This window comes from Pseudomonas sp. RT4P38, assembly GCF_054897765.1.
Genome location: NZ_CM142703.1, coordinates 4,127,702 through 4,243,044, shown reverse-complemented (window position 1 = coordinate 4,243,044; position 115,343 = coordinate 4,127,702). Strand labels below are relative to the sequence as shown.

Genomic DNA, 115,343 nt, shown 5'->3' with positions numbered 1-115,343 from the left:
CGTTGGCCACTGACCGATGTGCGAGTGCAGCCGTCGCCACTCAGGGCCAGCGCAGCCGCGACGCTGGTGTCCTCGGCAACCTTCAAGGCACGCCCGTCCAGCATCAATTCAGGCATAAACGGGCTCTCCGAGAAAGCGTTGCGGCAGATACGGTTGCGCGGCCAGCGGCGGCGCTTCGTCGAACAACTGCGCGACCAGCACGTCGGCGGTGCCGGGGGCGGTCGTCACGCCGAGGCCCTCGTGACCGACCGCCAGCCATAAGCCTTTGCGTTGCGGGTGTTGACCCACCAGCGGCAGGCCGTCGGGGCTGGCGGCGCGAAAACCGGTCCAGGCGCGGATGCCGTTGAGCTGAGCCAGCCCCGGCATGTACTCGGTGGCACGTCTGAGCATTTTCGCCAGCATCCAGCCCTCGACCTGTGGGTCGGTGGTGCCAAATTGTCGCGAGGCGCCGATGAACAACTGTCCGGTCGGCCGGGGCTGGATATTGCAAGCCGTTGAAGGACCGCTGGCGTTGTGGGCACTGGTGACGTAACCGAGTTCCACCAGGGTGTGGGTGACTTTGCCGGGGTAGCGGTCGGTGATCAGCAAGTGGCCTTTCTTCGGCTCGATCGGCAATTCAGGGCAGAGCACGTTGGCCTGGATGCCGTTGGCCAGAATCACCGCGTCGGCGCTCAGCCAGTGACCGTCGTCGAGTCGCACGCGGTTGCCGTCGACTTCGCTGACCCGCGCCCGGCGCTGACTGATGTTCGGTGTGTCGAGCATCCAATTAGCCGTCGCCGGGGCATAAAGAATGCCGTCGCCATTGATCAGCAGGCCGCCTTCCAGACCCTCGCGCAATTGCGGCTCGCGCTGGCGCAAGTCGCTGCGCGTGATCAACTCGCAGGCCACGCCTTGAGCCTGCAAGTTCAGGTATTTGCTGTGGGCGACGGCCATTTCTTCGGCATTGGCCGCCAGCCAGAGGGTGCCGTTGCGGCGATACGCGCAGCCATCGGGAAGGGCCGGCGCCAGTTCGCGCCAGCGTTGCAGGGAATATTGACTGAGGGCCAGTTCGGCCGGGTTGTCATCGAGCACCAGCAAGTGGCCCATGCCCGCCGCCGTAGCGCCCGGCAGGCCTGCGTCCAGCACCAGCACGCGCAAGCCGCGACCCGCCAGCGCCTGGGCACAGGCAGCGCCGATGATGCCGGCGCCGATCACGATCACATCGGCCACCCGGCCCTCGCTCACGGGCGAATGCCCCAGGCGAACGGGTCGTCTTGTTCGATGATCAGGCTGGCTTCGGCGCTGATAAAGGCGCGGCCGCGAATGGTCGGCACGATGCGCTCGCCCTGAAGTTCATAGGAAGCCTCGAACTCGCTGCCGATGACACTTGCCTGACGCCAGATCTGTCCCGGCTGCAATTTGTCGTCGGCCGCCAGGCACGCCAGTTTGGCACTGGTGCCGGTACCACAGGGCGAGCGGTCGTAGGCCTTGCCTGGGCAGAGGACGAAGTTGCGGCTGTCAGCCTGCTCGTCATCGGCGAACAGCTCGACATGGTCGATCAAACCGCCGTCTTTGCCGCGGATCCCCTGAACTTCCAGTGCTTGCTGCACGGCGAAGGTGTAGGCGGTCAGCGCCTCAAGGTTGTCGCCGGCAATGTCCAGGCCATGCTCGGCGATCAGGAAGAACCAGTTACCGCCCCAGGCAATATCGCCGACCACCTTGCCGACACCCGGCACCTGCAGCGCCAGCGCTTTGCGGTAACGGTACGCCGGCACATTGCGCACGCTGACCGAATGGTCTTCGTGCAGCGTCGCTTGCACCGTGCCCACCGGGGTTTCGATGCTGTGCACCCCAGGGCGGATCTTGCCCAGGTGCGCCAGTGAGGCCACCAGGCCAATGGTGCCGTGGCCGCACATACCGAGGTAACCGCTGTTGTTGAAGAAAATCACTCCGGCACAAGCGGTCGGGTCCACCGGTTCACAAAGCAGGGCGCCGACCAGCACGTCACTGCCCCGTGGTTCGAGCACGCAGGCAGCACGCCAATGATCATGCTGTTCGGCCAGCCGCTGTCGACGTTCGGCCATGCTGCCGCTGCCCAGGTCAGGAAAACCGGCGGTCACCAGGCGGGTCGGTTCGCCGCCGGTGTGGGAGTCGATCACGGTGATGCGTTTCATGGGATGGCCGCGTCCGTTCAGATGAGTGAACGAAAGAGTGGCCTGTGCGAGGGCTTGCCGGCTTGATGGTTTTATCCAGTGCCGATGACGAAATCGGCACAGTGCGGCGAGCGGTCAGTGGTGGTGAGGCAGGTGCTCGAACAGGGTCTTGCAGACGCCGGCAATGTGCTCGTCGAGCAACTTCACCGCGAGGTCCACGTTACCGGCGCGACAGGCCGCCAGGATTTCCCGGTGTTCGTGATCGGCGCGATCCTTGCCGGCCGACAGGCTCATCTGCATGCGCAGGTAGCGCTCCAGCTTGTCGTTGACCGAGCGGATCAGGCTGACCAGAAACGGTCGCTGCGCCGGCTCATAGAGGCAGGCATGCAATTCCCAGTTGAGCTCGGCCCAGCGTCCCACGTCATCTTCGCCGATGAACTCCTGGCAGATGCGTTCGGCGCGCGCGAAGGTGTCTTCGGTCATGTTGGGAATGGCCAGGCGCAGCACCTTGTCTTCGAGCAGCATGCGCACTTCGAACATCTGTGCCAGTTCCGCATCGGACACCCGCGTGACCATCGCCCCGCGATTGCGCTGAAACATCACCAGGCCTTCGGCCTCCAGGCGCTTGAGGGCTTCGCGCACCGGAATCTTGCTGACGTTGAACTGGCGGGCGATGTCGTCCTGGCGAATCGGCTCGTCCTCGGCGAAATGCCCGGCGACGATGGCGTCCCGCAAATGACGGGTGATGATTTCCGACGTCGAAGGCGAATTGCCAAGGTCGGGAGCGTTGAGTTTTGTCAGGGCCACGGTCGTGATCGTTCGCAATGATTTGCAGATAGGGTATACGAATTTGCCTTGGTGTTCGTCGGCCATGGCCTGCCACTAGAATATCTTCACCATCCGGTTGCAGCTGCTAAGCTTCGATCTGGCGACGCTCAACCTGCACGGAGGCGGGCGATTGTGATCAATTGCGTGGGCAATTCGAGTGCGGACATAGCTCCCGAACGGCTCGGTCGGGAAGAGGTGGAGCGGGTGCTGGCACTGCTGCTGGCCAGTCCGTTGTTCGCCAAATCCAGGCGGATGGGCAGCCTGCTGCGCTTCCTGGTCGAGCACGACCTCCAGTTCTCCAACACGCCTCTCACCGAGCACGCCATCGGCATCGCGGTGTTTCGCCGTGACCCGGCGGTCTACTGCACGGGCGATGATCCCGTGGTGCGGGTTCAGGTAGGCCGGTTGCGGCGCAAGCTCACCAGTCATTACGCCACGCTTGGCCAACAGGATCCGGTACGTCTGAACGTGCCGGCCGGTAGTTATCGACTGACGTACGAGCGGCAAAGACCCCGGGCAACCGGCACACGCCATCCGGTCCTGCAACTCCAGCCGTTTACCTGCATCACCCGCGACGGCGACGACTTTACCCAGGGCTTGTGCGAAGAGTTGAGTTGCAGGCTGTTCGAGTCGTTCGAACAGACGCAAACGCCGGCGAACCATGTGCTGATGAAGGTGCCACGAAGTAGCGTAAAAGCACCCGACCTGGGGCGGGCCAGGCGCGGCAGCTATTCCCTGGAGGGCAGCGTGCGGGTGGAACCGGCGCGTGTCCGGACCTCGGTACGCTTGATTGATGTCGCTCAGGGCCGCATTCGCTGGTCAGCGCAGTTTGATCGCAATCGACCCTACGGCATTGCCACTCAGGAAGATCTGGCCGAGTCCATCTGCCAGTCGTTGACGGGCTACTTCGCCCGGGGTGGTAGTGACGATTGATGAGCAGAGGGGCAACCCGCAAGGTTGCCCCGGATGCTGGCGTTACACGACGGTCCAGCTACCGCCAGAGTAGAGGCGGGTCGCACTGTTATCGAAGGTCAAATCGATTTCGATTGATTGCGAGCGCGAGGTGCTGAACATGGTGCTGGTCTGCACGTTCTGTTCGAACCACACCAGAATGGTCTCGACGGGGGTTAGCACGGTCTGGCCGGTGACTACTTGTGCCGAGGCCACGTAGATGGGCGTGCTGATCTGCTTGCCATCGATGCCCGTGGACAATTGGCTGATGCCGGGGTGGATCGCACCGTAGTTGTTCACCAGGGTGATGGAGGTGTCGGGGCCACCACTCGTCGCCGAACCCAGTAGGCCGGCATTGTCGAGTATCGACTGTTGGCCCAGTCCGATATTGACGATGTTGGTCGACACATCGACTTGAACGTTGGCCTGGAAAGAGTTGGCACCGAACAACTGATACTGGGGCGTCCAGCTGAAAGTGCTGTTGCTCAGGTACTGGACGTAGGATTGCCAGACCACGTTGTAAGCTTCATTGCCGACCTTCTTGGCAAAGCACAGCTTGTAGCCTGATTGTTTGAGCAAGGTCAGGTCACCGGCGGCGATCTGAATCTTGACCGACTTTTGGGTGGCCGCCAGGGTCGACGTCAGCACCTTGCTGTAGTCGGTGGTTTTCAGCGCCGTTGGGGCGACGCTCTGGAACGATTTGAAGGCCTCTTGCACGTCATTGTGCAACTGTTGGCTTTGTTTGCTTACTGCGTTTGACTGACTCATGGTTTCCCTCTTCCTTGGTTGAGTGTTGGACAATCAATGGGCAGCGAGCTTCGAATCCGACCTGCGATCAGGCAGCACCTGTGACGTTCTTCCATGCCTCCAGTGACGGGAGGCCGGCGGTGCCGGTGATGTGTCATAACCCTGCAAGCACATTGACGGCTTCACGGTAGGCGGGTCGCGCAGCGCGGCGAAGTGTCTTGGCGTTACAGTCGGGAGGGTCATGGGCGCCGGTGCAGATCATGAAGTAACAGCCTGCGTAACGGTGTTGTATCAATGGGGGCAGCTATCGCTCAGGTGGCCTGAGTCGACGGTATCAGCGTTTGGGCAGATTCCAGCGTTTGCGAAAATGCTCGTACTCCACCTCGGGCATTTGAACCAGCAGAGGGGACTGGCGAGGATCCAGCCAATTGAACAAGCGAGAAATATCGGCTTGATCCATGGCTGTGCAGCCAAGCGTCGGGGACGTGGGAGCGCGCCAGATGTGAAAAAAAATGCACGAGCCCGAGGCGGGGGACGCCGGCATATTGTGCTCAATGAAAATGCCTTTTCGATACGTGTCGTCATCGCGACGCATACGTTCGGAGCTGTTCCAATCTTTCGATACAGTCGCTCCGTCAACAAGCTCGTTATAGCGTGCGGAGTGGCTGTCATCCACGCATTCGATGGTCGATGTCAGCGCAAGATAAGGCAGTTGGGTGTCGGCCGTGCTGTCGTAGCCAAAAGCCGTCCCCAGTTTGAATACCCCGGCAGGCGTTTTTCCATCGCCTTCACGTTTGACCGGACCTTCGCGTTGCTCAACACCGCTAAGACCCTTGCCCCACGCCAGCCCGCTCTTGCCGACCACCACCGGAAACGGTGCTTCGTATTTTCGAAAGGTGTTTCCCTGCCGTTCGTAACGCTGGGCAGTGCCCTGGATGTCAGTCCAGTTTTTTGTGGTGACCACAATCAGCTGATGGCTGGTGTCGAGAGCATCGCTTGCACCCAGCGGCGTAATGGGGAAGTCCATGACGTTCTTCGGCGAACTTTCTCCACTGTATGTGAAGTGCCACCATTCCTTCGAGTACCCGGTAAACCCTTCTTTCTCCATGGCCCTGCTGAGCTTCTGGCGATTGTCCCTGGCGGCAGCGTTGATCATCGTGTTGTCGGTATGCGCTCGCTCATCGAAGCAATCGAAACCCGTACCCATATCGAGTGCGCCATCGCGCCAACGCTGGCCATAGGGTGCCGTGCAATCGACTTGATTGGCTGATGGCGTCCAGGTATCGGCGGGCAGGGCATCCGGACCGGTCAGTGTCAAATCCACGGTTGAGCCTTTGGAGTGGTTCGACACCCGTGCCACGTAACCCAGACGCCAGAAGTCCTGCTTGTCCACGCGCGGATAGAACTCGGCCTTGCGTGGGTCACCCGGCTCCGTCGCGAAACGCCCCATATCGGCGACGGCACGGCTCGGTCGATAACAGTCAAAAACTTTCAAACCGTAGCCCTGCGCCTGCAATGCCATTTGTACCCGAGCGAGGGCCTTGGCAGCGTCCAGCGATAACAGGCACTCCCCAGCGGTGTAACCGTCGAGTGAGTGCCCGGTGAAGTTGTGCGCGCTGGCATAGCGGATGTCTTGCTCAATGCCCGGATCAATCGTGCGCAAATAAACCATGTTCTCGGGTCGTGGCTCTGCACCGGCCATGCAGGGCACGACAATGCTCAGGCACAGGGCCAATTGCAGCCAGGGCCGCGCGAGCAGGCTGAGCGTACGAAACGAAAACAGTGACGAGGAGGGCAGGAAGTTGCAGAGAGGGCGCATGCGATGCTCCAAAGTGGCCGGTTCTCAAGCCAGATCAGGCAATGGTTCGAGTCGGTGACAGTAGCAACGCACGACCCGTTGCACCAGCCGCGCCTATTTAGCGCCGTATTGGCTGAATGGGCCGGTAAGGAACAAAGCGGTAGCCAACCCTCGTTTCAGTCAGCGGCGATCAGCATCTGCGGCATGGGCGGCGAGACGATCCGCGACATCCTCGACATCCTCGACAGCGGCAAGGCGCGTCTGATCTTGCAGCCAAACGGCGGCGAGCCGCCACTGCGCCAATGGCTGATGGAAAATGGCTACCGCATCCTCTGCGAGGAACTGCTGCGGGAAAAGTGCTTCGACTACGAAATCATCGTCGCCGAGCGCGCCGGGCCGGTGATGTACACCGCCGAGGAACTGTACTTCGGCCCGCTGCAGATGCAGGCACGCAGCCCGGCGTTCCTGGTCAAGTGGCAGCGCATGCTGCGCCAGAAGCAGAAGACCCTGACCCACTTCGCCCGAGCGCGGCAGGCTGTGCCCGAGGAGAAGGTGCAAGACATCGCCCGGCAGGCCCGGTGGATCACCGAGCTGCTGGCTTGAGCCAGGTCTAGGGTTTGTACGAAAAGTCGACGCGTAAGCACTTTTCGTACAAAGCCTAAGACGAAGCGAGGGCCAATTTGAATTGCCCTCAAATTCTTAGACACAGTTGAATGACAGCTTCTGGCCGTTTTCTGCCCGTCGCGACTGACTGAAATCGACCCATAGCTGTCGTTCAGTCTTTGCGCAGTAACGCCTGACTTTGAGAGGGAGGTAGGCGTTCGCCTGATGTGGAAGCGACGCCGCGACGAAGCCGATTGTCTTGGGAGCTGACGCCATCATGAAACTACGGCTTCAGCTCTGCGCGCTCAGAAACAGTGAGAACAGCTCGGACTGAGATTTAATCCCGAGTTTGCTGTACATGTGCTTGCGGTGGACCTTCACAGTCTCGGCGGAAATCGCCAGCTTGCGCGCGATCTCTTTGTTCGAGCAGCCGCTGAGCATTAACCGGCCGACTTCCAGTTCGCGGGCGGAGAGCGGCGTGTCCAACTGCTGGTCAGTGGAATCCAGCCAGCTCTGCCAGCTTGGTGTTGGCGACGCGGTCTGCTCCAGCACCTCCCGTTCGAATGCCATGCGCTGACGCATCAGAGCGGCAACCCAAGACTGGACGAGGGTGAGCAGAGCAATCTGCTCTGGACTGAAGAGGCCCTCGCTTCCCAGCGACAGGCTGAGGGTGCGTTTCGCGTCGAGCTGGACGTTGATATGCACTTCGTCGGCAACGACATTGAGGCGGAAGTAGCGTTGGTAGTAGTCGGTCTGTTCGAAGCACTCCGGCGCCACGTCGGCTAGCCAAAACAAACCGTTCTGCGGTGCTTCTCGGTTGGCCAAGTAAAAGGGGTCGAGCAGATACAGGCCTTTGAGGTAATCCTGAAAGAGCGGGTCTGGACCGCCGTCCTTGCCTGGGCATTCTGCAAGCACCTGCGGACGGCCATTGCTGAAAATCAGCACGACCCAACTGTCCACCGGAATGTATCTATCGAGCAGACGCACTAGGGCCAACCAGAAATTAGGACGGTCAAGTGCCTCAATCAGCCGGCCAATCGCCTGGTGCCAGGCCATGTCCTGCAATGTAATGCTCACGTTTCTACCCATACGGGGTTACCCCATCGATGTGATTACTTTCCGTTTTATGGCTCTCCATACTCCATCCAGCCCTGGCGGGTGCTGTTTAGTATGACGATTGCGAGCCCACGTACACGTGAAAGGATTACCGATGAAGATTGAACTCGTACAACTTACCGGTCGCGATGGCGATACCGCTTATAACCTAGAGCGTACCTTGCAGGCTATTGCTACCTGCGCAGCAGATACCGATCTGCTGATTTTTCCAGAAACCCAGTTGATGGGATTCGCCAGCGCGCAACAACTCGCCGAAGTCGCCGAGCCCCTGAACGGGCCAAGTGTGCAGGCTGTGCAGCGCGCCGCACGCGAAAGGAACGTCTCGGTGGTGGTTGGCATGGCTGAGAACGACTCCGGCACTTTCTATAACACCTCCCTACTGGTGACCCCACAAGGGATCGCCTTGAGTTATCGCAAGACGCACCTTTGGCCGTCGGAACGCGGCCTGTTCCAACCGGGAGACCGCTATGCCACTGCGCTCTGGAATGGAGTCCGTGTCGGCATCCTGATTTGCTACGACATTGAGTTGCCGGAAAGTGCTCGAGCCCTCGGCCAACTCGGCGCCGAGCTGATCCTTGTCACTAACGGCAACATGGATCCCTACGGCCCTGTCCACCGCACCGCGATCATGGCTCGCGCTCAAGAAAACCAGGCATTCGCGGTGATGGTAAATCGAGTCGGCGACGGCGATGAAGGCCTGGTTTTTGCCGGTGGGAGTGCGGCAATCGATCCCTTTGGGCGCACGCTATTCGAAGCAGGGCGCGCAGAGTGCCGTCAGGTGGTAGAGCTGGATCTCGACCTGCTGCGCACTGCCCGCCGCGACTATGACTACCTCACTGACCGCCGCCTGCTCCTGACCGGTGAGCAGATTGAGCACAGTGATGGTCGACGTGAGCTACTGATCCCCTGAACCAGGCGCGAGGGGTGTACCACACCACAGCGTTGTTCCATCTTGCTTCTCATTTCGACCCTGACACAACAAAAAATCACAAACTAGCAGGAGCAGTGCTCGTGTCCTTGGACCCGGCGCTAATGCTCTGGAGCATCCCGATGAAATCGACTCGCTACATGCAATTCGTTCTGGTCCCGCTTTTCAGTTTCGGCCTAGTCTGCGCCAAGGCCGATGAGCCTGCCAAATCGAGCGTGCACATCTACAACTGGTATGACTACATTGCCCCGAACACGATGAAAGACTTCCAGAAAGAAGCGGGCATCAGCGCTGTGTACGATGTGTTCGACAACAGCGACGTCATGCAAAGCAAACTGATGGCCGGCCGTAGCGGCTATGACGTAGTCGTTGCCAGTGGCGACCTGCTACCGAACCTGATCAAAGCGGGTGTGCTCAAAAAACTGGATCGCTCAAAGCTACCCAACTGGTCCCACCTCGACCCCGACATCCTCGCCAAGTTGCAGAGCAACGATCCCGGGAACAGCTATGCGGCCCCTTATCTGTGGGGTACCACTGGCATCGGCTATGACGCGGACAAGGTTAAATCGATACTCGGCCCCGATGCGCCAGTTAATTCTTGGGACCTGATTTTCAAGGAAGAAAATCTGGCCAAACTGAGTCAATGCGGTGTGGCCATGCTGGACGCCCCTGGCGAGGTCATTCCTATCGCGTTGCACTACCTTGGACTGCCTTACAACAGCCAGAACCCGGAGGATTACAAAAAAGCCCAGGAACTGCTGCTGAAACTGCGCCCGCATATCGTCTACTTCGATTCTTCCAAGTTCATCTCTGATCTGGCCAATGGCAACATCTGCGTCGTGCTGGGCTGGGGCGGAGGTGTTGCCGATGCGCAAAAGGCTTCCGAACTGGCTGGCAACCATCGCAACCTCGTTTACAGCATTCCCCGCGAAGGTGCACCGGTGTGGGTGGAGAGTCTGGTGCAACTCAACGACGCACCCAACCCGGAGCAAGGGTTGGCCTTCATCAACTACATGCTGCGCCCCGAAGTCATCGCGCAGGCATCCAACTACCTGAGCTATCCGAACGCCAACAAGGATGCTACCGCGCTTGTCGAGCAGAAAATCCGCGACAACCCCGGGGTGTATCCGTCGAAGCAGGTGTTGGACACATTATTTCCGCTTGAACCACTTCCGCTGAAGATGGAGCGTGTACGCACCCGCGCCTGGAACACCGTCAAGACCGGCACTTGATTGGCGGACTCGCTGTCCCGATGCCTATCAAAGCCATTTTATAAAGCCCATCAAAAGTGAAAATCATGAAAGACATGACGAAACCACGTGCCCGCGATCTGAGTATTCGGTTCGGCCAATTGCAGCCCGGCCCACTCAATGCCATCACCGATGTGCCAGGCGTACGGGTCGGCCACAGTAATGTGTGCGGAAAGTCCGCCAACGGCCGCGACATCCTGACCGGCGTAACCATTATTGAACCGCGAGCCGGTTCGACCTGCCAGCAGCCGTGCTTTGCGGGCGTCCATGTGCTCAATGGCAATGGCGATGCCACGGGGCTGGAATGGATTCGCGAAGCGGGTCTTTTGACTAGTCCCATCGCCTTCACCAACACCCACAGCCTGGGCGTGGTGCGCGATGCGCTGGTTATGCTGGATCGTGAACAGCAACCGGATGACGGCCGACTCTACTGGAACATGCCGGTCGTGCTGGAAACCTTCGACGGTTTGCTCAACGACATCAACGGCTTTCATGTGAAGCCCGAACATGTTGCCGAAGCCCTGCTCACAGCGATTGGTGGGCCGGTCACCGAGGGTAACGTCGGTGGCGGAAGCGGCATGATCTGTCATGAATTCAAGGGTGGAATAGGTACGGCTTCGCGGCGGCTGAGCAGTGCCCAAGGCGGTTGGACCGTCGGCGCTATCGTCCAGGCCAACCACGGCATACGCAACGAGTTGCGGGTCGATGGTTACCCGGTCGGACGCTACATGGAAAAGGCCGATTCACCGTTTCTCAAGGCCTCGCTGCCGCATCCGGGCATGGGTTCGATTGTGGTTTGCCTGGCCACCGACGCACCGCTGCTGCCCCACCAGTGCACGCGCCTGGCCCAGCGCGCCAGCCTCGGCCTGGCGCGCACTGGCGGTGGCAACGAAGACCATAGCGGCGACATCTTCATCGCCTTCGCGACAGGCAACGACATGCCGCCCGCCGCTTATGAAAGCAAGAAAGCGCCGACCTGCGACAACCTGCGCATGGTGAATAACGATCACATCAGCGAACTGTTCCTGGCCGCCACAGAAGCGGTCGAGGAAGCGATCATCAATGCGTTACTGGCTAGCGAGACGGCTGAAGGTAATGGGCATGCCGTGCCGGGGCTGGATTGCGAGACGTTGCTCAAAGCCTTGCATCTGGCCGGCTGGCCGGGAGCGGCGAATGGCTAACTGATTTAGCGGTATTGAGGTGGTGTGCGTGTTTCGCGTTCATGCCACCTCGAGCACATTGATTGCATCGTCAGGTTACAGGAAAGACATCGCGGCTTAGGGCTCACGCGACGTTTAGGTGAGAGCCGTCGGCTCTTGGGTAGGCTTAAGAATGCAGGCGTCCTACTGCGGCAATGCTGGTCGGGTAATGACCTGAATTGTGAATGCAAATTAAGAAATATCACTTCTCTCCTCGGAGCAAATGATCATCGTGGACGACGACCCAGCACGGCGCATCAACAGCGGGCAATCGTCTTCTCTGGCGTTCGCAAACTCGTCTATCGGACACCGCCTGCCGAAATCACCGACGTTGATGTCGACAGTTTTGAATGACTGCTATTGACCGATTTCTGCCTGTCGCGACTGACTTCCTCAGGGAGTGAAGCGGTCACTGGTCGTACAAAGAAACCATAGGACAGGTGTTGGCGAAGATTCAATATGTCTCCAAGAGCAGGAAGTGCGCGGCGATCTCCATTGAGTGTTGTTATTTGGAGGTGCGCGTAGTGAAACCGAATTAAGGGCAAGAAAGGTCTGATTATCGACCGACTTATAATTTTTTGAGCCTTAAGTAGCGAGGGCATGAAAAATCGGTGGGTACTTCAGACCTTCCTTAGCGCCACGGACTCCGCTGCTGCTGGACATTTGCCTGCTTACTTGCTTCGCGCTGAACAGTGCGTCAGCCGCACCCCACGCCCGGCGTCAAGACCTGATCCGACTGGCAGATCCCCCCTGCGTTGCTAACCTCATACACAGCAATTACCCCTGTACAAGGATTGGGGCAGTGAAGGAACACACAGTCTTGGCAGTCATGAGCGCGATGCTCTGCAACACGGTATACGGTGCACAGCTCCAAGTGGAGGTGCGCATTGACGTGCAGCGTGGTTGCCAATTGGTGGGTACCACTCGCAGTACCGGTATCGAACAACTTGGGGTGCTGGATTTTGGCAGCGGCCCGCGCCTGGATGACCCCGCTGGCCCGTTGAGTGCCGCGCTGATCAGCCAACGCCAACCACGCCTGGAGTGCAACCCGGATACGCCCTATCAGGTACGAGTCGACGGTGGCCTGCACGGTGGCGTTGGCGAAGTGCGTTACCTGGCTGCCGCGTCTGCGTCATCCAAACCCATTCCCTATCGGATTTATACCGACGCCGCCCGGCGAATCCCTCTGGCCGTGGATGTGCCGGTCAGCGGTCGTGTACCGGATTCAGGGTCGGTGGATTTACCGCTTTACGGGCGTATTGAGCCGCTCAAGGACATTCCCCAGGTTGGGCGCTATTCCGACCTGCTCAAGGTGACGGTGACATGGTAGCCCGCCGTTGGGCCTTCGCGGCGCTGGCCGGCCTCTTGCTGCTGGCCGATGACGCCGACGCTGCCGTCAGCGGGCAGATTCACGCGCGGCTGGTGATCACCGCCAGCTGCGAGGTGAGCAAAGGCACCGACAGCGCCCCGGTCAGCCCGGACGGCCGGGTGGCGGTGCTGGATTTCGGCAACCGTGGCCCGACTTGGGACAACCGCCCGAGTGCCGAGATCAGTGACAGGGCACCGTTGGCGGTCTCTTGCAACCCGTCGGTCAGCAGCTTCACTGTGACCATCGATGGTGGTGCCCATGGCGACGGCAGCACCCGGCGCCTGAGCAATGGTCGACAGACCATTCCCTATCGTCTTTCTGCCGATGCTACCGGTCGCAACAGCTACAGCATCGGCCAACAACGCAATTTCGTCGTGACCAAGAGCACACAAATACCGATTCCGGTATTCGGCTCGGTGGAGGCGAATACCAGGGCCTTACCGGCCGGGATCTACACAGACACCCTGACGGTGACACTGGATTGGTAAACCATGAGGAGAACATCATGCATGCACGTGTCTCGAAAGTAGGCCTTCCGTTGATGGCGCTGGTGTTGGTCTCCAGCGCTCAGGCGGCGACCACCGTGACCGGGCAGATCAGTTCCACCCTGATATTGACCAACAGTTGCCTGGTCAATGGGGTGGGCGGTACCACGGGCTTGAACTTCGGTACGCTCAATTTTGGTACCACCAACAGCCAGTTCACCACGGCCAACGGCCAAGTGCTGGGCGGCGGTGGGGGCGCCCTGTCCATTCAGTGTTCTTCGGGCACCTCGCCGGTGATCACCGTGGGCCCAGGGTCCTATGACGGCCAATCGCCGGGCGGTACCCGGGCACTGTACGACGGCGTTGCCAATTATGTGCCTTATGACTTCTACACCGACTCCGGGCATTCGACGCTCCTGGCTATCAACGGAACGATCAACGTGGGCGCGAGCACCGGCCTGGCGCAAACCGTGAATATCTACGGTCAAGCCGTGGGCAAGACGGGGCTGCCGGCCGGTACTTACACCGATACGGTATCCGTGCAGCTGACGTTCTAGAGCCATGAAGGGCGTCTGGTACACGACGGCGGCGGTGGTTATCGGCTGGGGGATGCCGCTGTCACTGCTGGCGGTCACCAGCCAGACATTCCAGGTCAGCGCGACGATCACGCCGGGTTGCCTGGTGGTCGGCGGTGGGTCGAACTATGGCAGTCTGACCTTCGGTACCTATTCGGCGTTATCCACCAGCAGCGTCTCCGTGCCGCTGAACGGCAGTGTGACCTTGCAATGCACGCCGGGAGTGACCCTGAACATGAGTGTCGATGGCGGTTTGTACAACCGCAGTGGCCGGCACCTGCAGCTCAATAGCGGCAGCGCACAGGTGGCGTACCAGTTGTTTCAGGATGCCGCACTGAGCCAGAGCCTGGGGATCAGCCAGAGCGTCAGCGTGGCCTACAGCAACGCCAACAACATCACCCTGCCCATTTACGGACAGGTGCAGTTACCGGGTAATCAGCCTGGGGGGACGTACAGCGACGTGTTGCAGGTGCAGCTGTCGTGGTAAGGCTATTGGCATAAGGAGTGGGGTCTATGTATTCAGCGTCCCAGCGGTTATGGGTTGCGGGTTTTATCGGGCTGGTGGCATTGGGCATGGGAAAGGTTCAGGCCGCCAGCTCCGTGCTGATCTGGCCCATTGATCCGGTTCTGGAAGCGGATCAACAGGCCAGCGCGTTGTGGCTGGAGAACCGTGGCACCGAGACTGCCAACCTGCAAATCCGTGTGTTCGCCTGGAGCCAGAGCGGGTTTGATGATCAATACCAGAACCAGCGCGACGTGATTGGCAGCCCGCCGGTGGCCAAGATCGAACCTGGGCAGAAGCAACTGGTGCGCCTGACCCGAACCCGGGAAGTGCCGCCGGGCCAGGAGCTGGCCTATCGGATCATCATCGATGAAATTCCTTCTGCGACGCCGGTAGCGCCACCGGCCGATGGCAAGACGGCTGCTGCCATCCGCTTTCAGATGCGTTATTCGGTGCCCTTGTTTGTTTATGGCCCCGGCCTGTGGAGCAAGGACGACAGCACCCGCCAGCGGGACCCGAAAGGCGCGGGCAAGCCTGATCTGAGCTGGAAGAAGGTCACCGTCGCTGGGCGTAACTATGTGGAAATGCGCAATCAAGGCGCGGTGCACGCCCGGCTGACTGATGCCACGCTCAAGCAGGGCGGCCAGCCTCGGCCGCTGGTGGAGGGCTTGCTCGGCTACGTGCTGCCGGGCGCGACCATGCGCTGGCCGGTACCGGAGACGGTGCCGGCCGATCAGCCGTTGCGGGTGCGGATCAACGGGGCAACAAACGTGGAAAACATTACGCCAGGACGGTAGTGCCACGGTCTGGAGCGTGATGCAGGGGCAGCCCCTGCTTTTAACAGGATGGAGATGTCCATTGAAGGACACAAAGCCTTCATGAGCCATGATCGGCATCGTTATCTGTGGCGATCGGTGTTGGCAGTGAGTTACCTGTATGGCTTGGTGTTCGCGCCTCTGGGCATGGCCGCTGCGTTGCCGCCCCCCCCCGGCAATATGGAGGCTGTTGCCGATGCACAGTTGTTTCTGGAACTTGTGGTCAACCAGATGGACACCGGCCGGGTGGTCGCCGTCAATCAGCGTGCCGAACGGTTGTTTCTGCCGGCGGCCACCTTGCGTGACGTGGGTATGAAACTGCCCGCTGGCGTGACCGAAGAAGTCGCCCTCGACAGCCTGGCCGGGTTGCACAGTGACTACGACAGTCAGGGCCAACGTTTGTTGCTGAATGTGCCGCCAGCCTGGTTGCCGGATCAGCTCATCGGCAACCGCAGCAACTACCCGCGTACCCAGGCGATGACCAGTTTTGGCGCCTTGCTCAACTATGACGCCTACCTCAACGACACCGACGACAGCGGTACCTACCTGGCCGTCTGGAATGAAGTGCGGCTGTTTGACACCTGGGGCGCGCTGTCCAACACCGGCCAGTACCGCAGCACCCTGGGTGCCCATGTGGAAGGCAGCACCCTGAACAATGGCTACCGGCGCTATGACACCACCTGGCACTTCTCCGACGATGAACGCCTGCTGACTTACGAGGCCGGCGACGTGATCAGCGGTGCGTTGCCCTGGAGCAGTTCGGTACGCCTGGGTGGTGTGCAACTGTCCCGGGACTTTGCCGTGCGCCCAGACTTGGTGACCTACCCCTTGCCACAGTTCACCGGTGAGGCTGCTGTGCCATCGTCGGTGGACCTGTTTATCAACGGCTATAAATCCAGCAGTGCCGACCTGCAGCCGGGGCCCTACACCCTGACCAATATTCCTTTTATCAACGGTGCGGGCGAAGCGGTGGTGGTCACCACGGATGCCCTGGGGCGGCAGGTTTCGACTACGGTGCCGTTCTATGTCACCAGTACGCTGCTGCAAAAAGGCCTTTCGGATTTTTCGGTGGCCGCCGGTACTCTGCGCCGGGACTACACCGTGCGGGATTTTGGCTATGGGCCCGGGGTGGCCAGCGGCAGTTTTCGTTACGGGGTATCGGACACCTTTACCCTGGAGAGCCATGCCGAAGCCTCCAATTCCCTGACCCTGGGCGGGTTGGGCGGCAACCTGCGGCTGGGCAACTTTGGTGTGCTCAACACGGCCCTCAGCCAAAGCCAGTTCGACGGCGAGAAAGGCGAGCAATTGAGCCTGGGATATCAGTACAGCAACCAGCGCTACAGCCTGTCCTACCAGAGGGTACGGCGCCGTGACCAGTACGCCGATCTGACCCTGATCGACACGCCATACGCCAGCCTCAGCAAGCGCAGCGAACAGGTGACCCTGAGCCTGAATCTGGACAGCTACGGCAGCATTGGCGCCGGCTATTTTGATGTGCAGGCGGCTGATGATTCACGCACGCGGCTGTTGAACCTGACCTGGAGTAAACAGCTGTGGCACAACACCAGTTTCTACCTGTCCGCCAACCGCGAGATTGGTGACAGCAACTGGGCCATGCAGGCGCAACTGGTGATTCCCTTCGACATGTACGGCAGCCTGAGCCTGAGCAATGAACGCACCCAGGCCGGAGAAAACCGTCAACGGGTCAACTACAGCCGTGCGGTCCCCACCGACGGTGGCGTGGGCTACAACCTCGGCTACGCCCGTGGCGACGGTCCGGCCTATCGCCAGGCCGACCTGACCTGGCGCCTGCAGTCGGTGCAGTTGCAGGTTGGCGTGTATGGCAGCAGCGATGCGCAAACCCGCTGGGCGGACGCCAGCGGCTCTCTGGTCTGGATGGACAAGCAAGTCTTCGCCGCCAATCGGGTCAATGACGCCTTTGTGGTGGTCAGTACCGATGGCTTTGCCGGTGTGCCGGTGCTCTACGAGAACCAGAAGATAGGGGAAACCGACCGCAACGGGCATTTGCTGGTGCCCTGGAGCAGCGCCTATTACCGCGCCAAGTATGAAATCGATCCGTTGAACCTGCCGTCCAACGTGCAAACCCCGCAGGTCGAACAACGCGTCGCGGTTCGCCGAGGCAGCGGCTACGTGCTGGAGTTTCCGGTGCGCCGGGTCATTGCGGCCAGCATCACCCTGGTGGATGCCCAGCACCAGGACCTGCCCCTGGGCAGCCTGGTGCAGCATGAGCAAAGCGGCGCGCAGGCGGTGGTGGGCTGGGATGGCCTGGTCTACCTGGAGGGCCTGGCCGAGCACAACACGTTGCGAGTGACCGTGGGCGAGGGCCACACCTGCCAGGCGACCTTCGAACTGGACATCAAGCAGGAACAGGTGCCGCTGATTGGCCCGCTGGTTTGTCAATAAAGTGAAGGAGTGTGGACATGCGGCTCAAGCAAGGGGTGTACTCACTGGCGCTGCTGGCAAGCCTGGTTTTTGCGGCACAGGCCCAGGCGGCTTGCTCAGTGGTGTCGACCGTGCCGGCCGGTTTCGGCTCGGTGAGTTCGATGACGGTGCGTACCGCCGCCCAAGCCAGCTCGACCACCAACGCCGGCTTGAGTTGTGGAGAGACGTTGATCTCGCTGCTGGCGGCCAGCGATCACTTCTATGCAACGATCACCTCGGCGACCAGTGGCATGGTCGGCCCCACGGGTGATGTCATCGGTTATACGATTTACGCCAATAACAGCACCAGTTACCCGATCACTCGCGGGACCCCGTTCGACTTTGCCAGCAACAATATTGCCCAGAGCCTTGGCCTGGTATCCGGGCCAGGCAACAAGACGGTGCCGATTTACCTGGGCAGCATTACTGGCAGTAACGTTGCGGCCGGGGTCTACAGCGAGACCTTGAGCATCTTCTGGAGCTGGAACTACTGTGCTGCGCTGGGCGCTGGCTCCATCTGCCTGGGGCGGGATATCGGCACCGGCACCGCCAGCCTGACCGTCGGCATGACTGTGTCCAACGACTGCCAGATCACCGCGCCCAACATCAGCTTTGGCAGCGCACCGGTGGTCAGTGGCTTCAGTGCCGTGACCGGGCAGACCATCAACATCGCTTGCACCAAGGGCAGCGCCTACACCGTGGGCTTGAGTGACGGCCAGAACCCGGTAAGCGTGGGTGGGCGGCGGCAGATGATCTCCGGCAGCAATCTGCTGGCCTATGACATCTTCAAGAGCGCCACCACCACCCGTTGGGGCAGTGTGACGACAGCGCGCCGCGCCAGCTCCACGGCCGAGGTCAACCCGGGCAACGGCCTGGGTACCGGCAGTCAGATTTTCAACTACAACGCCAAGATCTACACGGACCAGAACACCCCACCGGAGGGGACGTATATCGACAATGTGGTGCTGGACGTAGGCTTCTAGAGCCGCAGGGTTTGCTTGAGCATTTGTGTGGTTGGCCGGTCCGACGGGCTGACCATCGCATCGTTATAACCGCCGCCGGACCAGTACTCGGCTTGCAGCCCATCGGAATGGCTGCTGCCACGAGGCAGCAGGTTATTCTTGCAAGGCGGTGTAGCTCGGGCGCTCACTTTAAGTCCGTGCTTGTCCAGGCACATAGGGGGTATCTGTTGGAGGTAGCTACATTCATTTCATTTTCAGGGCGAGGATGAATCATGCGGACGTGGATAGGGGCGGCGGCTCGGCCCATCAGCCGATTGCTGATTGCCGCTGGTATTAGCCTTATCGCAATCGTAACCAATGCGCAGGCTCAAGCCACACCTCAAGTCACTCAAGAGATAAAGGGCTTGCTGGACTTTGTCGAGCACAGTGAGTGTCAGTTTGTGCGTAACGGGAGCGAATTCCCAGGTCCCCGGGCTCGGGTGCATCTGGAGAAGAAGCTGAATTATCTCGAAGGCAAGAACATGGTGAGCAGCGCAGAAGACTTCATCGATCTTGCTGCCACTAAAAGCAGTATGAGTGGCCGCGCCTATGAAGTGCGATGTCCAGAAGGCGTACAACCGGCAAGCACCTGGCTGAAGAGGGAACTACAGAGGCAACGGCAGCTTCGTTGAGTTTGTCTCAAGTCGAATAACGCTCTGGATGGCGTTGGGCTTTTTCACTTGCATCATGTGAAACGCCCGTTGAGTAAAGTGGCGGCGGTGCTCATCGTTCTGGTTTAAGCGGCCGCTCTGGCGGGAACCTGGTTCGCCTGCAAGCGCTACTAAATAGCTCTTAGTCTCTCCTTGATGCCGATGGGTACAGGATGAAAAAATATGAGTAGCGAAAGTTCAAACACCAAAGCTGAGCCTTTTCGTATTCCGCGCACGATTTGGGCTCTTGGCTTTGTCAGCCTATTCATGGATCTATCGTCCGAGCTGGTACACAGTTTACTGCCTGTGTTTTTGGTCACTACATTGGGGGCGAGTGCATTGGCCGTCGGAGTGATCGAGGGTATTGCCGAGTCGACCGCCATGCTCGTCAAAATATTTTCTGGCGCTATCAGCGACTTTATTGGTCGGCGCAAAGGATTGCTGTTGCTTGGATATGGTTTAGCCGCGCTGAGCAAACCACTTTTTCCTTTAGCTCATTCGGTGGAAGTGGTCTTTACAGCACGATTGCTGGATCGCATTGGCAAAGGCATTCGTGGGGCCCCACGAGATGCTCTGGTCGCAGATGTGTCGCCACCAGAAATCCGTGGCGCCTGCTTTGGACTGCGGCAGTCGATGGATACCGTAGGGGCTGTTCTTGGCCCTGCTCTGGCCATCTTGCTTATGTTATGGCTCGCAGATATACAGCTTGTCCTGTGGTTTGCAGTGATTCCGGCAGCAGTGGCGGTGGCGCTCATTGTCATAGGAGTAAAAGAGCCCATACACCTCGCGAGCGAACACAAATTTCGATCTCCAATTCATTGGAAAGTCCTTCACGACTTCTCCTCTGGGTATTGGTGGGTCGTCATAATTGGGGGGGTGTTTACGCTTGCTCGTTTCAGCGAGGCGTTTCTGGTATTACGAGCGCAACAGATAGGCCTGTCGATCACCTGGACTCCACTGGTGATGGTGGTAATGGCACTTTTTTATACGCTGTCTGCTTATCCTGCCGGCTGGCTATCTGATCGCATCCCTCGCACGAAATTACTCTGCGTAGGGATGGGGATACTCGTTCTGGCGGATCTGGTGCTCGCTCGATCCAGTTCTGTCATCACGATGATGCTGGGCGTTGCTCTGTGGGGGCTTCATATGGGATTTAGCCAAGGCATTCTTGCCTCGCTGATAGCTGATAAAGCTCCCACAGAACTCAAGGGCACGGCCTTCGGCATTTTCAATCTTGTCAGTGGTATATGCATGCTGATCGCCAGCGTTCTTGCGGGCTGGCTTTGGCAAAGCATTGGGTCAGATAGCACTTTCCTCGCGGGTGCACTGCTTGCCACAACAGCTCTGTTGTTACTGTTATTCAGAAGCAGTAAGCGCAACCAAAAGCAAAATAAATGTTTCTGAACGAACAGCTAACCGCTTCAGGCGCCACTCGTTGTTCCGGTTCTATGCGCTTTAGACCTTAGCAATGAAAGGCCGCTTTTGGCCGTTTTCTGTCTAATGCAAGAGGTAACTATGGGTCGACTTCAGTTAGCCGTAACAGACGGTCATAAGGGCACGCAGGAAGCCGTGGCCGAAATCACTTATGGTCGGCACCTACTTGGCTATATACCAAGCCATAAGATCAAGCCCCGAATCAGTCGGGGCTTGATGTGGCTCACAAGGCGTCAGGATTTGCGTCCGCCGCCGGGACTTTGAGTACCTCCTTTACGGTCAGCCTCAGCGGTTTTTTCCATGTCCTCGGCATTGTTACCGCCGCGACTGCTTCCTTGCCCACCGCCGGTCGATTGATCAGCGTCGCGAGACTGGCGTCCGCCCGAAGCTTGGCCTCCTTTTTGGCCTGCCTCAGAAGCTTTTTCTTTGTCATCAGCAAAGTTGCCTGCGCGACCAGCTCCTTGTCCACCGCCAGTTGAACGATTCGCATCATTCGACTGCTGCCCGCCCGAAGCCTGGCCGCCTTTCTTACCAGCTTCTGAAGCACGTTGTGGGTCGTTGGCAAAATTGCCACCTGAGGTCTCTCCGCCTTTCTTGCCGGCTTCTGAGGCCTTGTCCCGGTCATTGGAAAAATTGCCGGGATTATCTTTTCCGGTATTAGCCATCTCTAGCCACCTCTTCTCAGTTACGAGCCCAGTGGCTCGTCTAATTCGGAGGTCTCAAAAAGTCGAAAGTTTGAACAGATATGCGCCTCTCACGACAAGCGGAACCAGGCTATTAGTTCCGCAATAATACATTCGAATCGACTGGCGGTAGAGGCGACGCAGGTGTCATACCGCTTGGATTTTCCTTAAAAGAGGTCAATTCTTTACTAAGGTTAAAAGGTGCTCTAGCCGTCCCGTTAAAAAGGGTAAGCCGATGACCGAACACATCGTCCACTTTCATTGCCAAATCGATCAGGGAACGACTGAGCGCTTCCGGGACTGTTGCCTCGAGGCCATCGATCAAGGCGCCACCTCCTTGCTCCTCAATCTTTCTACAAGCGGGGGTAGCACTAACTTTGGCTTCACTCTTTACACGTTCCTGAAGTCATTGCCGGTACCGCTATGCGCAATCAACGCGGGCAACATCGAATCAATGGGCATCATTATGTTTTTGGCGGCAGGCCGACGCATCACCTCGCCCCACTCACGCTTCCTAATTCACCCGATGAATTGGTACTTCAGCCAAAAATCAGTCGACCATCAGCGCCTGCGTGAATACCTGTTGAGCCTCGACAACGACCTCGCGCGTTACGTGCAAATTTTCACAGTCGAAACTGCTGACGCAGAGACCAAGCTCGATATTTTTCATTGCCTCTCAGCGGAAGAAAAAGTCATCGCTGCACACGAATCCCTGGCCTACGGCATTGCTCATGAGATGCAACAGATGGTATTCGCCGATGATGTCAAACACTGGAAAGTAAGTGGTGGATGAGGTCGGAGCGGTCGTCATGAGTAGGCAGCTTAAAAATGCTGAAACGCATCAACATACTGTACCCCGCTAGTATTTCCGAGGATCTGCGGTACGAGGGAATGTGCATCAAACATATAACGCGACCGTTCAGAGAATGAGTCCTTTCTCCCTCAGCCTAGCCCAAAGCAGGGACTCTGTGCGCTACGCTCAGAATCCCTGCTACAACGGCCGTTCAGAAGTTGATGTGACGCGCCCCTCATTAACTGCCGCAGATTTCGGGCAGGTCGCCAAAATACGGTGTTCGATCCCATCGTCCAGCAGTCCTAGCGTCGCATCGGTGAGTAGCTCGCCATCCAGACTGAGTGTGTGTGTTGCGCCTTCGTTTTGGCGCACCTCGATGTGGTAGAGGGTTGCACCGAACCAATAGTGGAGGGTGAAACCCGGCCAATCGGCTGGCAGTACCGGTTCAATGCGCAGCGAGTTGGCGCAGCGTGTCAGTCCCAGCAGTGATTCGACGATCAGGCGATACATCCAGCCCGCCGATCCGGTGTACCAGGTCCATCCGCCGCGTCCTGTGTGGGGCGCAACCCCGTAGACGTCGGCGGCCATCACGTAAGGCTCAACCTTGTACGTTTCGATTTGTGCAGCGCTGCGACGGCTGACGGGATTGATCATGCGCAGCAGCTCCCACGCCTTGTCGCTGTCGCCGAGACGGGCGAAGGCCATACTTGCCCAGACAGCAGCGTGCGTGTACTGGCCACCGTTTTCGCGTACGCCGGGTACGTAGCCTTTGATGTAACCGGGATCCAGTGCACCCTTGTCGAACGGCGGGTCCAGTAATAACACCACGCCGGTATCGCGCCGGACCAAGTGCAGATCAAGTGAATCCATGGCCGTTCGGCGCCGTACCTGCGATGCAGCCCCGCTGAGCACCGACCAGCTTTGCGCTATGGAGTCGATACGACATTCCTCGTTACTCGCAGAGCCCAATACCTGGCCGTCGTCGAAGTAAGCGCGGCGGTACCAAGCGCCATCCCAACCCTGATTTTCCAGGCTCACACGCAAGGTTGCCGCCTGGTCGGTACAACGCTGGGCGAAAACCATATCGCCTTCCAGCTGCGCAGTACTGGAGAATTGCAGCAGCACCTCGTAGCCGAAGAAGCCAAGCCATACGCTCTCACCAAGGCCTTGCTCGCCAACCCGATTCATTCCGTCATTCCAGTCTCCGCCCCCCATCAACGGCAGCCCATGGGATCCGCGCTTGAGGCCATGCTCAATGGCGCGCACGCAATGTTGGTAGAGGCTTTCCTGGAGTTGCGAAGTGCCGGGCAGATCGTAGTAGGAGTCTTCGCCAGCATTCAGTGCGCGTCCCTCGATATAACCCACCACTTCGCTCAGTACACTACGATCACCGGTGATGGACACATAGCGGCTGGTTGCCAGGGGCAGCCAGAGGAAGTCGTCGGAACAGCCCGTTCGCACACCCCGACTTTGCGGTGGATGCCACCAGTGTTGTACGTCGCCTTCGGGGTACTGATGCGCGGCGCAGAGCAGCAGGTGTCGGCGCGCGGCAGCCGGGTCGGCATGGATCATTGCCATGCTGTCCTGCAATTGATCACGAAAGCCAATGGCTCCGCCGGATTGGTAATAGCCGCTACGCGCCCAGAAGCGGCACGCGATGACCTGATACATCAGCCAGCCGTTGACGAGCACATCGATGGCTGGATCGGGCGTCTGAATTTGTATGGCCCCCAAGGTCGTGCGCCAATGCATACGCACAGCGTCGAGTTCACCCGCCGCGGCTTTGGCGCCGCGGTATTTTTGCACCAGGTGGGTGGCTGATTTGGCGTCCTGCCCGGCGCCGAGACGGAACACCACGTCCTGGCTTTCGCCGTCCGCCAGTTCCAGTGCGACCTGCATCGCTGCGCACGGGTCGAAACCACCACCACACCGTCCGGACAGTCGGGCACGAGTCAGTGCTGCAGGCGTTTGCAGGGTTCCGTTGCGACCAATAAATTCGGCACGATCACCGCTAAAACTGCGCCCCGTCGAGTCCGTGTCGAGAAAGGCGACGCGCCCGGAGAACTCGATCGAAAAGGCGTTGCGCGCGAACAGCGCGCCACTGAATGGGTCCACCTCCGTGACCACATGCATGGCCGACTTGCTGCGCAAATCCCCCAGTACCCACTCCACATAGCACGTTGCCGACAAACGCCGCGGCCGGCCGCTGGTATTGCGAATTTTCAGGCGCGAGAATTTGATCGGTGCATCCAGCGCCACATAGACCCACAACTCGGTTTGGATGCCGTCCTCTTCATACTCGAATACGCTGTAGCCGAAACCATGGCGAGTACGGTAAAGGCCATTACCTGGGCAGGGTTGCGGGGTCGGCGACCAGAAGTGGCCGGTATCTTCGTCACGCAGGTACAACGCCTCACCGCTGGGGTCAGAGATCGGGTCGTTATGCCAAGGGGTGAGACGATATTCGTGAGCATTCTCGCTCCAGGTGTAAGCTGCGCCGCTTTCGGAAATCACCGTGCCGAAGTGCGCATTGGCCAGCACATTGGCCCAAGGCGCGGGTGTGGGTTGGCCTGGTCGCAGGGTCACGACGTATTCGTTACCGTCCGGGCTGAAGCCACCGTAGGGATTGCTCAGTATCAAGGCAGGGTCGGTTTGTGCGGCAAAAACCACAGGTGGTTGCTCCACTCGCACAAGACTCGGTTCGAGCCTGGGGAGTAAGGGGTCCGCGCGGCGCCGATGGACTTGATCGGCCAGGCTGCCGTGGCCGTCATTGAGTACCAGGCGGGCCACCGATAGCATCAGTGTCCGGTCCTCGCCCGACAACTGTTGTGCCTGGCGCACAAAAATCCCGCCAGGACGGTCGACCAGGCTCGCTTCACTGCCCGAGGTAACCAGTCCCATAATCAGGTCTTGCAGTTGCTGGCGATAACCGGCCTGATCCTCGTTCCAGATCACCAGATCGACCGACAGGCCCTTCTGACGCCAATAGGCATGAGCTTTGACCATCTGCTGCACAAACTCGATGTTAGCCAGATCGCTGATCTGCAGCAGCACGATGGGTAAGTCGCCCGATATCGCCTGTCCCCAGAGGCTGGACTGGTTCCGCCGGTTGGCCACCAGCACGCTGCTCTCGGCCCGTAATGCAGCGCTGGCGTAGATAATCGACGCGGCCATCTGCTCGAACAGACGTGCGTCGCTCAATGAAGCGTTGAGCTGGCGCAGCAGCACTTGGCTATGGGTCCAGGCCAAGTCAAAGACGCGATCGGCCAGATGACGGTCGCGGTACTTGTCGATCAGGTGCAGGCAGTTGTCGCGGCTGTCGGCAAGGCCGGTCACCAGGTCGATGGTCGCCGTCTGACCGGGGTCCAGGGTGATGCGACAACGTATCGCTACAATCGGATCAAGTACCGGGCCGGCGGTTCCTGATAAATGTTCGACCTCATCGTCCATCGCCGCCGGGGTCACGACACTGCGCCCACGACCGATAAAGCGCGCACGGTCGGTCTCGTAGGAGAGCGCATCGACATGTACACCATGCGCTGCCAGCAAATGACACATCCAGGGCACTGTTTCCTGGCTGGAGCGTGGCCGACGCGTGCAGATGATTGCCTGCAGCGGGTGCAACAGCTCGGTCTGCACGAACAGATTGCTAAAGGCTGGGTGCATCGCATCGCTGATGGCCGAAGCCAGCACTACCTCGGCGTAGCTGGTGAGTTCAATACTGCGGCGCGATTGCGCGCGGTTGGTAATGTGCAAGCGGCGCAACTCGATGTCGTCCTCCGGTGATACGACGATTTCGGTATGAGTGTCGAAGTCTTGCTCACGTACACGGAATTCGGCACGGGCATCAGTGAAGATGGCTTCGTAGCTTTGCGGATGGCGCAACGTCGGTTGGTGCGCAGCGGACCAGAACGTGCCGCTTGCAACATCGCGCAGGTAACAAAACATACCCCAGTTGTCGCAGGTGAAGTCTTCATGCCAACGGGTGACAGCAATCTCGTTGCTGCGGCTGTAACCTGCGCCGGCACTGCTGACCATCACATGGTAGCGGCCATTGGAGAGCAACTGCACCGCAGGGCGTTTGCGGTCAGGATCGGAAAAGACTCGCAGCTTGGTTTCATGTATTCGTGATGCCCGGTCCGCAGCCGGCGCGCTTGCGGCATGCAGGTACTGTGCGGCGGTCTTCGGCACACGCTCCTGCAACAGCAGGGTGGTCGCCTGGAATTGTGGGTCGGATTCGAAACGTCGCTGCATCGGACGGTCAAGTAGCAGGAAAGTCAGCGCGAGCAGGCTCATGCCCTGGTGATGCGCCATGAAGGAATAGACGACTGCGCAACGCTGCCCGCGTTGCAAGCGCGCCTCGGTGAAATCCACGGCTTCATACAGGCCGTAGCGCCCGGCCAGGCCCAGCGCGGCAAGTCGCTGCAGGTTCCGGCACGAGGCCTCGGGGGCCACCATCAGCGCCAGGGCGCTGGCATAGGGGGCGACAACGGTGTCTTCGCCAAGGCCTCGCTTGAGACCCAGGCCTGGTACACCGAATGCGCGATACTGATAGTTGGAGTGAGCATCCTGAATGTTGTAACCCGACTCGGAAACGCCCCAGGGAATGCCCAACTGATTGCCGTACTCTATCTGCAAGGCGACCGCTGCGCGGCAGGTCTGGTCGAGCAGGGTACCTTCATAGTTGGGCATTACCAGCATGGGCATCAGGTACTCGAACATCGAGCCTGTCCATGACAGCAGCACGGGTATGCCGCCGCTGCTGGTGAGCAGCCTTCCAAGGCTGAACCAGCCTTCTTGAGGTAACTGGCCTTGAGCGATAACCACATAGTTGGTCAGTCGCGCCTCCGAGGCCAGCAAGTCGTAATAACCCGTATCCAGCTTGTGGTCGCTGGCGTTATAGCCAATAGCGAAAAGATTGCGCCGTGAATCATAGAGAAAGGTGAAGTCCATGTTCGCCATGGTGTCGGCCAGATTGGCCAGGCGGGTGACCGAGGCAATGCGCTGCACAGCCAGGCGCTGCACGGACGTCACTTGAGCCTGCTGAGCCGGCAACCAGCGAGCGACATCGAGTTGCGCCAATTGGCGCCAGCTGAGTGCCAACGGCTCTGCCCTGTCGATGGCGGGCGGCAGTCTAAAGCGCAGCAACTCGGCCTGCAGATCCTGACATTGCGCGCACAATGCCTTGAGCCAGAAAGCGGCCTCACCGACCGTCGCCAAGTCGCTGAGGGCAGTGGGTGCATTCATGCGCTCCAGCAAGGTCAGGAGCGTCTCGGGGGCGTCGTCAGGGTTCGAAACAATCCGGGCCTGCGCCACGAACGCTTCGTCTTGCAGGGTTCGTACCTCGGCGTCGTCCAGACCCGCGGCGAGCAGGGTGTCTTGCAGCACATTCAGGGTGTCGATCAGCCCATTGACCACCCGCAGATCAAACAGTGGCGCATCAATCAGGTCCAACAGCCCTGGGCGCAAGGTCAGTAGCAGCCCTGCCAGATTCCCGCTATCTACCGTCGATACGTAGAGCGGTGGCAAGGGCTTGAGCGTCAAGGTGTCATACCAGTTGTAGAAGTGCCGGCGGTAGCTCTCAAGGCCAGCCATGCTGGACAAGGACTGATCGAGGCGCTCCAGTAGCCGCTCGCCACTCAGATAGCCAAAATCATGCGCGGCGAGATGGGACAGCAGCGCCATGCCCATATTGGTCGGCGATGTACGGTGTGCAATGGCAAGGTGAGGCTGCTCCTGGATGTTGTCAGGGGGTAACCAGTTGTCGGCCGGACCGACGTAATGATCGAAGAACCCCCAGGTTTTGCGCGCCAGGGAGCGCAGGAAGCGCAGCTCCTGCGCTGAAGGATTGAACTTCGCCCGGGGGGAAGGCCGGCTGAGCCACCAAGCGACAGCCGGGCTCGTCAGCCACAGCACCAAAAAGGGTCCGGCCAAGGCGAGCACGTTCGGAGTGGGTAGTAAAAGTACAAAAAGGACCGTCGGCAGCAATGGGGCTATCCACATTGTGCGATACAGCTCAGATAGCGTGTTGCTGTCGCTGCGTTCCACTTCCCGTGAAGGGTTCCACTGCAACAGACGACGCTTGCTGATCAGCATGCGCCACAGCGTACGGCCGATTGCATCCAGGCTGTATAACGCTTCGAACGGCAACCAGACCAGAGGAAGGACCGCCCGCATAAAGTGTTGGCTGGAGGTGCCCAGGGCAGCGGTCAAATGCTGCTCGATCGGAACGTCGACGGTTTTGTGCATGAGCTCCTGCAAGGCGCTCGACAGCGGCGGGATCAGTACCAGGATAAGCACCGCGAAGGTCCACGAACGAGGCTCCATTGCTCCAAGCCAGCCCCACAGCAACATTATCAGGAAAGCGCTCGGTTCCAGACTGCGCCGAAGATTGTCAAAAATTTTCCAGCGCGCCACGGCGCAAAGACGATTGCGCTCTAGCCCTCCACCTGCCTTGGGTGTCCAGGGCATGACCCAAGGCAGCAACTGCCAGTCCCCGCGAATCCAGCGATGCCGGCGCTTGACGTCGGAGCTGTAACGGGCGGGGTATTCTTCAAACAGTTGCACGTCGCTGAGTAACCCCGAGCGGGCATAACACCCCTCGATCAGGTCGTGGCTCAGGATGCGGTTCTCCGGGAAACAGCCTTCCAGGGCGTGCTCGAAAGCATCCACGGCGTAGATTCCTTTGCCAATGAATGAACCCTGCTGGAAAAGATCCTGATAGACGTCCGAAACAGCGCGGGTGTAAGGATCGACGCCTGCATCGTTTCCGAACAGCCGGGCATAGGAAGAGCGTGCAGTGCTCGGCAGGCTGATGCCCACTCGCGGTTGCAAAATCGCATAACCGCTGCTGATATGGCCCTTGTGCGGGTCGAACACGGGGTGGTTGAGCGGGTGCTCCATCGCGCCGATGCATCGCTGTGCAACATCACGCGGTAATTGGGTATCAGTGTCGAGGGAGATCACGTAACGAACGGCAGTCAGTGCCTGGATATTGCCCACGATCAGTGAAAAGTACTCCTGGCCCCGGCCTCGCAGCAGGGCATTGAGCTCGGCGAGTTTGCCGCGTTTGCGCTCATAGCCCATCCAGGTGTGCTCGGCCTCGTTCCAGCGTCTTGGTCGGTGCAACAGGAAAAAGCGGTCATTGTGTGGGTCGGGGTATTTCTGATTCAACCCCTCAATCAACCGCCGTGCCAGTAACATCAGGCTCGCATCCTGCTCCAGTTCCTGGGTGGGGGCATCCATGAAATCGGTGAGCAGGGCGAAGTGCAGATTGGCATCCCGATTGGCCAGGAAGCGTACTTCCAGGCCTTCGACCAACTCTTCGACATCCACGCAATGGGCTATCAGGGTGGGAATGACCACCAACGTGCGCGCTTGCAGCGCGATACCCTGGCTGTAATCCAGCCGGGGAACAAAGCTGGGGGGCATGGTGAGAGTGATCAGCCAATTGACCAGCCCGATGGCCAGGCGGCTGGACATCAGCAGCGTGGGTATCGCGAGCAATACCAGCAGGTATCCAGGCCTTGCGTCGCGATAAACGGTCTCAAGGAAAGGCCAGGCGAACAGCGTTGACAGGATCAGCACCAGACCCAAGTAGAAGGTCAGCGGTGCGCGCAGCAGCAGGCGTGACCATTGCTCGCCCAAGGGCACTCGAGCGGCGATTCGATGCTCGAGTTCATTAAGCCCAGGGCCCACCAGGTAGTAACCCACATGTGCAGCCACGTCACCCTCGGGCGGGGGCCTTATCCGGGCATCGGCCAGGGCGATGGCCGCTTGTGCGACGCTTTTTTCAGCCTGGTCACAGTTCCTGGCCAAGCGTTCGACCACATGCCGGTAGTGATCACGGGTCGCGAAATCCATACGCGCGTAGACCCCTGCCGGATCTGTGCGCAACACATGCTCGACGTGGCTCAGATGTTCGACGAACTCCTGCCAGTCGATGGCCGACAGCAGACGCAAGCTGGCGATGCTGTTGCTGATGGACACCTGATCGGCGGCTTGCTGCTGGGCATCCACCTGCACCAGGCGCTCGATGTTGAGTCCTGACTCGCTGAGCATCTGCTCGATCCAGGCCAATGGCAGTATCAGCGCGGCACTTTGCCCTTGTAACCGTCGCGCCAGTTCAGCGACGAATGATGAGGTCATCGGCGGCTCCGAGCGCGCCATGTCAGCAACCGTCAGAACCACGCTTTTGGCATCGCGCTCGGCGGTTTCGATCAAGTGATCGGCCCAGTCATTGGCCAGGTTGCGGTCATCCCAGTTAGCCATGACTCGCGAAGCTACTCGCCGCAGATTCTCGATCAGAGCCAGGCGTAGCATGATCGGAATCGCCCACAATTCGCCGAGTGTGAGTGGTGTTATCGTCTGATAGAACACTACAAAACGGCTCAGACTCTCCTCATCGACCCTGCCGTCGCCATGTGAAATGGTCTCCAGAGCGATGTCGTAGACCCGTGGCAATCCTGCCGACGGGCCATCGGCCAATTGCGGCAACTCACGGCTGTAGCCTCGGGGCAGGTGAGACTTGGTGGTGCGGATTTGTTCTTCGACCAGGTAATAGTTGTCCAACAACCATTCCGCTGCCGGTGTTGCACGCCGGGCGGACAACGGTGCCGCAGTGAGCGCCTTGCAGCTACTGGCTAGCGTCGTCTCGTTGTCGGCCAGGCGCGCCAGCAGCGAGTCTTTCGCCGTGCGGCCGCTAATACGGTGCTGTTGGGCCAGTAGTGTTCCATGGCTGGCCATCTGTTCGGCGCTGAACAACTCCGAGCGCAGCAGTGATTCGTACTCGAATTTACGACGTGATTCGCTCCACTGGCGATAGTAAATGGCAGGCAGACGCCAGAACCGGAAGAAGACGTGGGTCCATTGACTGTCCATGTTTCCTTGCATGACGCGCCCTCGACGAATGGAGTGATGAGGGTGGGAGGGCTCCCGACGCAGTTCATGACCTGATGGTGCGTCACGAGCACCTTGCAGCACACAACTACGGCTGGCTTGGAGTCTGCCAAAGGAGCTGATCTATGTTTGTATGCCTAGCGAGCATAGCTGCGTCAGCGGCTGATCGGAATTTTATGTCCACCCTGACTTGCGACATAACGGACGTTGGTGTCACAGCGTCGCCGATGACAAGCGATCCTGTTGCCCATTGAACGCTTCTGGCCGATTGCTGCCAGTCGCGAGGGGTTGTTTTTGGCCGGTAGCTGCCTGTCGCAGATCTCGGGCTACATTGAGGTTTAGCCGTATGAGTCCGGTCAGCACACCCCCCCGGCTTCCGGCCCGAGGCTAGGTTGTAGGGTCAACTCCCACGCATTAGTGCGGACATTATCCATGGAGTCGGTAGGCTCAATGCAACTGTCCGTGTAAGACGGTGTGCCTTCTGATTGGAGCGTTATAGATGCCATTCCAGATTCAGAAACGGCGTGTTGGCTTCGGTGCCAGGTGTGTTGGCAGAGTTGTTACCGAACTTGTTCTTCCAGTATTCGTAACCCACCCCGGCAAAGAAGGTGTCTTTCTTGCCGAAAGTGAGCTCGCCCACGTCCACCAATAAGGCGAGGTGCACGAGCGTTTCGCTCACGCTGTCGTTGCCGAAGCCGTCCTTGCCCTTGGGCGGGATGAAGTTGGCAAAGCCCTTCCATTTGAGCGGTACCGAACCGAGCTGAAATGGAATGTCCCACGCGGTTTCCAAGTAGTAAGTGTCGTTGAAGCGAATATCGTGCTCCTGGGCAAACGGCAAGCCATTGTGGTTGCGCTCGGAGCGGTACATCACACTGAAGTCCCAAAAACCTGTCACGTTGAAATTGATCGTCGGGCCGATGACGAGCATGCGTTTTGCCGGCGCGAAGGCAGTGTTTTTGGTGTTCCAGTCGACACCACCCGAAAGCGACCAGTCCCGAACGGGTCCCCACTTGAAATCCTGGCCGGATATTTTATTCAGTGAAAGTTGATGGCGATATATCGCATACACCTCGGTAGCACCGTTGTCGCCGCCCTCGGCTGGATCGTCTTTATCGGAAAACAACACCTGCACGTCGAGGAAGTTGCTGCCGTATTTGTATCCGTCAACGTGAGTGAACTCAACGATGTGCTTGGCGATCGGGCCATCGATGCCCGGCTCAGCGAAGTGGGTGCCATACCAGTAACTGATTGAGTTATCGCTCCAGTCGGCAGCTTGCAATGAAGTGGCCGTCGTCAATAACAGAGTACTGATGGCAAAGGTCTTCCGAACGAGAAACGTGCGGTTCTGCATCTTTCATTTCCTTGAGTAGTCGTCCACTTCGGCTTGAGGGACTTTTTTATAGGTGCCGAGAAACTGTTGCCGTTTGAAACCAGCTCAATCGACCACTGCCGCAGCCTCCAACGTTTCACACACCAGCAAATCCACGTAATGAATCGGTTTGCTCCGATGCTTGAGCATCCCGCCGTTACGCAGATTCAACGCCGCCGTCATCTCCGCCAGAATCGAGAGCGCGACGCTTTCGGGCGAGTCGCCGCCAAGGTCCAGGCCCATTGGGTAGTGCAGCTGTAGCAATGCATTCAGGGCAGGATTATGTTGGCGAATGTCGGTCAACAAGCGCTCGGTCCGCTCGCGGGGGCCGAGTTGGCCGATGTAGGCCGGTGCGCCTTGCAGCAATTGGCCGAGCCAGTGTCGGTCCTGGCGGTAGCTGTGCGTCATGACGGCCACCGCGGCCCCCTCGATCAACGGTCCGAGGACAATGGAGGCGTCGAGGTTCGCGACGATGACCGCATCGGCCTGCGGAAAGCGTTCAGGGCGGGCAAAGTGGCTGCGGCTGTCGATCACGCTGACGTGCCAGCCCAGCAGTTTGCTCATGCGCACCAGTGGCTGGGCGTCGTGGCCGGCGCCGAAGATCACCAGGCGCGGGGGCGGAGCCACGTACTCGAAGAACACTTCGACTTCTCCACGGGCATCGGTGTAGAGCCGCAGAGAGGATTTTTTCTCGGTGAGTGTTTTGCGCAGGTCTTTGCGGATGCTGCTGTCGAGTGCGCGATTGCGCAGCGCGGGGCTTGCGTGCGACACCAACCGATCACCGACCCGCACCGACGTGTGGCGAGACGTGGCAATGATGGTCGCCATGGCCGCGGGTTGCAGACTGTCACGCACCTGTCGCAACAGTTCGATGGCCAATGACGGGGTCTTCGCGCGCAGGCGTTCGAGCATGACGAAAACCGTGCCGTTGCAGCCGAGGCCGAAGGTCGGGGCGCTTTGGTCATCGTCTTCATCTTCGGTGGCGCCGGTGCTGTAGCGGCGCACCACCGGCTCGCCAGAATCGGTCAGCCACCAGGCCTTTTTGGCCAGGTCCTGTTCCAGGCATCCGCCGCTGACGGTGCCGATGGTTCGGCCGTGGAGGGGGATGAGCATGCGCGCGCCAGGGCGGCGGTAGGCGGAACCTTCGACCTTGACCACGGTGGCGAGGACGGTTTCTTCGCCTTGTCGGGCGGCAGTTTCGATGGCTTGGAGGAGGTCGTTGAGGCCGGACATGGTGTGTTCTCCCAAAAGTCGGTGCGCAACCTGTTGGAACCGGCAAACCAGCTCCAACAGGGGGTTGTGTTGGCGGTTGGATCAGTCGACGACATGCATCAACTGCTGCACCCCTTCCCACGCTTCAGCGCGCATGCGCTCCAGATCCAGCCCCGGAATCACGCCGTCGTCGACCACCAGTCGCCCCCCGACCATGCTGTACCGCACGGCAATCGGCTCACCCGCGACCACCGGCGCCAGCGCGATATCGTGGAAGCCGAAGAACCGTGGATGATCGAGGCCATAGATCACCAGATCCGCAGCCTGGCCAATTTCCAGCGTTCCGACCGAACCCAGCCCCAACACTTGCGCGCCGCCGGCCGAGCCCCAATGAATCACATCTTCGGCGGTGGTCGCTGAAGCCCCTTGTTCGGCCCGATGAATCAACCACGCCGTGTGCGCCTCACCGACCATACTTCCGGATTCGTTCGATGCCACGCCATCCACCCCAAGCGATATCGGCACCCCGGCCTCATACATCTGTGGCACCGGCGCGACGCCGCTGCCCAGCCGTGCGTTGCTCACTGGGCAATGAGAAATGCCGGTGCCAGTTTGCGCGAGCATGCGGATTTCCCCCGGCTGCAAATGCACCGCGTGGGCGAACCAGACGTCGGGGCCGAGCCATTCGTGTTCGGCGACGAATTCCACCGGGAGGCAGTTGTATTTCTCGCGACAAAAGTTGACGTAGTTCTGCGTCTCCGAAAGGTGCGTGTGCAAGCGCAATCCGAGGCCGCGAGCGGTATGCGCAAGCTCGCGCAGCAAGGTGGGCGGCAGCGAGAACGTCGGCGTCGTGGGCGCCACCACCACTCGACGCATCGCATCCGGAGTGTCCTGGTGGTACAGCGATTTGAGCCGTTCGATGTCACCGACCATCTGCTCAAGCGTCTCCGGTTGCAGCGCCGTTTTCGAGAACCCCGGATGAGCGCTGGCGGACTCCAGTGCGCCGCCCCGGCACAGCACAAAACGCATCCCGAACGCGTCGGCCGTGTCGAACAGCAGGTCGCCGGTCTCGGTTGTGCCGTTGGCGTGATAGAGGTAATGGTGATCGGCGCAGGTCGTCACCCCCGACAACAGCAACTCGGCCATGCCTAATCGCGCGGCGATCTGCGCCAGTTGCGGTGTAAAACGGTTGAGGCGCGGGTAGGGCACGCTGGCCAGCCAGCCTTGCAAGTCTTGATTCAAACCTTCGGGCACGGCTTTGAGCAGGTTCTGAAACAGGTGATGGTGAGTGTTGATCCAGCCCGGGTAGACCACCGAGTGGCGGGCATCGATCACCCGTTCGCCGGGTTGCGCCACCAGGTCCGTCGCCATTTCAGCAATGCGTCCGTTGACGATGCGAATGTCCACGTTGCCGGCCCGGGCACGCGGGCCACGCAAGCCGGTCATCACCGCCACCGGGTTTTTGATCAGGATGTTTTGAAGTTGAGTCATGTGCTTCTCCAGTCAGAGGCTGTGGGGGGCAGGCTTGGTGGTTGCGCTGTCAGGAACGCTGACGCCGTTGAGCGCAGCGTTGAGCAGCACCGACACCAGGCAGGCAATCACTACGCTGCTGTGCAGGAACGGCTGGGACCACTCGGGCATTTGCTTGAACAGGGCAGGCGCGAGCACCGGCACCAGGGCGGCGGCGAGGGTGAAACCGACAATCAACACATTGAAGCGATTGCGCTCGTAATCGACTTTGGCCAGGGTTTGAATGCCCGCTGCGGCGACCACCCCGAACATGGCAATCCCGGCACCACCGAGTGCTGCGGTCGGCATTGAGGCGATGATCGCCCCGGCCTTGGGCACCAGCGCCACCGAGCACATCATCAAACCACTGATCGCCACCACCCAGCGGCTGCGCACACCGGTGAGGATCACCAGACCGACGTTTTCCATAAAGGCAATAAATGGAAAGGCCGCGAACATCCCGGCGATGGTGCTGGCCAGACCGTTGGCGCGCAGGCCGTTGATCACCTGTTTGTCTTCCACCGGTTTGTCGACGATGTCGCCGATGGCCACGAACAGCCCCATGGACTCGACCATCTGCACAATCATCACCACTACCATGGTCGCAATCGGGATCAGACTGAAGGTCGGCAAACCGAAGTAGAACGGGTAGGGCACCGTGAGCCAGGGTGACTCCTGAACGCTTTGGAAACTGCCCATGCCCAGACCGTAGGCCAGACCCGCACCCACCAGCATGCCCACCAGCACCGCCATGTTGCGCATCATCGGGCTGCCATAACGGTTGACCAAGAGGATGGTCGCCAGCACGACGGCGGCGACTGCAAGGTACGCCGGCGCACCGAAATCGCTGGCGTGTCGGCCGCCACCGACCCACTCATAGGCAATCGGAAACAGCTGCAAACCGATCACCGTGACAATGCAACCGGTGACCACCGGCGGAAAGTACCGCCGCAATCGGCCCACGAACGGCGCGACGAGCATCGTAAAGATCCCCGCGCCAATCACCGCCCCGCAGACCCCGGCGAACCCCACCTCCGGGTTGGTACCGATGGCGATGACCGGGCCGACACTGCTGAACGCCACGCCCTGCAAGATCGGCAAACGCACACCGAATTTCCAGAAGCCGACGGTTTGCAAAAGCGTGGCGATGCCGGAGCAAAACAGCGTGGTGCTGATCAGCACCACGGTGTCGGCCTGGGACATTTTCAGGGCACTGGCGACAATCAACGGCACGGCGATGGCACCGATGTACGAGACGGCCATGTGTTGCAGGCCAAGGGTGAGCATTTGGCGGACCGGCAGAATCTGGTCGACCGGGTGGACGGTGGAAGGGGTTTTTGATGGGGATGTGGCTGACGACATGGGGAATCACCTCTTGCTGTTTTTATGCTGTAGAGAGGGGTATTCGTTCTGTGTGCCCGGAGCCGCCATCCACCGGCTCCGATGCCGTTTTTTCAGCCTGCCAGGCAGGCGGCAAAGCCTTGGTTCAACGCAGCGCGGTCCAGGTCGCGGCCGATGAACACAATCTTGCTGGAGCGTGGTTCCGTGCCCCATGAGGTGGAGGCACGGAACTCGACCAGGCTGTGAACACCCTGCAGCACGTAACGCTGATCCTGATCCGCGACGGCCAGCACGCCTTTCATTCGGTAGAGGTTGTCGGCCTGCTCATTGCGCAACTCGCTGATCCACTGGTGGAAGGCGAGCAGATTCACGGCGCCGTCCACGGCGATGCCGACTGACGACACGCTCGGATCGTGGTCATGATCCAAATCATGGTGGTGTTCGTCGGCGTGGTGATCGTGCTCAGAGCCGATTTCCATCAGCTTTTGCGTCGACTCGAACGCACCGATGCCGAGAATCTTCGACAGATCTATCTCGGCGTAGCTGGAGGTCACCAGATCCGCCGTGGCGTTTAATCCACGAATCTTGTCGCGCAGCGCTGCCACGTCGTCCTCGCTCACCAGATCGACCTTATTGATCACAATGCGGTCGGCGCAGACGATCTGATCTACCGCCTGGTTGTCCACGCCATCCAGCTGCAAATCCTCCAGATGCTGGGCGATGTGCTTGGCGTCGACCATGGTCACGATGGCGTCCAGTTCGACTTCATCGGCAATCGGGTCGTTGATAAAGAAGCTCTGCGCCACCGGGTACGGATCGGCCAAACCACTGGTCTCGATCAAGATGTGATCCAGCCGCACCGGGCGCGCCACCAGTTCGCGGACGATGCGCACCAGGTCCTCTCGAACCTCGGCGGTGCAGCACACGCAGCCGTTGACCATCTCGTAGATTTCTTCGGTCTCAGAGCTGAGCACCAGGTCGCCGTCGATGCCGACTTCGCCGAATTCGTTTTCGATCACGGCAATTTTGCGGCCGTGGTTTTCCCTGAGGATGTAGTTCAGCAGGGTTGTTTTGCCGGCGCCGAGGAAACCGGTAAGGATGGTCACCGGAATTTTGCGGTTCGGGGTAGGGGCGTTGAATGGGCTGTTCATGCGAGCTCCTTGGTTGTTGCGAAATGGCCGGTGGTCGATGGGCCGGGTTCACCCCAGCGCAGCGCGGTCCCGGCGTCGAGGCCGAACAGGTCGAGGACACGGCCGAGGCTGTGATCGACCATTTGCGAAAGGTTTTGCGGGCGGGCGTAGAAGGCCGGCACCGGTGGGGCGATGATCCCGCCCATTTCGGTGACGGCGGTCATGTTGCGCAGGTGGGCGAGGGTCAGCGGCGTTTCCCGGGCCATCAACACCAAGGTGCGGCGTTCTTTCAATGTGACGTCGGCAGCGCGGCCGATCAGCCCCGAGGAAGAGCCGGTAGCAATCTCCGCCAACGTGCGCATGGAGCACGGCGCGACCACCATGCCCAGGCAGCGAAACGAACCGCTGGCGATCCCTGCAGCCACGTCGTCGGCCCGGTGGTAGTGGCTGGCCAGCGCGGTGACGTCCGCCAGTTTGTAGTCGGTTTCATGGGCCATGGTCAGCAGCGCGGCCCGGCTGATGATCAGGTGGCTTTCGATGTTCAGTTCAGCCAGCAACTCCAGCAGGCGCACGCCGTAGATGAATCCCGACGCGCCGCTGATGCCGACCACCATGCGCTGGCGGTTCACGATTGATAGCCTTTGAGCAGATTGCGCGCGCGTTCGACGACGTCTTGATCCAGCTGCGCCTTGATCCCGTCGAATCCCGAACCGCGCGTGGCATCCAGGCCCATGCGCGAGGTGGTGCCGTTGACCGAGGACGAGGGGTCCAGCGGACTGCCGGGTAAACCGTCGATGACAAAAATATCCTGATGCGGCTGAAAGTGCGTGGCCAACGCCCACAGCACTTGGCTGTCGTCGCTGATGTCGATGTCGCTGTCCACCGCGATCACGGTTTTCAGGTACGGGTCCCAGCCGAGCAGGGCGAGCATGATCTGCCTCGCCTCGCCGTCGCGGCTTTGATCCAGCGCCACGTAGCAATGAAAGTGCGTGCCGGAGTTGGGGTAGTGCACGGCGGTGACGGCGGGGAAGCGTGCCTTGAGTTTCTCGCTCATTTCCGCTTCCCGTGGCAGCCGCGCCAGGGTCAGGTGTTCGGCGTACCGGCCGCCGACCACGTCCACCAGCCAGGCGTCCTTGCGCCGCATCAGGGTGTCGACCCGCAGCACGTTATTGGTTGAACGGTCGGAGGAATAGCCGCTGAACTCGCCGAACGGACCTTCCTCGGCATAGGCCGCCGGATCGATGGCGCCTTCCAGTACAAACTCGGCATAGGCCGGTACGCCGATCCCGTAAAGCGGGGTCTTGACCAGTTCCAACGGCGCACCAAACAGGCCACCGGCCACCGCGCGTTCATCACTGCCGAACGGCAATCGAGCTGCTGCGGCAAGCATAAACAGCGGATGAGCACCAACCACCATGGCCACGCGCAATTCTTCACCGCGCTCGCGAGCGGTTTGCAGCATGCGCCACAAGTGACCGCGCGAATGCAGGCTGGTGGCGAGGGTCTGCCGGGCATGGCGCATCGAGCGGTGATAGCTCATGTTGGCAATTCCGGTGACCGGGTCTTCGGCGATGATGATCGCGTTGGTAATGTACGGGCCACGGTCACTGTCGAAGTGCTTGAGCATCGGCAACAGTGCCAGGTCCACGGCTTCGCCTTCGAAGATCTCGTCCAGTACCGGACCGGTTTCGACGTAGCGGGGCGCGATCGGATGATTGGCGCGGGCCTGGAAGGTTTCGTGCAGCTGCGCCGGAGTGACACCGAAGATCCGCGCGATGCGAGTCCGGGAGGCGAACAGGTTGGTGGCCACTGGCACCCCGAGCTGGCCGACCTTTTCGCAGATCAGCAGCGGGTCGCGACCTTGGGTGGCCAGGGCATCGACCAGGGCGGTGACGTCCTGATCGGCGGATAGTTTTTCGTGAACGGTCAACACATCGTCCGGGTACTGTCGGCGATAGGCGTCGATAAAATCATGGAAATCCTGGGTTTCGCCGAGCGTAGAGAGGGTCATGGTTTCACCTCGTAAAAAGCAGGCGCGCAGGGCTGAGGGCGACGTTCGATCGACAAGCCGTTGGCCTGCCGGTCGATCGAACGCCGGGTCATCTGTGCGCCTGTAAAGTCGCTGTGCTCTGGTTTAAAACGCTTAGAGGTAGGTCGTGGTCAGACGAATGTCCGCCTCGACCAGGTCCTTGGGTGGCGGTGTCGGTTCGATGCCGCACAACCGGGCAATGTTGTTGCCCAGGTAATCCTCAAGATGATCCTCATCGATGCCCAACCCTTGCGGCGGGGGCGAACACAGGACTTCGAGTTCGCGCAACCACATGCCCGGTTCGTTCGGCGGCGAGTCGGTGCCGAAGACGATCTTGTTGCGCGGCAGCTCCTTGGCGAACTCGACGATCCGCGACTGGAAGCACCAACCGGATTCGCAGTACACGTTCGGCGTGTCCATGGCCATCCAGAACGCTTCGAACGAGTAGTTGCCGCCGGTCTGGATGCCGAAGTGACCGATGATGAAGTTGACCATCGGGAATTCGCGGATGATCGGGTAGAACATCGTCGGGATGGTGTACGGACCGTCACCCGTGTGGATCAGCACCACGATGTTGTACTTGGCGCAGACTTTCATCGCCGGCCGCAGCCAGTCCAGTGCCCGGTCGGGACGATAGCCGTGCATGTTGGCGTGCAGCTTGAGCATCTTGAAACCGTATTCCTTGATATGAAATTCCAGCTCTGCCGCACCGTTTTCCGGTCCCCAGCGCGGGTTGAAATTGAAGTTGCCGATGAATCGGTCCGGGTATTTCACGCAGAGCTCGGCGATGTAGGACATGTAGTCGCGCACACCTTCGCGGCCCCGACGGTTGCCGTCGCGATAACCGGTGTTGCCCGGTGGCGGCTGGATGAAACCCATGTCGATGCGGCGTGGTTTGCCGTTGATCATGTACGGGCCGTCCATCAACTTGAGCATGCGCTCGCCGGTGAACGGTTCGCCGGTGTGGCGCCAGGCCTCATCGACCAGGTTGGTGGGGTGCAGATGGGTATCGATAATCATCGGTTCAACTCCTGGCCAGTTGGGTAGTGACAGGGCGCTTCAACTGCGCCTCGGCTTCGGACACGGAACGTGGCGGCGGAGTCGGTTCGAGGCCGATCATCCGTGCGGTGTTGTTACCCAGGTATTCTTCGAGGGTGTCCTCGTCGAGATTCAGACCTTGCGGCGGCTCATGACAGAGCACTTCCAGTAGGCGCAGCCACATGCCCGGCTCGTTCGGAGGGGTGTCGGTGCCGAAAAGGATTTTGTGGGTCGGCAGGACCTTGGCGAACTCGACGATCCGCGATTGCAGACACCAGCCCGATTCGCAGTAGACGTTGGGCAGTTCCATCGCCCATTGCATCGGTTCGAACACGTAGACGCCGCCGGTCTGCACCCCGAAGTGCGCCATGATGAAATCGACGTTGGGGAACTCCTTGATCATCGGCACCCATTCCGACGGGATGCTGTACGGCCCGTCGCCGGTGTGCAGTTTGACCGGGATGCCCAGCTCGGCGCATTTCTCGAAGGCCGGACGGACCCAGTCCAGCGCACGGTCCGGGCGATAGGCGTGCATGTTGGCCTGCATCTGGACCATCTTGAAGCCGTGTTCCTTGACGTAACGCTCAATCGCCTCGACACCGTTTTCCACGCCGCAGCGCGGGTTGTAGACGAAGCAGCCAATGAAGCGATCCGGGTAGGTCTGGACCATCTTCAGCGTGTAAGCCATGTAGGCATCGATGGATTCGCGTCCGCTGAGGTCGCCGTCAGTCCAGGTGTAAATGGTGTTGCCTTGTGGCGGCTGGATGAAGGCTTTGTCGATACGGCGAGGTTTGCCGTTGACCCTGTACGGGCCATCCATCATCTCCAGCAGACGCTCGCCGGTGAACGGGTCACCGTCATGCCTCCAGGCGAGGTCCACCAGGTCGGTGGGATAGCAACTGATATCGATGATCATTGAAGTCGATCTCCTGATAGCGGGGAAGGGAACCTTGCGGTTCGCAGCAGCCACGTCCCGGGCAATCGGCCATTTCTATGCGCACTGCTACGCATTCCCTCGCCTGGTCGCATCCGGCTCGGGACGCTGGCTGCTTGGGAAGAAGTATTGGAAGGGGGGGAGGGGTTCGTACAATATTAATTGGGCGGGGTGTTGATATGTGTTCGATATGGGGCAGGGTTTTGTGGTGGATGTGCCGGCGCCATCGCGAGCAAGCTCGCTCCCACAGGGTTTTTTGTTGCGGCACAGATCGTAGTCACTCCCGAGAACCCTGTGGGAGCGAGCTTGCTCGCGATGGCGTCAGTCCAGTGTTTGCCGAGCCAACTGGCGGATCACTTCAACCACCGGCGCCACCCGCTCGGCCTGCCCTGGTGGCCACACCGCATACAGGTTGTAATGCGCCGGAATTTGCGCCGCGTTCAGCTCTACCAAACGCCCCGCGCGCAACGCATCCGCCGCTAGCAGCCCGCGCACCAACCCCGCGCCAACCCCGGCTTCGGCCGCTGCAATCAGGTTGGCCGCATTATCGAAAACCACCCGCGCATTCGGCTCGGTCGGCGCCATTGCTGCTGCATCCAGCCAGGGAATCCACGAGCGCCGCGTATACCCCAGCAGCGGCAACTCCAGCACCTGCGCCGGCGTAATTGGCACCTGCAACCCATGGCGCTCAAGCAGCGCCGGGGATGCCACCGCAGTCACTCGATCACCGCAGATCTGGGTCATCTCGCAGTCTTCCCAATCGCCATACCCGTAGCGCAACGCCAGGTCCACCCGCTCGAACGAGCTGCGATCCGAGCGCGGCATCGACAGCAATACCACTTGATGGTCAGGCAATAAATCGAGCAGTTCCGGTAGCCGTGGATTGAGCCAGCTTTGGGCCAATTCACTGTCGACATCAAGGGTCAGCCGCTGCGCGACGCTGCGGTTTTTCACCGAGGACAGCGCCCGGTCGATCTGCGCCAGGCCGTCGGACAGCACGCTGGCAAACAATTGCCCGGCATCGGTCAGGTTACTGCCGCCACCTTCGCGTACGAACAGCGGCTGGCCGATGAAGTCTTCCAGGCTGCGGATCTGCTGGCTGATAGCGCTGTGAGTCAGGTCGAGTTTGCGCGCGGCACTGGAGAAGCTTCCGCTGCGCGCGGCCTGGATGAATGCACTCATGGACTGCACCGACGGGTATCGCTTGTACATGCTGTTAGTCCTACTTACACAGGATGGCAGAAATCGTCGCTGGCCCGATTTTCCACAGACTCCCAATAATCGGCGACCAGGCCTGCACAAAGACGGGCCGCTCTCTTGGAGCCTGACAATGATCGAATTCACGATAAACGGCGAGCGACACGAGCTGGTAGAGACATCGCCCTCCATGCCCTTGTTATGGGTGTTGCGTGATCACTTGAAACTCACCGGCACCAAGTTCGGTTGCGGCATGGGCCTGTGCGGTGCCTGTACCGTGCACCTGGACGGTGTCGCAGTACGTTCCTGCCAACTGCCGGTCGCCGCCGTGGCGGGGCACAGCATCACCACCATCGAGGGCTTGTCGCCCACCGAACAGCATCCGCTGCAACTGGCCTGGGTTGCCGAAGATGTCCCGCAATGTGGTTACTGTCAATCCGGGCAGATCATGTCCGCGGCCGCGTTGCTCAACACCGGTGCGACAGTCACCGATGACTCGATCCGCAACGCCATGTCCGGCAACGTGTGCCGCTGCGGCACTTACGGGCGAATCAATAAAGCCATCAAGCGCGCAGCTGCTGCGCCGAAGGAGGCGTGATGACGTTTATCGACGACACACCGATCGAACTGCCGCGCCGTCTCTTTCTCAAGCAGGCAGCCACTGTTGCTGGCGGCCTGGCCATTGCGTTCTATCTGCCCTCAGGCATCGCCGCTACGGACCCGAAAGGACCTGAGCCTGCAGGTGAATTCGAGCCCAACGCCTGGGTTCGGGTATTGCCCGACGGCACGGTGAAACTGGTGGTACACAAACACGATTCTGGCACAGGCACCCATACCGCATTGGCCGCTTGCGTGGCCGAGGAACTGGACGTCAACCCGATGACCGTGCAGGTGATATCGCCGGAAAATCCGTTCTTTGAAACCTACATTCACCCGATATGGAAAGTCTTCTCGACGGGGGGTAGCACCAGTGTTTCGCTGGAATACGATCGCCTGCGGATGGCCGGTGCCACGGCGCGCGCACTGCTGATCACTGCGGCGGCCAAGCAATGGAAAGTCAGTCCCGACAGTTGCACAACCGAAGAGGGCCGGGTGGTGCATTCCGCCAGCAAACGCAGCCTGGGTTACGGTGAGCTGGTGAGTGTTGCCGCGAAGTTGCCAGCACCGGCCAAGGTCACTCTGAAGGACCCCGCGCAGTTCAAGTACATTGGCAAACTGCGGCACAAGCGCGATGCGGCGGCCAAGGTTTGCGGGCGCTTCAAGTACAGCATCGACGTGGAATTGCCAGAGATGCTGGTGGCGGTGATTCAGCGCACGCCGGTGATCGGCGCCAAGGTTGTCTCGGTGGATTCAAGTACGGCGTTGCAAGTACCGGGCGTGCGTAAGGTGATCGCGATTCCCGGCCGGCCAGATGTGCTGGGCGGCAATCAGGAAGGCGTCGCAGTGCTCGCGGACAACTACTGGGCCGCCCAACAGGGGCGTGCGTTGCTCAAGGTGCAATGGAGCGATTCGCCCCTGGCCGGTTTCGACAGCGATCAACTGGCGACGGCGCAAGCGACGGCCATCGACGACAAAAACGCACAACGGGTGTCCGCCATGGTTGCAGGTGACGTGAGCGCTCAGTGGCCGAAAGCCGCGAAGCTGCTCGAGGCCGATTACCTCATGCCGTACAAGGTGCAGAACCCGCTGGAACCGATCTGCATTACCGCCCAGGTGAAGAATAACGCCATTACTTACTGGGGCGGCGTTCAGGTGCCATCTTCGGCGCTGGAAGCAGCGCAAACGGTGTGCAAGATCGCCAAGGACAAGGTCACCATCAACGAGTTGGTGTCCGGCGGCAGCTTCGGGGCGCGGGAGGCCAAGTACTGGTTGTTCGAAGTGGCATACCTGGCGCAGGAGGCCAAGGTGCCAGTCAAGTTGATGAACAGCCGTGAAGACGAAATGCGTTCGCTGTTCATGCACCCGGCGACTCTGCATCGAGTCAAAGGTGCGCTGGATGCTCAGGGCAAACTCACGGCGTTGAAACTTGACGCTGTCTCACCGGCTTCGCCGGAACAGTGGGAACCAGGCTATTTCGAACGCCCCGATCACATGGACTACAGCACGACGGAGGCTATCACCGCGTGGGACTTTGCTTATCGTCCTGCGAATCTGGACCTGGTCTGGGTCAGGCACGAAAGCAACGTGCCCAGCGGTTGGTATCACTCCGTGAGTTTCATTCCCAATGTGTTTGCCGTCGAAAGTTTCATGGACGAATTGGCACACAGCGCGGGACAGGATCCGTTGGCCTTTCGCCTGGCCAACATGCAAGGCCGGCCCCGGCACGTCGCGGTGCTGAAGAACGCCGCCGAACGTGCCGGTTGGGGCCAGCCATTGCCGGAAGGGACAGCCTTGGGGATCGCCACCAATCAGGGTTACACCAGCTTCATTGCGGTGGTCGCCAGACTTTCGAAAAAAGACGGTGTGATCAAGGTCGATAAGCTCACCTGCGTGGTCGATTGCGGCCTGGCGGTGTCGCCGGGCGGTGTCGAAGAGCAGATCTATGGCGGCTTGATGTGGGGCCTCGGCCACGCGCTGTTCGACCGCATGGACATCAAACAGGGCAGGGTGGTGCAGAGCAACTTCCATGATTACCGGGTGCCCCGGATGTCGGACATGCCGGCGATAGATATTCTGGTACTGGACGGCGAGCCGAGCAAACCTGGAGGTGTCGGTGAACTGGGCAGCACGTCGGTGGTCCCGGCCATCGCCAATGCACTGTTCAGCTTGACCGGTGTGCGCCAGCGCTCGACGCCACTGACCCTGGGATAGCCGTCATGGACTTGCGATTGCTGCGGTATTTCATGGCCCTTGCTGAAGAGCTGCACTTTGGCCGGGCTGCCACGCGTTTGCACATTTGCCAACCGCCGCTGAGCCAGCAGATTCGTCTGCTGGAAGAGGAACTGGGTACACCGCTGTTCGAGCGCAGCCATCACCGGGTCGAGCTGACGGCGGCCGGACAGGTGCTCAAGGAACAGGCGCCGCTGGTGTTCGAACAACTGAACCGCGCGCTGGACCTGACTCGTCAGACCGGTCGTGGTCAGTTGGGCGAGCTGGAAATCGGCATGATCAGTTCGGTGATGGTTGGCGTGCTGCCGCGGGCCTTACACCTCTTCCGCGAGCGCTATCCTCAGGTGTCCTGGCGGCTGCATGAAATGACGCCGGCGGCACAGGTCATGGCGTTGAAGGAGAAACGCATCGATGCCTGTGTGTTCCGGGTCGGCTATGACGATCCGCAGTTGCGCAATGAACTGCTGATCTACGAGCCGATTCGCGTGGTCATGCCAGTCGATCATCCTTTGGCTCGATGCGAAAGCCTGGCGCCGGCGGACTTGGCACAGGAGCCTTTTGTGGCGCTGGAACTCAAGCAGTCGCGGTTTGCTGATTTTCTCTATCAGTGCTGCATCAAGGCCGGTTTTACCCCACAAATCCGCCAACAGGTGATCGAGGTTCAAACCTTGCTCAGCCTGGTGCAGGCCGGTTTCGGTGTGGCGTTGTTGCCAGCGTCCATCGAGCAGCTGGCGCCAGCCGGGCTGGTGTTCCGCCGACTGACCCCAGCGTTGCCGGAAGTGCCGCTGTACGCCACTTACCGCGCAGACGATGACTCGCCGGTGCTCAAACTGTTTCTCGATACGTTGCGCGAACGAGTTCTCGAAGAACGCCAGCAACCCCACCTCAATTCCTGAGATCACCGGCAGAGGAGGACAACAGGCCGAACATTCCATTCCTTCCTCGGCGGATCGGCCTCGACATCGCCCATTCGGACTAGGCAGGGCTGACGATTCTGTAGTGTGCCGCTGGCACCAAACTCGAAGGTCAGAGGGGTGTCGCTTCATGCGTGCCCCGCCAAACGAGCAGAAGGCGCCGCGATGGAGTTTGCGTTCAGCGACGAACAGGAAATGATCCGCGCATCGGCCGAGGGCTTTCTCGCCGATGTCTCGGATTCTACCGCCGTGCGAGCGGCGATGATCAGCGAGCGAGGTTTTGACGAGGCGCTCTGGCAGCGCCTGTGCCACGAAATGTACTGGCCGGCGATTCATATTCCCGAAGCGTACGGCGGCCTGGGTCTGGGCTTTGTCGAACTGTCGATTTTGCTGGAACAGATGGGCCGGCGCTTGCTGTGTTCGCCGTTCTTCGCCACGGCCTGCATGGCCACACCAGCGCTGTTGCTGGCCGCCAACGAACAACAAAAACAACGCTGGCTGCCCTTGATCGCCGACGGCAGCCTCACCGCTACGCTGGCCTTCAGCAGCGCCAACGGCTGGACGGCCACGGATGTTCAGGCCACGGTGGTGACCGAGGGCGAGGGTTTTGTGCTTGATGGAACCCTTAATCATGTGCTCGACGGGCACAGCGCTGACGTCTTGATCATCGCCGCACGGGTTCCCGGATCGACCGGCGAGGCGGGCATCAGCCTGTTCGCCGTGGACGCGGACCGGGCAGGGGTCGAGCGTCAAATGTTGCCGACCATGGACCAGACCCGTCGTCAGGCACGGGTTCAGCTCAAGGGGCTGTACCTCAGCGCTGACTGCCTGCTCGGTGAGTTCGGCGCGGGCTGGCTGCACCTGGAGCGGGTCCTGCAACTGGCTTGCATCGGCTTGGCTGCCGAACAGACCGGTGGCGCGCAGCAGGTGCTCGACCTGAGCGTTGCCTATATGCAGGAACGCCAGCAGTTCGGTCGACCCATTGCCAGTTTTCAGGCGCTCAAGCACCGTGCCGCCGACATGATGCTGCAGGTGGAATGCGCACGTTCGGCCAGTTACTACGCGGCCTGCGTGGCCCAGGAAGTCCTCGATCCTGAAGGCGACCCGCAGGTGGCCGCCGAGCTGCCGCTAGCGGCGGCGCTGGCCAAGGCGCAGTGCTCTGAAACCTATTTCCATTGCGCGTCCGAGTCGATCCAGTTGCACGGCGGCGTCGGTTTCACTTGGGAATACGACCCGCACCTCTACTTCAAGCGCGCCCGTGCCAGCGAAAGCTTTCTCGGGCTACCTGCCTGGCATCGCGAGCGGATTGCCGCAGTGATTCTTGGAGAGCAGCCATGAAAATCAGTTTCAGTGAGCAGGACGAGTGCTTCCGTCAGGAAGTGGCCGACTGGTTGAGCGCGAACCTGTGCGGTGAATTCGAGCACCTTCGTTTTCGGGGTGGCCCGGGTGATGAGCATATGTTTCCCGAGGAACGCAAAGCCTGGGAACGCAAACTGGCAGAGGGAGGCTGGACCTGTGTCGGCTGGGCGCCGGAGCACGGCGGGCGCGGGCTGACGCTCACCCGGCAGGTGATCTTCCACGAAGAATACGCGCGTGCTGGCGGCCCCGGGCGAATGGGGCATATCGGCGAAGGGCTGGCCGGGCCGACTATCGCCGCTTTCGGTAACACCGACCAGCAACAGCGCTTTCTACCCGGAATCGTCAGTGGCACGGCGTTCTGGTGCCAGGGTTATTCAGAGCCGGGTGCGGGGTCTGACCTGGCCAACGTCAAGACTCGGGCGGTGCTGGATGAAGATGGCCGCAGTTGGGTCATCAATGGGCAGAAGGTCTGGACCTCGCTGGCCCATGAGTCGGACTGGTGTTTTGTGATCGCCCGCACCGAGCCTGGCAGTGTCGGCCATCGCGGTTTGTCGTTTCTGCTGGTGCCGATGGCGCAGGCCGGGATTAGCGTGCGCCCGATTGAGCAACTGACCGGCACCTCGGAGTTCAATGAAGTGTTCTTCGACAGCGCCCGAACAGATGCTGCGAACATCGTCGGCTTGCCGGGCGAGGGCTGGAAGATCGCCATGGCATTGCTCGGTTTCGAGCGCGGCGTTTCGACCTTGGGCCAGCAGATGCAATTTCACAATGAACTGAATGAAATCATCGCCATCGCCCGGGCCAATGGCGCCGCGCGTGATCCGATCCTGCGCCAGCGCCTGGCCGAAGCCTGGAGCGGGTTGCGGATCATGCGCTACAACTCGCTGCGCATGCTGTCTGGTGCGCAGGACGGTTCGCTGCGCAAGGAAGCGACCATCTACAAACTGTTCTGGTCCACCTGGCACGCCAGCCTCGGCAAGCTGGCGATGGACGTCCTCGGCGCCGAGGCCGAAGTGCTGGAGGCCGCGCCTTACCAACTCACTCGTTTGCAATCGCTGTACCTGTTCAGTCGCGCCGACACCCTCTACGGCGGCAGCAACGAGATCCAGCGCAACATCATCGCCGAGCGCGCCCTGGGAATGCCCAAAGAACCGCGCCTGCCTACCTGACCAAGGAGTTTTCCATGTCTGTTCCTCACTATGTTGCAGGTCACGGCCTGTTGCGTGACAAGTCGGTGCTGATCACGGCCGCGGCCGGTGCCGGTATCGGTTTTTCCGCCGCGGTGCGTGCCGCCGAGGAGGGTTGCCGCGCCTTGATGATCAGCGATATCCATGAAGGCCGGCTGGCAGAAGCGGTGTTGAAGATCCGCGAAACGACGGGTCTGCAACAGGTCTTCGGTCAGGTCTGCAATGTCGCTGACGAAGCTCAGGTTCAACAGTTGATTGCCTGCGCCGAGCGTGATCTGCAGGGTGTCGATGTGCTGATCAACAACGCCGGTCTAGGTGGTTCACGGCTGCTGGTGGACATGACGGATGAGGAGTGGAGCCGGGTCCTCGATGTGACGCTCACCGGCACCATGCGCATGACCCGTGCGATGTTGCCGAAGATGATCGAGCGGCGTGCCGGGGTCATCGTCAACAACGCTTCGGTGCTGGGCTGGCGGGCGCAGAAAGAGCAGTCGCACTACGCCGCGGCCAAGGCCGGGGTCATGGCGTTGACTCGTTGCGCCGCGGTTGAGGCCGCCGACTACGGGATCCGCATCAACGCGGTGAGCCCGAGCATTGCGTTGCACGATTTCCTGCGTAAGTCCGCCCCTCAGGCGGTGCTTGATCAGCTCGCCGCCAACGAAGCGTTTGGCCGTGCCGCCGAGGTCTGGGAAGTGGCCAACGTGATGATGTTTCTGGCCAGCGACTACAGCTCCTACATGACCGGCGAAGTGTTGTCGGTTTCCAGTCAGAGGGCTTGAACATGCCACGTGTTTTCGACACACCCTTCGCCTTGCACGATGCCGTGGGAGAGGTGCTAGGCGTCAGCGACTGGCTGGTTCTTGCGCAGGACCGCATCGACCGGTTCGCCGAGGCGACCGGTGATCACCAGTGGATTCACGTCGATCCGCTCAAAGCAGCCAGCGGTCCCTTCGGCGCCTGCATCGCCCATGGCTATCTGAGCCTGGCGTTGGTCAACCTGTTTTTACCGCAAATCGTCGAGGTGCGCGGCATTGCCATGGGCGTCAATTATGGTTGCGAGCGGGTGCGCTTTCCCACGGTGGTGCGTGTTGGCTCGCGGGTGCGCGGCAGTGCGCAATTGATGGCGGTCGAGGAGGTCAAGGGCGGCGTGCAGGCGACCCTTCGCGTCAGCGTCGAAATCGACGGCGAGGAACGTCCCGGCTGTGTGGTCGACACCATCAGCCGTTACTACCCCGCGTGAACCCTTTAGCAGAACATTCGAGGAATCCAGCATGAAAGAAGCCGTCATCGTTTCGACCGCCCGTACCCCGATCGGCAAAGCCTTTCGCGGTGCATTCAATGACACCGAAGCCCCGCAGCTTGGCGGCCATGTGGTGCGCGAAGCCGTACGTCGCGCCGGCATCGAGCCGGGCGAAGTGGACGATGTGATCATCGGCGCGGCGGCGCAGCAGGGCACGCAGTCTTATAACTTGGGGCGTCTGTGCGCGATTGCCGGCGGCTTGCCGACCTCGGTCGCGGGGATGGCCGTCGAACGCCAATGCTCATCGGGCCTTATGAGCATTGCCATGGCCGCCAAAGGCATCATGTGCGATGAAATCGACATTGCCGTGGCCGGTGGCCTGGAGTCGATTTCGCTGGTGCAGAACAAGCACAAGAACCTTTATCGCAACCAGTCCGGCGCCGTGATCGATCTCGATCCCCGTGCCTACATTCCGATGATCGAAACCGCCGAGATCGTCTCCGCACGCTACGGGATTTCCCGCGAGGAACAGGACGAATACAGCTATCAGAGTCAGGTGCGTACCGCGCTGGCCCAGAGTAATGGATTGTTCGACCGTGAACTCGCGCCGCTGACCAGCCGCAAGGCGATCTTCGACAAGGCCAGTGGAGAAACCCGCTTTGAGGCCGTCACCTTGCTTCGCGACGAGTGCAACCGCATCGACACCACCCGCGAAAGCCTGAATGCGCTGGAACCGGTGTGGCCGGGCGGTCAGTTGAGTGAAAAGGGCCGCTTCATCACCGCCGGCAACGCCTCGCAACTGTCCGACGGTGCTTCGGTCTCGGTGTTGATGAGTGCCAAATTGGCCGAGAAACGTGGCCTGGAGCCGCTGGGGATTTATCGCGGGATGGCGGTCGCTGGCTGCAACTCCGATGAGATGGGCATCGGCCCGGTCTACGCCATCCCGAAACTGCTCAAGCGCCATGGACTGACTGTGGACCACATTGGCCTCTGGGAGTTGAACGAGGCGTTTGCCTGTCAGGTGCTGTATTGCCGCGACACCCTGGGCATTCCCATGGAACGCCTGAACGTCAACGGTGGTGCGATTTCGGTGGGCCATCCTTTTGGCATGTCCGGTGCGCGGATGGTCGGTCACGCGTTGGTCGAGGGGCAGCGCCGCGGATTGCGTTACGTGGTGGTGAGTATGTGCATCGGCGGCGGCATGGGTGCCGCCGCACTGTTCGAGGTGGTCTGAATGGTCAGTGCACAACAGATTCAAGCGACCATGGCGCGTTATGTGGAATTGGTGGATGCCGGTGATATCGACGCAATCATTGCGCTGTATGGTCAGGACGCGATGGTAGAAGACCCCGTCGGTCAACCGCCGATTCAGGGCCTTGTCGCCATCGAACGCTTCTACCGTGAAGGTCTGGGCGCAAGCAAAGTCTCGGCGACCTTGACCGGCCCGGTTCGGGCGACGACGAACGGTTGTGGGGCGATGCCGTTTCGAGTCGATATGGAATGGGCCGGGCAACCGCGCTCGATCCATGTGATCGACGTGATGGAGTTCGATGCGGACGGCAAGATCCGCTCGATGAAAGCCTATTGGAGCGAGGTCAATCTGACGCCGCGAGGTGCGGCGTGACCAGGTCGCGGTTCTGCGTCTGCCCGGTTTCGTAGAAGGCCTTGAGGTTCTCGGCAATCTGGCGCACGACGTTGTTGAACGCCTTGGCCAGCAACCATTCCATCAGCCTGCCACCGCGCAGGCTGTAGTTCATTTGGGTGGTGATGCGTGTCGCGTCACCCTCGGCCTGCAAGGCATAACTGAAGCTGGCTTCGCGGAACGGGAACGGCGCGCCGCCGCTGGCCTTGTGCAAAATCAGCACAAAACCGACACCGTCCTGCCATTGCACCACGCTCTCATCCAGCCACTGCCCCCCCTTGCGGAACACCCGGCGACTGGCGCCGAGCCCTTCACGTGCGCCGGGATGAAACTGGCATCCGGTCAAGCCCGGCACGTAATGCGGGGCGAGGCTCAGGTCATGCAGTTTGGCCCAGGCAGCGGCCGGGGTAAGGTCAAGCAGGACGCTGTGGCTGGCAATCGCGGGCATGTTGGAATTCCTCTTGTTCAATTGGATTGTGCCGCGTCGAGAAAGGCTGGGCGTTCGCCACCGCCGTGCACGGTGATGTCCGCGCCGCTGACATAACGTGCCAGCGTTGATGCCAGGTACAGACAGGTATCGCCGATGTCTTCCGGAGCCGCCAGGCGTTGCAACGGGATGGTCGCCGCCACCCGGGCAATGCCCACCTGATCGCCATAATGCATGGCCGCCTGCTCGGTGAGAATCAACCCGGCCGTCACGGCATTGACCCGCACCTTGGGCGCCCATTCCACCGCCAGCGAGGTAGTGAGGTTCAGCAGCCCGGCCTTCGCCGCACCATAAGCGGCGGTGCCGGGGGAGGGACGGGTGGCGCTGACGCTGCAAATATTGATGATTGCACCACCTTCGACCTGCGCCTGCATCACCTGATTGGCTTGCTGACAGAGATTCAGCGGCGCCAACAGGTTGAGGCGGATGATCGCTTCGCTAAAACGCGGCGAGGCACTGGCCGCGTCGGCATTCGGTGAACCGCCGGCATTGTTGACCAATACATCGAGGCGACCGAAACGCTCGACAATACTGTCGATCAATCGGCCGGACTGCTCGACATCCCGCAGGTCGCAGGGCAGAAACACCGCCTCGCGCCCAGCGCTGGCAGGCAGGGTGTCCGGTGTTTCGCGACCGCAAATCACCACTTCGGCACCACAGTCGATAAAACGCTGACTGATGCCGCGACCGACACCCTTGCCACCGCCGGTGACCAGTACCACTTTGCCGCGAAAGTCCATCGGATCAAGCATGGGATGCCTCGTTCTGTCGCTCGGGAATGCTGTCGATGCTAGGTGCGTGGCACCCATAGGCCAACGTCCGAAAAGACTAGGGCGGCGTAGTCCTGTCGGACGATGTTGTTTGCCCGGGCGCTCGGAATAATCCGGCGACAACAATAGGCCGGGAGGACACCTTATGGGCGCATTAGCGCAAGGGCACTTCGTCACGCTGCCGCAGGGTTTGCAGCTGCACTATCTGGACATCGGCGGGCAGGACGTCGGCAGCGGCGAGCCGGTGATATTCATTCACGGCAGCGGACCTGGCGCCAGTGGTCACAGCAACTTCAAGCAAAACTACCCGGCGTTTGTCGCGGCCGGTTACCGGACCATAGTCCCGGACCTGCCCGGTTATGGCGCATCGGATAAACCCGACACTCTCTACACCCTGGACTTCTTTGTCGCCGCCTTGAGCGATTTGCTCGATGCCCTGGATATCCAGCGATGCGTGCTGGTCGGCAATTCTTTGGGCGGTGCGATCGCGATCAAACTGGCCCTCGACCAACCGCAGCGGGTCAGCCGGCTGGTGCTGATGGCGCCCGGCGGCCTGATGGAAAAAGAACAGTATTACTTGCAGATGGAAGGCATCCAGAAAATGGGTGCGGCGTTCGCCAAGGGTGAACTGCACGATGCGGTAGGAATGCGTCGGCTGCTGGCGCTGCAATTGTTCGATGAGTCCTTGATCAACGACGAGACGGTCAATGAGCGGGTCGCCGTGGTGCGACAGCAACCGGTCTGCGTGTTGTCGACCATGCAAGTACCGAACATGACCTCGCGCCTCGGTGAGTTGCAGTGTCCGATCCTCGGTTTCTGGGGCATGAACGACAAATTCTGCCCGGTGTCTGGCGCGCAAACGATGATGCAGCACTGCCGGAACATCCGCTTTGTACTGCTCAGCGAATGCGGGCATTGGGTCATGGTCGAGCACCGTGAGCTGTTCAACCGCGAGTGCCTGGCGTTCTTTGAGGAGGCTCGCTCATGAGTGAACAACTGCGTCATCAATACGGCGAAGAGCTTTATCAGGCGCTCCTGAGTGGCACCACCCTGGCGCCGCTGACCGAGCGCTGGCCGGCGATCAGCATCGAGGATGCTTACCATATTTCGCTCTACAGCATCGAACGCCGGGTGGCCGCCGGTGACCGGATTGTCGGCAAGAAAATCGGTGTAACGTCGGCGGCGGTCCAGCAAATGCTCAACGTGCATCAGCCGGATTTCGGCTTCATCACCCGGCAGATGTCATTTGCCAATGACGCGCAAATCTCCCTCGCCGCGAACAAGCTGATCCAGCCTCGCGCCGAGGGCGAGATTGCCTTCACGCTCAAGCACGATCTGATCGGCCCCGGTGTTACCGAAGCTGACGTGCTGGAAGCGACCGAATACGTGATGCCGTGCTTCGAGATAGTCGACTCACGAATTCATGACTGGCGCATTCGTATACAAGACACCGTCGCCGACAACGCCTCTTGCGGCGTGTTCGTGCTGGGCGATGTTCAGGTCGATCCACGGACGCTGGATTTACCCAACTTGCGCATGCGCGTGTTCAAGAATGGCGAGCCTCTCAGCGAAGGCCTGGGCTCGGCAGTGCAGGGTAATCCGCTGACGGCAGTGGCCTGGCTGGCCAACACCCTGGGCGCCTTCGGTATTCCGTTCAAGGCCGGGGAAATCATTCTCTCAGGCTCTTTGGTGCCGCTGGAGCCTGCGCGTGCGGGCGACCGTTTTGAATTGACTATCGATGGCCTGGGCAGTGCCCAGGTGTCCTTCTGCGCCTGACCTGTGGGGTTTAACCGGATGAGCAAGAAACTCAGAGCGGCCATTATCGGCCCGGGCAATATCGGCACTGACCTGCTGATGAAAATGTACCGATCGGAATGGATCGAACCGGTGTGGATGGTCGGCGTCGACCCCCAATCCGAGGGCCTTAAACGCGCCCGTGAATTAGGCGTGAAAACCACGGCCGAGGGCGTCGACGGGCTGCTGCCCCATGTACTCGACGATGATATTCGCATCGCCTTCGATGCCACGTCGGCTTATGTACACGCGGAAAACAGCCGCAAGCTCAACGCGCTGGGGGTGATCATGATTGATCTCACGCCAGCGGCCATCGGCCCGTTCTGCGTGCCGCCGGTCAATCTCAAGGAGCACGCCGCGACGTTGGCGATGAACGTCAACATGGTGACTTGCGGTGGCCAGGCGACCATTCCGATGGTCGCGGCAGTGTCGCGGGTCCAGTCGGTGAGTTACGGCGAGATCGTCGCCACTGTGTCCTCCGGTTCGGTCGGCCCGGGCACCCGTCAGAACATCGACGAATTCACCCGTACCACGGCCGGTGCGGTGGAGAAGATCGGCGGCGCACGACGCGGCAAGGCAATCATCGTCATCAACCCGGCCGAGCCACCGCTGATGATGCGCGACACCATCCACTGCCTGACGGATGACGAACCGAATCAGGACGCCATTCGCACCTCGGTGTTGCAGATGGTTCACGAGGTGCAGCGCTACGTTCCCGGCTACAAGCTGATCAATGGCCCGGTGTTCGATGGGCACAAGGTGTCGATTTTCATCGAAGTCGAAGGCCTCGGCGACTTCCTGCCAAAGTCTGCCGGCAACCTCGACATCATGACCGCTGCGGGGCTGCGTACCGCCGAGATGTTCGCCGAAGAAGCCCACAAGGGCACCCTGCAACTGCCCGTCCGTTGAGTGGAGAATTGCCATGAATTTGCAAGGTAAGAGCGTCCGTCTGCACGACATGAGCCTGCGCGACGGCATGCATGCCAAACAGCATCAAATCAGCCTGGAACAGATGATCTCGGTAGCGACCGGTCTCGATGCGGCCGGCGTGCCGCTGATCGAAATCACCCACGGCGATGGCCTGGGCGGTGCGTCGCTGAACTACGGTTTCCCCGCCCACAGTGACGAGGAATACTTCGCGGCGGTGATCCCGCGTATGAAACAGGCCAAGGTCTCGGCGCTGTTGTTGCCGGGTATCGGCACCCTCGATCATTTGAGAATGGCCCATGAACACGGGGTGTCGACCATTCGTGTGGCCACCCACTGCACCGAGGCGGACGTCTCCGGCCAGCACATCGGCATGTCAGCGAAGATGGGCCTGGATACCGTCGGCTTTCTGATGATGGCGCACAGGGTCAGCGCGGAAAAACTGCTGGAGCAGGCGCGGTTGATGGAGAGTTATGGGGCCAACTGCATTTACTGCACTGACTCGGCTGGCTACATGCTGCCTGATGAAGTCACTGAGAAAATCGCTGCATTGCGAGCTGGGCTGAGTGCCGGGACCGAAGTTGGTTTTCACGGTCACCACAACATGGGCATGGCGATTGCCAATTCCCTTGCCGCGATCGAGGCGGGCGCCGCACGTATCGACGGTTCAGTGGCGGGGCTGGGCGCAGGGGCGGGCAATACGCCGCTCGAAGTGTTTGTCGCGGTGCTTGAACGGATGGGCGTCAACAGTGGCATCGACTTGTATCGGATCATGGACGTTGCCGAGGACCTGGTGGTGCCGATGATGGACCAGCCGATCCGCCTCGACCGCGATGCGCTGACCCTGGGTTACGCCGGGGTCTACAGTTCGTTCCTGTTGTTCGCCAAACGTGCCGAGCAAAAGTATGGCATTGCCGCACGTGAGCTGCTGGTGGAATTGGGTCGACGTGGCACCGTCGGCGGTCAGGAAGACATGATCGAAGACCTGGCGCTGACCCTGTCACGTTCGCGGGGTGTCTTGCCAACCTGATCTGGCGACAGCACAAAAAAGCCACCGGCCTTGCTTGCAGGCCCGGTGGTTTTTTTATGGGAGCAGATTACGCACCAGCGGGGGATAGCAATTAATGGCACTGGCTGAGCAACTGATGAACGCCGTGGTCGGTCGGTAGGCTTCATTCTTGAAGCGTTGACACAGGCTGGCGGTGCTGCTGGCGCAGACGATGATGAACAGGGCACAGGTGACTTTTCGCATAGCGAGCCTCGACACGGATTTTATTGTTGTAGAGGCACGTTATTGCGGTCGGCGGGATGTGGCTTCGTCCGAATGGACTACACAGGCTCCTTGTGGGAGCGAGCTTGCTCGCGATGGCGGTGTGTCAGGCGACATTAATGTTGAATGTACCGGCCTCATCGCGAGCAAGCTTGATCTCCCACATTGGTTAGGGGCCAGCCCGGGTGTTTGCGTACGACTTCGATCCCCTGTGGGAGCGAGCTTGCTCGCGATGGCGGAGTGTCAGGCGACATCAATGTTGAATGTGCCGGCTTCATCGCGAGCAAGCTCGCTCCCACAGGTTTTGCGTGCGGCCAATGCGCCCATGGCCATGAACAGTGCAGCAATGGCCCGCGCTTCGTTGAGTTCGCCGCGGGCCACCAGGTCGGGGATCTGCGCCAGCGGCACGCGCAGGCATTCCAACGGTTCGGGCTCGTCGCCGACCAGTTGGCAGGGACTCAACTGTTCGGCCAACACTACCCGGTAGCGATGGCACAGGTGACCCGGTGCCAGGGTCAGCTCACCCAGTTCGCTGAGGCGTGCGGCGCGCAGCCCGACTTCTTCGCAGAGTTCGCGTTGCGCCGCTTGCAGGTAGTCTTCATGGGGTTCTGCGCCACCCTTGGGTAGACCGAGTACAGTTTTTTCGACACCTACCGCATATTCACGGACCAGCAACACATGCAGCGGATCGGGCATCGCCACCAGCATCACCGAGCGATAGCCGGTGCCGCGCAGACGCTCGTAAACCCGCTGCTGGCCGTTGCTGAATTGCAGGTGCAGCGCTTCGATCTGGAAATGGCCGCTTTCAGCCAGCAGTTCAGTCTTGAGGATGGTTGGACAGTTGCGCATGGTCAGGCCCCTGGTTGGGATGGAGCCACTGTGCGCCGTGTGGGAGTGGCCGCCATCGTCCAAGCGGACGAGGGCGGAGAAATGCGCATTAGCCCAAGGTTGCCACGCTGCGTAGAATCAGGCGCACGAGCATGGTCTGGCGGGTCACGCCGGTCTTGGAGAAGGTTGACCGCAGGTGTGCCCGCGAAGTGTTGCGGCTAATGCCCAGCTCTTCGGAGGCTTCGTCGAGGGTCAAGCCGTTGGCCAACAACATCGCCAGTTGGGTTTCCGCCGGGGTGAAGTCGAACAATGCGCGGACGATCTCCTGGGGGGCGGTGGATTGTTGCTCCGGGTCGCTGATGAAAATGACCACCGTAGGGCACTGCTTGCCTTCGCTCCAGTCCGACAACGGCACCGAACGCACGATGATTCCCAGGTCCGCACGCCCGGATGGTCGTTGCACCCGAAGGGCTTCGACCACCGAAGGATTGCTGCTCTTTTGCGAGAGCAGCGACTGCTTCACCAGCCGTCGGAACTCCTGGGTGTCACGTGCCGTACCGACTTGCAGGCCATCGTTGACCAGTTTGATGCCGTCTTTTTCCTGGATCAGCCGATCGGCCACCTGGTTGGTCTGCAGCACTTTTCCGGCTTCGTCGAGGATGATCGTACCGACCGCCATCTGATTCACCGCACCGGCGTAAAGGTTGCGTTCGGCTTCGATGCGATTGAGCTGCATGTGGATCTTGATCGAGCGTTCCAGGTGCGCAATGAAATGCGTCAGCAAGGCTTTCTCTTCGTTGCCGAAGGCCTTGTCATCGCGTCCGCGACTGATGCGGATACGGCACTGGGCGCCGTCGCAGGTGTTGATGTCGGCGCCGAGGATGTGAAACACATCCACCGGTTCGAGGAAATTCTTGTAGAACTCCGAGTGTTGCCAATCGTCGTTGGAGACGAACTCGGCGAGGGTCACCACCTGGCGGTTGGGCAGGTCGACGAACGGGTCGAGGGTAAAAAAGTGTTTGTTGTACGACGCGGTCGCCTCGGTCGAGGTGCCAGTGGTGTTGACCATCAGACCGTCCACATGCGCGCTGGGCGGGCGCAGGATGAAGGTCACGTACTTGCTTTCCAGGTACACGTTGAGCTGGTTGAGAAAGGTCGCCCAGGGAATGGTTTCCAGCGGCCCCTGATAGAGGTTGCCGAGTAGATCACTGAACGTATCGAGGCTGAGGCTCTGCTGCATAGGGAAAACCGTTCTTATTATTAGCGTTGGCGGTGGCCGAGAATAAGCGCCGATATCGACTCCTTGCAACGCTCGGGCTCAAGGCCTGACGGGCGGCAGCCGGTCAGGCGCAGGGAGCGCGACAGGCCGTGGGAATTAGGCCCGTTCGCTGGCGCGCACGACAAACCGTTTGTGCTCCAGCACGTCGGCCGAGAGTGCCGCGATGTCGGTGTAGAACTGCTCGTACCAGCGGCGCAACTGATAGACCGGGCCGTCGCCGTCACACAGCAGCGGGTTGTCGACGCGGGTCTTGCTGTGCCAGATGGTCACGTCTTCGTAAAAGGCTTCCTGGGCCTGTTGCACATAGGCCTTTGCCATCGCCTGATTCTGTTCTTCGCTAAGCCCCGGGATCTTTTTCACCAGCACGCCGTAGCGCAGGGTGAAGCTGTCGAGGTCGATCGGCACATGGCAGTTGAGCAGGATCGAATGGATCGGCTGGCCGTTCATCGCGCCGGTCATTTCGGTGATCTGGTAGGCCGGGCCGAAGTAGGTGGCCACGGTGCTCAACACGCTGTCACCGGACAGGCGCTCACTGCGTGCGCTCATGATCTGGGTGGCCAGGTGGCCTTCGAAGACGTTGCTGAACGCCTCGACGGGTGCGCCATGCACCGTGCCGAAGTGCGCCATGTCGGCGATGTTGTCGATCAACTCGCGGCAGTTTGTGCCGATCTGCAGTTCGGCGACTTCCCACGCGGCCCACTCGTCACTGAAGCAAGCGTCAATGCGCGGGATGCGTTGCTCAGGGAGCGGCGGGTTGCCTTCCGGGTCATTCCAGACGAACAGCAGCTGGTTTTCTTCCATGAGCGGCCAGCTTTTGAGTCGGGCCCGTGGCGGAATACGCTTGGCGTAAGGAATGTCATCACAGACACCGTCGGCACCCCAGCGCCAGGCGTGGAACGGGCAGCGAATCGAGTTGCCTTCAACACAACCGGTACTGAGGTCGGCGCCCATGTGCGGGCAGTAGCCATCCAGAATATGCAGCTCGCCGTCTTCACCCTCAAAGGCCACCAGCCGGGTGCCGAACACCTCCAGTCGATGGGCCTTGCCGTCGCGGTATTGGGCGGCCAGACCCAGACAATGCCAGCCACGGGCATAGCGGTCTTCCAGCAGTTTGGCTTCGATGCGGTGCAGGGTACTCATCTTATTATTCTCCCAAGGTTCACGGGTTTGGCGCGTATCAGGGATTCTGCCGCCCCTGTAAAAGCGGGCATCGTCTGAACGGACGATGGCCGGTTAACGCTGGCCCGCTCTACTGACGCCATTGGACCCAGTGCAGGAGTTGGCGATGAGCAATGAACAAGGGCCGGTCGCGGTGATTACCGGTGCCGCCAGTGGTATTGGCCGAGGCCTTGCCGAACACGCGGCAAAGGAGGGCATGCGTCTGGTGTTGGCCGACCTGGATGCCCCAGGCCTGCAAGCGCTGTGCGATGAATTACAGGCTGGCGGTGCGCAGGCGATGGCTTGCGTCACGGATGTAGGCGATCTGGCACAGGTTGAGCGCTTGCGCGATATCGCCGTCGAGCACTTTGGCGGGGTTGATCTGCTGTTCAACAATGCTGGAGTGATGCAGACCGGCTACAGCTGGGAAATCACTCAGAGGCAATGGCAACGGATGCTGAACGTCAACCTCAACGGGGTGATCAACGGCATTCGCAGTTTCGTCCCGTTGTTTCTGCGTCAGGGGCGAGCCGCCCATGTGATCAACACGGCGTCCCTTGCGGGCCTGGTCAGCAGTCCGTTGATGGCGCCGTATAACGTTACCAAACAGGCCGTGGTCGCTCTTTCGGAAACCCTGCATTACGAATTGATCATGCTCGGCGCGCCGGTGTCGGTTTCAGTGCTGTGCCCAGGTCCGGTGGCCAGTGAAATCATGGCCTCGAACCAGGTGGTGGACACAGCCGGTTCTTCATTCAGTCAGCTGCTCGACAGCACGATTCGCCAAGGTATGACGCCGACTGAGCTGGCAGCGCACGTGTTCGTCGCCATCGCTGAAAAGCGCTTCTGGATCTTCCCCCACAAAGGTTTCAAACCCGCCCTTGAGCGAAGGGTGCAAAGCATCCTGGAAGAAACCAATCCGCAGTTTCAAATGACCGATGTAGAGGGAGATGCCCATGCCGCTCGATAAGCAGATCACCGCGGTACTCCAGCAATTTCGCGACCTGCCGGAGCCCGACTTCAGCCAGCTCGATGCCAAGCAATATCGGCAGTTTTCCGACAACCTGCTACCCGCCATCCCCGGCGACCCGATGATCGAAGTGCGTCACCTGCGGGTCGCCGGCGCGGTGGGCGAGCTGGATGCGCGGCTATATCGGCCACTGGAGCAGGACAACCTGCCGCTGCTGGTGTTCTTCCACGGAGGCGGTTTTGTCATGGGCAACCTCGACACCCATGACAACCTCTGCCGTTCACTCGCCAGTCTGACGGAGGCGGTGGTGGTGTCGGTCGCCTACCGACTGGCGCCGGAAAACCATTTCCCGGCGGCACCACTCGATTGTTATGCGGCCACCTGCTGGCTGGTCGAGCATGCGTCTGAACTGGGCGTCGATGGCAGCCGGCTGGGCTTGGCCGGGGACAGTGCCGGGGGCAACCTGGCGCTCGCCGTCAGTCTCCTGGCGGCGCAACGCCATGGGCCGAAAATCAGTTATCAGTGCCTGTTTTACCCGGTCACCGATGCACGCTGCGACAGTCAGTCTTATGAGGATTTTGCCGAGGGCTATTTCCTCACCGGTGCAATGATGTACTGGTTTTGGCAGCAGTATCTGCAGGATGCCGATCAGGGGGATGATCCCTTGGCCTCGCCATTGCGCGCCGACCGGTTGGCGGACTTGCCGCCGACCACCCTGATCAGCGCCGAGTTTGATCCTTTGCGGGATGAGGGCGAGGCGCTTGCCTTGCGTCTGCGGGAAGCCGGCGTGTCGGTGCGTGTGCAGCGCTGCGAGGGCATGATTCACGGATTTATCAGCATGGCGCCGTTTGTCGAGCGCGCTGCGCAAGCCTTGTCCGATGCCGCGGCAGACCTGCGCAGGGCGCTATCTGAAGCGAACACATAACCTGTGGGAGCGAGCTTGCTCCGGGCGGCGTTCCGACGAAAGCGGAGTTACCAGCGACATAGATGTTGAATGTGCCGGCCTCTTCGCGAGCAAGCTCGCTCCCACAGGGGATTTCTGTCGTCCGCATGTTTGATGTTCGCTGCAGATCAAACTGTGGGAGAGAGCTTGCTCGCGATAGCTATATTCCAGACACATCCAGCTTAAAATCTGACTCCGCACTCATGCGTTCGTCGGTCTAGTCTTCCTCATGACTTCATCACGAATAGGGCAAAGGAATGCCTGACTTACCCGCTTCACATCGTCTACGCGTTGGCCGCTATCCCGAACCCAACAGGGTTTATCTACTGACCACCAATACACTTGACCGAGAACCTGTTTTCAAGGATTTCGGCTTGGGCAGGTTGGTCGTCGACCAATTTCGAAGTGCCTAGGTACAAGGCTGGGCGAAGTCTTTGGCCTGGGTCGTCATGCCCGATCATTTTCATTGGTTGATCGAATTGCAGCAGTGTTCACTGAGTGAACTGATGCAAAAAACCAAATCATTGAGTACGCGGGCCGTGAACATGTCTACCGGTCGAAGAGGCAGCCTTTGGCAACAGGGTTATCACGATCGGGCGCTGCGGCGAGATGAGGACTTGGTAAAACTTGCTCGTTATGTCGTTGCGAACCCATTGCGGGCAGGGTTGGTAGAGAAGCTGAGCGAGTATCCGCTGTGGGATGCGATTTGGGTTTGATCAGAAATCATCGCGAGCAAGCTCGCTCCCACAGGTTCTGCGTTACTTAAGGTTTGATTCCCAGCAACATTTCCTTCGCCTGATCCTGCACCGCACCGGGTGCACTCATGTTGCCGTCGATCACGGTGATCACCGCATGCCCTTGCCATAACTGATACGCATCGGCCTGTTGCTGGGCGGCCGTCGGTGTCGGCGGGGCGACCAGGTTGACGTGAACCACGCCGTCGGCGCCGCGCTGGGAGGTGAAGTTCACCCGATCCCAATTGCCGATCGGGGCAAAACTCACGCCTTTGACGTCACTGGCCGCTAGCGCCGGGTAATTGATATTTAACCCGCTGACACCCGGCAAACCGAGCACATTCAATTCGCAGCCGGGGTTGTTTTTTTCGCAGGCCTGTTTGGCGTGAGCTCCCGCGAGACTCGCCTGCTCGATAACCTTCACCGCAAACCGGGCAGTGTCATCCATGGCGCCGAGGGTTTTGCGGTAACCGGCCTGTTGGTCGCGGATGATCAGGTCCATGTCGATGGCCGTCGACACCGCCACCGCCGGAATGCCCTTGAACATTGCGCGGACCGCTGCGTTCAAGGTGCCGGACATTTGCGTCAGCGGGCCGACGTTTTCACCAAAATTACTGCCCGACACCATTAGGTCTGGCGGATTGCCTTTGAGCAGCACGTCCAGGCCAACATTGACTGCATCCACCGGGGTGCCGATGGCGGAAGTCTTGCCCGGGGGCGGGGTGTAGCCCTCGGGTGGGCCGACGCAAAATTTGCCTGGCGCCAACTCGGTCACTGCCAACGCCTGCCCGGGCACGACCACGCTGGCCGCGCTGATGCCACTGCTGTCGTTCAACGGACCAACGAGGGTCACCTGATGCCCGGCGGCGGTCAGCGCGCGGTACATCGCATCGATGCCGGGCGCCCGACAACCGTCGTCGTTGGTCAGCAGGATGTTCAGGGCATTGGCCTGCATCGACAGGCTGACGCTGGCCATGGCGATGACGCCAGTGAGCAATTTGTTCATGGGGAGTTTTCCGTGAAATGAGCGAGTTCAAAAAAGCACAACGCCCCGACCGAGTAAATCGGTCAGGGCGCAGAGGGCTTAGCGAGTGCCGAGTTTGCGCAGGTTGCCTGGGGTGAATTCGTCTTCAGTGAAGGCGGTGGCGTTGAGCTTGGCGGGCTTTTGATCAATCAGCATTCTGTCAACCAGATACGAACCGGCGATCAGGTCATGGTAGATCCCGAGGCGAGCGTGGTAGCGCTGCAGCTCGTAGGCGTAGATCGAGGTCTGCATGTTGGTGCGCCAAAGCTCGCCGCGGCTGTCGTAGTTGTCGGCCAGGGTTGCGGCCCAGGAGTCCTCGTCCAGATACAACACACGCTTGGCGTAAACATGCCGGGCACCTTCTTTAAGTGTTGCCTGCAAGACCCAGACTCGGTGCTTTTCATAGCGCATGTACTGCGGATCGATGTGGCCGGTGGTGGCCAGGATCTGGTCGGTACTCACGCTCGGGTCGTCGATCTTGTAGTTGTGGTACGGGATGTAGATTTCTTTCTTGCCGACGATGGTCCAGTTGTAGCGATCCGGTGCACCGTTGAACAAACGGTCTTCGTCATATACCCGGAAGCCGCCGGCGCCACTTGGCGAGTCATAACCCACGGTCGGTGCACGACGTACCCGACGTTGCCCCGGGCTGTACTGCCAGGCCTGGCGAGGGGAGGCGGTCGGATTGATGAACTCGTGACCGACGACAATCTCGCCTTTCTTGCGCACCGGCTCCAGGGTGGTGATCAGGAAGTTGGTGAGAATGCCGTTGGCGCTCTCCAGGGTTTTATCCGGGCTGGACCAGATCGAAAAGATCTTGTAATTGACCTCTTCCAGTACCCGCTCCTTGTTGGAATACACCACAGCCTGACCGTAGTTGGCCTCTTCGGTATTGGCGCGTCCGGCCAGGGTATGGTTGAACATCAACTCGCTGCCGTTCTTGGGAATCGGGAACGGCGAGGCGCCCCAGGCGTTTTGCGTGTCATTGTTGTCGTTGGCCAGTTCGGCGCTGACCGCGTTTTTCTTGACGAGGTCTTCCAGGCGCTGATCGAAACGGAAGTCGCGATGGCTCGGGTACACCGGAATGTTGAAGGTCGCGGGGTAGCGTTTAAGCAACGCTTTTTGGCCATCGGTGAGGTTGTCGGCGTACTTGTCCATGTTCTGCGCATTGATCACGAACATCGGCTTTTCTGCCGCGTACGGGTCCGGGTACGGTGTGCCGGGGCCAGCGTATTTGAGCTGCGGCGGCAAGCCGCGCCATTTTCCGGTCCAGGCCGGGATGCTGCCGTCGGCGTTGCCCGCCTTCTCGGCCCCCATCGGGGTCAGGTCCTGACCCAGGCGTGCGGCTTCTTCATTGCTGATTTTGGCCTGAACCAGGCCACTGCCGAGCAGGCTGACGGCCAACGCCGTGCCCAACAATGTGTGGGTAAATCTAGACATGCTGTGCTCCTCCATCAGGGGATTCAGAACCGGTATTTGAAGTTGAGGGCGACGTTGTCGCGGTCGGCCAACGGGGCGTTGTTGGCGTTGCCCAGGTAGGCGTTGTAACGGGCTTCAACGGTGAAGTTGCCCAGATAGCGCCATGAGCTGCCGATGCTCGCGCGGTCGTCGCCCTGGCCTGAGTTGATCGAGCCCACCAGTGCGCTGTCATGCTGGGCTGCGGTGCTGTAGGTGACGGGCACCGACATGTCCCAGCCGCTGAACACGTTGTTGTAATCGAAGTTCGCCTGAACCGTGTAACCGAAGGCGTCGCGGTCATAGACCAGACTGTCGGTGCCCGGCAGCGAGAATCCAGGGGCGAATGTCACAGGTTCCGACTTGTCGTTGCTGAGCACGGTGTTGTAGACCAGCTCACCGGTCAGAGTGGTGTTGTCGGCCCATGATGTCGGGCCGAGCACGTAGATCATCGATGTCTGCGCCTGCATGGTTTTGCCGCGCACCGGGCTTGAGAAACCGTTGTCGACCATCACTGGCTGACCGTCGCGGTAGCTGACTTCACCGGCCCAGCTCACGCTGCCCAGCACCGTTGCGAAACTCGCGCCGTAAAGATCGATGTTGTCGAAGTAGCGGACCCGGTAGTGCCCCAGATCGGTCTGGAAATCCAGAGACGGGGTCTTGTCGTGGTATCGCGAGTAGTAGAGGCCGAACTCGGTGTTGTTCAGCGACTCTACCGCATAGGTCAGCGCCACACCGTATTGGCCGCTGTCGCTCGGCTTGTCGTCACCCAGGCGTGTCAGGAAACCGCTGGCGTCGTTGAAGCCACCCTCGTCGATGAAGTCGGTGGTGGAAAAGTAGCTACCCACGCCGAACAGCTCGGTCTTTTCCCATTTGTATTGGTAGTAGGCCTGCAGGTCGAGGCTGTCGGTCAGGCTGAACTGCGTGAACAATTGGCCGACGGGCAGCAGGATCTCCTTGACCTCAACCCCCGGAGTGGTCGACTTGGTCGCATCCACCGGGCTCTGGGCGGCGGAAATGCCGGGGTAGAACAGACTTTCACCCCAGCTCACTACCTGGTTGCCGAGCCGCGCGTTGAAGTTGTGGCCACCGATGTCCCAGGTGCCATACGCGTAGTAATCGAGCATGCGCAGTTCATTGCGGTGTTGGTCGATGGTGTCCTGGGAAAAACGATCGGGACGGTTGCAATGACCGCCGGCGAAGCAGTTCGAGGTGCCCGTGTCGTTGTCGTTGCCCTGATCGTAAACGTTGTCGTAGAAGCCCGTCCCACGCAGGAACACGCCGTAGTCCTCACGCCATTTGATGTTGGCCTCGGTGAGAAAACCGCTGCGGTTGTTGATCAGACTGCCTTTGTCGAACGCGTTGTTGCCATCGTTGCCGTTGGCATTGGCCGTCAGCTTGTGATCGCGAGAGTCGGTCCGCCAGGCCAGGCTGTACGTCAGTGTGGTATCCCAGTCGACGCTCAAATCCTCGTTCGGCTGGAAACTCATGGCGCTGGCTTGACTGCCCAGTCCACCAGCCAGCAAGAGCATGGCCAGCTGTACGCGAGGGTGCAGCGATTGTGGGGCGATTATTGTTTTTATCATGTCGTCCTCATGCCCAGGTCAGACCTGCCCGACCTGCATTTCAGGGGGTGATTGGTGCTGTGGGCGACTATGGAGTCAGCTTTGGGGCGCAACATCGTCCAAGCGGACTAAGCGATTTGCACAAGGCTTGGGGCGCCCATCGCCTTAGTCCCATCGGACGATGACCGTTCAGGGCACGCGGCGAACAATCCCGAGACCGACTGCACCGGGCGAAGATCTGGCGGCGGCGGTTTTTGCCTGATGGGCGCTGAGCAAGGGTGATCGCATGAAAACTGCCGAGATCAAATGGGATGAGTGCTGCGATGTACTGGTGATTGGCTCCGGAGCGGGGGGAATGACTGCGGCGCTGCGTGCCCATGACCTGGGGCTCAATGCGCTATTGATCGAGAAGAGCGCCGAATACGGCGGCACCTCGGCGGTGTCTGGCGGCGGCATCTGGATACCTGACAACCATCGGATCAAAGCTCTGGGCGGCAGCGATTCAGCAGCGGAAGCGATCGCCTACATCCGTGCAGTGACCCATGGCGAGATCAATGACGGGCGAATCGAAGCCTATGTCGAACACGGCCGCGAGATGGTCGAATACCTTGAACAACAGACCCGCGTGCGCTTCGAGGCGCAGCCTCGCTATGCCGATTACTACCCGGAAGTCGAAGGCGGAAAACCGGGCTACCGCTCCATGGACCCGCAACCGTTTGACGCCGCCGAACTGGGTGAGGAATTTCTGCGCATGCGTGCGCCATCCCCCGGAACACTGATGATGGGACGCATGGCGATGACCATGAAAGAGGCGCAGGTGCTGTTGTGTCGTGGCCCTGGCTGGTTGCGACTGACGCTGCGGGTGATGTGGCGTTACTGGCTTGACCGCGAGGGCCGGCGGTTGTCACGCCGCGACCGCTTCCTGACCCTTGGCAATGCCTTGATCGGCGCCTTGCGCTGTTCGTTGCAGGATCGCGGCAAGTCCCTTTGGCTGAACTGTGCACTGGAAGAACTGCTGCTCGTTGGTGATCGGGTTGGCGGCGCTCGCGTCTGTCGCGACGGGCAGTTACTCAACGTCAAGGCACGCTACGGCGTGATCATCGCGGCCGGTGGTTTCGAGCGTAATCAGGCGATGCGCACGCAATATCTGCCGCAGCCGACCCAGGCCACCTGGAGTGCCACGCCGCCGCACAATACCGGTGACGGCATTCGCGCCGGTCAGGCAATCGGTGCTCGCACTGCGCTGATGGACCATAGCTGGTGGGCGCCGACCACCCATGTCCAGGGCGAAGAAAAGCAGCGCGCACTGTTCGTCGAACGGACCTTGCCGGGCTGCGTGCTGGTCAACTCTGCCGGTGAACGCTTCGTCAACGAAGCCGCACCCTATACCGACATCGTCTACGCGATGTACGCCAACAATCGCGAAGGCGCGGTGAGTGTGCCGTGCTGGATGGTGTTCGACGCCGAATTCCGCCGCAAGTACCCCTGCGGCGCGTTACTACCAGGCTATGCCCAGCGCGATTGGCAGCTGCCCGAGCATCTGCGCGAGTACTTTTACAAGGCTGCAAGTTTGCAGACGCTGGCAGAAAAAATCGGCGTCGACGGTGCCGGTCTGGTCCGTACGGTGCAGCGTTTCAACGGCATGGCCGTGCAGGGTGTCGACGCGGATTTCCATAAAGGTGAATCGCTGTTCGATCGCTACTATGGTGATCCGAGTGTGCAGCCCAATCCTTGCCTGGCGCCGTTGCTCAAAGGTCCGTTCTACGCCGTGCGCATTGATGCCGGGGATATCGGCACCAAGGGTGGTTTGCTGACCGATGTTCACGCCCGCGTATTGCATGAGGACGGCCAACCCATCAACGGTTTGTATGCCATTGGCAATAGCGCCGCCTCCATGATGGGCCGCACCTACCCCGGAGCCGGTTCGACCATTGGCCCGGCAATGACCTTCGGTTACGTGGCGGCCAATCACATCAAGTGTCAGAGCGAGACCAGCTCGGCCAAAAGCCTGTTCAGGAGCGTCGAATGAATCAGCCATTTAAACAAGTCGCGGTGGTGACCGGCGCCAGTCGCGGGGTCGGTCAGGGCATCGCCCTGGCCCTTGGCGCTGCGGGCATGACGGTGTTTGTTACAGGACGATCTCCAGAAACGGGAGGATCGAACTTATACGGTCATGCGTTGCGCGGCTCGCTGGAGGACACGGCTGCCGCGATTACTGCGGCGGGTGGGCAGGGTATCGCGGTGGTCTGCGATCATGCCGATGATGCGCAGGTTCAGGCACTGTTCGCCCGGGTTGAAAAGGAATGCGGGCAACTGGATTTGCTGGTGAACAATGCCGCGTTCATTCATGACCGATTGATCGAGCCGGGACCTTTCTGGGAGAAGCCGCTGGACCTGGTGCGCATCCTCGACGTCGGTCTGCGTTCGGCTTACATCGCCAGTTACTTTGCTGCGCCGTTGTTGCTGCGCAGCGGTCGGGGGCTCATTTGTTTCACTTCTTCATTTGGTGCCGGGTGCTATATGCACGGCCCTGCGTACGGTGCGCAAAAGGCCGGGGTCGACAAGTTGGCGGCTGACATGGCGATCGACTTCGAGGGGCGGGGCGTGGCGGCGTTATCGCTATGGCTCGGCCCGCAACTGACCGAGCGCACCCGGATTGCCGGGGAGCAACATGGCGAGCAATACAAGGCCTTTCTGGCGGATGCCGAAACCCCTCAATTCAATGGCCGGGTGATTCACGCTCTGCTCAATGACCCGCAGTTGATGACGTTCTCCGGGCAAACATTAATCACCGCCGAAATAGCCGCCGGTTATGGCATCAGCGAAGCCGGCGGCCGCCAGCCACCTTCCCACCGCGCCATGCTCGGCGACCCGCGCCGGCAGCACCCGGCGCGGGTGATCTAGTCCACATTCGGCAGGTCAAACACAAAACCCTGTGGGAGCGAGCTTGCTCGCGATAGCGTCAGGTCAGTCAACATTGATGCTGAATGTACCGCCGCCATCGCGAGCAAGCTCGCTCCCACAGGGGTTGCGTTTAATTGACTGGCTGCAAAGCCCACTCGCGCAACACATTCTTGGTCACTTTGCCCGCTGCGTTGAGCGGCATGCTCTCAAGCACTCGCACCCGGCGTGGGACTTTGTAGTTGGCCATCTGCTCGCGGCACCAGGCGAGGAATCGGGCCTGCTCGATCTCTATGCCCGGAGCTGGTAGCAGGAAGGCCATTGCCACTTCACCAAGACGTTCATCGGGGATGCCGATCACCGCGACCTGGGCCACGCCGGGGTAGGTCAGCAAGCAGTGCTCGATCTCCGCCGGGTACACATTGAAACCTCCAGTGATGAACATGTCCTTGAGGCGGTCGGTGATGCGCAGGTAACCCTGTTCGTCGAGCACGCCGATGTCCCCGGTGTGCAGCCAGCCGTCGGCATCGAGGACTTCCTGACTGGCCTGCAGATCATTGAAATAACCCTGCATCAGGTTGTAGCCGCGCACCTGAACCTCGCCGGGGACGTTGGCCGGCTGGCTGCGGCCGGTGCTGCCAACGCAGCGGATTTCCACGCCAGGCATGGCGCGGCCGCTGGTGTTGGCGACCAACTCCGGCGAATCCCCAGGACGGCAGATCGTCGCAAAACCGCAGACTTCGGTAAGACCATAGGCGGTGACGATGGTGGCAAACCCCAGTTCGTCACGCATGCGCCGGATCATCTCCACCGGAATCGCCGCGGCACCGGTCACCGCTACCCGCAATGACGTCAGGTCAAATTCGCTGCGTTGTGGGTGAGCGAGCAATGACTGATAGAGAGTCGGCGGGCCAGGCAGCACGGTGATCCGTTCGCGCTCGACGCACTCAAGCACTGTCTGCACATCAAAAATCTGCTGCGGCACGATGGTGCAGCCGCGCATCAGCGCCGCCAGCCAACCGGCCTTGTAACCGAAGGAATGGAAGAACGGATTGACGATCAGGTAGCGATCGCCCTCACGCAAACCCACCACCTCGCTCCAGTCGCGCACTATCCGCAGGTTTTGCCCGTGGCAAGTCTTGACCCCTTTGGGCTTGCCGGTGGTGCCCGAGGTGAACAGCAGGTCGGACAGCGCTTGCGGGCCAACGCTTTGTTCGCGAGTTCGCAGGGACAATTGCGACACGTCTGCGCCCAGGTCGAGGAAGTCATCCCAGTTCAGGGTGCCCGACCCACCGCTGCGCAAGGTGACGATCTGGCGCAGCGCCGGCAGGTCTTCAGACGCCAGCATGCGCGGGTAATCGACACCCAAAAATTCACCAATGGCAAACAGCACGCAGGCACCGCTTTCGCGAAGGATAAAACTGGCCTCGCTGCCCTTCATGCGGGTGTTGAGCGGCACCAGTGCAGCGCCGACACTTTGTAGCGCGCCAGCGGCGACGATCCATTCCCACAGATTAGGCGCCCAGATCGCCACCCGATCCCCGGCCTTTACGTCCAGCGCCAGCAGCGCGCGGGCGGCTTGTCGGCGCAGTTGGTCGAGTTCTCGGTAACTGATCGAGCGCCCGTCATCCTCGATGGCCGGGCGGTCGCCGTAGGCCTGGGCAGCGTTGGCGAACAGTTGGGCGATGGTCAGTGCGGTTGCGACAGGCGGCATGGGGCCTCCCCGGTTAGAAGACAGTGGCGAAAAAGGGAGTGGGCCGGGCAGGGCGCCCGGCCGGATAGCGAATTACTGGGCGGGCGGGGCGAAGCGGCGACCGGCGGAGAAACCACCGTCCACGGCGATCATCTGGCCGCTGACAAAGGATGCTTCGTCTGAAGCCAGGAACAGCGCGACGTTGGCCACTTCTTCCGGTTGTCCGGAGCGGTTGAGCATGTGCTGCGAGGCGAAGAAAGCGTGGAAGGCTTCCTGCTCGCGGACCATGCTGGTCATCGGTGTTTCGATCAGGCCGGGGCACAAGCCGTTGACGCGGATATTGGCATAGCCGTAGTCAATGGCCATCGAGCGCGTCAGCTGGTTGATGCCGCCCTTGGAGACGTTGTAAGCAACGTTGCCGTCGCAGCCTTGCAGGCCGAAGATCGAGCCGATGTTGATGATCGAACCGCTGCGTTGGGACACCATCGATTCCAGCGCATATTTGCTGGTGAGCATGCTGCCCGTCAGGTTGATGTCCATCACCCGTTGCCAGTTGGCGGTGGTGGTCTGGGTCACGCTGCCCTGGTCGGCGACGCCGGCCGCGTTGACCAGCACGTCGATGCGCCCGAAGTGGCCGATGACTTCTTGCATGACCTGCTGGACCTGCGCTTCATCGCGCACATCGAGGGTCATGAACAGGCCAGGGAAATCCGCCGGTGCGGTGCCGATGTCCAGCCCGACCACTTGCGCACCTTCAGCGGCGAAGCGGCGCACACAGGCCAGACCGATCCCCGAAGCGCCGCCGGTTACTACCGCGACCTTATTCTGCAAACGAGCCATAACTGCACCTCTTTTATTGTTGTGGGCTAATGCTGTGGCCGAGTCTAACCGCAGACTGTGCCCGGGTGATCGTCCGTTGAGACTATTGCTGGCGGGTGTTCAATCCGGGAATTTCAGCCGTACCCGGACACCGGTTGGACGGCTCTGGCAGGCCAGCGTCCAGCCTTCGGCCAATTCTTTGGGGCTGAGCACATCGTTGCGTGCCAGCTGGATATCACCTTCCTGGACGACGCACATGCAAGCCCCACAAAAACCTTCTTCGCAAGAAGAGGGCACGTCCAGGCCTGCCGCTCTGCAACTTTGCAGCAGGGTGTCGCCTGGGCGGCAGGCAATCTCGTGTTGCTGACCGTCGAGCTCGACAATCAGCGCCTCGCACAGTGATCCGAGGGCCGCCACCCGGGCCAGGGTTTCTTCGACGAGTAGTTCGTCGGGATCCGGAGGCGAGACAAAGCGCTCGACATGGATGCGTTCGGCGGCTTCGCCCAGCCCCAACAGCGTGCGCTCCACGGTGTCCATGAACGGCCCCGGTCCGCAGATGAAGTAGTCACCGCCAGCGGAACCGCGCAGCAGATGACGCACCTGGGCGTCGGTCAGGAAACCCTGAACCGAGTCGAGGACGTGCACCACGTGCAGTTGATCAGGATGCGCCTTGATCAACTGACACAGCTCATCCTTGAAAATCACCGAGGCTTCATCACGGTTGGCGTAGATTAACTTGATCGGCCGCTGGCTGCTGTGCAGAGTCGATTTGAGTATGGAAAACACCGGAGTGATGCCCGAACCTCCGCCGAACAGCACCAACGGTCTATCAACCGATTGTTCCTCGTTCAGGCAGAAATGCCCCGCCGGTGGCAACACCTCCAGCCAGTCACCGACCTGTACCTCGTTCATCCAGTTCGACACCCGGCCGCCCTCGACCCGTTTGACCGTGACCTTGGGCAGCGCATCCGACAGCGGCGAACTGGCCATGGAATAACAGCGGGTCAACAGCTTGCCGGCGCAGGGCACGCGAAAGGTCAGGAACTGGCCCGGTTTGTAAAGAAAGCGCTCACGCAGTGGCGGTGGTATTTCAAGCACCAGCGAGCGCGCATCAAAGGTCTCGTCGATCACCGCGCACACTTGCAATGAGTAGCTTCCCGTCGCTGATTCGGCCGGTGTCAGGTTCTGCTGTTGCGTGCCCATGTTCACCTCGGCCTCAGAGCCCGCTGATCAATTGGGCGTTGTCGACGCGGATCTCGGCACCGTTGACGAAACGTGACTCGTCAGTGGCGAGGAACAGCACCACATTGGCAATGTCCCGGGGCGCGCACATACGATTCATCGGGTCTTGGTCGAGGGCTTCCTGAGGGATCGGCTGGCCGCCGGTCAAGGCCTGGGTCATCGGCGTGTTGACGCCATCCGGGTGCACGCTGTTGCAGCGAATGCGGTAGCCCTGTTGCTTGCAGTGCAAGGCAATCGAGCGAGTCATTGCCGCCACCGCGCCTTTGGACGCCGAGTAGGCACAGAACATCGGCATCGCACCCAGCGCCGCCACCGACGACATATTGATGATCGAGCCGCCGCCGGTTTCCTTCATGGCCTGGATCGCGTATTTGCAGCCGAGAAAGTAACCGTCTCCATTGATTTTCTGCACCTTCTGCCACAGTTCCAGCGTGGTGTCTTCGATGCTGCCCAAGGCCAGAATCGCAGCGTTGTTCACCAGTACATCGAGGCGCCCGAAGTGTTCCAGGGTGGTTTTGATCACCTGTTGCCAATCGCTTTCGCTGGCGATGTCATGGCGAATGAACAGCGCTTTGCTGCCGATTTCTGCGGCGACCTGGCGTCCGGCTTCTTCGTTGAGATCGGTCAGCACGACTTTGGCACCTTCACGGGCCAGCAGCAGGGCGTCTTCGCGACCGATGCCGCTGGCGGCGCCGGTGATGATGCAGACTTTGCCTTCTACACGTTGCATTGTTGTTCTCCTGAGCGTGTGGTTTTAAGTGTGACTTGATCGACCAGATGGGCAGCGGCACGGCGACCGGAATAGATGCAATCGGCCAGCGACAGGCCGGAGACATACAGATTTGAAGCGACCCCGACCGCATTGCGGCCGGCGCTGTACAGACCACGGATCGGCTGACCTGCGTGGTCCAGCACCTGGCCGCTGCGTTCGCAGACTTTCAGCCCGCCCAGGGTGATGACGGGGCAGGGGAACAGGCGGCTGGCGAATGACAGATCGAGGGCGTACCACGGGCCTTGTTCCATATCGGCGAGCATGGCTTGCGACTTGCCGAACGTATCAACGATTTCGCCTCGCGCGGCGCGGCTATAGGTTTCCACGCTCTGTCGCAGGGCCTCGACGGGCAATCCGCAACGCTTCGCCAACCTCGTCAAGCTGTTGCTGCGCCGGGCGTTAAACAGCAAATTGAGCAGCACCGGCAGGCGCTGGAATTGCCAGACCTTGCCCGGCCCGACCTGACGTAATGCCTCGCGCACCAACGCCCGGTTGAGAATCAGAATGGCGCGGCCGTCCTGCTCTTCGACCATCGCGTGGCCGAGGGTCGCACCGTAGATTTCTTCGTTGGCGTAACGCTGACCCCGAGCATTGACGATCAGCCCTCGGGCCCAGGCCAGTGGTGGATTGATAAAACGCCAGGCGCTGACCTTGTCCATCCGCGCCACGCTGCCACCGGCACTCTGGCCCAGGGCGATTCCGCTGCCGTTACAGCCTGTGGTCCCCAGCGGCAAACCGGCCAGATACTGCGGCGCATGCTGGCGGACCCACCCGCGATTGAAGATAAAACCGCCGCTGCTCAGCAACACACCTTGTTCGGCGCGAATCAGCTGGCGTTCGGCACAGGTTTGTTCGATGCGTCGCAAGCGAGCGCGCAAACGGTCGGCCAATGCCGGGGCGTACAGGTGGATGGCGCTGGCCCAACGTGAAAGCCGGGCATGCTGACGGGCTGCGGGACTACCGGGCGGCAGCTGCCAGGCTTCGACCCCCAGCACTTGATCGCTGGTATCGAGCACCAGCCGCCGCACTTCGCACTGGCTGCGCAGGCGCGCACCGTGACGCAAGGCGCTGGCCTTGAGCGGGGCGAACAGGCTGGCGCCGGACATGCCGGGGCCTTTGGTGCGGTGACCGCGAGGTGCCGGTTTGGCAATGGCGGCATAGGCCGGTACGGCTTCGTTGCCGGAGTAATAAAGGTAGTGCTGATCGCTCGGGTACGAAGTTTTATGCGGTGGCACGCTGGATTCGAATGCGACACCCTGACACTCAAGCCAGGCCAGTTGCTCGGCACTGCCTTCGCAGAAATTTCGCAACGTCTGGCTGCTGACGGCTTCGCCGACTTCCTTTCGCAGGTAGTTGAACATCGCTTCGCTGCTGTCGTCATAGCCGGCCTGGTGCTGGTACGGCGTGCCGCCACCGGCATACACCACACCGCCACTGATCGCGGTGGCGCCGCCCCCTTCGAAGCGGTCCAGTGCCAGCACCGCCAATCCGCGACTGGCCGCTTCGATGGCGGCACAGGCGCCGGCGCCGCCAAAACCAACCACCAGCAAGTCGCAGCGATCATCCCATTGCAGCTGGTCGGTGCTGCTCACTCGTAGCGCCGTCAACCCGTTCAGGCTGTCCATTTTTTCAGGCCTCAGCCGGCGAAGGCGAAGGAGGGTGCGGGTTTGGCGGTGGTGGTGTAGCTGCCGTCGAGGTAGACCAGTGGGGTGATCGCGGCGCTGGTGTGAATCTGCAGGATGCGCCCGATGAACACGGTGTGGGTGCCATAGCTGAAGTGGCCGTCCTGCCGGCAGAGGATCGCCGACTGGGCGTCACCCAGATAGGGAATGCCGCCGGCGCTGGTCAACCAGTTGCCGCGGTCGAACCGTGCCTCGCCTTTGATGGCGCCGCTGCACAGGTGTGCCAGGTCTTGTTGCTCGACGCCGAGGATGTTGACGCAGAAGTCTGCGCCGGTCGCCAGTGCGGCATGGGGGGAGGCGGTTTTGTTGATGCAGATGAGTAGCGATGGTGGTTCGGTACTGAGGGAGTCGACTGCCGTGGCGGCCATGGCGAACCGCTCAGAGCCATTGCTGGTGCTGATTATGGTGACTGACTTGGCCAGGCGGCGCATGGCCTGGAGCATGTCGGCTTTCAAATTGATGTCGTTCATCGCACTAGCCCTTTCGTTGTGCATGGAGTGCGATGGATTCTTGCTCTGACTCCCCGCGCTAACATCGTCCGAGGGGACTAGGCCTTGGCGGCCTCTGGGCCGACCAGGTTCTTGTTGATCGAGTACATATCCATTCCTTCGGTTATTGCGGCTGACGGTTTCGCCCTTACGGCGAGTCCCTTTTGTCAAACGCCACAAAAGGAACCAAAAAGTCTCGCCCCAAGCGTCCGGCCCCTCGCCTGGGCTCGGCGTTCCTTCGCTCCGGTATCCATCCGGGGACACTGCCCTCCGGTCTGCTTCGCTACGACCTACATGCAGCGTGTTCGACTGCGTCGAACGGCGCTGCGCGCCACTCCCCGGATGCACACCTCCACTCAGCCTTCCGAAGGGGCGGGTGGATCAAGATCAAGAGCTGCAGGCGAGCTAACGCTCGGCCTGTTGAGTGGTGAGAAGCGAAAGGCGAAAGGCGAACACTGATCCCCTGTGGGAGCGAGCTTGCTCGCGATGGCGGCTTATCTGTCGACCAATCTCTTACGGCTGTACGCAGTCCCCCTGTAGGAGCTGCCGCAGGCTGCGATCTTTTGATCTTCGTTTTCATCCTTCGCTTTTCTTCAACGCCACATGGTCCGTTTGAGGGATGCCCACCGCCGCACGCATTGCTTGAATGCCGCTGTGGAGGCGAGCACCACCGGTGCTGCATCCGCCCCGCTGCACGCGCGCCCCGGCGGATGGGGTGAAGAGAGGAGAACAATAAAAATGCTCAACCAAGACCTGATTCGCCAGCGTCTGAGCCAACGTGCCCGCGAGCTGGTGCCGATCTTGCGTGAACGCGCCCAGAACGCCGCGCAAGCCGGCCAGTTGCCTGAAGAGACCCTGAAGGATTTCCACGACGCCGGGTTCTTTCGCATCCTTCAGCCATCGCGCTGGGAAGGCTATGAACTCGAACCCAAGGACTTCTTCGAGGTGCAGATGACCCTCGCCGAAGGCTGCATGTCCTCGGCCTGGGTGCTGGGGGTGGTGGCGATCCATAACTGGCAACTGGCGCTGTTCGATGACCGAGCGGCACAGGATGTTTGGGGCGCCGACTCCAGTGTGCTGATCTCTTCTTCCTATATGCCGGTGGGCAAGGTCGAGCGGGTCGAGAATGGTTTCAAGCTGAGCGGGCGCTGGGGGTTTTCTTCCGGCAGCAAGCACTGCGACTGGGTGTTCCTGGGGGCGTTGGTGCCGCCGGAGGAGGCGGGCGGGGCGCCGGATTACCGGACTTTCCTGGTGCCGCGCAGCGACTACCAGATTCTCGACAACTGGAATGTCATGGGCCTGGAAGCCACCGGCTCCCACGATATTCTGGTGGAGAGTGCCTTTGTTCCAGAGTACCGCACTCATCGGGCGTTCGACGGTTTCATGCAGGACAGTCCGGGTAACGCAGTGAACACCGCGCCGCTGTTCCGCCTGCCATTCGGGCAGATTTTTGTGCGGGCGGTGTCGTCCTCAGCCATTGGTGCCCTGCAAGGCGCGGTGGATCAGTTTGTCGAGCACAACCGCGCGCGGGTCGGGGTCAACGACGGTCGCAAAATGGTCCAGGACCCGGCCGCGCAATCCGCGCTGGCCGACGCCATGGTCTGCGTCGACGAGTGCAAAACCGTCCTGCTGCGCAATTTTGCTCTGATGATGCAACGTGCCCAAAGCGCAGAGCCGTTGAACATGCCCGAGCGGGTGAAGATGCGTTACGACTCGGCGCTGGTGGCCGACAAGTGCGCCAAAGCCGTCGCCGACCTGATGTTCAACAGCGGCGCCTCGACCATCTTCCGCAGCCACGCCATCAACCGGGCATTTCGCGACATTCACACTGGCCGCGCCCACGTCGCGAACAACCCGGCCAAGTACGCCTGGAATCTCGGCGGGGTCAGCATGGGCCAGGACAGTAACGACTTTTTTCTCTGACTTTTCCCTTTGAGTCAGCTAGTCCGTTTGCGTGATTCGAGCGCCCCGCCGATGCCCGAGCATGAGGGCAAGGCACAGGTCTCTGGCGCCGACTGCGCACCCAATCAAGACAAGGATCAACTATGAAATTTTCACTGATTTACGAAGCCCAGACGGTGGACTCCAGCCGTGAAGGCGACCGCCGGATTTTCGAAGACACCGTCGAGCAGGCTGTGCTGGCCGACAAGCTCGGCTTCGACACCTTCTGGTGCGTGGAGCACACGGCGCTGAGCAACTACTCGCACATGTCCGCGCCGGAAACCATGCTGGCCTTCGTCGCTGGCAAAACCGAACGCATCGGCATCGGCCACGGCGTGGTCTGCCTGCCACCGGCGATGAACCACCCGGTGAAAGTCGCGGAACGCATCGCGACCCTCGACCTGTTGTCCAAAGGCCGGGTGCATTTTGGCGTCGGCAAGGGTGGCACCCAGCAGGAGGCCGGCACCTTTGGTTACGACCTGGCCACGTTGCAGCCGCAGATCGACGAGATGATGTACCTGATCCCGAAAATGTTCGTGCAGGACGAAATCGAACACAACGGCGACTTCGTGCAGATTCCTAAACGGCCGATCCATCCCAAGCCTTATCAAGACCCGCACCCGCCGATGTACCTGGCTTGCACCAACACCGAGTCGCTGAAAAATGCCGGCGGACGTGGCATGGGCGCCTTGGTGCTGGGCTTCGGTGGCCCGGAAGAAATCGCCAAGAAAGTTGAGGTCTACCATGAAGCCTGGGACAACCGCGATGAGAAGAAACAAGTGGGTTTCCGTCCCAACCGGCACATCGCGGCACTGTGTCCGGCCATCGTGTTGGAAAACAACGAAGAGGCGCGCCGTATCGGCATTCGTGGCCAGCGCTACTTCATGGAATCATTGGGTTACTGGTACGGCGGTGGCGAGCGCCCGGACCCAGAGAAGTGGAAGGACGACACCTTCGTCGATGGCAACGGCCAGAGCGTGATCAAGTCGCGCTTCGCCTCGGAAGAAGTCAGCGTCGATTTTTCCGACCCGACCATGGCGATGATGAACCCCAACCATGCCTACGGCACGGTCGAGGATTGCATCGGTTACGTGCAACGGTTGATCGATGCCGGCGCCGACGAAATCCTGTTCATCTGCCAGATGGGCACCGTGCCGCAATGGGCGCAACTGGAAACCCTGCGCAACATTGGTGAAAAAGTGATCCCGCATTTCCGCAAGGCTTAAAACCCTCCATTTAAGCATCTGAACACCACATGACCCCCTGTGGGAGCGAGCTTGCTCCGGGTGGCGTTCCGACGATAGCGGTCTTACATCCAACATCGATGTTGAATGTTATACCCCCATCGCGAGCAAGCTCGCTCCCACAGTTTTTTTATGCGCTCACCCCGTCATTTCCGCTAGTCCCATTGGACGATGTTCCCCCCGCGCAAACCCGCTTGAATAGCCCTGCATAAAGTCTCCCCCGGCAGCCGCCGAGTGCGGCGGGGCCTTAGAAAAAGAACGAGGAGTGCATCCATGGATATCCGTGGTCTGGGTTACGTCACCCTGTTATCCAGCGACCTGGCGCAATGGCGTCAGTACGCAAGCCAGGTGCTGGGCATGATGGTGGTCGGCAGCGATGACGATGAGCGGCTGTACCTGAAAATGGACGAGCGCCATTACCGCATTCTGGTGGAGAAAAGCACCGAGAACGGCTTCGGTGCGTGCGGCTGGGAAGTGCCTGGCAAAGCGGCGCTTGAACACGCTGTCAGCGTTCTGGAACAGGCCGATGTACACGTCACCCGTGGCACAGCGGCGCAGGCCGAAGAACGTAAAGTCCAGGAGTTGGTGCACTTCAGCGACCCGGATGGCAATCGCCACGAACTGTTCTGGGGACCACTGCAGGACTTCGCGCGCTTCGTTTCGCCGGTCGGGGTCAAGGGTTTCGTCACCAACGAACTGGGCATGGGCCACGTGGTACTGCCGGCGCCGAGCTTCGAGCGTTGCCGGGATTTCTACGAGCAAGTACTCGGTTTCGGTCTGTCCGACCTGATGAAAGTCCGCTTCACCCCGGACCCGGCCGAGCCGCAAAAGCGTATTCACTTCCTGCACTGCAATAACGGCCGGCACCACTCGCTGGCGATTTTCGAGTGCCCGATGCCCCACGGCTGCGTGCACATGATGGTTGAGGTCAACGCGCTGGACGAAGTCGGTCGAGCGCTGGACCGGGTGCACGCCAACGGCGTGAAGCTGTCGGCCACCCTCGGTCAGCACACTAACGATCAGATGATCTCGTTCTACATCAAGACGCCGTCCGGGTTTGACCTGGAATACGGCTGCGATGGCCTGGTGGTCGATTGGGATCGCCACACACCGTTTGAAAGCACAGTGGTCAGCCACTGGGGCCACGACTTCAGTGTCGGCCGCCAATGAGGACGATGACGATGGACAAGCGAATGACCACGGCCGAGATGGTCGGCCAACTGCGAGACGGCATGACCATCGGCATCGGTGGCTGGGGGCCGCGGCGCAAACCTATGGCGTTGGTGCGGGAGATTCTGCGCTCGGACCTCAAGGACCTCACCGTGGTCGCCTACGGTGGTGCGGATGTCGGCATGCTCTGCGCGGCCGGTAAGATCAAGAAGCTGGTGTTCGCCTTCGTTTCCCTCGATTTCATTCCACTGGAACCGTACTTCCGCAAGGCACGCCAAGAGGCGGCGCTGGAAGTGATGGAAATCGACGAAGGCATGCTCCTGCTCGGTCTGCGGGCTGCTGCGATGAATGTGCCGTTTATTCCTACGGCAGTTGGTCTGGGCACCGACGTGCTGCGCCACAACCGGCAGATCAAGTTGATCGCTTCGCCTTATGCCGATGGCAAGGACTGGGTCGCCATGCCGGCGCTCAAACTCGATGCGGCGCTGATTCACGTCGACCGTGCCGATGCGCGCGGTGTCTGCCAGATCAGCGGCCCCGATCACTACATGGACGACCTGTTCGTACGTGCCGCGACTCACAGCTACGTCACCTGCGACGAACTGGTCGACAGCGAATCTTTCCATGCCGATGCCGGGCAAGCGCATCAAGTGTTCTGGGAACGCAACCTGACCACCGCCGTGGCCCACGTCCCAGGCGGTGCGCATCCGTCTTCCTGCGCGCCGCTGTACGGTTTCGACGTGGCGCACTTCAAGGCCTACAACGCTTCGGCCCAGGTGGTCGATGGCTGGCAGGCCTACGTCCAGAACTACGTCGACTGCACTCACGAACAGTACCTGGACAAGGTCGGCGGCCTGGCTGCCATCCGCCAGCTTCCTCTGCCGGTTTTCTAAGCGAGCCTCGATATGACAACTTCTGTAACGACTTATAGCCTCGCCGAACTGATGATCTGCGCCGCTTCCGAGGCCTGGCGCGACGATGGCGAGGTTCTGGCCAGCGGTATCGGGGTGATCCCTCGGCTGGCCGCTTCACTGAGTATGCTCAGCAGTAATCCGCAGATATTGATGACCGATTCTGAAGCCTACATGGTCGCCGAACCGGTGCCGTTGGGTGCGCGAAACGGCTATCAGCCCAAGCGTGACAGCTGGATGGGGTTCTCGCGGATTTTCGACAATGTCTGGGGCGGCAAGCGCCATGCGTTGGTCGGTCCGACCCAGATCGACCGCTTCGGCCAGGCCAACATTTCCTGCATTGGCGACTACGCCAAACCCAAGGCACAGATGCTCGGCGTGCGCGGTTTTCCTGGCAACTCGATCAGCCACGCCAACTCGTTTTGCGTGCCCAGCCACAACCGCCGGGTGTTCGTCGAAGGTGAGGTCGATATGGTCGCCTCGGTCGGCTACAACCCGGCCCGCCTGGCGCGCGGCTGGTCGCTGGACGAGATCGATATCTGCCTGATTATCACCGACCTCTGCGTGTTGGATTTTCAGGGCCCGAATCGGCAAATGCGCATTCGCTCGCTGCACCCCGGCGTGACGGTGGCCGAGGTTCAGGACAACACCGGATTTGCCCTGCATGTGCCGCAAGACTGCCCGACCACGGCTGCCCCGACCGTCGAGCAATTGCAGCTGATCCAGCGCCTGGACCCGCACAACCTGCGCGCCAGCCAGCTCAAAGACAACCCGCCAGGCCAACGCTGAGCGCCCCCGTTTCGGAGAAAAGTGATGGCTGAACATAACGACAAGAACGAGGCCGAGGTGGTGTTGTACGAAGTGCGCGACGCGGTGGCCCTTGTCACCATGAACCGCCCCGAGTACCACAACGCGCAGAACTCGCAGATGACCTACGCGCTGGACGCGGCGTTTCGCCGGGCCTGTGATGACGATGAAGTGAAAGTCATTGTGCTGCGGGGTGCCGGCAAGCATTTCTCCGCCGGGCATGACATTGGCACGCCGGGTCGCGACGTCGATCAGACCTTCGACCGTGCCAGCCTGTGGTACGACCATGTGAACAAGCCGGGCGGCGAGTTTCTCTATGCCAGGGAGCAGGAAGTCTACCTGGGCATGTGCCGACGCTGGCGCGAAATGCCCAAGCCAACCATCGCCATGGTTCAGGGGGCGTGCATCGCGGGCGGGCTGATGCTGGCCTGGGTCTGCGACCTGATCGTCGCCAGTGAGGATTCGTACTTCGCGGATCCGGTGGTGCGGATGGGCATTCCCGGGGTCGAGTATTTCGCCCATGTGCATGAGCTGAACTCGCGAATCGCCAAGGAGTTTTTGTTCCTCGGCGAGCGCATGCCGGCGGTGCGCGCCTACCAGATGGGCATGCTCAATCGGGTGGTGCCGCGTGAAGCGCTGGAACAGGAAACCCTCGACATCGCCGGGCGCATCGCGCAGATGCCGCGCCTCGGTCTGCAACTGAGCAAGCAGGCGGTCAACAACGCCGAAGACCTGATGGGCAAACGCGCAACCATGGACATGGTCTTCGGTCTGCACCACTTCGCCCATGCCCACAATGAGCTGGTGTCCGGTGACCGGCTCGGCGGTTATGACGCCAAGGCCATGGCCAGTTCGCAGCGCACATCGGGTGGGGCGTAAGCATGGCGATCTCTCTGAACACTCGACTGACCGAGTTGCTCGGTTGCCGCTACCCGATCATCCAGACCGCCATGGGTTGGGTCGCTGACCCGAAACTGGTGGCGGCCACCGGCAATGCCGGCGGCTTCGGTTTTCTCGCCGGGGCGACCATAGAGCCGCAACGGATGGAAGCGGCGATCCTCGAAACACAGCGCCTGACCGATCAGCCGTTCGGGGTCAATTTTCATATGTACCAGGCCAACGCCGGCGAGATTGTTGAGCTGGTGCTGCGCCACAACGTCAGGGCGGTCAGCTACAGCCGCTCGCCCGGCAAGCAAATGATCAGCCGTCTGAAGAACGCCGGCGTGGTGTGCATGCCCACGGTTGGCGCTCTGAAACACGCGCAAAAAGCCGTGGAAATGGGCGCTGACGCCGTCACCGTACAAGGCGGTGAGGGCGGCGGGCATACCGGGTCGGTACCGACTTCGTTGCTGCTCGATCAAGTGGTCAACGCGGTCTCGGTGCCCGTGGTGGCCGCCGGTGGTTTCAAGGATGGTAAAGGCCTGGTCTCGGCCTTGGCCTACGGCGCCGAAGGCATCGCCATGGGCACGCGCTTTCTGATGTGTGCCGACAGCCCGGTGCCGCAGGCGACCCTGGCGCGTTACCTCGCGGTCAAGGACCCGGCGGCAATCATCATCAGCCGCGCCATCGACGGCATGCCGCAACGGATGATCCGCAACGAATTACTCAACCAGCTGGAAGCCAGCGGCAATTTCAAGCGCTTGCTGCTGGCGTTCCAGAGTGGCCTGGCTTACCGCCGCCACACCGGCATGAGCCTGATGCAGTTGCTCGCCAGCGCGTTGAAAATGCGCGGCAGCGGTGAACTGACGGCCGCGCAAAGCATTATGGCCGCCAATGCGCCGATGGTGATTCAGAAAGCCATGGTCGACGGGTTACCCGCCGAAGGTGTACTGCCCGCCGGCCAGATCGCCGCGTCTATCGACAGCTTGCCCAGCTGCGCCCAATTGATTGAACAGATCGTCCGCGACGCCGAATTGCGTCTGGACGTGCTGTGCCGCCGTGTGTCGTGAAGGGGAAAGGCATGAAACCATTTAGCGTCAGTATCGATAACGGCATCGCCGAACTGGTGTTCAACCAGCCACCGGTCAACGCCTTCAATTGTCAGGGCTGGGCCGATATCGCCAGCGAGATCGAAGGCCTCGGTCGCGACAGCAGCGTGCGGGTGATCGTGATTCGCGCCGAAGGTCGCGGTTTCTGTGCCGGGGTCGACATCAAGGAACTGGCCGCCGATGGCAACCTGATTGTGGCGGTGAACAAAGGCAACTACGACAGCTTCAAGGCCATTCACCGCAATCCCAAACCGGTCATCGTCGCCGTACACGGCTTCGTCCTCGGCGGCGGCATCGGCATCTGCGGCGCGGCCGACATTCTGGTGGCCTCCGAGTGCGCCAGCTTCGGTGTGCCAGAGGTCGATCGCGGTGCCATGGGTGGCGGCGCGCATTTGCAGCGGCTGTTCCCGGTGCAGAAGGTCCGTCACATGTACTTCACCGGCGAGATGATCGACGCCGCCGAGGCCTGGCGCCTGGGGGCGGTAGAGCGTGTGGTCAAGCGCGAGGAATTGCGTGAGGCCGCGTTGCAGATCGCCCGCACCATTGCCGCCAAGAGCCCGGCCATGATCAGCCTCGCCAAAGAAGCGCTGAGCGGTATCGAAGACGGCAATCTGGAAGACAAATATCGCTGGGAGCAGGGCTTCACTCTCGAGGCTTATCGCTCATTGGACTCACAGGAAGCACGCGACTCGTTCGTCGAGAAGCGCGATGCCCACTTCAACGGCTGAAGGCACTCTCATGGACCTGACATACACCCCGGCCCAGCAGGCCTTTCGCGCCGAGGCGCGGGCCTGGTTGACGGCTAATGTACCCCGCGAACCGCTGCAATCGTTCGACACCAAGCAAGGCTTTGCCGACCACCGTGCCTGGGAAAACCGGCTTAACGACGGTCGCTGGGGCATGGTCACCTGGCCGATCGATCTCGGCGGGCGCGGTTGCGACTTGATCGAATGGTTGATCTTCGAGGAGGAATACTATCGCTCTGGCGCGCCTGCACGGGTTAACCAGAACGGCATCTTCCTGCTCGGCCCGACGCTGATGGAATATGGCAGCGACGAACAGAAAGCGCGCTTTTTGCCGCGTATGGCCACTGGCGAAGACATCTGGGCCCAGGCCTGGTCCGAACCAGGCGCCGGCTCCGACATGGCGGCGATCCGCTCGCGCGCCGAACGGGTCGGCGACCACTATGTGATCAACGGCCAGAAAACCTGGTCGACTCGCGCCGTGTGGGCCGACTGGGTGTTCGGAATCTTCCGCACCGACCTTCACTCCCAGCGCCATCAAGGCCTGACGTTTATTCTGCTGCCGCTCGACAGTCCGGGGATCACGGTACGGCCGATTCCGCAGCTCAATGGCTTGCCCGGGTTCGCCGAGATTTTCTTCGACGACGTCAAGGTTCCAGTGGAAAACGCGCTGGGCGGCGAGGGCATGGGTTGGCATGTGGCAATGTCCACCGCCGGGTTCGAGCGTGGTTTGCTGCTGCGTTCACCCGCACGTTTTCAGGAAACCGCTCGGCGCCTGGTGCAGCTGTACCAGGCCAATCGTGAGCAGGCTGACCGTGACCCGGACATTGGCGAGTCGGTGATGCGCGCCTGGCTGGACGCCGAGGCTTACACCCTGAGCACCTACATGACCGCGTCGAAACTGGTGCAGGGCGGCAAGATCGGACCGGAGTCTTCGACCAACAAAATCTTCTGGTCGGAACTCGATCAGCGCATGCACGACACCGCCATGAGCATTCTCGGCTTGCGTGGCGAGCTGCTGCCCGAAGCATCTGCTGCGGGCGACGTCGGCCATTGGCTGGAAGGTTTTCTGTTTGCCCAGGCCGGACCGATCTACGCCGGCACCAACGAGATCCAGCGCAACATCATTGCCGAACGCATGCTCGGCATGCCGCGTGCCTGAGGAATAGACCATGGACTTTAGTTTCAGCCGCGACCAGTTGCTGTTCCAGGACAACGTCAGGAGTTTTCTGATCAACGAGGTCACTCCGGAGCGCATTCGCGAATTGTGGCTCAGCGACAGCGGGCGTAGCGATCAACTGTGGGCGCAACTGGTGGAATTGGGCCTGACCGCGCTGACCGTTCCCGAAGAGCAAGACGGGATGGGCATGAATGAGCTGGACTTCATTCTGCTTGCTCAGGAATGTGGTTATGCCGGTCTGCCCGAGCCGCTAGTGGACACGATGCTGATCGGCGTGCCGTTGCTCGCCGGCCTTGATGAAAGCCACGTGGCGCTCAAACAACACTGGTTGGCGCGGGTCGCGGAAGGCCACGCACGGTTGGCGATTGCCGAACCGGGTAACCCGCTGGTCAGCGATGCTCATGTCGCCGATTTGCTGTTGTTGGCTCATGGCGATGAGGTGCATGCGGTCGAACCTGGCGCGGTGCGCCTGACCCGCAATGTGTCGGTCGATCCCAGTCGGCAGTTGTTTCAGGTCGACTGGACGCCAACGCCCGCCACCTGCGTGGCCGCTGGCGAACAGGGCCGGCGCTTGTGGGCCGCTGCGTTTAATCGTGGCGCCCTGGGCAGTGCCGCGCAAATGCTGGGACTGGCCAAGCGCATGGTCGACCTCGCGGTGGATTACACCTTTGAGCGCAAACAGTTTGGCAAACCGGTGGGTTCGTTCCAGGCGGTCAAGCATTTGATGGCCAACGTCGCGGTGCAGATCGAGTTCGCCAAAGGGCCGCTGTATCGCGCCGCCTATGCACTGGCCGAGCAGCAACCGGGGCAGGAAGTGTTGGTGTCCCATGCCAAGTTGGCAACTTCGGAAGCCGCCATGCTCGCCGCAAAAAACACCATTCAGGCTCACGGCGCCATGGGTTACACCTGGGAAGTCGACCTGCATTTGTTCATGAAGCGCGCCTGGGCGCTGGATAAAGTCTGGGGTGATCGTGGCCATCACAAAGGGCGGATCCGCGCGGCGTTGTTCGACGGCAATCCAGCACTGGGTGCTGGCAACACTTTCTGACGGCGACTGTGCCCGACGTCAACATTTACCCCGAGGTACACCATGCCTGAAGCCTATATTGTCGACGCACTGCGTACACCCACTGGGCGGCGCAAGGGTGGTTTGAGCCAGATTCACGCAGCTGATCTAGGCGCGCACGTCTTGCGAGCGCTAGTCGAGCGCAACGACATCCCCGATGACGATTACGACGACGTGATCTTCGGCTGTGTCGACACCATCGGTCCGCTGGCCGGGGACATTGCCCGCACCAGTTGGCTGGCCGCCGGCCTGTCGCAGGCGGTACCTGGCACCACCATCGATCGCCAATGCGGTTCGTCCCAGCAAGCGGTGCACTTTGCCGCCCAAGCGGTGATGAGCGGCACCCAGGATGTGGTCGTCGCCGGCGGCGTGCAAACCATGACCCAGATTCCTATTTCCTCAGCGATGATCGCTGCCGAACCGCTGGGCTTCAGTGATCCGTTCAGCGGCTCCGAAGGTTGGGTCCGGCGTTATGGCGCACAACCGCCGACTCAATTCCGTTCGGCGCAGATGATTGCCGAGAAGTGGGGGCTGTCCCGCGAACAACTGGAAGCCTATTCATTGGAGTCCCATCAGCGGGCATTGCGGGCCATCGAGCAAGGGCGGTTCAACCGGGAAATTGTGCCACTGGCCGGAGTCGTGCACGACGAGACGCCGCGCCAGACCAGCCTGGCGAAAATGGCCGAACTGGACGTTCTGTTTGGCTGCGACCGGGTGACCGCGGCAGTGTCCAGCCAGACCTGCGACGCGGCCAGCGCGATGCTGATCGTTTCTGAAGCAGCACTCAAGCGCTACGGGCTGACACCGCGCGCGCGTATCCACCACCTCAGCGTGCGAGCCGAAGACCCGATCTGGATGCTCACCGCTCCAATCCCGGCCACCGCTTATGCACTCGAGCGAGCCGGGATGAAGCTTGAAGACATTGATCGGGTGGAGATCAACGAAGCCTTCGCCTCGGTCGCGATGGCCTGGCTCAAAGAGACCGGTTATCCCCACGAACAGACCAACGTCAACGGCGGCGCAATTGCCCTCGGCCATCCATTGGGCGCCACCGGTACCCGGTTGATGTGCAGCCTGCTGCATGAGCTGGAACGCAGCGGTGGTCGCTTCGGCTTGCAGACCATGTGCGAAGGCGGCGGCCAGGCCAACGTGACGATTATCGAACGCTTGTAAGCGATGTAATTGAAGGGAGCAGGAACATGAAAATCTGTGAGAATCGCGTGGTGATCATCACCGGTGCCGGTGGTGGATTGGGCCGGGCCTACGCGGTGGCCTTCGCCGCCGAGGGCGCCAAAGTGGTCGTCAACGATATCAACCGAGAAGCAGCGCTGGCCGTGGTCGCCGAGATTGAGGCGCAGGGCGGTGTGGCGGTGGCTAACAGCAACGACATTACCCGCTACGACGATGCGGCGTTGATCGTGCGCCAGGCCATCGAAACCTTCGGCGGCCTGGACGTGGTGGTCAATAACGCCGGCATCTGTCGCGACCGCATGTTCACCAGCCTCACCGAAGCCGACTGGGATGCGGTGGTGGCCGTGCACCTCAAAGGCCACTTCTGTATCGCCAGCCACGCCGCGCGTTACTGGCGCGAGCAGGCCAAGGGTGGTGCGCAGTTGAGTGCGCGGATCATCAACACCAGTTCCGGGGCCGGTTTGCAGGGCTCCATCGGTCAGTCCAACTATGCCGCTGCCAAGGCCGGTATCGCTGCGTTGACGCTGGTGCAGGCGGCGGAATTGGGTCGCTATGGCATTACCGTCAATGCCCTGGCCCCGGCCGCGCGCACCGGCATGACCGAGCAGGTGTTCGCCGATACCATGAAAAAACCCGAAGAGGGCTTCGACTACTTCGCTCCGGAAAACGTTGCACCGTTGGTGGTCTGGCTCGGCTCGCAAGCGTCCAGTGTGATCAACGGGCAGATGTTCGAAGTCGAGGGCGGCAAATTGTCGATTGCCGACGGCTGGCGTAGAGGTCCGGAGCTGGACAGGCAAGGGCGTTGGACGGTGGGCGAGGTGGGTGAGGCGGTAGCGCAATTGTTGGTCCGGGCGGTGCCAGCGGCGAAAGTGTACGGCAGCTGATGGGGCCGCCCATCGCCGGCAGCAAGGCGCATGGACGGGGTGATCATGAAGCGATTCATTGGGGGGTGAGACTCGGACGAAGGTGACGCTGCTGCCGGAGTGTCTGGACGACTACGTAACCGAGGAAAATCCAACATTCGACGGCTGATCAAGCACACCTCACACGACTCCAACGGCTCCCGAATCGAAATGCTCGTAAGCGACGAGGAAAACAACTTCATGCCCGCAAGCATGCTGGGCTCAATGGTCAGGTAATCCGTCTCGGAGATCATGTGCAGGATTTCCAGCAGCGACTCGGTAGTGCCGGATTCAAGTCGCTGAGGTAAGTGACAAGCCCACAGGCACCGAGGACCTGATTCTGATTGCGTAATGATCAGGATGGCTCGGTTCGGATCATTGATTGTCATGCGTGAAAGTGATCCGAACCGCGCGACCAGAGGAAAGGGTGAGTGCTTCCGATACCATCGCATGCGATGTATAGTTCGGCTATGCAATCCATGCTTCTTTGGCCACAGAGAGTGCTCATGAAATCCACTGAAAAGACAGCCGCCCTCGACCTGAAGCTTTCCGACTTTCTGTGTTTTGCGGTCTATTCCTCTAACCTCGCCTTTGGCAAGGCTTACAAGCCAATGCTCGAACGGCTCGGACTGACCTATACGCAATACATCACCCTCGTTGTCCTGTGGGAGGAAGACAACCAGACTGTTGGCAGCCTCGGCGAAAAGCTCTTCCTCGAATCTAACACCCTCACCCCGATCCTGAAGAAGTTGGAAGCGATGGGGTATTTGCTGCGCCAGCGCGACCCGGAAGACGAACGCCAGGTGCGGATCAGTCTTACAAAAGAGGGGCGGAAACTGCGCGAAGGTCTCTCGGAAGACGGCTTCCCGCAAACCGGTCTTGATCCCGACGACTTCGTGCAAATGCAGAAGGCCATTGTGAAATTACGGGACAATCTCATCCGCACGACGAAAGACAGGGAGTAAGTAATATCGAGTAAAAACTGTGAGTTGCCCCGGTTTTCCCCACCGCCCGACTGAGTGGCAAGCTGGTGGTGAGCATGCGGCCGATGAATGCGGCTGCCGCCATCCAGGCCATTCAAATCACCGCGCGCATGCCCAACGTCCACGGCGCTCCCGTGCACATCGGCGATCCGTCGCTGATCGGTATCCGCGCACTCAACACCCCGGACTACGGCGATGCCGTGCCCGTTGAAGCTGACGAAATACCGGTATTCTGGGCGTGCGGTGTGACGCCTCAATCGGTGGTGCAGGCGTCACGTCCGCCACTGTTCATCACCCATGCCCCCGGCTGCATGCTGGGTGGCAAATTCTGATCCGGATCGGGATCGCCTTCGTGCACTTTTATAAGGCCGCGCAACACTGCGCTGCACTATGCGAAGGCACATTTCGGATTGTCATGGGCCGCCGTGGTCATATTTACCTGCGCAAGTACTGCAAATCGCCGATTGGCACAAAGTCTGCAGGACACTGTTCAGGCCCACTGTGAACGCAGTCGAGTGGGCAGCCCCCTCGGTCAACGACGATCGATTGGCCGATCAGGTCGTGGGCAACATCGGTGGATCCGGCATAGATGCCTGACTTGGCACCGTAAATGAACAGGCAAAGACGCCTGGAACCGCAAGGTTTCAGGCGTTTTTTTTTGCTTTTTGAACAGCTATCGACGGGTGTCTCTTATGAATTCCAATGTTGCCACTTTGAACAAGCTGCAAACGCTGATCGTGATCGGCAATGGCATGGTCGGACATCATTGTGTCGAACAGCTGATCGAACGCGGCGCCCTTGATCACTATCGGCTGCACGTCTTCAGCGAGGAGCCGATGCGTGCCTACGACCGCGTGCACCTTTCCGAGTATTTCTCCGGCCGTGATGCCGAGTCGTTGGCCCTTGGGGCAGCCTCGCTGTACCAGACCCCGGGCGTCACCCTGCATTTGGGTGTGCCGGTGTTGGAAATCGATCGCGTCCGTCGCCAGGTGATCACCGCGCAAGGCTGCGTCACCTACGACAAATTGGTGCTGGCCACCGGGTCCTATCCGTTTGTGCCGCCAATCGAAGGCGCGGAGGGCGATTCGCGGCTGGTGTATCGCACCCTTGAAGACCTCGACGCCATTCGTGCCGCGGCAAGCAACGCCCGACGCGGTGTGGTCGTCGGCGGTGGCTTGCTGGGACTGGAAGCGGCCAACGCCCTGAAAACCCTGGGGCTGGAAGCTCACGTGGTGGAGTTTGCCCCACGCCTGATGCCGGTGCAGCTGGACGAGTACGGTGGCCTGGCGCTCAAGGCGCAGATCGAACGGCTCGGCGTCGGTGTGCACCTGTCGCGCGGAACGCAATCAATCAGCGTAGGCGAGGAATACCGCTACCGGATGAACTTCGCCAATGACGAATTTCTTGAAGCCGACCTGATCGTGTTCTCCGCCGGTATCCGCGCGCAAGACGCACTGGCCCGTCAATGCTCGCTGGAAGTCGGCCCGCGCGGCGGCGTCTTGATTGACGACCAATGCCTGAGCAGCGATCCGAACATCTATGCCATCGGCGAGTGTGCCGCCTGGAATGGCAGCATTTTTGGTCTGGTCGCCCCGGGTTACCAGATGGCGCGCGGCGTCGCTGCACTTTTGTGCAACGAAGCGGCCGAGCCGTTCATGGGCGCGGACATGTCGACCAAGCTCAAGCTGCTGGGCGTCGATGTCGGCTCCATCGGCGACGCGCACGGCAGCACGCCGGGCGCGCGCAGTTATCAGTTCATCGACGAAACCACGGCCAGTTACCGACGCTTGGTGGTGGATGCGACGGGCAAACACGTACTCGGTGCGGTGCTGGTCGGTGACAACAGCTATTACGACACGCTGCTGCAATACATGCAGAACGCGATTGCGCTGCCGGCGGAACCCGCCAGCCTGATTCTGCCGTCGTCCGAAGGCGCGGCGACCCTGGGCCCCGGCGCCTTGCCCGAGTCGGCAACGGTCTGCTCGTGCCACAACGTCACCAAGGGTTCCATTTGCTCGGCCATCGACGGTGGCTGCACCGACCTCGGCCTGCTCAAATCGCAGACCAAAGCCTGCACCGGTTGCGGTGGTTGTGCCGGGCTGCTCAAGCAGGTCTTCGAGCATGAGTTGATTGCCCGTGGCGTCAGCGTCGACAAGAGCCTGTGCGAACACTTTGCCTATACCCGCCAAGAGCTTTATGCGCTGGTGCGGGTAGAAGGGGTGATCACCTTCGAAGAACTGCTGGCCAAGCATGGCCGTGGCCACACCGGTTGCGACGTCTGCAAACCGGCGGTGGGCTCGATCCTCGCGTCGTGCTGGAATCAGCCGATCATGGACGCCTCGCTGGTGCCGCTGCAGGACACCAACGACACCTTCATGGCCAACATGCAGAAAAACGGCACCTATTCGGTGGTGCCGCGTATCCCCGGTGGTGAGATCACCGCCGACAAACTGATCGCGATCGGTGTGGTGGCGAAGAAATACGCCCTCTACACCAAAATCACCGGCGGCCAGCGTATCGACCTGTTCGGCGCGCAGTTGCATGAACTGCCGGACATCTGGGCTGAGCTGATTGAAGCCGGTTTCGAAACCGGTCACGCCTACGGCAAATCGACCCGCACGGTGAAGTCCTGTGTCGGCAGTACCTGGTGCCGTTATGGCGTGCAGGACAGCGTGCAAATGGCCCTGACCATCGAGGACCGCTACAAAGGCCTGCGTTCGCCGCACAAGCTCAAGTTTGCGGTGTCCGGTTGCACCCGGGAATGTGCCGAGGCCCAGAGCAAAGACGTTGGCGTGATCGCCACCGAGAAGGGCTGGAACCTTTACATCGCCGGTAACGGCGGCATGCGCCCGCGCCACGCCGAGCTGTTCGCCACCGACCTCGATGATGAAACCCTGATCCGTTACATCGACCGCTTCCTGATGTTCTACATCCGCACCGCCGACAAATTGCAGCGCACCTCGGTGTGGCGCGAAAGCCTGGAAGGCGGCCTCGATTACCTTAAAGAGGTGATCATCAACGACAGCCTCGGGCTGGGTGAAGAGCTCGAGTCGCAGATGCAGTTGGTGGTCAACCGCTATGAATGCGAGTGGGCCAACGCCCTCAAAGACCCGGAAAAACTCAAGCGCTTCCGTACCTTTGTCAACGATAAACGCCCGGACCCGGACATCCACTTTGTCCAGGAACGTGGCCAGCGGCGCCCGATTATGGCCGCAGAACTCAACCTTATCCCTGTTACCGAGGAGATTGTCTGATGAGTCAGTCCACTACCCAACGCATCGATTCCCTGGAAAGCACCGATGCCTGGCAAACGGTGTGTGAGCAACAGGATCTGGTTAGCAACTCCGGCGTCGTCGTCTGGCTCGAGGGCGCACAAGTGGCGCTGTTCTACCTGCCGGGTGCCGAGGGTCGGACCCTCTACGCCATCGACAACCATGACCCGCAATCCGGGGCGAATGTCATCGGTCGCGGGTTGGTCGGCAGCATCAAGGGTGATCTGGTCGTTGCATCGCCGATCTACAAGCAGCATTTCCGGCTTGAGGACGGTAGCTGCCTGGAGTCCCCGCAACAGCGTCTGCGTGTCTGGCCTGTGCGCTTGAACGCTGGCGTGGTGCAAGTCGGGGTGGCTTGAAGGTGGTCAACAGAATCGCGCAACGGTATCGGAGGCACTGATGAAAACAGCCGCACAATTGCTCAAACTCAAGGTCGTGCAAAACCGCCAGGTGCATAGCATCGCGCCCGATGAAATGGTGCTGGAAGCCCTGAGGATAATGGCCGAAAAGAACGTGGGCGCGCTTCCGGTAATCGAGGCCGGGCAGGTGGTCGGCGTGATCAGCGAGCGCGACTATGCGCGCAAGGTCGTTCTGCAGGGGCGCTCCTCGGTCGGTACGCCGGTGCGCGACATCATGAGCGCGCCCGTGGTGACCGCCGACAGTCAGCAGAGTATCGAGCGTTGCATGGCGGTCATGACCGACAGCCATCTGCGCCACCTGCCGGTGCTGGAGGGCGACAAATTGATTGGCCTGTTATCGATTGGTGATCTGGTCAAAGAAGCCATCGTCGAACAGGCCGATCTGATTCGGCAACTGGAGCATTACATTCGCGGGCACTGAACAGGTCAGCGCCACGGTGGATGGTAATGCTGTTCACTTAAGGTTGGGGTACATGTCCGTTTCTGCGGTCACGGCTGCTGGCGGTGATGCCCCATGTTTCATTGGGCTTGCGGCCTTCCTTGCATGCCGCTGCACGCCAGATGGATGATCTGCCGGCTACCTTGGCGGCGTTCTATGACAAGGTCAGCCGCACAGAACCCGCGTTGCTGCGGGCCTTGGTCACCGGTAGCCGAAACCCGAAACCCAATCACCCTTCCTGATACCCAAACATTCAGCCAGCCCGCATATCCCCCAGGTTAACAAAAGATAACGTGGCGTCGATTGTCAGACCTTTCCAAACCCCGATAGGATAAGCCAGCTTCCGAAGGGGCTCTAGATTGCATATTCCAGGACTATGCTCCAGAAAAGGCAATCCAGAAGAGCAGCCCTTACGGCGCCCTGAAAGGTTGAACGACCTAACAATAATAATGGGGGAAGGTCTATGAGTGAGCCTGTCATGGGTGTGGGTATTTGCCGCCCGCCGGCATTACGCAAATTCGCGTTGCTGGCTACAGCGCTCTCGCTGTTGGGCTGTGCCGTGCTGTCGGCACCTGTACTGGCCGCTGCTGCGCAAGCATCCGACATTGTTTATTCCGTTGAGTCTGCCAAAGCCAGCAAGAGCCTGATGCTCGACGTCGTGCACGCCGGCAAGCGCTTGGTGGCGGTCGGGGATCGCGGGCACATTCTGTATTCCGATGACCAGGGCGCGACCTGGACCCAGGCCAAGGTGCCGACCCGGCAACTCCTGACCTCAGTATTTTTTGTCGACGACAAACACGGTTGGGCCGTCGGCCATGACGCTCAGATCCTCGCCAGCGAGGACGGTGGCGTCACCTGGACCAAGCAATTTGAAGATCTGAAACGCGAATCGCCGCTGCTCGACGTCTGGTTCCAGGACGTCAACAGCGGCTTTGCCGTGGGCGCTTATGGTGCGCTGCTGGAAACCATCGACGGCGGCAAAAACTGGGAAGACGCCAGCGACCGCCTCGACAACGAAGACCAGTTCCACCTCAACGGCATTGCGGCGGTCAAGGATGCCGGGCTGTTCATCGTTGGCGAGCAGGGCAGCATGTTCCGCTCCGCCGACTGGGGCCAGACCTGGGAGAAGCTGGAAGGCCCATACGAAGGTTCGCTGTTCGGTGTGATCGGCACCGCTCAGGCCAATACGCTGCTGGCCTACGGGCTGCGGGGCAATCTGTTTCGCTCCACCGATTTCGGCACCAGCTGGGAGCCGATCGAGTTGAAGGCGGCTCGCGGTGCGCTGGAATTCGGTCTGTCCGGCGCGACGCTGCTCGACGACGGTTCCATCGTGATCGTCGGTAACGGCGGCTCGGTGATCAGCAGCAACGACAACGGCGAAAGCTTCAGCGTGTTCAACCGTCCGGATCGTATTTCCGTTTCGGCGGTGACTGCGGCTGGCAACGGCAATCTGATTCTGGCAGGACAGGGTGGCGTTCGCGTCACCTCGCCTAACGGCGCCGGCGCAGAGAATGGAAAAAATGGGTCGTCCAAATGAGCCGGGCAAATAATAAAAAGGCGGGTCTATGACATCCTTGAGCAGTCATCACCAAGACAAGGCGACGTTTCTTGAACGCCTGATTTTCAACAACCGCCCGGCAGTGATCGTGATCTGCCTGCTGGTGAGTATTTTTCTGTTCTGGCAGGCGACGCTGATCCGGCCGTCCACCAGTTTCGAAAAAATGATCCCGCTCGACCATCCGTTCATTCAAAAGATGATGGAGCACCGCAACGATCTGGCGAACCTGGGCAACACGGTGCGGATCTCGGTTGAGGCCACCGACGGCGACATCTTCTCCAAGGAATACATGGAGACCCTGCGCCAGATCAACGACGAGGTGTTCTACATCTCCGGTGTTGACCGTTCCGGCCTCAAGTCGCTGTGGAGCCCGAGTGTACGCTGGACCGAAGTAACAGAGGAGGGCTTCGCCGGTGGTGAAGTGATTCCACAGAGCTATAACGGCTCCCAGCAAAGCCTCGATCTGTTGCGCAACAACGTGCTCAAGTCCGGTCAGGTCGGGCGTCTGGTGGCCAACGACTTCAAGTCGAGCATTGTCGATATCCCGCTGCTGGAGTCCTACCCGGACCCACAAGACCAAGGCAAGTTGCTGGCGCTGGACTATCGGAAGTTCTCTCACGAACTCGAAGACAAGATCCGCAACAAGTTCGAAGCCCAAAACCCTAACGTGCAGATCCACATCGTCGGTTTCGCCAAGAAAGTCGGCGACCTGATCGATGGGCTGGTCATGGTGGTGATGTTCTTCGGCGTCGCCTTCGTCATCACGTTGATCCTGCTGTATTGGTTCACCAACTGCATGCGCAGCACCGTGGCGGTGTTGAGTACAACGCTGGTGGCGGTGGTCTGGCAGCTCGGCTTGATGCATTTCTTCGGCTTCGGACTTGATCCGTATTCAATGCTGGTGCCGTTCCTGATCTTCGCCATCGGTATTTCCCACGGCGTGCAGAAAATCAACGGTATTGCCTTGCAGTCCAGCGAGGCGGACAACGCTTTGACCGCGGCGCGGCGTACGTTCCGTCAGTTGTTCCTGCCGGGGATGATTGCGATCCTCGCGGATGCGGTGGGTTTCATCACGCTGCTGATCATCGACATCGGGGTGATTCGCGAACTGGCCATCGGCGCGTCCATCGGCGTGGCAGTGATCGTGTTCACCAACCTGATCCTGCTGCCAGTGGCGATTTCCTACGTCGGCATCAGCAAACGCGCCGTGGATCGCAGCAAAAAGGATGCAACCCGCGAACACCCGTTCTGGCGTCTGCTGTCGAACTTTGCCAGCCCGAAAGTCGCGCCGGTGTCGATTGTTTTGGCCTTGCTGGCCTTCAGTGGTGGCCTTTGGTACAGCCAGAACCTGAAAATCGGTGACCTCGACCAGGGCGCTCCCGAACTGCGTCCGGACTCGCGCTACAACAAGGACAACAACTTCATCATCAGCAACTACTCCACCAGTTCCGACGTGTTGGTGGTGATGGTCAAGACCAAGTCTGAAGGTTGCTCGCGCTTCGAAGCCATGGCGCCGATCGACGAGCTGATGTGGAAGATGCAGAACACCGAGGGCGTGCAGTCGGCGATCTCGCTGGTGACGGTGTCCAAGCAGATGATCAAGGGCATGAACGAAGGCAACCTGAAATGGGAAACCCTGTCGCGTAACCCGGACGTGCTGAACAACTCCATCGCTCGGGCTGATGGTCTGTACAACAACAGTTGCTCATTGGCACCGGTGTTGGTGTTCCTCAACGATCACAAGGCCGAAACCCTGGATCGCGCGGTGCATGCAGTGCAGGACTTCGCCAAGGAGAACAACAAGGAAGGCCTGGAATTCATCCTCGCTGCCGGTAACGCTGGCATCGAGGCGGCCACCAACGAGGTGATCAAGGAATCCGAGCTGACCATCCTGATTCTCGTCTACATCTGCGTCGCGGCCATGTGCATGATCACCTTCCGTTCCTGGGCGGCGACTTTGTGCATCGTGCTGCCGCTGGTACTCACCTCGGTACTCGGCAACGCCCTGATGGCCTTCATGGGCATCGGCGTGAAAGTCGCAACCTTGCCGGTGGTGGCGCTGGGCGTGGGGATTGGCGTGGACTACGGGATCTACATCTACAGCCGACTTGAAAGCTTCCTGCGTGCCGGCCTGCCGTTACAAGAGGCGTACTACCAGACGCTGAAGTCCACCGGTAAAGCCGTGTTGTTCACCGGTCTGTGCCTGGCGATCGGCGTGTGCACCTGGATCTTCTCGGCCATCAAGTTCCAGGCCGACATGGGCCTGATGCTGACCTTCATGTTGCTCTGGAACATGTTCGGCGCACTGTGGCTGCTGCCAGCGCTGGCACGGTTCCTGATCAAACCGGAAAAACTGGCGGGGCAGAAGGGCAATTCGTTGTTTGCTCACTGATCTATCGCTGAAACTAAAAAGCCGCAACCTCAGGGTTGCGGCTTTTTACATTTCAGTGTCACACCGGCCACTGTGGTTATGAAGGATCGGTACCCAGCACCACATTCAGCGCACTGCGCGCATCATCCAGCTGCACCAACGTCGCATGCCGTGCACCGAGTGCATCACGATTCTCGATAGCCGTCAGAATCGCCTTATGCCGTGGCAATGCCAGTTCATGCAGATTCGGCCGCTGGTTGGAATGCTTCAGGGCTTCGGCAATCGCCACCGACAGCATGTTGCACAGGTTGGCCAGCAAGTCGTTATGGGTCGCATCGGCAATCCGGCTATGGAAATCCAGATCCGGTTGCAGCAGCGCTTCCGGTGTCGGCGCCGCTTCCATGCGTTGGTAGGCTTCACCGATGGAGGCGATGTCAGCGTCCGTGGCGAACTGCGCCGCGAGGGCGGCCGCAGCGGGTTCGATGATGCTGCGTACGCTGGTCAGCAAATCGAAAAACTCATTCTGCGGGCTGCTTTGCATCAGCCAATGCAGCACATCGGGATCGAGCATGTGCCATTCCTTGCGCTGCTTGACCACCGTGCCCACTCGCGGACGGGAATACACCAGACCCTTGGCGACCAAAACCCGGGTGGCTTCGCGCAGGACTGGACGGCTGACCGCGTACTCCTCGCATAACAGGGCTTCGGCGGGCAGTTTGTCACACGGCTTGAAGCGTCCGGAAACAATCTGCATGCCCAGTTCCTGGACGATACGCGAGTGCATGCTTTTGCGGTCGGAGGGTTTGCGGTAATCCATGGGGAGCGGCGCGATCCTGTGCGATGGGGTGCCGCGCATGATAACAGGCGCGCCAGAGCAAGCACGGTCCTGAATCAGATGAAGATCAAAATGTGGGAGCGAGCTTGCTCGCGATGAGGGCATCACATTCAACATTGATGTTGAATGATCCTCCGCTATCGTCGGAACGCCGCCCGGAGCAAGCTCGCTCCCACAGGGGATTTGTGGTGTTAGTGGGAGTGGCGGGGGACTTCAGAACCGCGGCAACCCACCAGGAAGTCGAAATCGCACCCCTGATCCGCCTGCAGCACATGGTCGATGTACAGCTGACGATAACCGCCCACAATCAGTTGCTGCGGTGGCTGCAAATCAGCCATACGCGCGGCCAGTTCCGCATCCGGGATGTCCAGGTGCAGACGACCGTTGGCGCAGTCGAGCTCGATCCAGTCACCTTCCTTCACTGTCGCCAAAGGCCCGCCGGCAGCGGCTTCCGGTGCCACATGCAAAACCACGGTGCCGTACGCCGTGCCGCTCATGCGCGCGTCGGAAATGCGCACCATGTCCGTCACGCCCTGGGCCAGCAGCTTGGCCGGCAAGCCCATGTTGCCGACTTCGGCCATGCCCGGATAACCCTTCGGCCCACAGTTCTTCATCACCAGAATCGAGTTGGCATCCACCTCCAGCTCCGGATCGTTGATCCGTGCCTTGTACATGTCGAAGTTCTCGAACACCACCGCACGCCCGCGATGTTGCATCAGTTCGGTGCTGGCAGCGGAGGGCTTGAGCACCGCACCCAGTGGCGCCAGGTTGCCGCGCAATACGCAGATCCCGCCGTCGGCGCGGATCGGGTTGTCGAGGGTGCGGATCACTTCGTCCTGACCGTAGATCGGTGCGTCCTTGGTGTTCTCGCCGAGGGTCTTGCCGTTGACGGTCAGCGCATTCGGATTCGGAATCAGGTTGGCTTCCCCCAGACGTCGCAGCACCGCTGGCAGGCCGCCGGCATAGTAGAACTCTTCCATCAGGAAACGTCCGGACGGTTGCAGGTCGACGATGGTCGGCATGCCGCGACCGATGCGGGTCCAGTCATCGAGGTCCAGTTCCACGCCGATGCGCCCGGCAATGGCTTTTAAATGGATCACGGCGTTGGTCGAACCACCGATGGCGGCGTTCACGCGAATGGCGTTTTCGAAGGCCTCTTTGGTAAGGATTTTCGACAGCTTCAAGTCTTCTCGAACCATCTCCACCGCACGCATGCCGGACATATGCGCCAACACATAACGACGCGCATCCACCGCTGGAATCGCCGCGTTGTGCGGCAGGGAAGTGCCGAGGGCTTCGGCCATGCACGCCATGGTCGAGGCGGTGCCCATGGTGTTGCAGGTGCCGGCCGAGCGGGACATGCCACCCTCGGCGGCGAGGAAATCGTCGAGGGTGATAGTGCCGGCTTTCACCTGTTCGCTGAGCTGCCAAACCACGGTGCCCGAGCCAATGTCCTGACCTTTGTGCTTGCCGTTGAGCATCGGCCCGCCGGTGACGACGATCGTCGGCACGTCGCAACTGGCCGCGCCCATCAACAACGCCGGGGTGGTTTTGTCGCAGCCGGTCAACAGCACCACGCCATCGATTGGGTTGCCGCGAATCGCTTCTTCGACGTCCATGCTCGCCAGGTTGCGGGTGAGCATGGCGGTCGGGCGCAGGTTTGATTCACCGTTGGAGAACACCGGGAATTCCACCGGGAAGCCCCCGGCCTCGATCACCCCACGTTTGACGTGCTCCGCAATCTGGCGGAAATGCGCGTTGCAGGGGGTCAGTTCCGACCAGGTGTTGCAGATGCCGATGATCGGCTTGCCGTGGAACTGGTGGTCGGCGATGCCCTGATTCTTCATCCAGCTGCGGTACATGAAGCCGTTCTTGTCGGCAGTGCCAAACCATTGAGCGGAGCGCAGGGTGGGTTTCTTATCAGACATGATCGGCTCTCTTATTGTATGACTATATTCTTCGGGAGAAGGCGTAACATAGGCTCAAATTCAGCAGTTTGGAAGTGTTGTTGCGTAAAAAGTATTACTATATAGTCCGTTGCAACGGAGAGATGGCCCTGGTGGTTTTCCGCGAGAGGCGTCCCCCGAGGTTCTATAACAACAACAATCGGAGACCGATCTCATGAGCCAGGAACTGCGGCTTATTCGTCGCATCACGCTGAAACTGATTCCCTTCCTGATCCTGCTGTACTTGATCGCCTATGTGGATCGCTCCGCCGTAGGCTTCGCCAAATTGCACATGGGCGCTGACCTCGGCATCGGTGACGCGGCTTACGGGCTGGGTGCCGGGCTGTTTTTCATTGGCTATTTCCTGCTGGAAATCCCCAGTAACCTGATGCTCGATCGCTTCGGCGCGCGACGCTGGTTCGCGCGGATCATGGTCACCTGGGGCGCCATCACCATCGGCATGGCCTTCGTCCAGGGGCCGCACAGTTTCTATGTGATGCGCTTTCTGCTCGGTGCGGCGGAAGCCGGGTTCTTTCCGGGCGTTCTCTACTACATCACCCAATGGTTCCCGGTGCGCCATCGCGGCAAGATCCTTGGACTGTTCATCCTTTCCCAACCCATCGCCATGTTGATCACCGGCCCGGTGTCCGGCGGTCTGCTCGGTATGGACGGCATTCTTGGCCTGCATGGCTGGCAGTGGCTGTTCATCGTCATCGGTATCCCGGCAATCCTGTTGACCTGGCCGGTGCTGCGTTGGCTGCCGGACGGCCCGAAACAGGTGAAGTGGATGGACCAGGCCGAAAAGGACTGGCTGACCGGCGAACTGAAAAAGGATCTCGAGGCATACGGCCAGACCCGCCACGGCAATCCGTTGCACGCCCTCAAGGACAAACGGGTGTTGCTGCTGGCGCTGTTCTATCTGCCGGTGACCCTGAGCATTTACGGCCTGGGTTTGTGGCTGCCGACCCTGATCAAGCAGTTCGGTGGCACGGATCTGGTGACTGGCTTCGTGTCGTCGGTGCCGTACATCTTCGGGATCATCGGTTTGCTGATCATTCCGCGCAGTTCCGACCGCTTGAATGATCGCTACGGCCACTTGGCGGTGCTTTACGTATTGGGTGCCATCGGCCTGTTCCTCAGTGCCTGGCTGACGGTGCCGGTGCTGCAACTGGCGGCGTTGTGCCTGGTGGCCTTCGCGCTGTTTTCCTGCACCGCGGTGTTCTGGACCTTGCCGGGCCGCTTCTTCGCCGGTGCCAGTGCGGCGGCCGGGATCGCTTTGATCAACTCGGTGGGCAACCTTGGCGGCTACATCGGTCCGTTCGTGATCGGCGCGCTCAAGGAGTACACCGGCAACCTGGCCTCGGGCCTGTATTTCCTTTCGGGAGTGATGGTGTTCGGGCTGATGTTGACCGGTGTGGTCTATCGCCTGCTGGAGCGCAAGCACGTACTGCCGGCCGACCAGTTCGCTGCCAGCGCCCGTGGCGCTACCCGCACCTGACACGAAACCTGTGGGAGCGAGCTTGTCTCCGGGCGGCGATCCGACGATGACGGAGTGTCAGTCACTATCAATGTTGAATGATCGACCGCTATCGTCGGATCGCCGCCCGGAGACAAGCTCGCTCCCACAGGGACCTGGGTTGGATTTGAGATTTGAATACAGGAGAAAATCATGCGTTTAGTTCAGTTCGAATTGAGTAACGGCGAACGTCGGGTTGGCGTGGTCGAGGACGGTCTGGTACGTGAAGTCCAGGACGCGCGTACGGTGCGCGACCTGGCGTTGGCGGCGATCGAGGCGGGCGTCAATCTTGAGCAACAGGTGAACACCCTGGGCCTGGGCATCAGCCATGACTATGCAGAACTGTTGGCCAAGCTGCGCATCCTGCCACCGCTGGATCACCTGGATCCGGCGCACATGCTGGTCAGCGGCACGGGCCTGACTCACTTGGGCAGCGCCTCGGCGCGGGACAAGATGCATCAGCATGGCGACGAAGCCGCGATGACCGACACCATGCGCATCTTCAAATGGGGCGTGGAGGGCGGTAAACCGGCAGCGGGGCAGGCTGGCGTGCAACCGGAATGGTTCTACAAAGGTGACGGCAGCATCGTCGTTCGACCGGGTCAACCGTTCCCGTTGCCGCCGTTCGCCGAAGACGCTGGTGAAGAACCAGAACTCAGCGGCCTCTACGTCATCGGCCACGACGGCAAGCCGTATCGCCTTGGTTTCGCGGTGGGTAACGAGTTCTCCGATCATGTAATGGAACGCAAGAATTACCTGTACCTGGCGCACTCCAAATTGCGCAGTTGCAGTTATGGCCCGGAACTTCGAGTCGGCGAATTGCCTCAACATCTGGCAGGCACCAGCCGCATCCTGCGTGACGGCGAGGTGCTGTGGCAGAACGAGTTTCTCAGTGGCGAGGCCAACATGTGCCACAGCCTGGAAAACCTCGAGTACCACCATTTCAAGTACAGCCAGTTCCTGCGTCCGGGCGATGTGCACATTCACTTTTTCGGCACCGCGACCCTGTCCTTTGCCGACGGCATTCGCACCCGGCCGGGTGACGTGTTCGAGATCAGTCAGGCCGAGTTCGGTGCACCGTTGATCAACGGGATTGCACCGGTTGAAGCAGCGTTCGCGCCCGGCACCGTTGGCACCCTTTAAGGAGATAGGCATGACCCAGATTCTTGGTCACAACTACATCGGCGGTCAGCGCAGTGCGGCCAGCCAGCTCAAACTACAGAGCGTCGACGCCAGCACGGGCGAAGCGTTGCCGTACGATTTCTTCCAGGCGACCCCGGAAGAAGTCGATGCCGCCGCCAAGGCTGCCGCCGCGGCTTATCCGACGTATCGCAACTTGAGCGCCGAACGTCGGGCGCAATTTCTCGATGCAATAGCGTCCGAACTGGACGCGCTGGGCGATGACTTTGTTGCGCTGGTCTGCCGCGAAACCGCGCTGCCCGCCGCGCGCATTCAAGGCGAGCGCGGTCGCACCAGCGGCCAGATGCGCCTGTTCGCCAAAGTGCTGCGTCGCGGTGATTTCTACGGTGCGCGGATCGATCAGGCGTTGCCTGAGCGCAAACCGTTGCCGCGTCCGGACTTGCGTCAGTACCGCATCGGCCTCGGACCGGTTGCCGTGTTTGGCGCCAGTAACTTTCCTTTAGCGTTCTCCACGGCTGGCGGCGACACCGCTTCTGCGTTGGCCGCCGGTTGCCCGGTGGTGTTCAAGGCCCACAGCGGCCACATGGCAACTGCCGAACAAGTAGCGAACGCGATCATTCGCGCGGCGGAAAAAACCGGCATGCCCGCCGGCGTGTTCAACATGATCTACGGTGGTGGGGTTGGCGAAGCGCTGGTCAAGCATCCGGCGATTCAGGCGGTTGGCTTTACCGGCTCGCTGAAGGGCGGACGTGCGTTGTGCGACATGGCCGCTGCACGTGCGCAGCCAATCCCGGTGTTCGCCGAGATGTCGAGCATCAACCCGGTGATCGTATTGCCGCAGGCGCTTGAGATTCGATCAGAAACCGTCGCTCGGGACCTGACGGCGTCGGTGGTTCAAGGCTGCGGTCAGTTCTGTACCAATCCGGGTCTGGTCATCGGTATTCGTTCGCCGCAATTCAGCGCGTTTGTGCAACAGGTGGCTGGACTGATGGGCGATCAACCCGCGCAAACGATGCTCAATGCGGGCACCTTGAGCAGCTATGGCAAAGGCTTGCAGAAGTTACTTGCGCACTCGGGAATCGAGCATATGGCAGGTAACCCGCAACAAGGCAATCAGGCCCAGCCGCAACTGTTCAAAGCCGATGTCAGCCTGTTGATCAATGGCGATGAAGTGCTGCAGGAAGAAGTGTTCGGCCCGACCACGGTGTTCGTCGAAGTTGCCGATCAGGCACAACTTAGTGCCGCGTTGCACGGCCTGCACGGGCAGCTGACGGCGACGATCATTGGCGAGCCTGCGGACTTCGAGCAGTTCGGTGAGCTGACGCCATTGCTGGAACAGAAGGTCGGACGGATCCTGCTCAACGGTTATCCGACCGGGGTGGAAGTCTGCGATTCGATGGTCCATGGCGGGCCGTATCCGGCGACATCCGATGCTCGCGGCACCTCGGTGGGCACCTTGGCCATCGATCGTTTCCTGCGCCCGGTGTGCTTCCAGAACTACCCCGACAGCCTGCTGCCGGAAGCCTTGAAGAATGGCAATCCGCTGCGCATTCAGCGATTAGTGGACGGCCAACCCTCCCGCGACGCGATCTAACGGCCGAGCACGGCCCCCTGTGGGAGCAAGCTCGCTCCCACATTGGACTGAGGCGCAATGAGCTATCATTGCGTCTTTCCCATTCAAAGATTACTGCCATGACTGCCGCAACCGACACCTTGCTCGCCACCCTCGAACACTGCGATATGGTGGAAATCGACGGGCTGCACGCCTTCGAATTCTCCCTCGATGAAGACGATAACCTGCACATCGAATGCTTGGACGGTCGTGTGTCCAAGCACTGGGCGTTCACCCCGGCCGAGGTCGAGGCCGCGACCTTCGATCCAGACCTGCAAAGCTGGCTGATCACCGGCAGTTCCGGCGAGCACCGGTTGGTGTGCATGACCGCGTTCCGCGGTGATGACGACGAGGACGAAGTGAATGAGGGTGCCTAAGCTCTGGCCACTGTTGATGGCCGGCAGCATCGGCGCGATGGGCTTCGAGGCTGCGTCGGCCGAGGACTATCAGTTGCTGGTCGGTTCCTACACGGCCGGTCAGAGCCAAGGGATTTATCGCCTGAACTTCGACGCCGCCACCGGGCAGATCAATGCCAAGCCGCTGCAAGTGGTCACGAGTGAAAACCCGTCCTGGCTGACCCTGTCCAAGGATCAGCGTCACCTTTTCGTGGTCAACGAAAACGGCCCGGGACAGACCGATCCGGTAGGGCGCGTCAGCAGCTATGCGATCGATCCCAAAACCCATGCGCTGAGCCCGATCAATCAGGTGCAGAGCCTGGGCAACGAGCCGACTCATTCGAGCCTCAGCCTTGCAGCCAGTCACCTGTTTGTCAGCAACTATTCGGTGGCTGAAGATCCAGGCGGCACTTTGGCGGTGTTGCCAGTGGGCGCCGACGGCCAGCTCAAATCGGTGGTGCAGATGAGCAGCCATCCGTCCAGCCGGGTTAATCCCGAGCGGCAGATGTCGGCGCACGTGCATTCGACGGTTTCGTCGCCGGACGGCAAGTATGTGTTCTCCAATGACTTGGGCGCCGACAAGGTCTTTGTCTACCGCTTCGACCCCAAGGCCAACCCGGAACTGCCATTGACCGCCGCTACACCGGCGTCCGTCCAGTTGCCACCCGGCAGCGGGCCGCGTCATTTGCTGTTCAGCGCCGATGGCAAACACGCGTGGTTGATCTTGGAAATGAGCGCGCAGGTCGCGGTGTTCGACTACAAGGACGGCAAACTCGAGCAAACGCAAATGGTCGAATTGGCGACGGGTCAGCCCACTTCGGACAAGGCAGCCGCTGCGCTTCACGCGTCGCGCGATGGCAAGTTCCTCTACGTCAGCAACCGTGGCACCGCCAATCAGCTGCTGGTGTTCGCCATCGATCCTGCGACCAGGCACCTCAAGGAACTGCAGCGCCGTTCCGTAGAAGGTGATCACCCGCGCGAGTTCATCCTCGACCCGAGTGGCAAGTTCTTGCTGATCGCCAACCAGAAAAGTAACCAGGTTGTCGTCGTCGAGCGCGATTCAAAGACAGGCCTGCTGGGTAAAACCGTGCAAAAACTGCCGATGGATGCCCCGAGCGACCTCAAGTTCCTGGTGCGTCAATAGGCCGCAGGCCCCGGTTGATGGGGCCTGCATCCTTCTATTAATGACGCTGATATCTGCTAATGCTACAAAAGATTTCAAGACGCCAACCTCGGCGGTTAAGTTTGCTTCACGGCCCCACCGGGCAAGCAAACCAACTGAATCCGAGGAATACCGCCATGAACTTCAATCTCTTCTCCGTAATCGCTGCTTCCGCTATCTCTGCCACTGTTGCTCTGCCAGCCAGCGCCAACATTGAAATCAGCGACAAAAAATCCCACGCGCAAAGCTACACCCAGAAGTACCTGCAACAGAGCGCCAACTTTTACGCGGCTCTGGATCACAAAACCCAAGCCTGAAATTTGAACCCTGCACCTTTTATGCAGGAGCGAAGTCACTTGTGCCGATCGAGCTGAAAAGCTTCGAGAAACCTGAGTGATGTCGCTCCTGCATAACGCGTTGCCCGTTCGCTCGGCGTTGGAGATGTGTGAAGTGTTCGCCTGAGTCGTTAAGACGACGCACCTAGCAGCAGGCTTCGCCAGCTGCAGGGGACCTGATGATTTTCATCCGTTGAACACCGGCTCCGGCAAACCTTTCACCCCGGGATTATGGGCGAACACACCGCCGGCCAGTGACTGTTCGTCATGGTCGTCACCGGGGCGGATCGAGGTCACGAACAGGGTGTCCAGTCGACTGCCACCGAAGGCGCACATGGTCGGTTTTTTTACCGGTACGGCGAGGGAACGGTCCAGTCGGCCGTCGGGGGTAAAACGGTGAATCAGCCCGGCGTCATTGGCGCAAATCCAGTAGCAGCCTTCGGCATCGACCGCCGCGCCATCGGGACGACCAGGGAACTGATTCATGTCGACAAATAGCCTACGATTGGACGGCGTGCCGCTGTCGATGTCGTAATCAAAGGCCCAGATTTGCTGGACCAGGGGATGAGAGTCAGACAGGTACATCGTCCGCCCGTCCGGGCTGAAACCCAGGCCGTTAGGCACGATGAATCCGCCGAGCTGAGCATCGATCGGCCCGCGTTGACCGGCGCTGTAGCGGTAAAGCGTGCCGTCGGCAGCATTGGCGGCCATGTTCAGCACCATGCTGCCGGCCCAGAAGCGGCCCTGACGATCGCAGCGCCCATCATTCAAGCGCATATCGGAGCGGGCGTGATCGACGTCCGCCAGCAATGCGCTGTCGAGGCAGCCGTCGTTATGCGGCTGCAGATGGAAGAAGCCGCTTTCCATTCCGGCAACCCAGCCGCCGTCGCTGTGACGTGCAATGCAGGCGAGCATCTGCGGAGCGGTCCAAGAATGGACATGGCCGGTTTCGGCGCTCCAGCGCTGAAGTCCACCGGCAGGAATATCAACCCAATACAGGGCGTTTTCCTCGGGGACCCAGACCGGGCTTTCACCGACCGCGTTACGGGCATCGACAATCAATTCGGCTTGCATGGCAACTTATTCCCTCGGGTTTTTGTTTGGGGTGAGGAGGTTCAGTCGCCAAACGGGCCAGAGGCGACAAACGCGCCACCCTGGTAAACCATGGCAGGGTCATCAGCGGCCGGCATTGGTTGGGCTTCGACTTTTTCGCGGAACACTTCGGAGCTGTCCTGTGGTGCGTAACCTAAGCTCGTGGCGAAGCGGTTGTCCCACCAGACGTTCTTGTTGTCGGACGCGCCATAGACCACGGTGTGGCCGACGTTCGGGGTGTACAACGCGCACTCGATCAATTGGGTCAGGTCGCCGAAACTCAACCAGGTGCTCATCATTCGGCGATTTTGCGGTTCCGGGAAAGAAGAGCCGATGCGGATACTGACAGTCTCGATGCCATAACGATCGAAGTAGAAACTGGCCGCATCTTCGCCGTAGCACTTGGACAAACCGTAATAGCTGTCCGGGCGGCGAGGGGAGTGGGCGTCGATGACTTCGTCCTGTTTGTAGAAGCCGATCACGTGGTTGGAACTGGCGAAAATCACGCGCTTCACACCATGCCGGCGAGCGGCTTCATAAATGTGGAATACGCCGCAGATGTTGGCGCCCAGAATGTCTTCGAACGAGTGCTCCGTCGACACGCCGCCGAAGTGCAGGATCGCGTCCACGCCTTCGACCAGTTGATGCACCGCTTGTTTGTCCGCGAGATCGCAGGACACGACTTCTTCACGATCATCGACGGCAGGGGTGATATCGGCGATGTCCGACAGGCGAATGACATTGGCGTAAGGCCGCAGGCGTTCGCGCAAGACTTTGCCGAGGCCACCGGCGGCGCCGGTCAGGAGCAGGCGATTAAAAGGGGCGCGGGCTGTAGGAGTGGTTTTCATGGAAGTCCCTGCACAAGCAGTTATTGTTATTGAATTCGTTGTAAGTTGTCGTACGACTTGATCGAAGTATCGTTAGGCTTTCCCATTCTTGTCAACGCGTCATCGTTTGAAATTGACGGAGGGTCGTCCCGAGCTCAATTCGACCAACCGCTGAAATAGATCGCTGTGATAACGACCTATCAGCAGGGCGGATAAATGCCTTACAGCAACGAGATCGGGTAGTTGATGATGATTCGGTTTTCGTCGAATTCGTTGCTGTTGAAATCCTTGCGGATGCTCGCGTTACGCCATTTGACGTTGAGGTTTTTCAACGCACCGCTTTGTACGGTATAGGCCAGCTCCGATTCGCGGCCCCATTCCTTACCGTCGGTGGTGGTGCCTGTGTGCACGTTATCGCCGCTGATGTAGCGGTTCATCATCGTAAGGCCGGGAATGCCGAGCGCAACAAAATTGTAGTCGTGGCGCAGCTGCCAGGATCTTTCCTTGGCGTTGTCATAGCTGGAGTTGTAGCTGTCGTTGGCCAGGGTGCCGCCGCTGGTGCCGTTGACCCGCATCCAGGCATCGTCGCCGCTGAGTTTTTGCAGACCGACAAAGAAGGTGTTGCCGCCGTATTTGGCCGAGAGCATGGCGAACGCGGTTTTGTTGTCGAGGTCGCCGGCCAGGGCGCTGCCGTCTTCCTTGCCGATGAAGTAGCCCAGGTTCGCTCCGAGGGTCCAGTCGCCGATGGGCTGGCTGTGGCTCAGGTTGAAATACTGCTGCTGGTAAATGTCGCTGAGTTCCGAGTACCAGACCCCGACCTGGGTGCGCTTGTCGTTGAAGGCATACTCGCCGCCGCCGTAGTTGAAACGATCGGAGGTCAAGGCAGCCGATTTGCCGTTCATGAACAGGTCTTCCATGCTCCCATCGTTGCGCGGGCTGTTGCCCTGGAACTGGCCGCCGTAGAGTGTCAGGCCGCTGATCTCGCTGGACGTTACCTGACCACCGCGGAAGGTTTGCGGCAGCGAGCGGCCGTCGTCGGAGCGCAGGATTGGCAACACCGGCATCCATTCGCCGACCTTGAGTTCGGTTTTCGAGATTTTGCCTTTCAGCGCCACACCCAGACGGCCGAAATTATCGGCAGGGCGACCGTCGTCATGGATCGGCAGCAACCCTGTGCCGACCGTGCCTTTACCGCCATCGAGCTTCTGCGAGTACGTACCCAGCACATCCACGCCGAAGCCGACGAAGCCTTGGGTGAACCCGGACTTGGCGTCGAGAATGAAGCTTTGTGTCCACTCTTCTGCCTTGCCCTGCGGGAAGGCCGGGTTGGTGAAGTTGCGATTAAAGTAGGCATTGCGCAGGTTCAGCGTGGCCTTGGCGTCATCCACAAAACCTTCGGCATGGCTGATCATGGGCAGGGCGAGGGCCAGGCTGCTGCAACCGATCAGGCTCAGGGTGTGGCGGCGTGCGAAGGTTGGGCGAGGGGGGCAGATGGAGGAATTGCGGACGAGCTTGCTCACAGTGACGCTCCATTGTTTCTTGTTGTTTTATTTTTGTCATGCGTTGTCGTACAACGTTGGGGGCGATTATTTGCGAGGCTTTCAGGGGTTGTCAATCAGAAGTTGTACGATGACCTCTGGGGGTGTCAGCCAGTGATCATCGGCAGCAGAGTGCCCAGAAGTGAAGCCGCGGCCACCGCCCCCATATGTGAATGATTTGATTGAGGATCAGCAATTGGTCGTTGAGGCCGTCGAGCATGGCACCTTGGCCGATCGCTCGTTTTCCCTTGTCGCCGCGATGTAGAGCGGATGCTAGTCTTGGCCAACGCTGTTGTCAGGGAGCCCTCATGGGCAATCACAAGATCGAGATTCGTCGCAGTAACGTCGAGAAAATTCTGCTGGGGGCTGAAAAGGTTTTCGCCGAAAAAGGTTTCGGCGGCACCGCCATGGCCGACATCGCCGCCGAAGTGCAACTGCCGCGCTCCAACCTGCATTACTACTTCAGCACCAAGAGTGAGCTGTACAGCGCCGTGCTGTTGGGTTTGCTGGAAGTGTGGAAACAGGACGCTCTGTGCTTCGAGATGTTCGACGATCCGCGCGTGGTGCTCAGCAGCTACATCCGCGCCAAAATGAACCACTCCCGCAGCCGGCCTTATGGCTCCAAAGTCTGGGCCAACGAAATCATCCACGGCGCGCCAACGCTGGGTGAGAAACTGGACGTGAGTCTGTACGACTGGGCCAAGATGAAAGAAGCGAAAATTCGCCAGTGGGTGGACGACAAACGCATCCTGCCGGTAGAGCCTTCAAGCCTGCTGTACATGATCTGGGCCTCGACCCAGCATTACGCCGACTTCGATCACCAGGTGAATATTCTGAATGACCACCAGCCGTTGTCGGACATGCAGTTCGAGCGGGCGGTGCAGACGGTGACGAGTGTGATCTTGCGGGGGATTGGGTTGGAGCCTTGAGGCTTAAGATTTGCGGTGTTACTGCTGGCCTCATCGCGAGCAAGCTCGCTCCCACAGGGATCTATTGAACACTGAAGATCCAATGTGGGAGCGAGCTTGCTCGCGATATAGGTAGTCCGTTCAGACTGCCACGTGATACGGATTCCTCGGATCATGATTCCAATCCAGAAACGGCTTGCCCGTATCCATCGGCACCATCTCAATACAATCCTGCACCGGACACGTGATCTGACACAGATTGCACCCCACGCACTCATCATCAATCACTTCATATTTATGCGTCCCGTCTGCCTGCTTAAGGCTGGCAACCGCTTGGTGCGAAGTGTCTTCGCAAGCAATGTGGCAGCGACCGCAACCAATGCACGCTTCCTGATCGATCTTCGCAATCACCTGATAGTTAATGTCCAGATACTTCCAGTCTGTGGTGTTGCCTACCGCACGCCCGGTAAACTGCGACACGCTGGCGTAACCCTGACTGTCCATCCAGCGTGACAACCCGTCCTTCATCTCCTCGACAATCCGGAAACCATGCAGCATCGCCGCCGTGCACACCTGCACCGAGCCGCTGCCCAGCGCAATGAACTCCGCCGCGTCGCGCCAACTGCCGATGCCGCCAATGCCGGAAATCGGCAGGCCTTGCGTCTGTGGGTCGCGGGCGATTTCGGCGACCATGTTCAGCGCAATCGGCTTCACCGCAGAGCCGCAATAACCACCGTGGGTACTTTGGCTGCCCACGGCGGGATTGGCGACCATGCGCTCCAGGTTGACGCTGGTGATCGAGTTGATCGTGTTGATCAGCGACACCGCATCCGCGCCACCGCGATGGGCCGCGCGGGCGGCGACGCGAATGTCGGTGATGTTCGGTGTGAGCTTGACGATCACCGGCAGCGAGCAGTACGTCTTGCACCAACGGGTGACCTGCTCGACGTACTCCGGCACCTGGCCAACCGCCGCACCCATGCCGCGCTCCGGCATCCCGTGCGGGCAACCGAAGTTCAGCTCGATGCCATCGGCGCCGGTGGCTTCCACCAGCGGCAGGATGAATTTCCATGATTCTTCGACGCAGGGCACCATCAGCGACACAATCAGCGCGCGGTCCGGCCAGTCCCTTTTGACCTGAGTGATTTCCCGCAGGTTGATTTCCAGCGAGCGATCGGTGATCAGTTCGATGTTGTTGAAGCCCATCACTTCGCGGTTGGCACCGAAATGCGCTGAGTAGCGCGACGACACATTGACCGCCGCCGGGTCTTCACCCAGGGTTTTCCAGACTACGCCACCCCAGCCGGCCTCGAAGGCGCGGACCACGTTGTAGGCTTTGTCGGTCGGTGGCGCGGAGGCCAGCCAGAACGGATTGGGGGCTTTGATGCCGGCGAAGACAATCGAAAGATCGGCCATTTACGCAGCCTCCACGTTGAGCATGAGTTGGGCGTTGATGGCCTCGGCGGCCCGTTTGCCGTGCTGCACGGCCTGCACGGTGAGGTCCTGATCGAGGCTGGTGCAGTCGCCGCCGGCGTACACGCCGGGGATGCTCGTGCGCAGGTTTTCGTCCACTTGAATCCGCTCGCCCTGGCGCTTGAGTTCCCGGGCCAGCGGATCGACGAGGGCGCTGGCGTCGAAGGCCTGGCCGATGGCTTTGAAGATTGCGTCGGCGGCCAGCTCGAAGGTTTCGCCAGTGGTTTGCAGGCGACCGTCCACCCGCTGCGTGCGGGCGAAGCGCATGCCGCGTACGTGGCCCTGGTCATCGAGCAGCACTTCTTCCGGTTGCGCCCAAGTCAACAGCCGCACTTGATTGGCCTTGGCGATGTCTTGTTCGTGACCCGTGGCGCCCATTTCCTCGACACCGCGGCGGTACACCAAATTCACGTCGCGAGCGCCGAGGCGAGCCATTTGCACGGCCATGTCGATGGCGGTGTTGCCGGCGCCCAAAACGATACAACGGTCAGCGAGGGGGAGTTGCGTCAGGTCATCGGCCTGGCGCAGTTCGCGGATGTAGTCGGTGGCGGCGAGCAGGCCCGGCGCCTCTTCGTTGGCCAGCCCCAGTTGTTTACTGGCATTCAAGCCGAGGCCGAGGAACACCGCGTCGAATTGCTGATGCAGTTCGCTTAAGGTCAGATTTTCTCCAAGTTTTTGCCCGTGGCGGATTTCGATGCCGCCGATATCCAACAAAAAATCCAGTTCCTTCTGCGCGTAATCGTCCACCAGTTTGTACTTGGCGATCCCGTACTCGTTGAGGCCGCCAGCCTTTTCACGAGCCTCGAAAATCACCACGTCATGACCGTGCATGGCACTGCGGTGAGCGCAGGACAAACCGGCCGGGCCGGCGCCGACCACGGCGATGCGCTTGCCAGTAGATGCCGCACGTGGGAAGGGGTGTTCGCTGAAGTGTGCGTTGTCGACGGCGTAACGCTGCAACAGGCCGATCAACACCGGTGCGCATTCATGGTCGTTGTTGCGCACGCAGGCTTGCTGGCAAAGAACTTCCGTCGGGCACACCCGGGCGCAACTGCCGCCGAGGATGTTCGCCGAGAGGATTTTCTGCGCCGCGCCCTGAACGTTTTCCTGATGGATATTGCGAATAAACGACGGTATATCGATCTCGCTCGGACAGGCATTCACGCACGGCGCGTCGTAGCAGTACAGGCAACGCGAGGCTTCCAGATGGGCCTGACGGTCGTTGAGCGGTGGCGCCAGATCGGTGAAATGGCCGGCGAGGGCGGCCGCATTCTCATAGGGATGCGGGAGGTGGTTCAGGGTCTTGATCACGGTGTTGGCCTCACGGTTATTGAGGAACTGCCTCTGATGGGCATTGGTTTTTTTGATGTCTGGGCCGGCCCCATCGTCGGAACGCCGCCCGGAGCAAGCTCGCTCCCACATTTGGAATGCATTCCCCTGTGGGAGCGAGCT

97 protein-coding genes and 6 pseudogenes (1 of these 103 cut by a window edge) are annotated in these 115,343 nt (G+C 60.4%); 60 read left to right on the top strand and 43 right to left on the bottom strand.

The features are described 5' to 3' along the window. The 4 genes from ACYZT7_RS19605 to ACYZT7_RS19590 form a co-directional block, all read right to left on the bottom strand. Positions 1-116, bottom strand: partial view of a (2Fe-2S)-binding protein gene (locus ACYZT7_RS19605; RefSeq protein ID WP_462037864.1) — the 5' end (the start) only. 121 nt of this gene lie to the left of the window's left edge; only the first 116 of its 237 coding nucleotides appear in the window; the start codon lies at positions 114-116; the stop codon falls past the left edge of the window. Then, on the bottom strand, positions 109-1,224 hold the full coding sequence (locus ACYZT7_RS19600; protein ID WP_462037863.1) for an NAD(P)/FAD-dependent oxidoreductase: 1,116 nt from the start codon (positions 1,222-1,224) through the stop codon (positions 109-111). Before ACYZT7_RS19600 ends, ACYZT7_RS19605 begins: the two co-directional genes overlap by 8 nt. Beyond that, positions 1,221-2,153, bottom strand: a complete 933-nt coding sequence (locus ACYZT7_RS19595) for a 4-hydroxyproline epimerase (protein ID WP_462037862.1) — start codon at positions 2,151-2,153, stop codon at positions 1,221-1,223. The genes ACYZT7_RS19600 and ACYZT7_RS19595 overlap by 4 nt, the downstream gene beginning before the upstream one ends. Positions 2,154-2,267: 114 nt before the next feature. Next, positions 2,268-2,939 carry a GntR family transcriptional regulator gene (locus ACYZT7_RS19590; protein WP_462037861.1) on the bottom strand — a complete coding sequence of 224 codons (672 nt, stop codon included), beginning with the start codon at positions 2,937-2,939 and terminating at the stop codon, positions 2,268-2,270. Between the two features lie 150 nt (positions 2,940-3,089). Between ACYZT7_RS19590 and ACYZT7_RS19585 the strand changes: the two genes are divergently transcribed. Continuing rightward, positions 3,090-3,893, top strand: coding sequence for a hypothetical protein (locus ACYZT7_RS19585; protein ID WP_462041832.1), 804 nt, complete (start codon positions 3,090-3,092; stop codon positions 3,891-3,893). 42 nt (positions 3,894-3,935) lie between these two features. Here ACYZT7_RS19585 and ACYZT7_RS19580 read toward each other — a convergent pair whose 3' ends face one another. Beyond that, a complete protein-coding gene (locus ACYZT7_RS19580; protein WP_462037860.1) occupies positions 3,936-4,679 on the bottom strand; it encodes a hypothetical protein in 744 nt (247 codons plus the stop codon). A gap of 313 nt (positions 4,680-4,992) precedes the next feature. Further along, positions 4,993-6,477 (bottom strand): M15 family metallopeptidase, encoded by a 1,485-nt coding sequence (locus tag ACYZT7_RS19575; RefSeq protein ID WP_462037859.1) that lies wholly within the window; start codon positions 6,475-6,477, stop codon positions 4,993-4,995. Positions 6,478-6,639: 162 nt separating this feature from the next. Between ACYZT7_RS19575 and ACYZT7_RS19570 the strand changes: the two are divergent. Next, positions 6,640-7,059 (top strand): annotated as a pseudogene (locus ACYZT7_RS19570) (tRNA (adenine(22)-N(1))-methyltransferase); the annotation flags it as partial. A gap of 291 nt (positions 7,060-7,350) precedes the next feature. On the opposite strand, the gene ACYZT7_RS19565 reads toward ACYZT7_RS19570, so the two are convergent. Then, entirely contained in the window at positions 7,351-8,136 is a 786-nt protein-coding gene (locus tag ACYZT7_RS19565) for a LuxR C-terminal-related transcriptional regulator (protein ID WP_462037858.1), read from the bottom strand. Between the two features lie 133 nt (positions 8,137-8,269). Here ACYZT7_RS19565 and ACYZT7_RS19560 point away from each other — a divergent pair, with 133 nt between their 5' ends. The 10 genes from ACYZT7_RS19560 (at position 8,270) to ACYZT7_RS19515 (ending at position 18,723) form a co-directional block, all read left to right on the top strand. Further along, the gene (locus ACYZT7_RS19560) at positions 8,270-9,085 is read left to right on the top strand and encodes a carbon-nitrogen hydrolase family protein (RefSeq protein ID WP_462037857.1); all 816 of its coding nucleotides are present in this window, start codon (positions 8,270-8,272) and stop codon (positions 9,083-9,085) included. A 140-nt stretch (positions 9,086-9,225) separates the two neighbouring features. Next, positions 9,226-10,335 (top strand): polyamine ABC transporter substrate-binding protein, encoded by a 1,110-nt coding sequence (locus ACYZT7_RS19555; RefSeq protein WP_462037856.1) that lies wholly within the window; start codon positions 9,226-9,228, stop codon positions 10,333-10,335. 65 nt (positions 10,336-10,400) lie between these two features. Next, positions 10,401-11,534, top strand: a complete 1,134-nt coding sequence (locus ACYZT7_RS19550) for a DmpA family aminopeptidase (RefSeq protein WP_462037855.1) — start codon at positions 10,401-10,403, stop codon at positions 11,532-11,534. An 847-nt stretch (positions 11,535-12,381) separates the two neighbouring features. Next, entirely contained in the window at positions 12,382-12,882 is a 501-nt protein-coding gene (locus tag ACYZT7_RS19545) for a Csu type fimbrial protein (protein WP_462041831.1), read from the top strand. Further along, positions 12,876-13,409, top strand: coding sequence for a Csu type fimbrial protein (locus ACYZT7_RS19540; RefSeq protein ID WP_462037854.1), 534 nt, complete (start codon positions 12,876-12,878; stop codon positions 13,407-13,409). Before ACYZT7_RS19545 ends, ACYZT7_RS19540 begins: the two co-directional genes overlap by 7 nt. 17 nt (positions 13,410-13,426) lie before the next feature. Next, positions 13,427-13,963 carry a Csu type fimbrial protein gene (locus tag ACYZT7_RS19535; RefSeq protein WP_462037853.1) on the top strand — a complete coding sequence of 179 codons (537 nt, stop codon included), beginning with the start codon at positions 13,427-13,429 and terminating at the stop codon, positions 13,961-13,963. 4 nt (positions 13,964-13,967) lie between these two features. Beyond that, positions 13,968-14,468: a Csu type fimbrial protein gene (locus ACYZT7_RS19530; protein WP_462037852.1), complete on the top strand. Its 501-nt coding sequence runs from the start codon at positions 13,968-13,970 to the stop codon at positions 14,466-14,468. 26 nt (positions 14,469-14,494) lie between these two features. Continuing rightward, the gene (locus ACYZT7_RS19525) at positions 14,495-15,280 is read left to right on the top strand and encodes a fimbrial biogenesis chaperone (RefSeq protein ID WP_462037851.1); all 786 of its coding nucleotides are present in this window, start codon (positions 14,495-14,497) and stop codon (positions 15,278-15,280) included. Positions 15,281-15,328: 48 nt separating this feature from the next. Further along, positions 15,329-17,722: a fimbria/pilus outer membrane usher protein gene (locus ACYZT7_RS19520; protein ID WP_462037850.1), complete on the top strand. Its 2,394-nt coding sequence runs from the start codon at positions 15,329-15,331 to the stop codon at positions 17,720-17,722. 17 nt (positions 17,723-17,739) lie between these two features. After that, positions 17,740-18,723, top strand: coding sequence for a Csu type fimbrial protein (locus tag ACYZT7_RS19515; protein WP_462037849.1), 984 nt, complete (start codon positions 17,740-17,742; stop codon positions 18,721-18,723). Here ACYZT7_RS19515 and ACYZT7_RS19510 read toward each other — a convergent pair. Further along, entirely contained in the window at positions 18,720-18,890 is a 171-nt protein-coding gene (locus ACYZT7_RS19510; protein ID WP_462037848.1) for a hypothetical protein, read from the bottom strand. The genes ACYZT7_RS19515 and ACYZT7_RS19510 overlap by 4 nt on opposite strands. Before the next feature lie 84 nt (positions 18,891-18,974). Here ACYZT7_RS19510 and ACYZT7_RS19505 point away from each other — a divergent pair, with 84 nt between their 5' ends. Both ACYZT7_RS19505 and ACYZT7_RS19500 read left to right on the top strand, forming a co-directional pair. Next, on the top strand, positions 18,975-19,373 hold the full coding sequence (locus tag ACYZT7_RS19505) for a YfeK family protein (RefSeq protein WP_462037847.1): 399 nt from the start codon (positions 18,975-18,977) through the stop codon (positions 19,371-19,373). Between the two features lie 201 nt (positions 19,374-19,574). Further along, the gene (locus ACYZT7_RS19500) at positions 19,575-20,795 is read left to right on the top strand and encodes an MFS transporter (RefSeq protein WP_462037846.1); all 1,221 of its coding nucleotides are present in this window, start codon (positions 19,575-19,577) and stop codon (positions 20,793-20,795) included. 263 nt (positions 20,796-21,058) lie between these two features. Here ACYZT7_RS19500 and ACYZT7_RS19495 read toward each other — a convergent pair. Then, positions 21,059-21,265: pseudogene (locus ACYZT7_RS19495) on the bottom strand (KGG domain-containing protein); the annotation flags it as partial. Positions 21,266-21,328: 63 nt separating this feature from the next. After that, positions 21,329-21,490: pseudogene (locus tag ACYZT7_RS19490) on the bottom strand (con-10 family general stress protein); the annotation flags it as partial. Between the two features lie 253 nt (positions 21,491-21,743). Between ACYZT7_RS19490 and ACYZT7_RS19485 the strand changes: the two are divergent. After that, positions 21,744-22,301 (top strand): ATP-dependent Clp protease proteolytic subunit, encoded by a 558-nt coding sequence (locus ACYZT7_RS19485; protein WP_449644751.1) that lies wholly within the window; start codon positions 21,744-21,746, stop codon positions 22,299-22,301. A 198-nt stretch (positions 22,302-22,499) separates the two neighbouring features. Here the strand turns inward: ACYZT7_RS19485 and ACYZT7_RS19480 are convergent, their stop codons facing one another. The 11 genes from ACYZT7_RS19480 to ACYZT7_RS19430 form a co-directional block, all read right to left on the bottom strand. Beyond that, positions 22,500-31,181 carry a GH36-type glycosyl hydrolase domain-containing protein gene (locus ACYZT7_RS19480; RefSeq protein ID WP_462041830.1) on the bottom strand — a complete coding sequence of 2,894 codons (8,682 nt, stop codon included), beginning with the start codon at positions 31,179-31,181 and terminating at the stop codon, positions 22,500-22,502. 511 nt (positions 31,182-31,692) lie between these two features. Next, the gene (locus tag ACYZT7_RS19475) at positions 31,693-32,550 is read right to left on the bottom strand and encodes a hypothetical protein (protein WP_462037845.1); all 858 of its coding nucleotides are present in this window, start codon (positions 32,548-32,550) and stop codon (positions 31,693-31,695) included. Between the two features lie 84 nt (positions 32,551-32,634). After that, positions 32,635-33,801 carry an XdhC family protein gene (locus ACYZT7_RS19470; protein WP_462037844.1) on the bottom strand — a complete coding sequence of 389 codons (1,167 nt, stop codon included), beginning with the start codon at positions 33,799-33,801 and terminating at the stop codon, positions 32,635-32,637. Between the two features lie 81 nt (positions 33,802-33,882). Then, positions 33,883-35,271, bottom strand: a complete 1,389-nt coding sequence (locus tag ACYZT7_RS19465; protein WP_462037843.1) for an amidohydrolase family protein — start codon at positions 35,269-35,271, stop codon at positions 33,883-33,885. 12 nt (positions 35,272-35,283) lie between these two features. Continuing rightward, positions 35,284-36,651, bottom strand: coding sequence for a nucleobase:cation symporter-2 family protein (locus ACYZT7_RS19460; RefSeq protein WP_462037842.1), 1,368 nt, complete (start codon positions 36,649-36,651; stop codon positions 35,284-35,286). A gap of 92 nt (positions 36,652-36,743) precedes the next feature. Further along, positions 36,744-37,781 carry a CobW family GTP-binding protein gene (locus ACYZT7_RS19455; protein WP_462037841.1) on the bottom strand — a complete coding sequence of 346 codons (1,038 nt, stop codon included), beginning with the start codon at positions 37,779-37,781 and terminating at the stop codon, positions 36,744-36,746. Continuing rightward, positions 37,778-38,374 carry a UbiX family flavin prenyltransferase gene (locus tag ACYZT7_RS19450; RefSeq protein WP_461971025.1) on the bottom strand — a complete coding sequence of 199 codons (597 nt, stop codon included), beginning with the start codon at positions 38,372-38,374 and terminating at the stop codon, positions 37,778-37,780. Before ACYZT7_RS19450 ends, ACYZT7_RS19455 begins: the two co-directional genes overlap by 4 nt. An 11-nt stretch (positions 38,375-38,385) precedes the next feature. Continuing rightward, complete coding sequence (locus ACYZT7_RS19445) at positions 38,386-39,771, bottom strand: UbiD family decarboxylase (RefSeq protein WP_462037840.1); 1,386 nt, start codon at positions 39,769-39,771, stop codon at positions 38,386-38,388. A 132-nt stretch (positions 39,772-39,903) separates the two neighbouring features. After that, positions 39,904-40,809: an amidohydrolase family protein gene (locus ACYZT7_RS19440; RefSeq protein ID WP_462037839.1), complete on the bottom strand. Its 906-nt coding sequence runs from the start codon at positions 40,807-40,809 to the stop codon at positions 39,904-39,906. 4 nt (positions 40,810-40,813) lie between these two features. Next, positions 40,814-41,743 (bottom strand): amidohydrolase family protein, encoded by a 930-nt coding sequence (locus ACYZT7_RS19435; protein WP_462037838.1) that lies wholly within the window; start codon positions 41,741-41,743, stop codon positions 40,814-40,816. Positions 41,744-42,082: 339 nt separating this feature from the next. Then, the gene (locus ACYZT7_RS19430; RefSeq protein WP_462037837.1) at positions 42,083-42,973 is read right to left on the bottom strand and encodes a LysR substrate-binding domain-containing protein; all 891 of its coding nucleotides are present in this window, start codon (positions 42,971-42,973) and stop codon (positions 42,083-42,085) included. A gap of 118 nt (positions 42,974-43,091) precedes the next feature. Between ACYZT7_RS19430 and ACYZT7_RS19425 the strand changes: the two genes are divergently transcribed. From ACYZT7_RS19425 to ACYZT7_RS19385, 9 genes are all read left to right on the top strand, one after another. Beyond that, complete coding sequence (locus ACYZT7_RS19425; protein WP_133102821.1) at positions 43,092-43,556, top strand: 2Fe-2S iron-sulfur cluster-binding protein; 465 nt, start codon at positions 43,092-43,094, stop codon at positions 43,554-43,556. After that, complete coding sequence (locus ACYZT7_RS19420; RefSeq protein ID WP_462037836.1) at positions 43,556-45,769, top strand: xanthine dehydrogenase family protein molybdopterin-binding subunit; 2,214 nt, start codon at positions 43,556-43,558, stop codon at positions 45,767-45,769. The genes ACYZT7_RS19425 and ACYZT7_RS19420 overlap by 1 nt, the downstream gene beginning before the upstream one ends. Positions 45,770-45,774: 5 nt before the next feature. After that, positions 45,775-46,683, top strand: coding sequence for a LysR substrate-binding domain-containing protein (locus ACYZT7_RS19415; RefSeq protein WP_462037835.1), 909 nt, complete (start codon positions 45,775-45,777; stop codon positions 46,681-46,683). 183 nt (positions 46,684-46,866) lie between these two features. After that, complete coding sequence (locus ACYZT7_RS19410) at positions 46,867-48,039, top strand: acyl-CoA dehydrogenase family protein (RefSeq protein WP_462037834.1); 1,173 nt, start codon at positions 46,867-46,869, stop codon at positions 48,037-48,039. Beyond that, positions 48,036-49,229 (top strand): acyl-CoA dehydrogenase family protein, encoded by a 1,194-nt coding sequence (locus tag ACYZT7_RS19405; RefSeq protein ID WP_462037833.1) that lies wholly within the window; start codon positions 48,036-48,038, stop codon positions 49,227-49,229. Before ACYZT7_RS19410 ends, ACYZT7_RS19405 begins: the two co-directional genes overlap by 4 nt. A 14-nt stretch (positions 49,230-49,243) precedes the next feature. Further along, positions 49,244-50,026, top strand: a complete 783-nt coding sequence (locus ACYZT7_RS19400) for an SDR family oxidoreductase (RefSeq protein ID WP_046049738.1) — start codon at positions 49,244-49,246, stop codon at positions 50,024-50,026. 2 nt (positions 50,027-50,028) lie between these two features. Then, positions 50,029-50,487: a MaoC family dehydratase gene (locus ACYZT7_RS19395; RefSeq protein WP_462037832.1), complete on the top strand. Its 459-nt coding sequence runs from the start codon at positions 50,029-50,031 to the stop codon at positions 50,485-50,487. Between the two features lie 31 nt (positions 50,488-50,518). Beyond that, positions 50,519-51,721 (top strand): acetyl-CoA C-acyltransferase, encoded by a 1,203-nt coding sequence (locus ACYZT7_RS19390; protein ID WP_462037831.1) that lies wholly within the window; start codon positions 50,519-50,521, stop codon positions 51,719-51,721. Beyond that, entirely contained in the window at positions 51,722-52,111 is a 390-nt protein-coding gene (locus ACYZT7_RS19385; protein ID WP_462037830.1) for a steroid Delta-isomerase, read from the top strand. It begins immediately after the preceding gene. Here ACYZT7_RS19385 and ACYZT7_RS19380 read toward each other — a convergent pair. Both ACYZT7_RS19380 and ACYZT7_RS19375 read right to left on the bottom strand, forming a co-directional pair. Continuing rightward, the gene (locus ACYZT7_RS19380; RefSeq protein ID WP_462037829.1) at positions 52,083-52,577 is read right to left on the bottom strand and encodes an SRPBCC family protein; all 495 of its coding nucleotides are present in this window, start codon (positions 52,575-52,577) and stop codon (positions 52,083-52,085) included. The genes ACYZT7_RS19385 and ACYZT7_RS19380 overlap by 29 nt on opposite strands. A 17-nt stretch (positions 52,578-52,594) precedes the next feature. Further along, a complete protein-coding gene (locus tag ACYZT7_RS19375; protein ID WP_462037828.1) occupies positions 52,595-53,368 on the bottom strand; it encodes an SDR family oxidoreductase in 774 nt (257 codons plus the stop codon). 163 nt (positions 53,369-53,531) lie between these two features. On the opposite strand from ACYZT7_RS19375, the gene ACYZT7_RS19370 reads away from it, so the two are divergent. Genes ACYZT7_RS19370 through dmpG form a run of 4 tightly spaced genes read left to right on the top strand, consistent with a single transcriptional unit; the run spans position 53,532 to position 57,137 of the window. Beyond that, positions 53,532-54,374, top strand: a complete 843-nt coding sequence (locus ACYZT7_RS19370) for an alpha/beta fold hydrolase (RefSeq protein WP_462037827.1) — start codon at positions 53,532-53,534, stop codon at positions 54,372-54,374. Beyond that, entirely contained in the window at positions 54,371-55,162 is a 792-nt protein-coding gene (locus tag ACYZT7_RS19365; RefSeq protein WP_462037826.1) for a fumarylacetoacetate hydrolase family protein, read from the top strand. Before ACYZT7_RS19370 ends, ACYZT7_RS19365 begins: the two co-directional genes overlap by 4 nt. 18 nt (positions 55,163-55,180) lie before the next feature. Continuing rightward, positions 55,181-56,089 carry an acetaldehyde dehydrogenase (acetylating) gene (locus ACYZT7_RS19360; protein ID WP_462037825.1) on the top strand — a complete coding sequence of 303 codons (909 nt, stop codon included), beginning with the start codon at positions 55,181-55,183 and terminating at the stop codon, positions 56,087-56,089. A gap of 13 nt (positions 56,090-56,102) precedes the next feature. Then, positions 56,103-57,137 (top strand): 4-hydroxy-2-oxovalerate aldolase, encoded by a 1,035-nt coding sequence (gene dmpG / locus ACYZT7_RS19355; RefSeq protein WP_461997767.1) that lies wholly within the window; start codon positions 56,103-56,105, stop codon positions 57,135-57,137. A 54-nt stretch (positions 57,138-57,191) separates the two neighbouring features. Here dmpG and ACYZT7_RS19350 read toward each other — a convergent pair whose 3' ends face one another. The 4 genes from ACYZT7_RS19350 to ACYZT7_RS19335 all read right to left on the bottom strand — a co-directional run bounded on the left by ACYZT7_RS19350 (position 57,192) and on the right by ACYZT7_RS19335 (position 60,624). Beyond that, on the bottom strand, positions 57,192-57,359 hold the full coding sequence (locus tag ACYZT7_RS19350; RefSeq protein WP_462037824.1) for a hypothetical protein: 168 nt from the start codon (positions 57,357-57,359) through the stop codon (positions 57,192-57,194). A gap of 261 nt (positions 57,360-57,620) precedes the next feature. Beyond that, positions 57,621-58,226, bottom strand: a complete 606-nt coding sequence (gene nudE, locus ACYZT7_RS19345) for an ADP compounds hydrolase NudE (protein ID WP_462037823.1) — start codon at positions 58,224-58,226, stop codon at positions 57,621-57,623. 88 nt (positions 58,227-58,314) lie between these two features. Further along, positions 58,315-59,445, bottom strand: a complete 1,131-nt coding sequence (locus tag ACYZT7_RS19340) for a helix-turn-helix transcriptional regulator (RefSeq protein WP_462037822.1) — start codon at positions 59,443-59,445, stop codon at positions 58,315-58,317. A 135-nt stretch (positions 59,446-59,580) separates the two neighbouring features. After that, entirely contained in the window at positions 59,581-60,624 is a 1,044-nt protein-coding gene (locus ACYZT7_RS19335; RefSeq protein WP_462037821.1) for a Rieske 2Fe-2S domain-containing protein, read from the bottom strand. 145 nt (positions 60,625-60,769) lie between these two features. On the opposite strand from ACYZT7_RS19335, the gene ACYZT7_RS19330 reads away from it, so the two are divergent. The 3 genes and pseudogenes from ACYZT7_RS19330 to ACYZT7_RS19320 all read left to right on the top strand — a co-directional run bounded on the left by ACYZT7_RS19330 (position 60,770) and on the right by ACYZT7_RS19320 (position 63,268). Continuing rightward, positions 60,770-61,609: an SDR family NAD(P)-dependent oxidoreductase gene (locus ACYZT7_RS19330; protein WP_462037820.1), complete on the top strand. Its 840-nt coding sequence runs from the start codon at positions 60,770-60,772 to the stop codon at positions 61,607-61,609. Continuing rightward, positions 61,596-62,534 carry an alpha/beta hydrolase gene (locus ACYZT7_RS19325; RefSeq protein ID WP_462037819.1) on the top strand — a complete coding sequence of 313 codons (939 nt, stop codon included), beginning with the start codon at positions 61,596-61,598 and terminating at the stop codon, positions 62,532-62,534. Before ACYZT7_RS19330 ends, ACYZT7_RS19325 begins: the two co-directional genes overlap by 14 nt. Before the next feature lie 275 nt (positions 62,535-62,809). Continuing rightward, positions 62,810-63,268 (top strand): annotated as a pseudogene (locus ACYZT7_RS19320) (REP-associated tyrosine transposase). 46 nt (positions 63,269-63,314) lie between these two features. Here ACYZT7_RS19320 and ACYZT7_RS19315 read toward each other — a convergent pair. From ACYZT7_RS19315 to ACYZT7_RS19305, 3 genes are all read right to left on the bottom strand, one after another. Then, entirely contained in the window at positions 63,315-64,292 is a 978-nt protein-coding gene (locus ACYZT7_RS19315; protein WP_462037818.1) for a 5'/3'-nucleotidase SurE, read from the bottom strand. 78 nt (positions 64,293-64,370) lie between these two features. Beyond that, positions 64,371-65,750, bottom strand: a complete 1,380-nt coding sequence (locus ACYZT7_RS19310; protein ID WP_462037817.1) for a DUF1329 domain-containing protein — start codon at positions 65,748-65,750, stop codon at positions 64,371-64,373. Positions 65,751-65,773: 23 nt separating this feature from the next. Beyond that, complete coding sequence (locus ACYZT7_RS19305) at positions 65,774-67,351, bottom strand: DUF1302 domain-containing protein (protein WP_461963441.1); 1,578 nt, start codon at positions 67,349-67,351, stop codon at positions 65,774-65,776. Positions 67,352-67,616: 265 nt separating this feature from the next. Here ACYZT7_RS19305 and ACYZT7_RS19300 point away from each other — a divergent pair, with 265 nt between their 5' ends. Further along, positions 67,617-69,359, top strand: a complete 1,743-nt coding sequence (locus tag ACYZT7_RS19300) for an FAD-dependent oxidoreductase (RefSeq protein WP_462037816.1) — start codon at positions 67,617-67,619, stop codon at positions 69,357-69,359. After that, the gene (locus ACYZT7_RS19295) at positions 69,356-70,234 is read left to right on the top strand and encodes an SDR family NAD(P)-dependent oxidoreductase (RefSeq protein WP_462037815.1); all 879 of its coding nucleotides are present in this window, start codon (positions 69,356-69,358) and stop codon (positions 70,232-70,234) included. Before ACYZT7_RS19300 ends, ACYZT7_RS19295 begins: the two co-directional genes overlap by 4 nt. Positions 70,235-70,364: 130 nt before the next feature. Here ACYZT7_RS19295 and ACYZT7_RS19290 read toward each other — a convergent pair whose 3' ends face one another. From ACYZT7_RS19290 to ACYZT7_RS19265, 6 genes are all read right to left on the bottom strand, one after another. Continuing rightward, positions 70,365-71,945, bottom strand: a complete 1,581-nt coding sequence (locus tag ACYZT7_RS19290; protein ID WP_462037814.1) for a FadD3 family acyl-CoA ligase — start codon at positions 71,943-71,945, stop codon at positions 70,365-70,367. Between the two features lie 72 nt (positions 71,946-72,017). Continuing rightward, positions 72,018-72,764, bottom strand: a complete 747-nt coding sequence (locus ACYZT7_RS19285; protein WP_462037813.1) for an SDR family NAD(P)-dependent oxidoreductase — start codon at positions 72,762-72,764, stop codon at positions 72,018-72,020. A 99-nt stretch (positions 72,765-72,863) separates the two neighbouring features. After that, on the bottom strand, positions 72,864-73,946 hold the full coding sequence (locus ACYZT7_RS19280; RefSeq protein ID WP_462037812.1) for a 2Fe-2S iron-sulfur cluster-binding protein: 1,083 nt from the start codon (positions 73,944-73,946) through the stop codon (positions 72,864-72,866). 13 nt (positions 73,947-73,959) lie between these two features. Next, entirely contained in the window at positions 73,960-74,715 is a 756-nt protein-coding gene (locus tag ACYZT7_RS19275) for a glucose 1-dehydrogenase (protein WP_462037811.1), read from the bottom strand. After that, positions 74,703-76,382, bottom strand: coding sequence for an FAD-binding protein (locus ACYZT7_RS19270; protein WP_462037810.1), 1,680 nt, complete (start codon positions 76,380-76,382; stop codon positions 74,703-74,705). The genes ACYZT7_RS19275 and ACYZT7_RS19270 overlap by 13 nt, the downstream gene beginning before the upstream one ends. Before the next feature lie 11 nt (positions 76,383-76,393). Further along, positions 76,394-76,909: a flavin reductase family protein gene (locus tag ACYZT7_RS19265; RefSeq protein ID WP_462037809.1), complete on the bottom strand. Its 516-nt coding sequence runs from the start codon at positions 76,907-76,909 to the stop codon at positions 76,394-76,396. Between the two features lie 756 nt (positions 76,910-77,665). On the opposite strand from ACYZT7_RS19265, the gene ACYZT7_RS19260 reads away from it, so the two are divergent. The 20 genes and pseudogenes from ACYZT7_RS19260 (at position 77,666) to ACYZT7_RS19165 (ending at position 99,133) form a co-directional block, all read left to right on the top strand. Then, positions 77,666-78,850, top strand: coding sequence for an acyl-CoA dehydrogenase family protein (locus ACYZT7_RS19260; protein WP_462037808.1), 1,185 nt, complete (start codon positions 77,666-77,668; stop codon positions 78,848-78,850). Between the two features lie 122 nt (positions 78,851-78,972). Beyond that, the gene (locus ACYZT7_RS19255; RefSeq protein WP_140679471.1) at positions 78,973-80,094 is read left to right on the top strand and encodes an LLM class flavin-dependent oxidoreductase; all 1,122 of its coding nucleotides are present in this window, start codon (positions 78,973-78,975) and stop codon (positions 80,092-80,094) included. Between the two features lie 291 nt (positions 80,095-80,385). Beyond that, positions 80,386-81,282, top strand: coding sequence for a VOC family protein (locus ACYZT7_RS19250; RefSeq protein ID WP_462037807.1), 897 nt, complete (start codon positions 80,386-80,388; stop codon positions 81,280-81,282). Between the two features lie 11 nt (positions 81,283-81,293). Continuing rightward, positions 81,294-82,175 carry a CoA transferase subunit A gene (locus tag ACYZT7_RS19245; RefSeq protein ID WP_462037806.1) on the top strand — a complete coding sequence of 294 codons (882 nt, stop codon included), beginning with the start codon at positions 81,294-81,296 and terminating at the stop codon, positions 82,173-82,175. A gap of 12 nt (positions 82,176-82,187) precedes the next feature. Continuing rightward, complete coding sequence (locus tag ACYZT7_RS19240) at positions 82,188-82,982, top strand: CoA-transferase subunit beta (protein WP_462037805.1); 795 nt, start codon at positions 82,188-82,190, stop codon at positions 82,980-82,982. A gap of 24 nt (positions 82,983-83,006) precedes the next feature. After that, on the top strand, positions 83,007-83,879 hold the full coding sequence (locus tag ACYZT7_RS19235) for an enoyl-CoA hydratase (protein WP_462037804.1): 873 nt from the start codon (positions 83,007-83,009) through the stop codon (positions 83,877-83,879). A gap of 2 nt (positions 83,880-83,881) precedes the next feature. After that, positions 83,882-84,949: an NAD(P)H-dependent flavin oxidoreductase gene (locus tag ACYZT7_RS19230; protein ID WP_462037803.1), complete on the top strand. Its 1,068-nt coding sequence runs from the start codon at positions 83,882-83,884 to the stop codon at positions 84,947-84,949. Between the two features lie 11 nt (positions 84,950-84,960). Beyond that, positions 84,961-85,716 (top strand): enoyl-CoA hydratase family protein, encoded by a 756-nt coding sequence (locus tag ACYZT7_RS19225; RefSeq protein ID WP_462037802.1) that lies wholly within the window; start codon positions 84,961-84,963, stop codon positions 85,714-85,716. A 10-nt stretch (positions 85,717-85,726) separates the two neighbouring features. Then, positions 85,727-86,893, top strand: coding sequence for an acyl-CoA dehydrogenase family protein (locus ACYZT7_RS19220; protein WP_462037801.1), 1,167 nt, complete (start codon positions 85,727-85,729; stop codon positions 86,891-86,893). 10 nt (positions 86,894-86,903) lie between these two features. After that, positions 86,904-87,959 (top strand): acyl-CoA dehydrogenase family protein, encoded by a 1,056-nt coding sequence (locus tag ACYZT7_RS19215; RefSeq protein ID WP_462037800.1) that lies wholly within the window; start codon positions 86,904-86,906, stop codon positions 87,957-87,959. Between the two features lie 42 nt (positions 87,960-88,001). Further along, positions 88,002-89,150, top strand: coding sequence for an acetyl-CoA C-acetyltransferase (locus ACYZT7_RS19210; protein WP_462037799.1), 1,149 nt, complete (start codon positions 88,002-88,004; stop codon positions 89,148-89,150). Positions 89,151-89,176: 26 nt separating this feature from the next. Beyond that, on the top strand, positions 89,177-90,052 hold the full coding sequence (locus tag ACYZT7_RS19205; protein ID WP_462037798.1) for an SDR family oxidoreductase: 876 nt from the start codon (positions 89,177-89,179) through the stop codon (positions 90,050-90,052). 524 nt (positions 90,053-90,576) lie between these two features. Continuing rightward, positions 90,577-91,035, top strand: a complete 459-nt coding sequence (locus ACYZT7_RS19200) for a MarR family winged helix-turn-helix transcriptional regulator (protein WP_462037797.1) — start codon at positions 90,577-90,579, stop codon at positions 91,033-91,035. A 38-nt stretch (positions 91,036-91,073) separates the two neighbouring features. Then, positions 91,074-91,385, top strand: a pseudogene (locus ACYZT7_RS19195) (D-glutamate cyclase family protein); the annotation flags it as partial. 360 nt (positions 91,386-91,745) lie between these two features. Next, the gene (nirB, locus tag ACYZT7_RS19190; RefSeq protein WP_462037796.1) at positions 91,746-94,307 is read left to right on the top strand and encodes a nitrite reductase large subunit NirB; all 2,562 of its coding nucleotides are present in this window, start codon (positions 91,746-91,748) and stop codon (positions 94,305-94,307) included. After that, on the top strand, positions 94,307-94,684 hold the full coding sequence (gene nirD, locus ACYZT7_RS19185; RefSeq protein WP_462037795.1) for a nitrite reductase small subunit NirD: 378 nt from the start codon (positions 94,307-94,309) through the stop codon (positions 94,682-94,684). Before nirB ends, nirD begins: the two co-directional genes overlap by 1 nt. A gap of 40 nt (positions 94,685-94,724) precedes the next feature. Next, entirely contained in the window at positions 94,725-95,165 is a 441-nt protein-coding gene (locus ACYZT7_RS19180) for a CBS domain-containing protein (RefSeq protein WP_462037794.1), read from the top strand. Positions 95,166-95,251: 86 nt separating this feature from the next. Then, positions 95,252-95,392, top strand: a pseudogene (locus ACYZT7_RS19175) (IS4 family transposase); the annotation flags it as partial. Between the two features lie 254 nt (positions 95,393-95,646). Next, positions 95,647-96,720 (top strand): WD40/YVTN/BNR-like repeat-containing protein, encoded by a 1,074-nt coding sequence (locus ACYZT7_RS19170; protein WP_462037793.1) that lies wholly within the window; start codon positions 95,647-95,649, stop codon positions 96,718-96,720. Positions 96,721-96,748: 28 nt separating this feature from the next. Further along, positions 96,749-99,133 (top strand): efflux RND transporter permease subunit, encoded by a 2,385-nt coding sequence (locus ACYZT7_RS19165; protein ID WP_449643335.1) that lies wholly within the window; start codon positions 96,749-96,751, stop codon positions 99,131-99,133. A gap of 76 nt (positions 99,134-99,209) precedes the next feature. Here the strand turns inward: ACYZT7_RS19165 and ACYZT7_RS19160 are convergent, their stop codons facing one another. Both ACYZT7_RS19160 and ACYZT7_RS19155 read right to left on the bottom strand, forming a co-directional pair. Further along, positions 99,210-99,929: a FadR/GntR family transcriptional regulator gene (locus ACYZT7_RS19160; protein WP_094467649.1), complete on the bottom strand. Its 720-nt coding sequence runs from the start codon at positions 99,927-99,929 to the stop codon at positions 99,210-99,212. A gap of 209 nt (positions 99,930-100,138) precedes the next feature. Next, complete coding sequence (locus ACYZT7_RS19155) at positions 100,139-101,875, bottom strand: IlvD/Edd family dehydratase (RefSeq protein WP_462037792.1); 1,737 nt, start codon at positions 101,873-101,875, stop codon at positions 100,139-100,141. Between the two features lie 193 nt (positions 101,876-102,068). Between ACYZT7_RS19155 and ACYZT7_RS19150 the strand changes: the two genes are divergently transcribed. From ACYZT7_RS19150 to ACYZT7_RS19125, 6 genes are all read left to right on the top strand, one after another. After that, positions 102,069-103,391 carry an MFS transporter gene (locus tag ACYZT7_RS19150; protein ID WP_462037791.1) on the top strand — a complete coding sequence of 441 codons (1,323 nt, stop codon included), beginning with the start codon at positions 102,069-102,071 and terminating at the stop codon, positions 103,389-103,391. Between the two features lie 171 nt (positions 103,392-103,562). Next, entirely contained in the window at positions 103,563-104,552 is a 990-nt protein-coding gene (gene araD1 / locus ACYZT7_RS19145; RefSeq protein WP_462037790.1) for an AraD1 family protein, read from the top strand. A 10-nt stretch (positions 104,553-104,562) separates the two neighbouring features. Next, a complete protein-coding gene (locus ACYZT7_RS19140; RefSeq protein WP_462037789.1) occupies positions 104,563-106,143 on the top strand; it encodes an aldehyde dehydrogenase (NADP(+)) in 1,581 nt (526 codons plus the stop codon). 98 nt (positions 106,144-106,241) lie between these two features. Further along, positions 106,242-106,538: a DUF5629 family protein gene (locus ACYZT7_RS19135; RefSeq protein ID WP_462037788.1), complete on the top strand. Its 297-nt coding sequence runs from the start codon at positions 106,242-106,244 to the stop codon at positions 106,536-106,538. Continuing rightward, positions 106,525-107,700: a lactonase family protein gene (locus ACYZT7_RS19130; RefSeq protein ID WP_462037787.1), complete on the top strand. Its 1,176-nt coding sequence runs from the start codon at positions 106,525-106,527 to the stop codon at positions 107,698-107,700. The genes ACYZT7_RS19135 and ACYZT7_RS19130 overlap by 14 nt, the downstream gene beginning before the upstream one ends. A gap of 155 nt (positions 107,701-107,855) precedes the next feature. After that, positions 107,856-108,035, top strand: coding sequence for a hypothetical protein (locus tag ACYZT7_RS19125; protein ID WP_033054657.1), 180 nt, complete (start codon positions 107,856-107,858; stop codon positions 108,033-108,035). Positions 108,036-108,239: 204 nt separating this feature from the next. On the opposite strand, the gene ACYZT7_RS19120 is transcribed toward ACYZT7_RS19125, so the two are convergent. From ACYZT7_RS19120 to ACYZT7_RS19110, 3 genes are all read right to left on the bottom strand, one after another. Next, positions 108,240-109,127, bottom strand: a complete 888-nt coding sequence (locus ACYZT7_RS19120) for an SMP-30/gluconolactonase/LRE family protein (RefSeq protein ID WP_462037786.1) — start codon at positions 109,125-109,127, stop codon at positions 108,240-108,242. Between the two features lie 41 nt (positions 109,128-109,168). Then, positions 109,169-109,993 (bottom strand): NAD-dependent epimerase/dehydratase family protein, encoded by an 825-nt coding sequence (locus ACYZT7_RS19115; protein ID WP_462037785.1) that lies wholly within the window; start codon positions 109,991-109,993, stop codon positions 109,169-109,171. A 200-nt stretch (positions 109,994-110,193) separates the two neighbouring features. Further along, on the bottom strand, positions 110,194-111,492 hold the full coding sequence (locus tag ACYZT7_RS19110) for an OprD family porin (RefSeq protein ID WP_462037784.1): 1,299 nt from the start codon (positions 111,490-111,492) through the stop codon (positions 110,194-110,196). Between the two features lie 326 nt (positions 111,493-111,818). Here ACYZT7_RS19110 and ACYZT7_RS19105 point away from each other — a divergent pair, with 326 nt between their 5' ends. Then, the gene (locus tag ACYZT7_RS19105; RefSeq protein WP_008149783.1) at positions 111,819-112,439 is read left to right on the top strand and encodes a TetR/AcrR family transcriptional regulator; all 621 of its coding nucleotides are present in this window, start codon (positions 111,819-111,821) and stop codon (positions 112,437-112,439) included. A 120-nt stretch (positions 112,440-112,559) separates the two neighbouring features. Here ACYZT7_RS19105 and preA read toward each other — a convergent pair whose 3' ends face one another. Together preA and ACYZT7_RS19095 are read right to left on the bottom strand one after the other, a co-directional pair. Beyond that, the gene (preA, locus tag ACYZT7_RS19100) at positions 112,560-113,834 is read right to left on the bottom strand and encodes an NAD-dependent dihydropyrimidine dehydrogenase subunit PreA (RefSeq protein WP_462037783.1); all 1,275 of its coding nucleotides are present in this window, start codon (positions 113,832-113,834) and stop codon (positions 112,560-112,562) included. Further along, positions 113,835-115,202, bottom strand: coding sequence for an NAD(P)-dependent oxidoreductase (locus ACYZT7_RS19095; protein WP_462041829.1), 1,368 nt, complete (start codon positions 115,200-115,202; stop codon positions 113,835-113,837). Positions 115,203-115,343 lie beyond the last annotated feature (141 nt).

Coding starts and splice junctions, on each gene's coding strand:
- ACYZT7_RS19470 (WP_462037844.1), bottom strand. CDS start 33,801: ATGTCCGGCCTCAACGACCTCCTCCAAGCCATCGAAACTGCCGCCCGA.
- ACYZT7_RS19430 (WP_462037837.1), bottom strand. CDS start 42,973: ATGTACAAGCGATACCCGTCGGTGCAGTCCATGAGTGCATTCATCCAG.
- ACYZT7_RS19230 (WP_462037803.1), top strand. CDS start 83,882: ATGGCGATCTCTCTGAACACTCGACTGACCGAGTTGCTCGGTTGCCGC.
- ACYZT7_RS19400 (WP_046049738.1), top strand. CDS start 49,244: ATGTCTGTTCCTCACTATGTTGCAGGTCACGGCCTGTTGCGTGACAAG.
- ACYZT7_RS19475 (WP_462037845.1), bottom strand. CDS start 32,550: ATGCAGAACCGCACGTTTCTCGTTCGGAAGACCTTTGCCATCAGTACT.
- ACYZT7_RS19290 (WP_462037814.1), bottom strand. CDS start 71,945: ATGCCGCCTGTCGCAACCGCACTGACCATCGCCCAACTGTTCGCCAAC.
- ACYZT7_RS19155 (WP_462037792.1), bottom strand. CDS start 101,875: ATGTCTGATAAGAAACCCACCCTGCGCTCCGCTCAATGGTTTGGCACT.
- ACYZT7_RS19500 (WP_462037846.1), top strand. CDS start 19,575: ATGAGTAGCGAAAGTTCAAACACCAAAGCTGAGCCTTTTCGTATTCCG.
- ACYZT7_RS19130 (WP_462037787.1), top strand. CDS start 106,525: ATGAGGGTGCCTAAGCTCTGGCCACTGTTGATGGCCGGCAGCATCGGC.
- ACYZT7_RS19165 (WP_449643335.1), top strand. CDS start 96,749: ATGACATCCTTGAGCAGTCATCACCAAGACAAGGCGACGTTTCTTGAA.
- ACYZT7_RS19415 (WP_462037835.1), top strand. CDS start 45,775: ATGGACTTGCGATTGCTGCGGTATTTCATGGCCCTTGCTGAAGAGCTG.
- ACYZT7_RS19410 (WP_462037834.1), top strand. CDS start 46,867: ATGGAGTTTGCGTTCAGCGACGAACAGGAAATGATCCGCGCATCGGCC.
- ACYZT7_RS19205 (WP_462037798.1), top strand. CDS start 89,177: ATGAAAATCTGTGAGAATCGCGTGGTGATCATCACCGGTGCCGGTGGT.
- ACYZT7_RS19395 (WP_462037832.1), top strand. CDS start 50,029: ATGCCACGTGTTTTCGACACACCCTTCGCCTTGCACGATGCCGTGGGA.
- ACYZT7_RS19535 (WP_462037853.1), top strand. CDS start 13,427: ATGCATGCACGTGTCTCGAAAGTAGGCCTTCCGTTGATGGCGCTGGTG.
- ACYZT7_RS19530 (WP_462037852.1), top strand. CDS start 13,968: ATGAAGGGCGTCTGGTACACGACGGCGGCGGTGGTTATCGGCTGGGGG.
- ACYZT7_RS19250 (WP_462037807.1), top strand. CDS start 80,386: ATGGATATCCGTGGTCTGGGTTACGTCACCCTGTTATCCAGCGACCTG.
- ACYZT7_RS19285 (WP_462037813.1), bottom strand. CDS start 72,764: ATGGCTCGTTTGCAGAATAAGGTCGCGGTAGTAACCGGCGGCGCTTCG.
- ACYZT7_RS19280 (WP_462037812.1), bottom strand. CDS start 73,946: ATGGGCACGCAACAGCAGAACCTGACACCGGCCGAATCAGCGACGGGA.
- ACYZT7_RS19340 (WP_462037822.1), bottom strand. CDS start 59,445: ATGCAGCAGAGCCTCAGCCTCGATACGTTCAGTGATCTACTCGGCAAC.
- ACYZT7_RS19240 (WP_462037805.1), top strand. CDS start 82,188: ATGACAACTTCTGTAACGACTTATAGCCTCGCCGAACTGATGATCTGC.
- ACYZT7_RS19200 (WP_462037797.1), top strand. CDS start 90,577: ATGAAATCCACTGAAAAGACAGCCGCCCTCGACCTGAAGCTTTCCGAC.
- ACYZT7_RS19125 (WP_033054657.1), top strand. CDS start 107,856: ATGAACTTCAATCTCTTCTCCGTAATCGCTGCTTCCGCTATCTCTGCC.
- ACYZT7_RS19150 (WP_462037791.1), top strand. CDS start 102,069: ATGAGCCAGGAACTGCGGCTTATTCGTCGCATCACGCTGAAACTGATT.
- ACYZT7_RS19405 (WP_462037833.1), top strand. CDS start 48,036: ATGAAAATCAGTTTCAGTGAGCAGGACGAGTGCTTCCGTCAGGAAGTG.
- ACYZT7_RS19525 (WP_462037851.1), top strand. CDS start 14,495: ATGTATTCAGCGTCCCAGCGGTTATGGGTTGCGGGTTTTATCGGGCTG.
- ACYZT7_RS19325 (WP_462037819.1), top strand. CDS start 61,596: ATGCCGCTCGATAAGCAGATCACCGCGGTACTCCAGCAATTTCGCGAC.
- ACYZT7_RS19505 (WP_462037847.1), top strand. CDS start 18,975: ATGCGGACGTGGATAGGGGCGGCGGCTCGGCCCATCAGCCGATTGCTG.
- nudE (WP_462037823.1), bottom strand. CDS start 58,226: ATGCGCAACTGTCCAACCATCCTCAAGACTGAACTGCTGGCTGAAAGC.
- ACYZT7_RS19575 (WP_462037859.1), bottom strand. CDS start 6,477: ATGCGCCCTCTCTGCAACTTCCTGCCCTCCTCGTCACTGTTTTCGTTT.
- ACYZT7_RS19485 (WP_449644751.1), top strand. CDS start 21,744: ATGACCGAACACATCGTCCACTTTCATTGCCAAATCGATCAGGGAACG.
- ACYZT7_RS19310 (WP_462037817.1), bottom strand. CDS start 65,750: ATGTCTAGATTTACCCACACATTGTTGGGCACGGCGTTGGCCGTCAGC.
- ACYZT7_RS19270 (WP_462037810.1), bottom strand. CDS start 76,382: ATGGACAGCCTGAACGGGTTGACGGCGCTACGAGTGAGCAGCACCGAC.
- ACYZT7_RS19135 (WP_462037788.1), top strand. CDS start 106,242: ATGACTGCCGCAACCGACACCTTGCTCGCCACCCTCGAACACTGCGAT.
- ACYZT7_RS19215 (WP_462037800.1), top strand. CDS start 86,904: ATGGACTTTAGTTTCAGCCGCGACCAGTTGCTGTTCCAGGACAACGTC.
- ACYZT7_RS19105 (WP_008149783.1), top strand. CDS start 111,819: ATGGGCAATCACAAGATCGAGATTCGTCGCAGTAACGTCGAGAAAATT.
- ACYZT7_RS19210 (WP_462037799.1), top strand. CDS start 88,002: ATGCCTGAAGCCTATATTGTCGACGCACTGCGTACACCCACTGGGCGG.
- ACYZT7_RS19370 (WP_462037827.1), top strand. CDS start 53,532: ATGGGCGCATTAGCGCAAGGGCACTTCGTCACGCTGCCGCAGGGTTTG.
- ACYZT7_RS19465 (WP_462037843.1), bottom strand. CDS start 35,271: ATGACTCAACTTCAAAACATCCTGATCAAAAACCCGGTGGCGGTGATG.
- ACYZT7_RS19445 (WP_462037840.1), bottom strand. CDS start 39,771: ATGACCCTCTCTACGCTCGGCGAAACCCAGGATTTCCATGATTTTATC.
- ACYZT7_RS19455 (WP_462037841.1), bottom strand. CDS start 37,781: ATGAACAGCCCATTCAACGCCCCTACCCCGAACCGCAAAATTCCGGTG.
- ACYZT7_RS19300 (WP_462037816.1), top strand. CDS start 67,617: ATGAAAACTGCCGAGATCAAATGGGATGAGTGCTGCGATGTACTGGTG.
- ACYZT7_RS19255 (WP_140679471.1), top strand. CDS start 78,973: ATGAAATTTTCACTGATTTACGAAGCCCAGACGGTGGACTCCAGCCGT.
- ACYZT7_RS19380 (WP_462037829.1), bottom strand. CDS start 52,577: ATGCCCGCGATTGCCAGCCACAGCGTCCTGCTTGACCTTACCCCGGCC.
- ACYZT7_RS19560 (WP_462037857.1), top strand. CDS start 8,270: ATGAAGATTGAACTCGTACAACTTACCGGTCGCGATGGCGATACCGCT.
- ACYZT7_RS19180 (WP_462037794.1), top strand. CDS start 94,725: ATGAAAACAGCCGCACAATTGCTCAAACTCAAGGTCGTGCAAAACCGC.
- dmpG (WP_461997767.1), top strand. CDS start 56,103: ATGAATTTGCAAGGTAAGAGCGTCCGTCTGCACGACATGAGCCTGCGC.
- ACYZT7_RS19435 (WP_462037838.1), bottom strand. CDS start 41,743: ATGATCATCGATATCAGTTGCTATCCCACCGACCTGGTGGACCTCGCC.
- ACYZT7_RS19350 (WP_462037824.1), bottom strand. CDS start 57,359: ATGCGAAAAGTCACCTGTGCCCTGTTCATCATCGTCTGCGCCAGCAGC.
- ACYZT7_RS19260 (WP_462037808.1), top strand. CDS start 77,666: ATGCTCAACCAAGACCTGATTCGCCAGCGTCTGAGCCAACGTGCCCGC.
- ACYZT7_RS19375 (WP_462037828.1), bottom strand. CDS start 53,368: ATGCTTGATCCGATGGACTTTCGCGGCAAAGTGGTACTGGTCACCGGC.
- ACYZT7_RS19245 (WP_462037806.1), top strand. CDS start 81,294: ATGGACAAGCGAATGACCACGGCCGAGATGGTCGGCCAACTGCGAGAC.
- ACYZT7_RS19115 (WP_462037785.1), bottom strand. CDS start 109,993: ATGAAAACCACTCCTACAGCCCGCGCCCCTTTTAATCGCCTGCTCCTG.
- ACYZT7_RS19515 (WP_462037849.1), top strand. CDS start 17,740: ATGCGGCTCAAGCAAGGGGTGTACTCACTGGCGCTGCTGGCAAGCCTG.
- ACYZT7_RS19275 (WP_462037811.1), bottom strand. CDS start 74,715: ATGCAACGTGTAGAAGGCAAAGTCTGCATCATCACCGGCGCCGCCAGC.
- ACYZT7_RS19390 (WP_462037831.1), top strand. CDS start 50,519: ATGAAAGAAGCCGTCATCGTTTCGACCGCCCGTACCCCGATCGGCAAA.
- ACYZT7_RS19440 (WP_462037839.1), bottom strand. CDS start 40,809: ATGATTATCGATACCCATCTGCACCCCACCAACCTGGTCGATGAGGCC.
- ACYZT7_RS19360 (WP_462037825.1), top strand. CDS start 55,181: ATGAGCAAGAAACTCAGAGCGGCCATTATCGGCCCGGGCAATATCGGC.
- ACYZT7_RS19315 (WP_462037818.1), bottom strand. CDS start 64,292: ATGAACAAATTGCTCACTGGCGTCATCGCCATGGCCAGCGTCAGCCTG.
- ACYZT7_RS19385 (WP_462037830.1), top strand. CDS start 51,722: ATGGTCAGTGCACAACAGATTCAAGCGACCATGGCGCGTTATGTGGAA.
- ACYZT7_RS19460 (WP_462037842.1), bottom strand. CDS start 36,651: ATGTCGTCAGCCACATCCCCATCAAAAACCCCTTCCACCGTCCACCCG.
- ACYZT7_RS19295 (WP_462037815.1), top strand. CDS start 69,356: ATGAATCAGCCATTTAAACAAGTCGCGGTGGTGACCGGCGCCAGTCGC.
- ACYZT7_RS19365 (WP_462037826.1), top strand. CDS start 54,371: ATGAGTGAACAACTGCGTCATCAATACGGCGAAGAGCTTTATCAGGCG.
- ACYZT7_RS19550 (WP_462037855.1), top strand. CDS start 10,401: ATGAAAGACATGACGAAACCACGTGCCCGCGATCTGAGTATTCGGTTC.
- nirD (WP_462037795.1), top strand. CDS start 94,307: ATGAGTCAGTCCACTACCCAACGCATCGATTCCCTGGAAAGCACCGAT.
- ACYZT7_RS19480 (WP_462041830.1), bottom strand. CDS start 31,181: ATGGACAGTCAATGGACCCACGTCTTCTTCCGGTTCTGGCGTCTGCCT.
- ACYZT7_RS19450 (WP_461971025.1), bottom strand. CDS start 38,374: ATGGTGGTCGGCATCAGCGGCGCGTCGGGATTCATCTACGGCGTGCGC.
- ACYZT7_RS19420 (WP_462037836.1), top strand. CDS start 43,556: ATGACGTTTATCGACGACACACCGATCGAACTGCCGCGCCGTCTCTTT.
- ACYZT7_RS19595 (WP_462037862.1), bottom strand. CDS start 2,153: ATGAAACGCATCACCGTGATCGACTCCCACACCGGCGGCGAACCGACC.
- ACYZT7_RS19520 (WP_462037850.1), top strand. CDS start 15,329: ATGGAGATGTCCATTGAAGGACACAAAGCCTTCATGAGCCATGATCGG.
- ACYZT7_RS19235 (WP_462037804.1), top strand. CDS start 83,007: ATGGCTGAACATAACGACAAGAACGAGGCCGAGGTGGTGTTGTACGAA.
- ACYZT7_RS19540 (WP_462037854.1), top strand. CDS start 12,876: ATGGTAGCCCGCCGTTGGGCCTTCGCGGCGCTGGCCGGCCTCTTGCTG.
- ACYZT7_RS19225 (WP_462037802.1), top strand. CDS start 84,961: ATGAAACCATTTAGCGTCAGTATCGATAACGGCATCGCCGAACTGGTG.
- ACYZT7_RS19335 (WP_462037821.1), bottom strand. CDS start 60,624: ATGAGTACCCTGCACCGCATCGAAGCCAAACTGCTGGAAGACCGCTAT.
- ACYZT7_RS19425 (WP_133102821.1), top strand. CDS start 43,092: ATGATCGAATTCACGATAAACGGCGAGCGACACGAGCTGGTAGAGACA.
- ACYZT7_RS19305 (WP_461963441.1), bottom strand. CDS start 67,351: ATGATAAAAACAATAATCGCCCCACAATCGCTGCACCCTCGCGTACAG.
- ACYZT7_RS19220 (WP_462037801.1), top strand. CDS start 85,727: ATGGACCTGACATACACCCCGGCCCAGCAGGCCTTTCGCGCCGAGGCG.
- ACYZT7_RS19330 (WP_462037820.1), top strand. CDS start 60,770: ATGAGCAATGAACAAGGGCCGGTCGCGGTGATTACCGGTGCCGCCAGT.
- ACYZT7_RS19555 (WP_462037856.1), top strand. CDS start 9,226: ATGAAATCGACTCGCTACATGCAATTCGTTCTGGTCCCGCTTTTCAGT.
- ACYZT7_RS19120 (WP_462037786.1), bottom strand. CDS start 109,127: ATGCAAGCCGAATTGATTGTCGATGCCCGTAACGCGGTCGGTGAAAGC.
- ACYZT7_RS19580 (WP_462037860.1), bottom strand. CDS start 4,679: ATGAGTCAGTCAAACGCAGTAAGCAAACAAAGCCAACAGTTGCACAAT.
- araD1 (WP_462037790.1), top strand. CDS start 103,563: ATGCGTTTAGTTCAGTTCGAATTGAGTAACGGCGAACGTCGGGTTGGC.
- nirB (WP_462037796.1), top strand. CDS start 91,746: ATGAATTCCAATGTTGCCACTTTGAACAAGCTGCAAACGCTGATCGTG.
- ACYZT7_RS19160 (WP_094467649.1), bottom strand. CDS start 99,929: ATGGATTACCGCAAACCCTCCGACCGCAAAAGCATGCACTCGCGTATC.
- ACYZT7_RS19140 (WP_462037789.1), top strand. CDS start 104,563: ATGACCCAGATTCTTGGTCACAACTACATCGGCGGTCAGCGCAGTGCG.
- ACYZT7_RS19170 (WP_462037793.1), top strand. CDS start 95,647: ATGAGTGAGCCTGTCATGGGTGTGGGTATTTGCCGCCCGCCGGCATTA.
- ACYZT7_RS19545 (WP_462041831.1), top strand. CDS start 12,382: ATGAGCGCGATGCTCTGCAACACGGTATACGGTGCACAGCTCCAAGTG.
- ACYZT7_RS19265 (WP_462037809.1), bottom strand. CDS start 76,909: ATGAACGACATCAATTTGAAAGCCGACATGCTCCAGGCCATGCGCCGC.
- preA (WP_462037783.1), bottom strand. CDS start 113,834: ATGGCCGATCTTTCGATTGTCTTCGCCGGCATCAAAGCCCCCAATCCG.